Annotated in this window: 102 protein-coding genes and 2 pseudogenes; 27 read left to right on the top strand and 77 right to left on the bottom strand. The window is 43.1% G+C overall.

All coding sequences use genetic code 11. The annotated features are described in order from the left end of the window. Positions 1-165 precede the first annotated feature (165 nt). The 6 genes from crcB (HGO97_RS16395) to HGO97_RS16370 form a co-directional block, all read right to left on the bottom strand. Positions 166-534: a fluoride efflux transporter CrcB gene (gene crcB / locus HGO97_RS16395; RefSeq protein WP_216243760.1), complete on the bottom strand. Its 369-nt coding sequence runs from the start codon at positions 532-534 to the stop codon at positions 166-168. Positions 535-600: 66 nt separating this feature from the next. Beyond that, positions 601-1,470, bottom strand: coding sequence for a DNA-3-methyladenine glycosylase family protein (locus HGO97_RS16390; protein WP_408610865.1), 870 nt, complete (start codon positions 1,468-1,470; stop codon positions 601-603). 59 nt (positions 1,471-1,529) lie between these two features. Further along, complete coding sequence (locus HGO97_RS16385; protein ID WP_216243758.1) at positions 1,530-2,171, bottom strand: endonuclease III domain-containing protein; 642 nt, start codon at positions 2,169-2,171, stop codon at positions 1,530-1,532. 74 nt (positions 2,172-2,245) lie between these two features. Beyond that, positions 2,246-3,487: an MFS transporter gene (locus HGO97_RS16380; RefSeq protein ID WP_216243756.1), complete on the bottom strand. Its 1,242-nt coding sequence runs from the start codon at positions 3,485-3,487 to the stop codon at positions 2,246-2,248. A gap of 96 nt (positions 3,488-3,583) precedes the next feature. Further along, positions 3,584-4,237 (bottom strand): TetR/AcrR family transcriptional regulator, encoded by a 654-nt coding sequence (locus tag HGO97_RS16375; protein ID WP_216243754.1) that lies wholly within the window; start codon positions 4,235-4,237, stop codon positions 3,584-3,586. A 122-nt stretch (positions 4,238-4,359) separates the two neighbouring features. After that, positions 4,360-5,712: an MATE family efflux transporter gene (locus HGO97_RS16370; protein WP_216243752.1), complete on the bottom strand. Its 1,353-nt coding sequence runs from the start codon at positions 5,710-5,712 to the stop codon at positions 4,360-4,362. A 189-nt stretch (positions 5,713-5,901) separates the two neighbouring features. Here HGO97_RS16370 and HGO97_RS16365 point away from each other — a divergent pair, with 189 nt between their 5' ends. Further along, the gene (locus HGO97_RS16365) at positions 5,902-6,564 is read left to right on the top strand and encodes a Crp/Fnr family transcriptional regulator (protein WP_216243750.1); all 663 of its coding nucleotides are present in this window, start codon (positions 5,902-5,904) and stop codon (positions 6,562-6,564) included. 174 nt (positions 6,565-6,738) lie between these two features. Here the strand turns inward: HGO97_RS16365 and HGO97_RS16360 are convergent, their stop codons facing one another. From HGO97_RS16360 to HGO97_RS16260, 22 genes and pseudogenes are all read right to left on the bottom strand, one after another. Beyond that, positions 6,739-8,094 carry a right-handed parallel beta-helix repeat-containing protein gene (locus HGO97_RS16360; RefSeq protein WP_216243741.1) on the bottom strand — a complete coding sequence of 452 codons (1,356 nt, stop codon included), beginning with the start codon at positions 8,092-8,094 and terminating at the stop codon, positions 6,739-6,741. A 52-nt stretch (positions 8,095-8,146) separates the two neighbouring features. Then, positions 8,147-9,631 (bottom strand): glycoside hydrolase family 32 protein, encoded by a 1,485-nt coding sequence (locus HGO97_RS16355; protein WP_216243739.1) that lies wholly within the window; start codon positions 9,629-9,631, stop codon positions 8,147-8,149. A gap of 17 nt (positions 9,632-9,648) precedes the next feature. Then, complete coding sequence (locus HGO97_RS16350) at positions 9,649-10,479, bottom strand: carbohydrate ABC transporter permease (RefSeq protein ID WP_216243737.1); 831 nt, start codon at positions 10,477-10,479, stop codon at positions 9,649-9,651. A gap of 28 nt (positions 10,480-10,507) precedes the next feature. Then, positions 10,508-11,392, bottom strand: coding sequence for a carbohydrate ABC transporter permease (locus HGO97_RS16345; RefSeq protein WP_216243735.1), 885 nt, complete (start codon positions 11,390-11,392; stop codon positions 10,508-10,510). 117 nt (positions 11,393-11,509) lie between these two features. After that, positions 11,510-12,739, bottom strand: coding sequence for an ABC transporter substrate-binding protein (locus HGO97_RS16340; protein ID WP_216243733.1), 1,230 nt, complete (start codon positions 12,737-12,739; stop codon positions 11,510-11,512). Between the two features lie 461 nt (positions 12,740-13,200). Continuing rightward, positions 13,201-14,184: a LacI family DNA-binding transcriptional regulator gene (locus HGO97_RS16335; RefSeq protein WP_168866689.1), complete on the bottom strand. Its 984-nt coding sequence runs from the start codon at positions 14,182-14,184 to the stop codon at positions 13,201-13,203. A 381-nt stretch (positions 14,185-14,565) separates the two neighbouring features. Further along, positions 14,566-16,188, bottom strand: a complete 1,623-nt coding sequence (locus HGO97_RS16330; RefSeq protein WP_216243731.1) for an RNA-directed DNA polymerase — start codon at positions 16,186-16,188, stop codon at positions 14,566-14,568. A 59-nt stretch (positions 16,189-16,247) separates the two neighbouring features. Continuing rightward, positions 16,248-16,646, bottom strand: coding sequence for a (deoxy)nucleoside triphosphate pyrophosphohydrolase (locus HGO97_RS16325; RefSeq protein ID WP_216243723.1), 399 nt, complete (start codon positions 16,644-16,646; stop codon positions 16,248-16,250). A 25-nt stretch (positions 16,647-16,671) separates the two neighbouring features. Next, positions 16,672-19,629: a DEAD/DEAH box helicase gene (locus tag HGO97_RS16320; RefSeq protein WP_216243721.1), complete on the bottom strand. Its 2,958-nt coding sequence runs from the start codon at positions 19,627-19,629 to the stop codon at positions 16,672-16,674. 41 nt (positions 19,630-19,670) lie between these two features. Next, positions 19,671-21,002, bottom strand: coding sequence for a hypothetical protein (locus HGO97_RS16315; protein WP_216243719.1), 1,332 nt, complete (start codon positions 21,000-21,002; stop codon positions 19,671-19,673). Between the two features lie 81 nt (positions 21,003-21,083). Continuing rightward, entirely contained in the window at positions 21,084-21,464 is a 381-nt protein-coding gene (gene crcB, locus HGO97_RS16310) for a fluoride efflux transporter CrcB (RefSeq protein WP_246597492.1), read from the bottom strand. Between the two features lie 7 nt (positions 21,465-21,471). Next, positions 21,472-21,807: pseudogene (locus tag HGO97_RS16305) on the bottom strand (8-oxoguanine DNA glycosylase); the annotation flags it as partial. Next, a complete protein-coding gene (locus HGO97_RS16300) occupies positions 21,776-22,045 on the bottom strand; it encodes a PDDEXK nuclease domain-containing protein (protein ID WP_216243717.1) in 270 nt (89 codons plus the stop codon). The pseudogene HGO97_RS16305 and the gene HGO97_RS16300, both read right to left, overlap by 32 nt. A 199-nt stretch (positions 22,046-22,244) precedes the next feature. Next, a complete protein-coding gene (locus HGO97_RS24550) occupies positions 22,245-22,382 on the bottom strand; it encodes a DUF1016 N-terminal domain-containing protein (protein WP_216243712.1) in 138 nt (45 codons plus the stop codon). Further along, entirely contained in the window at positions 22,340-22,549 is a 210-nt protein-coding gene (locus tag HGO97_RS24620) for a hypothetical protein (RefSeq protein WP_330654281.1), read from the bottom strand. Before HGO97_RS24620 ends, HGO97_RS24550 begins: the two co-directional genes overlap by 43 nt. Positions 22,550-22,720: 171 nt before the next feature. Continuing rightward, entirely contained in the window at positions 22,721-22,852 is a 132-nt protein-coding gene (locus HGO97_RS24615) for a hypothetical protein (RefSeq protein WP_456298623.1), read from the bottom strand. 66 nt (positions 22,853-22,918) lie between these two features. Continuing rightward, on the bottom strand, positions 22,919-23,101 hold the full coding sequence (locus tag HGO97_RS24610; RefSeq protein ID WP_330654280.1) for a hypothetical protein: 183 nt from the start codon (positions 23,099-23,101) through the stop codon (positions 22,919-22,921). Positions 23,102-23,363: 262 nt separating this feature from the next. Beyond that, a complete protein-coding gene (locus tag HGO97_RS16280) occupies positions 23,364-24,488 on the bottom strand; it encodes a cysteine desulfurase family protein (protein WP_216243710.1) in 1,125 nt (374 codons plus the stop codon). Between the two features lie 9 nt (positions 24,489-24,497). After that, positions 24,498-24,695, bottom strand: a complete 198-nt coding sequence (locus tag HGO97_RS16275; protein ID WP_216243708.1) for a hypothetical protein — start codon at positions 24,693-24,695, stop codon at positions 24,498-24,500. After that, positions 24,695-26,131 (bottom strand): BREX system Lon protease-like protein BrxL, encoded by a 1,437-nt coding sequence (gene brxL / locus HGO97_RS16270; RefSeq protein ID WP_216243706.1) that lies wholly within the window; start codon positions 26,129-26,131, stop codon positions 24,695-24,697. The genes HGO97_RS16275 and brxL overlap by 1 nt, the downstream gene beginning before the upstream one ends. 12 nt (positions 26,132-26,143) lie before the next feature. After that, on the bottom strand, positions 26,144-28,429 hold the full coding sequence (pglZ, locus tag HGO97_RS16265) for a BREX-4 system phosphatase PglZ (RefSeq protein WP_216243704.1): 2,286 nt from the start codon (positions 28,427-28,429) through the stop codon (positions 26,144-26,146). Positions 28,430-28,444: 15 nt separating this feature from the next. Beyond that, positions 28,445-29,047, bottom strand: coding sequence for a hypothetical protein (locus HGO97_RS16260; protein ID WP_216243702.1), 603 nt, complete (start codon positions 29,045-29,047; stop codon positions 28,445-28,447). A gap of 300 nt (positions 29,048-29,347) precedes the next feature. Here HGO97_RS16260 and HGO97_RS16255 point away from each other — a divergent pair, with 300 nt between their 5' ends. The 14 genes from HGO97_RS16255 to HGO97_RS16190 all read left to right on the top strand — a co-directional run bounded on the left by HGO97_RS16255 (position 29,348) and on the right by HGO97_RS16190 (position 41,810). Further along, entirely contained in the window at positions 29,348-30,331 is a 984-nt protein-coding gene (locus HGO97_RS16255; protein WP_055214162.1) for a DUF6017 domain-containing protein, read from the top strand. 31 nt (positions 30,332-30,362) lie between these two features. Continuing rightward, on the top strand, positions 30,363-30,584 hold the full coding sequence (locus HGO97_RS16250; RefSeq protein WP_002569164.1) for a DUF5348 domain-containing protein: 222 nt from the start codon (positions 30,363-30,365) through the stop codon (positions 30,582-30,584). 41 nt (positions 30,585-30,625) lie between these two features. After that, positions 30,626-31,102: a PcfB family protein gene (locus HGO97_RS16245; RefSeq protein WP_002586631.1), complete on the top strand. Its 477-nt coding sequence runs from the start codon at positions 30,626-30,628 to the stop codon at positions 31,100-31,102. Continuing rightward, on the top strand, positions 31,099-32,907 hold the full coding sequence (locus HGO97_RS16240) for a VirD4-like conjugal transfer protein, CD1115 family (RefSeq protein ID WP_016289916.1): 1,809 nt from the start codon (positions 31,099-31,101) through the stop codon (positions 32,905-32,907). The genes HGO97_RS16245 and HGO97_RS16240 overlap by 4 nt, the downstream gene beginning before the upstream one ends. Further along, the gene (locus tag HGO97_RS16235; RefSeq protein ID WP_002569167.1) at positions 32,894-33,064 is read left to right on the top strand and encodes a hypothetical protein; all 171 of its coding nucleotides are present in this window, start codon (positions 32,894-32,896) and stop codon (positions 33,062-33,064) included. The genes HGO97_RS16240 and HGO97_RS16235 overlap by 14 nt, the downstream gene beginning before the upstream one ends. A gap of 407 nt (positions 33,065-33,471) precedes the next feature. Next, positions 33,472-33,687, top strand: a complete 216-nt coding sequence (locus HGO97_RS16230; RefSeq protein ID WP_002569168.1) for a Maff2 family mobile element protein — start codon at positions 33,472-33,474, stop codon at positions 33,685-33,687. A gap of 19 nt (positions 33,688-33,706) precedes the next feature. Then, positions 33,707-34,576, top strand: a complete 870-nt coding sequence (locus HGO97_RS16225) for a VirB6/TrbL-like conjugal transfer protein, CD1112 family (protein WP_002584320.1) — start codon at positions 33,707-33,709, stop codon at positions 34,574-34,576. Between the two features lie 177 nt (positions 34,577-34,753). Beyond that, positions 34,754-35,155: a PrgI family protein gene (locus HGO97_RS16220; RefSeq protein ID WP_118340140.1), complete on the top strand. Its 402-nt coding sequence runs from the start codon at positions 34,754-34,756 to the stop codon at positions 35,153-35,155. Next, positions 35,106-37,544 (top strand): VirB4-like conjugal transfer ATPase, CD1110 family, encoded by a 2,439-nt coding sequence (locus HGO97_RS16215; protein ID WP_118340138.1) that lies wholly within the window; start codon positions 35,106-35,108, stop codon positions 37,542-37,544. The genes HGO97_RS16220 and HGO97_RS16215 overlap by 50 nt, the downstream gene beginning before the upstream one ends. Beyond that, positions 37,541-38,500 (top strand): DNA-methyltransferase, encoded by a 960-nt coding sequence (locus HGO97_RS16210; RefSeq protein WP_006876012.1) that lies wholly within the window; start codon positions 37,541-37,543, stop codon positions 38,498-38,500. Before HGO97_RS16215 ends, HGO97_RS16210 begins: the two co-directional genes overlap by 4 nt. Before the next feature lie 35 nt (positions 38,501-38,535). Continuing rightward, on the top strand, positions 38,536-40,605 hold the full coding sequence (locus HGO97_RS16205) for a C40 family peptidase (RefSeq protein ID WP_007037045.1): 2,070 nt from the start codon (positions 38,536-38,538) through the stop codon (positions 40,603-40,605). 38 nt (positions 40,606-40,643) lie between these two features. After that, positions 40,644-40,922, top strand: coding sequence for a DUF4315 family protein (locus HGO97_RS16200; RefSeq protein WP_004607957.1), 279 nt, complete (start codon positions 40,644-40,646; stop codon positions 40,920-40,922). Further along, positions 40,915-41,625: a DUF4366 domain-containing protein gene (locus HGO97_RS16195; RefSeq protein ID WP_004607958.1), complete on the top strand. Its 711-nt coding sequence runs from the start codon at positions 40,915-40,917 to the stop codon at positions 41,623-41,625. The genes HGO97_RS16200 and HGO97_RS16195 overlap by 8 nt, the downstream gene beginning before the upstream one ends. Beyond that, entirely contained in the window at positions 41,622-41,810 is a 189-nt protein-coding gene (locus tag HGO97_RS16190) for a hypothetical protein (protein WP_004607959.1), read from the top strand. Before HGO97_RS16195 ends, HGO97_RS16190 begins: the two co-directional genes overlap by 4 nt. Positions 41,811-41,820: 10 nt before the next feature. Here HGO97_RS16190 and HGO97_RS16185 read toward each other — a convergent pair whose 3' ends face one another. Then, entirely contained in the window at positions 41,821-42,573 is a 753-nt protein-coding gene (locus HGO97_RS16185; protein WP_004607960.1) for a Shedu anti-phage system protein SduA domain-containing protein, read from the bottom strand. A 78-nt stretch (positions 42,574-42,651) separates the two neighbouring features. Between HGO97_RS16185 and HGO97_RS16180 the strand changes: the two genes are divergently transcribed. The 5 genes from HGO97_RS16180 to HGO97_RS16160 all read left to right on the top strand — a co-directional run bounded on the left by HGO97_RS16180 (position 42,652) and on the right by HGO97_RS16160 (position 49,830). Then, positions 42,652-44,736, top strand: coding sequence for a DNA topoisomerase 3 (locus HGO97_RS16180; protein WP_007037046.1), 2,085 nt, complete (start codon positions 42,652-42,654; stop codon positions 44,734-44,736). A 239-nt stretch (positions 44,737-44,975) separates the two neighbouring features. Then, positions 44,976-48,302: an antirestriction protein ArdA gene (locus HGO97_RS16175; RefSeq protein WP_006859298.1), complete on the top strand. Its 3,327-nt coding sequence runs from the start codon at positions 44,976-44,978 to the stop codon at positions 48,300-48,302. 3 nt (positions 48,303-48,305) lie between these two features. Continuing rightward, complete coding sequence (locus tag HGO97_RS16170; RefSeq protein ID WP_002585090.1) at positions 48,306-49,259, top strand: hypothetical protein; 954 nt, start codon at positions 48,306-48,308, stop codon at positions 49,257-49,259. Next, positions 49,256-49,468, top strand: a complete 213-nt coding sequence (locus HGO97_RS16165; protein ID WP_004607965.1) for a transposon-transfer assisting family protein — start codon at positions 49,256-49,258, stop codon at positions 49,466-49,468. Before HGO97_RS16170 ends, HGO97_RS16165 begins: the two co-directional genes overlap by 4 nt. Beyond that, positions 49,465-49,830, top strand: coding sequence for a cysteine-rich VLP domain-containing protein (locus HGO97_RS16160; protein ID WP_002585089.1), 366 nt, complete (start codon positions 49,465-49,467; stop codon positions 49,828-49,830). The genes HGO97_RS16165 and HGO97_RS16160 overlap by 4 nt, the downstream gene beginning before the upstream one ends. A gap of 177 nt (positions 49,831-50,007) precedes the next feature. Here HGO97_RS16160 and HGO97_RS16155 read toward each other — a convergent pair whose 3' ends face one another. The 4 genes from HGO97_RS16155 to HGO97_RS16140 form a co-directional block, all read right to left on the bottom strand. Then, positions 50,008-50,259 carry a helix-turn-helix domain-containing protein gene (locus HGO97_RS16155; RefSeq protein ID WP_002585088.1) on the bottom strand — a complete coding sequence of 84 codons (252 nt, stop codon included), beginning with the start codon at positions 50,257-50,259 and terminating at the stop codon, positions 50,008-50,010. Positions 50,260-50,322: 63 nt separating this feature from the next. Next, positions 50,323-51,669, bottom strand: coding sequence for a relaxase/mobilization nuclease domain-containing protein (locus HGO97_RS16150; protein WP_002569184.1), 1,347 nt, complete (start codon positions 51,667-51,669; stop codon positions 50,323-50,325). Further along, positions 51,630-51,959: a plasmid mobilization protein gene (locus HGO97_RS16145; protein WP_002569185.1), complete on the bottom strand. Its 330-nt coding sequence runs from the start codon at positions 51,957-51,959 to the stop codon at positions 51,630-51,632. Before HGO97_RS16145 ends, HGO97_RS16150 begins: the two co-directional genes overlap by 40 nt. A gap of 267 nt (positions 51,960-52,226) precedes the next feature. Then, complete coding sequence (locus HGO97_RS16140; RefSeq protein WP_002569186.1) at positions 52,227-52,580, bottom strand: helix-turn-helix transcriptional regulator; 354 nt, start codon at positions 52,578-52,580, stop codon at positions 52,227-52,229. 314 nt (positions 52,581-52,894) lie between these two features. Between HGO97_RS16140 and HGO97_RS16135 the strand changes: the two genes are divergently transcribed. From HGO97_RS16135 to HGO97_RS16120, 4 genes are all read left to right on the top strand, one after another. Then, positions 52,895-53,056: a cysteine-rich KTR domain-containing protein gene (locus HGO97_RS16135; RefSeq protein WP_160209051.1), complete on the top strand. Its 162-nt coding sequence runs from the start codon at positions 52,895-52,897 to the stop codon at positions 53,054-53,056. A 23-nt stretch (positions 53,057-53,079) separates the two neighbouring features. After that, positions 53,080-54,069, top strand: a complete 990-nt coding sequence (gene rlmN / locus HGO97_RS16130) for a 23S rRNA (adenine(2503)-C(2))-methyltransferase RlmN (protein ID WP_118248617.1) — start codon at positions 53,080-53,082, stop codon at positions 54,067-54,069. Positions 54,070-54,319: 250 nt separating this feature from the next. Continuing rightward, positions 54,320-54,505 carry a hypothetical protein gene (locus HGO97_RS16125; RefSeq protein WP_009243795.1) on the top strand — a complete coding sequence of 62 codons (186 nt, stop codon included), beginning with the start codon at positions 54,320-54,322 and terminating at the stop codon, positions 54,503-54,505. 101 nt (positions 54,506-54,606) lie between these two features. Then, a complete protein-coding gene (locus tag HGO97_RS16120; RefSeq protein WP_216243700.1) occupies positions 54,607-55,047 on the top strand; it encodes a sigma-70 family RNA polymerase sigma factor in 441 nt (146 codons plus the stop codon). A gap of 141 nt (positions 55,048-55,188) precedes the next feature. On the opposite strand, the gene HGO97_RS16115 is transcribed toward HGO97_RS16120, so the two are convergent. The 43 genes and pseudogenes from HGO97_RS16115 to HGO97_RS15910 all read right to left on the bottom strand — a co-directional run bounded on the left by HGO97_RS16115 (position 55,189) and on the right by HGO97_RS15910 (position 102,855). Beyond that, positions 55,189-56,922, bottom strand: a complete 1,734-nt coding sequence (locus tag HGO97_RS16115; RefSeq protein WP_246597488.1) for a type I restriction-modification system subunit M — start codon at positions 56,920-56,922, stop codon at positions 55,189-55,191. Positions 56,923-56,945: 23 nt separating this feature from the next. After that, on the bottom strand, positions 56,946-57,161 hold the full coding sequence (locus HGO97_RS16110; RefSeq protein WP_154520135.1) for a helix-turn-helix domain-containing protein: 216 nt from the start codon (positions 57,159-57,161) through the stop codon (positions 56,946-56,948). 217 nt (positions 57,162-57,378) lie between these two features. Beyond that, positions 57,379-58,119, bottom strand: coding sequence for a SecDF P1 head subdomain-containing protein (locus tag HGO97_RS16105; RefSeq protein ID WP_330654285.1), 741 nt, complete (start codon positions 58,117-58,119; stop codon positions 57,379-57,381). 147 nt (positions 58,120-58,266) lie between these two features. Further along, a complete protein-coding gene (locus tag HGO97_RS16100; protein WP_216243694.1) occupies positions 58,267-59,187 on the bottom strand; it encodes a DUF6674 family protein in 921 nt (306 codons plus the stop codon). A gap of 60 nt (positions 59,188-59,247) precedes the next feature. Beyond that, a complete protein-coding gene (locus HGO97_RS16095; protein WP_005340521.1) occupies positions 59,248-59,937 on the bottom strand; it encodes a SpoVG family protein in 690 nt (229 codons plus the stop codon). 3 nt (positions 59,938-59,940) lie between these two features. Further along, positions 59,941-60,339 carry a hypothetical protein gene (locus tag HGO97_RS16090; protein WP_216243691.1) on the bottom strand — a complete coding sequence of 133 codons (399 nt, stop codon included), beginning with the start codon at positions 60,337-60,339 and terminating at the stop codon, positions 59,941-59,943. Further along, the gene (locus tag HGO97_RS16085) at positions 60,332-60,949 is read right to left on the bottom strand and encodes a class D sortase (protein ID WP_216243688.1); all 618 of its coding nucleotides are present in this window, start codon (positions 60,947-60,949) and stop codon (positions 60,332-60,334) included. The genes HGO97_RS16090 and HGO97_RS16085 overlap by 8 nt, the downstream gene beginning before the upstream one ends. Before the next feature lie 13 nt (positions 60,950-60,962). Further along, positions 60,963-68,621 (bottom strand): helicase-related protein, encoded by a 7,659-nt coding sequence (locus HGO97_RS24605; protein WP_216243686.1) that lies wholly within the window; start codon positions 68,619-68,621, stop codon positions 60,963-60,965. Positions 68,622-68,635: 14 nt separating this feature from the next. Next, the gene (locus HGO97_RS16075; RefSeq protein ID WP_216243684.1) at positions 68,636-69,004 is read right to left on the bottom strand and encodes a hypothetical protein; all 369 of its coding nucleotides are present in this window, start codon (positions 69,002-69,004) and stop codon (positions 68,636-68,638) included. Further along, a complete protein-coding gene (locus tag HGO97_RS16070; RefSeq protein WP_055062783.1) occupies positions 69,001-69,219 on the bottom strand; it encodes a DpnD/PcfM family protein in 219 nt (72 codons plus the stop codon). The genes HGO97_RS16075 and HGO97_RS16070 overlap by 4 nt, the downstream gene beginning before the upstream one ends. A 27-nt stretch (positions 69,220-69,246) precedes the next feature. Beyond that, complete coding sequence (locus tag HGO97_RS16065) at positions 69,247-70,143, bottom strand: hypothetical protein (RefSeq protein WP_216243682.1); 897 nt, start codon at positions 70,141-70,143, stop codon at positions 69,247-69,249. A 49-nt stretch (positions 70,144-70,192) separates the two neighbouring features. Then, positions 70,193-72,088: a C40 family peptidase gene (locus tag HGO97_RS16060; protein ID WP_216243766.1), complete on the bottom strand. Its 1,896-nt coding sequence runs from the start codon at positions 72,086-72,088 to the stop codon at positions 70,193-70,195. A gap of 169 nt (positions 72,089-72,257) precedes the next feature. Then, on the bottom strand, positions 72,258-72,626 hold the full coding sequence (locus HGO97_RS16055; protein WP_216243680.1) for a desulfoferrodoxin family protein: 369 nt from the start codon (positions 72,624-72,626) through the stop codon (positions 72,258-72,260). Positions 72,627-72,642: 16 nt separating this feature from the next. Further along, entirely contained in the window at positions 72,643-73,227 is a 585-nt protein-coding gene (gene rbr / locus HGO97_RS24425) for a rubrerythrin (protein WP_408610864.1), read from the bottom strand. After that, positions 73,210-73,821, bottom strand: a pseudogene (locus HGO97_RS24545) (rubredoxin-like domain-containing protein); the annotation flags it as partial. The gene rbr and the pseudogene HGO97_RS24545, both read right to left, overlap by 18 nt. 2 nt (positions 73,822-73,823) lie before the next feature. Further along, positions 73,824-74,456, bottom strand: coding sequence for a rubredoxin-like domain-containing protein (locus HGO97_RS16045; protein WP_216243676.1), 633 nt, complete (start codon positions 74,454-74,456; stop codon positions 73,824-73,826). A 14-nt stretch (positions 74,457-74,470) separates the two neighbouring features. Further along, on the bottom strand, positions 74,471-76,162 hold the full coding sequence (locus HGO97_RS16040) for a CoA-disulfide reductase (protein WP_216243674.1): 1,692 nt from the start codon (positions 76,160-76,162) through the stop codon (positions 74,471-74,473). Positions 76,163-76,189: 27 nt separating this feature from the next. Beyond that, on the bottom strand, positions 76,190-76,951 hold the full coding sequence (locus HGO97_RS16035; protein ID WP_216243763.1) for a DUF134 domain-containing protein: 762 nt from the start codon (positions 76,949-76,951) through the stop codon (positions 76,190-76,192). Positions 76,952-77,033: 82 nt separating this feature from the next. Further along, a complete protein-coding gene (yaaA, locus tag HGO97_RS16030; RefSeq protein WP_216243672.1) occupies positions 77,034-77,780 on the bottom strand; it encodes a peroxide stress protein YaaA in 747 nt (248 codons plus the stop codon). Continuing rightward, positions 77,780-78,235, bottom strand: a complete 456-nt coding sequence (gene bcp / locus HGO97_RS16025; protein WP_216243670.1) for a thioredoxin-dependent thiol peroxidase — start codon at positions 78,233-78,235, stop codon at positions 77,780-77,782. The genes yaaA and bcp overlap by 1 nt, the downstream gene beginning before the upstream one ends. A gap of 353 nt (positions 78,236-78,588) precedes the next feature. Then, complete coding sequence (locus tag HGO97_RS16020) at positions 78,589-80,964, bottom strand: VirB4-like conjugal transfer ATPase, CD1110 family (RefSeq protein ID WP_117813352.1); 2,376 nt, start codon at positions 80,962-80,964, stop codon at positions 78,589-78,591. 92 nt (positions 80,965-81,056) lie between these two features. Then, positions 81,057-81,569 (bottom strand): PrgI family protein, encoded by a 513-nt coding sequence (locus tag HGO97_RS16015; RefSeq protein ID WP_008120650.1) that lies wholly within the window; start codon positions 81,567-81,569, stop codon positions 81,057-81,059. A 12-nt stretch (positions 81,570-81,581) separates the two neighbouring features. Beyond that, the gene (locus tag HGO97_RS16010; RefSeq protein WP_117690979.1) at positions 81,582-81,992 is read right to left on the bottom strand and encodes a DUF4313 domain-containing protein; all 411 of its coding nucleotides are present in this window, start codon (positions 81,990-81,992) and stop codon (positions 81,582-81,584) included. Positions 81,993-82,004: 12 nt separating this feature from the next. Continuing rightward, the gene (locus HGO97_RS16005; RefSeq protein ID WP_004611540.1) at positions 82,005-82,847 is read right to left on the bottom strand and encodes a hypothetical protein; all 843 of its coding nucleotides are present in this window, start codon (positions 82,845-82,847) and stop codon (positions 82,005-82,007) included. 53 nt (positions 82,848-82,900) lie between these two features. Further along, positions 82,901-83,278, bottom strand: a complete 378-nt coding sequence (locus tag HGO97_RS16000) for a hypothetical protein (RefSeq protein ID WP_005340540.1) — start codon at positions 83,276-83,278, stop codon at positions 82,901-82,903. 238 nt (positions 83,279-83,516) lie between these two features. Beyond that, positions 83,517-83,894 carry an SdpI family protein gene (locus HGO97_RS15995; RefSeq protein WP_117788293.1) on the bottom strand — a complete coding sequence of 126 codons (378 nt, stop codon included), beginning with the start codon at positions 83,892-83,894 and terminating at the stop codon, positions 83,517-83,519. A 90-nt stretch (positions 83,895-83,984) separates the two neighbouring features. Then, on the bottom strand, positions 83,985-86,180 hold the full coding sequence (locus HGO97_RS15990; RefSeq protein WP_216243668.1) for a VirD4-like conjugal transfer protein, CD1115 family: 2,196 nt from the start codon (positions 86,178-86,180) through the stop codon (positions 83,985-83,987). A gap of 6 nt (positions 86,181-86,186) precedes the next feature. Further along, on the bottom strand, positions 86,187-87,305 hold the full coding sequence (locus HGO97_RS15985) for a PcfB family protein (RefSeq protein WP_055273075.1): 1,119 nt from the start codon (positions 87,303-87,305) through the stop codon (positions 86,187-86,189). Continuing rightward, complete coding sequence (locus HGO97_RS15980) at positions 87,305-87,709, bottom strand: hypothetical protein (RefSeq protein WP_004611533.1); 405 nt, start codon at positions 87,707-87,709, stop codon at positions 87,305-87,307. The genes HGO97_RS15985 and HGO97_RS15980 overlap by 1 nt, the downstream gene beginning before the upstream one ends. A gap of 9 nt (positions 87,710-87,718) precedes the next feature. Next, positions 87,719-88,903: a hypothetical protein gene (locus HGO97_RS15975; RefSeq protein WP_021894487.1), complete on the bottom strand. Its 1,185-nt coding sequence runs from the start codon at positions 88,901-88,903 to the stop codon at positions 87,719-87,721. Between the two features lie 29 nt (positions 88,904-88,932). After that, positions 88,933-90,357 carry a relaxase/mobilization nuclease domain-containing protein gene (locus HGO97_RS15970; protein ID WP_216243762.1) on the bottom strand — a complete coding sequence of 475 codons (1,425 nt, stop codon included), beginning with the start codon at positions 90,355-90,357 and terminating at the stop codon, positions 88,933-88,935. A gap of 10 nt (positions 90,358-90,367) precedes the next feature. Then, positions 90,368-90,700 (bottom strand): plasmid mobilization protein, encoded by a 333-nt coding sequence (locus HGO97_RS15965; protein ID WP_118585371.1) that lies wholly within the window; start codon positions 90,698-90,700, stop codon positions 90,368-90,370. A 4-nt stretch (positions 90,701-90,704) separates the two neighbouring features. Continuing rightward, positions 90,705-91,229, bottom strand: a complete 525-nt coding sequence (locus HGO97_RS15960; RefSeq protein WP_117715737.1) for a multidrug transporter — start codon at positions 91,227-91,229, stop codon at positions 90,705-90,707. A gap of 391 nt (positions 91,230-91,620) precedes the next feature. Continuing rightward, entirely contained in the window at positions 91,621-92,598 is a 978-nt protein-coding gene (locus tag HGO97_RS15955) for a DUF3991 and TOPRIM domain-containing protein (RefSeq protein ID WP_215683642.1), read from the bottom strand. A gap of 4 nt (positions 92,599-92,602) precedes the next feature. Next, entirely contained in the window at positions 92,603-93,142 is a 540-nt protein-coding gene (locus HGO97_RS15950; RefSeq protein WP_004611525.1) for a JAB domain-containing protein, read from the bottom strand. Positions 93,143-93,251: 109 nt separating this feature from the next. Next, positions 93,252-94,247 (bottom strand): DUF5688 family protein, encoded by a 996-nt coding sequence (locus tag HGO97_RS15945; RefSeq protein WP_216243666.1) that lies wholly within the window; start codon positions 94,245-94,247, stop codon positions 93,252-93,254. 73 nt (positions 94,248-94,320) lie between these two features. Then, entirely contained in the window at positions 94,321-99,699 is a 5,379-nt protein-coding gene (locus HGO97_RS15940) for a SpaA isopeptide-forming pilin-related protein (RefSeq protein WP_216243664.1), read from the bottom strand. 91 nt (positions 99,700-99,790) lie between these two features. Next, positions 99,791-100,633: an ICP22 family protein gene (locus tag HGO97_RS15935; RefSeq protein WP_117582543.1), complete on the bottom strand. Its 843-nt coding sequence runs from the start codon at positions 100,631-100,633 to the stop codon at positions 99,791-99,793. 181 nt (positions 100,634-100,814) lie between these two features. Further along, a complete protein-coding gene (locus HGO97_RS15930; protein ID WP_015516967.1) occupies positions 100,815-100,988 on the bottom strand; it encodes a hypothetical protein in 174 nt (57 codons plus the stop codon). A gap of 5 nt (positions 100,989-100,993) precedes the next feature. Then, positions 100,994-101,443, bottom strand: coding sequence for a hypothetical protein (locus HGO97_RS15925; protein WP_004611520.1), 450 nt, complete (start codon positions 101,441-101,443; stop codon positions 100,994-100,996). Between the two features lie 8 nt (positions 101,444-101,451). Further along, positions 101,452-102,372: a ParM/StbA family protein gene (locus tag HGO97_RS15920; RefSeq protein WP_216243662.1), complete on the bottom strand. Its 921-nt coding sequence runs from the start codon at positions 102,370-102,372 to the stop codon at positions 101,452-101,454. Then, on the bottom strand, positions 102,365-102,559 hold the full coding sequence (locus HGO97_RS15915; RefSeq protein ID WP_118392503.1) for a hypothetical protein: 195 nt from the start codon (positions 102,557-102,559) through the stop codon (positions 102,365-102,367). The genes HGO97_RS15920 and HGO97_RS15915 overlap by 8 nt, the downstream gene beginning before the upstream one ends. Then, positions 102,556-102,855, bottom strand: coding sequence for a hypothetical protein (locus tag HGO97_RS15910; protein ID WP_118392504.1), 300 nt, complete (start codon positions 102,853-102,855; stop codon positions 102,556-102,558). The genes HGO97_RS15915 and HGO97_RS15910 overlap by 4 nt, the downstream gene beginning before the upstream one ends. A gap of 571 nt (positions 102,856-103,426) precedes the next feature. Between HGO97_RS15910 and HGO97_RS15905 the strand changes: the two genes are divergently transcribed. Continuing rightward, on the top strand, positions 103,427-103,930 hold the full coding sequence (locus tag HGO97_RS15905) for a helix-turn-helix domain-containing protein (RefSeq protein WP_118392505.1): 504 nt from the start codon (positions 103,427-103,429) through the stop codon (positions 103,928-103,930). Positions 103,931-104,243: 313 nt separating this feature from the next. Here HGO97_RS15905 and HGO97_RS15900 read toward each other — a convergent pair whose 3' ends face one another. Then, a complete protein-coding gene (locus tag HGO97_RS15900) occupies positions 104,244-105,584 on the bottom strand; it encodes an MFS transporter (RefSeq protein ID WP_216243660.1) in 1,341 nt (446 codons plus the stop codon). A gap of 149 nt (positions 105,585-105,733) precedes the next feature. On the opposite strand from HGO97_RS15900, the gene HGO97_RS15895 reads away from it, so the two are divergent. Both HGO97_RS15895 and HGO97_RS15890 read left to right on the top strand, forming a co-directional pair. Beyond that, positions 105,734-106,276 (top strand): TetR/AcrR family transcriptional regulator, encoded by a 543-nt coding sequence (locus HGO97_RS15895; RefSeq protein ID WP_216243658.1) that lies wholly within the window; start codon positions 105,734-105,736, stop codon positions 106,274-106,276. Positions 106,277-106,492: 216 nt separating this feature from the next. Beyond that, positions 106,493-107,566, top strand: coding sequence for a M24 family metallopeptidase (locus tag HGO97_RS15890; RefSeq protein ID WP_216243656.1), 1,074 nt, complete (start codon positions 106,493-106,495; stop codon positions 107,564-107,566). Positions 107,567-107,742: the final 176 nt, after the last annotated feature.

Genomic DNA, 107,742 nt, shown 5'->3' with positions numbered 1-107,742 from the left:
CTTTGTGTACAGGTTTCTTTTCTCTTGCCATAATAAAAGGCCTCCTATGATTTTTATTTTATCATAGAAGACCTTATAAATCTTTAATTACAGAAAAACTTTCACAGACTCACTGATGCCGCAGCCCTCATTTATCTATTACATTTCATGTCTGCATGCTCCTTCTTACCTGCAGGTCACCCGTGCCAAGGCCATGCCGCACCAGACTCCTGCCAGGCAAAGCACCACGCTCAATACTGCATATCCTCCTGCCTGTCCATAATGCCCTTGTTCCATCAAATTATAGGTCTCCAAAGAAAAAGTAGAGAAGGTAGTAAACCCTCCACACACACCTGTTTTCAAAAAAAGAACGAGACCCGAGGGCATCTGCTTTCCTGCCGCCATTCCTGCAATATACCCGATCAATACTGCACCACATAGATTCGTTATGAAAGTCAAAAGTGGGAAACTCCCCTTATAAGGAAGCAGGCTGATTCCATACCTCAGTATAGCCCCTGCAGCTCCGCCCAAACCAACAAAAATAAATCCTGTCACCTCATCCTACCAAACCTTTCTTTTATTCCTTTATCTTCTGCGGCTTAATCATCGACTATTTATCTTTTACCGCACATCTTCCATTGTCTGCCGACCATCCTTCGTCCCCGACTCCACTCTTTTCTGTTCTTTCCCCAGCAATTCATAATAAAAGATATACTGCTGCATGACCCCTTCACAGCCCTTATACCTTCGTTTTGGAAATCCCTTGGGATAATGCTTTTTCAATGCCTGATTGATATGTGTATCGACCGGAAACGCTTCTAACTGGTGCAGTGCGAAGAGGCAGATGCAATCCGCCACTTTCACGCCCACACCGAACAGCTTTAACAGCTCTTCTTTTGCCTTCTGATAGGACATGCTTCGAACCTGATCTAATGAAAACTCCCCATTCACCACACTGCGGGCCGTCCTCACCACGTATTTGCTGCGATATCCCAGGTTACAATCTTTTAGTTCATCCTCCTTAAGACATGCCAGTGCCTCTGCCTTAGGAAACCCATAATAGACTGTTCCATCTGCTGCTTCTAGCTTCTCCCCATACCTCTCACAGATATTCTGGATGCACCTGCGGATGCGCATGATATTATTCTGCTGGGAAATCAAAAAGGAAACTATCATTTCCCATAGATCTTGGTTTAAAATTCGGATTCCACAGCCAAATTCAGCAGCATTTTTCAGATACTGATCCCTGGGATTGATTTTCTCCCGGTACTGTTCGTATTGTGTGTCCAAATCAAAGTAATGTTTCCAAAAATCTTCAAATACCATTTCATCACAGTGAAAAATGCATTCATTTCCATCCTGTGTAATTTTCAAATACTTATCACCTGCAATTACTTCATATGTTCCCGACTGTAATGGTCTCATACGAAAGCACTGACCCGATTCACAGATCTGTCCGATATCAAAACATTCATAAGACCGGATCGTGATCGGTGTATTTTTATGATTATGGGATACTTCCTGCTTCTCCATTGTATTATCCATCTTCATTACTCTTCCACACCGTTTTTTGCACAGATATCTGCGAGACAGCATTTGTCACAATATGGCTTCGTCCTTGCCGTACAGATATCTCTTCCATGATAAACAAGACGATGGCAGAAGTCGCTGCCCTCCTCGGGCGGAATAATCTTCCACAATGCCATCTCTACCTTTTTTGGATCCTTGATTCCATCTACCAGCCCAATACGGTTTGTCAAACGAATGCAGTGAGTATCTGTTACAATTGCCGGTTCGCCAAAAACATCTCCCATGATCAGATTTGCGCTCTTTCGTCCTACTCCCGGAAGCTTTAACAGTGCATTAAAATCTCTTGGAATCTTTCCGCCGTATTCTTCCTTTAACATCTTCATACAGGCACTGATATCTCTTGCCTTACTCTTTCCAAGTCCACACGGTCTCACGATTCTCTCAATGTCCTCCACATCTGCCTCTGCCAAAGACTCCACATCAGGATATTTTGCATACAGGTCCTCTACCACGACATTTACCCTAGCATCTGTGCACTGGGCAGCAAGCCGGACACTGACGAGCAGTTTCCACGCCTGATCATAATCCAATGTACATCCTGCATCCGGGTATTCCCTTTTCAAACGTTCGATCACTTCTAATGCCAATTCTTCTTTCGTCATATCATAACCTCCAGGAATAAACTCTACGAGCATTATATCATGAATACTATGCTCGTGAAATACCTGTCAGAGAATTATAATTGCTCCACGCACTTCTTATTGTAGATCGCGATTCCTATGCTGCATACTGCCGCTGTCATAAAGACGATCCATGCTCCGCGTTTCAACTGCTCAAATAAGATTCCATAAACGACCTGGCCGATCGGCTGTGCACAGGTCGACACGGCGATTACCCAGGAAATGACCTTTCCTACAATTTCCTGCGGCACGGTTATCTGGATATATGACATAATCTGTATGGTATAGATGGCGGCCAGTGCCATACTCGTCATCCCCGCAGCCGCCAGGACGATATAAGCGATCCATGGTGAGCAGTCTGCGAACAGGGTAATCCCCATAGGTACCAGGAGAATCCCACAAAAGCCAATCAGCTTCCAGCTTTTTCTGACTTCCATCTTTCCTCCAAGGGCACCTGCTCCGATTCCCCCAATCAATCCGCCGATTGCCAGGATTCCCTGCATAAACCCGTACAGTCTTGACGCCTGAGCTGCACTAAAATCTAACAACTGCATTACAATTACCGGGAGACCGATAATCATCAAGGCGGATAAAACCATATTTACACCTGCACAACACAATGTCAGTTTACCAATTTCGGGCTTCTTGTGCATAATAAAGGAAAGACTCTCTTTTAAATCTGCCCCCATCTCACGTAAAATCGATTCCATCCTCGTTCTTTTCACAAAAGGAATGTGAATAAAAATTTCCATGACTGCTGATATAAAAAAGCACAGAGCTGCCACATATAGAATCGGGTAAATTCCCCATAAGCTGTATGCGATTCCGCCCAGCGCAGGACCCAGCAGCCCCGAAAGTGAAGAAATCATGTTTATCACAGCATTTGCTGTCATGACATGCTCTGTATCTACCAGGACCGGAATACTCGCCTGCACGGACGGTTGATATGCACCGCTGATTCCGTACAGCATAAACAGCATGACCAGTACAAGCCCTGTCAGACTTACTCTTCCATACAGAATCAGAAATAGAACTGTCAGACCTGAAGTAAAGAAGTCAAGGAATACCATGATATTTCTTTTATTCACTCTGTCAGCAATCATTCCGCCTATCGGAGCCATCACTGCAAGTGGGAGAAATGCAAACCCTGATACAATTCCCAGCAAAGCCGCCGATCCCGTTACATTCAACAAATGAATCGGAAGCGCGAATCTCATGATCGAGTTTCCAAATAGGGAGATGATCTGCCCTGCTACAACCAGCCAAAAATCCTTTGTAAAACCTTTTTTCTGCTCCATTCTTTTAACCTCCACCTTATTAATACCGACTGCCGGTATGTATATATTTAAAAATTATCTGCCCTGAAATTACAGGACAGAATCATTTACAGGAACCTATCTATTATCCTTGTATATATTTGCATATTCTTCTATACTTCTAATCATCTCATCTGTAATGATATCCAAATTAAGGAGCCGCAGCAAATGCTGATAAAACTTAATCTTCTCCAGCATTTCTTCTGGTTCACAATTATAGACCATCGGATTCAGCCAGATATCACCAAGCAGCATCAAGACCTCTGCCAGCTGTTTCGGATAATCTGTGCAGATTGATCCATCCACAAGTCCTTCCTCTATCACCTTATGAACCATCTGAGTCGAATCCTTCTGTACCGTATCACGGAGATAAATGATAAGGAGCTGTGGATTATCCAGCATATCAATGGAAGTCTTGAATATCTCTGCCTGTGCAGGATTTGACAATGAGGCTGAAAAAAGCTGACTCAGTTTTTCCCTTCCGTTCAGATCCTTTCTGCTGCATATGCGATACATCTCTGCCTCGGTATTCGAATATAGCTTGTCGGCCACAGCAGTCATAATCTCCTCTTTTGACTTAAAATGATGATAAATAGCGCCTTTGCTTAATCCCCCTAAATGGTTGATAATATCCTGAATAGACGTATGCTCATATCCATGCTCTATGAAAAGACGTGCCGCGGTATCGATAATTAGATTCCTTGTCTCCTCAGGATGCTTATTTCTTGCCATTGTCTGCCTCCCATTTCATCTTTTGATTTTACATACTAACGGTATGTTTATTATACATACCATCAGTATGTTTGTCAATTCATTTATGAAAGTTATTTTCCATTGCCGAGTGAACCGTAATTTTAAACCGTCGCTCTCTGCTGATATTTTACAGGAGCAGATGCTCTTCTCATATAAATGCCGATCACTGCAATCATGATGACTGTAGAAAACGGTGAGACCAGACCATAGTAGGTCAGATTTTTCACACCTCTGCTAACCAAGAAGAATAGAATCGGCACCCGGATCAGCAATGCCCCGGTACAACAATTCAGCATTGTAAATACAGTCTTTTCACAGCCATTCAGATAGGCATTCAAGCTAAATAATACGGACACTGCCAGATAGTCCAGACTACATGTCTTCATAAACCGAATTCCGCATGCTGCCACCTGCGCGTCTTTCGAAAACAGTCCGATCATAGACTGTGGATGGAACTGTGCCCACAAGAAAAAGACGGCAGCACACGCCAAAGAAATAGAAATCCCATAACGTACAAAACATCTGGCACGATTCCGCTTTCCTGCTGCTACATTTTGGGCTGTCAGTGCCGTCAATGCCGCCGAAATGGACGTACCCGGAAGCATGGCAAATACATCAAATTTTCCTGCGATCCCCACTGCGGAAGCCGCATACACTCCAAAACTATTAATGATCGCAGTCAGGTAAAGAAAAGAGACACGCACCATGCATTCCTGAAAAGACACGGGTACACCCACGCTGACCAGTTCCTTGAACAGCCCTCTTTCCATCTTCAATCCGCGCAGCGCGATTCCAAAAGGCCAGCTTCGCCGACGCAGATAGAAAAACGCAAGAATCATACTGACTCCCTGTGAAAAGACTGTGGCCAGCGCTGTTCCTGCTGCTCCCATATGAAGATACCCTACCGTATAGATATCCCCGATCACATTGCATACACAAGCTGCAGCCGCAAACAAAAGCGGGCTGACAGAATCTCCATACCCTCTTAAAACTGCACACAACGCATTATACTCACAAATAAAGAAAATTCCTGTACTACAAATCAGGATATATCTGTATGCTTCTGTCATCGATGACGCAGGCACCTGCAATAAATTCAAAATCGGTGAAACAGCCCCGGCGATCACGATCGTCAGTACCACGGAAAATAGTGCAAAGCACAGAATAGTCGTACTAATGGCAGACGCGACCTTTTCTAATTTTCCCATCCCGGTATATTTTGCTACTAGAATTGTGCCCCCTACCGTCAGTCCTGAAATCAAGCTGGTAATAATCTGTGTCACCTGTGTTCCTGTAGAAACGGCTGCAATACTGTCTGCCGAACAAAATGCACCAATCACCATCAGATCCACTGCCCCATAAAGTGCCTGTAATAGATTTGCAAGTACAAATGGAATAGAAAAACGCAGTAATACCTTCCATACATTCCCCTCTGTTAAAGAAATTTGTTTCATAATAAACTCTCATCCTTCCTTTTCATGGTCCCCACCTTTTTGTGAAATCTATTAAAACAGAACTCTGACAATTTTTCTGTAGCCAAGGCTACAATTTTGACAGAAAAAATGATATACTTTTACGGTATACTTTTTTACGATTTTATCTAACGAACACTTTTGGTATACTCTTTTGAAAGAAGGAAGCTTATGAATCAAATTAAAATTCCCGAACATCTCACCCCCTGCTTTGAACAGGCAGGACGGCTCCATACCTATCGGCCAAATGAGGCCATTTATCTGCAGGGTGAAATAGCAGATGGAATTTATTTTATACGTAAAGGACGTGTCCGCGCTTATTACATAACAAATACTGGGAAAGAGCTCACATATGAAATCATTGAAAAAGGCAGGATATTCGGAGAGTCCTCCTTTTTATCCCAGTGTGTACGTCCGGTCTCTGTGGCTTCTGTCACAGATGTTGAACTCTTTGTGTGTGACTTGGAACATTTATATTCCTATATGGCAGAATCAGAGGAATTGATGAAGATCATGCTTCAGTTGCTGTCAAATACTTGCAACCATTTGACGGAACAGCTGCGGCGAGTCACACTTTATGACCGCTATCAGAAAATCGCAAGTCTTCTGCTGCATGAGACAAAACACCCGGACCGGGACCGTGGTGTCACAGCATCCAGCATTCCTTATACCCAGGAGGATCTCGCTCTGATCCTAGGTCTGAACCGGGTGACCGTCAACAAAGTATTAAATGAGTGGAAACGAAACGGTATCATCGCTGTAGCTTATGGACGGATCACAATACTCAAGCGGAAGGATTTGGAAGAGCTGCTGACTCCCCCCGGCACATTATAAACTTTCATTAGAAGGATAGGTTTATGAAAAACTTTACCAGAAAAGATCTGCTGTTCTCTTTATATGGACTAAACTGTGGAAAATAAAAAAGAGAAATCCTCCGATGAGTCGAATGTATATTGTACATTCCTAACTCATCGGAGGACTTTTTTCATCTTATTTACTCAAAACAACTTATACTCCAGGCACAGGAGTTCCCCTAAATGCATTTACCGTCTTATCTATTATGACCTGTGTCTCACTTCCTGAATCGAGTACGGTATTCTGAACCGCCTCTTTCTCCACAAGAACGGTTGTCACTTCAAGCTCTGCCAATCTATCCGTCGTCAGTAAAGCTCCTACCTGTGCGGAAAAGCAAGAAGCGGCTCCATCATTTTGTTCTCCCGCTGTTTCAGTTGTCGCAACGATATGGTTGTTGGAAATATGATTTCCCTTCCCAGAGACAACATGAATGATAACAGGCCTTGCTCCTTCCGGCTTGATATACTGTGTCCCTATGGTCTCCGAAATGTGATTTGAAACGATGGAATTATGGTCTCCACTGATATTCAAAAGTCCGAACAGATCATCCAGCCCATTATCCAGTCCCTGCATCGGAGGCCATGGTTCATGATCCCGTAAAAAGTGATTGGATGAAACCAGATTCTCCGAACAACTGCCTTCAAACACCAACATGCCGGGATAGAAGGAATGGAACCTGTTACTGGTAATGGAAGACCGCGCCACACTGTCAAAGTGAACACTACTTGTTCCCCGAGGGAAAATATTGTTTGCTGTGACCAAAAGTCCGCCAAAATTCTGTGCAAAAATAGAATAGCCTTTATAACCGGCTCCCATAAGGTTATCTGTTATTTTGGATGCCTGGCCCGACCCCCGCAGTTCAATACAGTTTCCACATTCAGCAATAAAATTGTCATGGATAGATAATGCATCTGCATCATAAATCGTAATTCCATGTTCCAAATACACAAACCCCATGCCTGTAATCCGAAAGGAATCCTGTGCTCCCGCTATATAAATCCCTGTCTTTCCGTTTGTATAAGTATTCTCCGGCTCAGCTTTTCCAAGCCCATCATCCACAAAATGAAGTCCGTCAATACAGAAGTTCTCAAATTCCACTGAGCTGATTCGTGGATCTCCGCTGCGCTCCACGTAAAATGCAGCCCCTTTTGCTTCCTCGCCTCCTGCTTCTGGCATAAGGTCCACAAGTATACGGCTCCCTCCCGGCCACAAATCATGAAGCTCTGCCCACTCATTCTGCGGAATGTTAAAGCGGATGCTGGACGAGATAAATCCATGCCCAGCCCCCATAATCTTCAAATAGCTGATGTCTATCACCACCTGTGTGCGAAGATGATAATCCCCGGACGGGATATAGATTACGGCGCCCGGTTTTCCCCCTTCATTCACATCCAGTTCTGTCTGCCTGCTTTTGATATCTGCAATGATACTATTGATTACCTCACCAATATCCTCATATGGATTACCAATCTTCCATTCTGTTACATCATAATAATTTTTACTAGCCATTCATCCATCCTCCTGATAAAGTCAACCCGCTCATCATTCTGTCGTAAATGCCCTATCTAATACACTCCTGCATTCCATAGGCCTCATAGTCTTTAATCACTACACTACCGCCGTATGCACAGATTTTAAGCTGATTTTGTGCATCTCCTGCAAATATATTGCTGGAATGATTATTTTGATATCTGTCTGTAAATATCTCCAGTGAGCTTTGGTCTGAAAAGATATGAATATCCAGTTCCTTCTTCCCTTTCAGGAACATCGTACTTCTTGAGATTCCTCTGCTCCAACCATCCGCTTCGTTTCGGTCCACGCTCATCTCCGCATTTCTAAAATCAAACAGACAGACCGTTTTCTTCCCGTCACCACAGCGTAAGGTCAATTCTAACCTATCCGCATCCGTTTTTTCAAGATCGACCTTCATCTTCAATTCAAACGCCACACCATCTCCGGCCTTCAGATCTTTTTCCTCTTCGGTAACGACAAAATAATCCAGAATTTCAGAATCCTTCCGCAGGCTTTCTGTTTCCACAATCGGCAGAAACTGTAATGTGCTGTCCTCCGTCATGCGCACTTCTCTTGGAAGATTGAAGAAGCCGCACCAGCCTTCCTTATAGGTCGGCCCCCAGTCTTTGAACAACGGCATCCATTCCCATTCGTTGGCCCAGGCAATGACAATTCTTCTTCCATCCGGGGTCAGGAAGGACTGTGGTGCATAGTAATCGAATCCCCAGTCCATCTCGCCAGTCACATGATAATTGAACTTACCTGTTTCATAGTCAAAATCACCTACCAGATACATGGAGGTATGTTCCCCCGCCCCCATCGGTGAAAAGGTCAGGACATATTTATCCCCCAACGGGTAAAAATCAGGGCACTCCCACATATGTCCCCATTCTCCCCGGCTCTCAGCCAGCACATTGAAGAAATTCCAATGGAACATGTCATCCGACCTGTAAAGCAATGCCTGTGCTTTCCCGTCGCGGCTTGCTCCGCATACCATGTAAAACGTATCTTCATGCTTCCATACCTTAGGGTCACGGAACTGAGAGCCCAGAATTCCCTCCGGTGCAGTAATTACCGGATTTCCTTCGTACTTTTCAAAATGTATTCCATCTTCACTGTATGCAATGCACTGCGTCTGCTCGTAACCATTTCCTTCGTTGGTCGTTCCCGTATACATCAAAAACAGTCTGCCATCATGTTCAATCGCGCTTCCTGAAAAACATCCGCCCTTCTGATGATAATCATATGCTTCACTCGGAGCAAGAGCAAGCGGCATATATTCCCAATGAAGCATGTCCTCGCTGACCGCATGTCCCCAATGCATCGCATCCCAGAAACCATGATATGGATTATACTGGAAGAAAAGATGATATTTTCCTTTGTAGTAGATCAGACCATTGGGATCATTCATCCATCCTGTCTGCGGCATAAAATGATAGTGCTGACGCATTTTCCCATCCTCTACCGTTTTTTTTCTACGTTCTATCTCACGCTGAGCCTTTTCAATATTCTGTTGCATTAATTCTCTGGACATAAGACTCCTCCATACTGCTAACCTTTCACAGCTCCGGCAGTCATACCCTGCACAATATATTTCTGAGCTGCAAGAGAAATAATCATTACTGGGAAACTAAATAAAAACGCTCCTGCACACATTGGTCCCAGATCCAGATTGTATGCTGATAAAAAGCCTGCCAAACCGACTGTAAATGTCTTTGCATTCGTGCTTGTCAGCAATAATGCTACAAGGAAATCATTCCATGCAAGGAACAAGGTAAATATGAATGCCGTTGCCAGTCCCGGCTTACAGATCGGCAAGATCACCTTCCGAAATGTCTGTAAACTACTTGCTCCGTCCACAAAAGCGGCTTCATCCAATGTCGTCGGAATTCCCTCATAAAAACTCAACATCGTCCACATGACGAATGGCATATTGATTGCCGCATATACGATAATCAGAGCGATCTTTGTATCATATAGCCCCAGATTACAGATCAGTTCATAGATCGGGACCACAATACTGGATGTAGGAATCATTTTCAGGCACAGAACTAAAACAACTAATACAATCGATAATTTTGCACCTGAACGCTGTATTGCATACGCTGCAAGAGAGCCCAAAATCAATGCAATGACGGTGCTTACCAGTGAAACGGTCAAGCTGTTCATCAAAAACTTCAGGGCATCCATTCTTCCAAGTAAGTCCGAAAAATTTTCTACAGAGAATACTTTTGGGAAAAAGCTTGGCGGGACTGCAATGACTTCTGATCCCGGTTTAAACGAGCAACAAATTACATATATGTATGGGAAAAGCCAGAATACGGTGAGAATCACTGATAAAATGATCCCCAGCTTTTTTCCGATTTCGCCTTTTTTCTTCACTTTCTTCGCCTCCTATCAAGCCAACTGCCTAACTGCTCTTTTTCTTCGGGTTCCACAGGCTCTGCATGAATACCAGCGTAAATATGACTAATACGGCAATAAATACAACCGCCATCGCACTTGCATAGCCAATGTTATTATATCGTGCTAGAGTCTTGTAGATAATGATACTGATCGTCTCGGAAGAACTATTCGGGCCGCCTTCTGTCATTGCCCAGATGATATCAAAGGTTCTGGCAGCATCAATGATTCTTACAGAAAGCGCAGTCAGCAAAACTGGTTTGATGACCGGAAGCTTAATCGTAAACACCTGTTGCAGCATATTAGCACCATCTATCTTAGCAGCTTCTATCATACTGGAATCCAGACCCTGCAGCCCAGCCAATATCATCAGCATCATAAAGGGTGTCGTAAGCCAGATATCCGCGATACAGCATGCCAACAAAGACCATTTTTCGTCCGCGAGCCAGAGAATATCTGCGCTGCTAGATAAGATGCCAACTCTTGTCAGAAGTTCATTGACGATTCCGAAGCTAGAGCTCATCATTAATTTCCAGGTAAGTCCCGCAACCAGCGGTGCTATCATAAGAGGAGCCATCATAAATGAACGTATGATTTTGCTGCCTTTATAATCTAATTCAAAAAACAATGCAAATAGTAAACCCATCACCGTCTCAATTCCTACGGCTACTACGATATAAATCAATGTATTCTTTAATTGTTTTAAAAACCCGCCGGCTGTAAATGCATGGATATAGTTTTCTAAACCGATAAATGTCTTATCACCAGTAATCCCAATTTCATAGAAACTGTCAAATACCATTGTAATAATCGGATATATTAGAAATGCACCCATAAATACTGCGCCTGGCAGAAAGAATAATAGTAAGGTCTTTCTTGAAATTAATCTCATTCCTGCTAACCACCTTTTTTAAACAGAGGGGGATTCCAGATGTTCTATAAAACCTTCTGTAATCCCCTCTGATGATTATTTCCTCTGTTTCAACTTGCTCTCTTGACTACTTGTAAATTACTTCCCAATTGCCTCAATTTCAGTCTTTGCTGATTCTAATGTCTCATTGACATCTGCTCCGCCTAAACAGGATTCCACAACCCCTGTCAGGACCTCTTCAATCTGAGACCAGGTCGTTACCATAGGTCTTGCCTGTGACTGTGATGCACTCAAAGTATCCAGAACTGCTGTTGTATGTTCATTACCAGCCTCTTTTCCGGCCTCCTCATAAACAGAAGTTCTTCCTGCGATTTTTAAAGTAAGGTTCATATAGTCTTCATTGTGAGCATACATAAACTCTACATACTTTTTCGCCATTTCTTTATTTTCGGAATTCTTCATAACACATTCATACCATGGACCAGTCGTTGCTCCAATACCTGCACTGCCAGCGATCATCGGTGCGCATCCAACTTTATCCGCGCCAAGTGCTTCTACTGCTGCCGGATACTGATGACTCCAGTTCAACTGCATAGCAACCTTTTCGTTTGTGAACAGCTCCTGAGACTCTGTCGCTGCTGTAGAAAGAGAATCTGCTGGAGTATAATCAGCGTTCGCATTCTCAACCATGAAGTTCAGGGCATCGACATATGCTTTATCGGTAATATTTACATTGCCTTCTTCATCAAACACAAGGCCTTCTGCGCCGGCCTGACATGCAAAATCCAGGAAGGAGCATACTGCATCTGAACCGCTGCCGAACACGGTCGTTCCATACATATCATCTGTTTTCAATTCTTTTGCAAGGGCCTGATACTCTTCCCATGTCTTTGGAACCTTTTCCTCTGGAATTAAGTCTTTTCTATAAATCAGGATTTTTGCATTTACCCACATCGGATATCCGAGAAGATTTCCATCGATTGTTCCACTCTCCTGCAGGGTAGGAAGAAAATCGCTGGTATCTGCATCATTTACTGCCTCAATCGCATCTGCAAATGCTGCCAGCCAGACAACGTCCATACATGCCACATCATGGGCCGCCTGTTTTGCCTTAATCTCTGTGGACAACTTATCGTACATTCCGGTATAAGCAACTGCATCAATTACTACCTTGCATCCGGTCTCTTTCTCGAATGCCTCTGCGGTCTCTTTTGCCAGCGCCTCTGCCGGTGAACCGCTTTCAACCAATACCGTAATGCTGTTGCCGTCCCCCTTGGACGCTTTCTTATCCTCTTTTGAACCGCATCCTACAACCATTGTCCCTATCATTGCCACTGCAAGCATGATACTGAGAATTCTCTTCTTCATCCTTCTCCTCCTTTTAACCAATTCATAAATAGTTCATCATAAATAGTTCACCTGTCCCGTATTCTTTGTTCTGGCTCTTGCACGCTTTGCTATGTCTCCACCGGTGATTATTCAGACAATCGCTTGCAGGCTCCAGCCAAGCCTTTTATACGGAATCTATATAATGACCACTAACGAAATTTATCCCGGTCTTGCTGTCAGGCTATGTTCCGTAAAATGGTTCATCATATTCCTAGTTTACATTATATGGAACGCGTTCCATATCTTTCAAAAAATAAAAGGTAAATCACATATTCCGCTTTATGGAATGGGTTCCACATATGAGCAAAAAAATAAGATTTCTCTTTACATTTTTCATTATACTCATTCCATCCTATATGTCAATACCTTTTATTTATTTTATACAATGTGTTAAATTTTGTATCTTCAAATTTAGCAAACTTTCACAACACATTTCCAAATCACACAATTGTTGTATTCCCTTTTCTAAGCTGCACTCCCAGCAGGACCTGCTTATTTTTGTATTCCTTCCCATTGATCAGATCACTCAGCAGGCGTACGGATTCTTTTGCAAGACCCTCGATCGGCTGTACAACGGCCGTCATCTTAGGTTCCACCATTTCAGTGATAAATGTTCCGTCATAAGCAACAAATTTCACATCTCTGGGAACCTTCCTGTGTCTTCGAATCGTCTCATTCATACATTCAATAGCCAACTGATCTACTGCGAACACACCATCAAAATCAATTCCCTTCGAAAATACATCTTCTACTGCTTCCCTATAATATCCAGAATCAAAGCGGTTCCATTCCAACTCATAGGAATATGTCTCGATCTGATGCTCTTCCATGATTCGCTCGAACTCAGAATGTCTCTCTAAATACGGGGACTCAATTGCTGTGGAACCTCGAAAATGCAGAATTTTTTTACATCCATTATGAATCAGAGTCTCTGCCGCCAGACGTCCACCTTCCTTGTGATTGACTGCCACTACTGGTATATGCTCTCCCAAAAAACGGTCCAGGGCAACAATCGGCTTATGCATTTTCCGATACTCTTTTGCATCCAATGAATGCACTCCAGTAATCACACCGTCTACGATATGACGGTTCAGCATATCCAGATACTCCAGCTCTGCATTTCTTTCCTTTACTGTATTACAAAGCATCATCTTAAATCCAGCCTCATACAATTCGGCTTCTGCATGATCTACGAATTCAGAAAAAAATGGGTTGGATACATTCGGAACAAGCACTGCAATAATCCCAGTACGTTTATGATAAAGATTCCTGGCCAGTTCATTGGGAGTATAGTTCAGCTCCTTCATTGCGACCTCAATCTTCTTCCGGGTCTCTTCTGCCACGTAGCCGCTGTCATTGAGCATCCTGGATACGGTCCCTACACCGACACAGGCCCTTTGGGCTACATCCTTGATACTTGCCACTTAACTTCCCTCCTTAAAACAATGATTGATGATTGTGGATATAGAAACGAGGCACAGCCATATGGGATATGGCGGGGAGCCGGGTTCCATAGAATAACCTTATATTGTTTTATTGGAAAAGTCAAATGGAAATTCGGAGAAGTGCGAGAATCTAAGTTTGTGTGGATAATATTATATCTTAATAATTTCTATTGTATATTACCGTGTCAAATACTAAATATTCTGCATTAACCAATTAGTCTCCCTATATAAAGAAATCTTTATACGCGTAAGTACTATTTTTACATAATCCTTAAGATACTTACCCATTCTATATTCAGTCAATAATATTGTTTTTAAAAACCTTTTGATTTTTACTATCACTTATATGAATAATAAAAATTACTTTTTAAACATATACTTTAGCCATAGATCATCTGTATATATTGCAATATCCTTATAGAATGGTCTTTTCTCCCCTTCCGAAAACCCTTCATCAATTAATTTAACAATTTGTCGACGTTCCCAATTATCTGCCCGGTAAAAATATTCTCTTATCTCCAGTAACTCTCCCCTGCTAAGTTTTCCACTTAATGCTTCTAATAAGGCCCTTCCTATATAATCTCCAGAGTTCCTTTTTAGCCCTCGAAAAAGGTTAAATAGTATCTCTTTATTATCAAATGCTTTTGAAGCAAATAGTCTTACTAAATACACTTGTATATATTCTGGCGTATCATCATTAAACCATTTTTTAAATTCCTTTTGAATGCATTCTCTATCTCTTTTGACTATGTTTTCCCCTGTTTTAATCATTACATCCACATAATAAGGAATAAACTGTGGAAATTTTTTCAAGACTATAGGTAGCTCGGCTAATTTCTCATATTTTTCTTGCGCTACTAAGGTTTTTACTAATTCTGTAATTTCCTCTGGTTCTATCAGTAAACTATTTTTAGCTTTCGTCATTAATATGTTAGCATCATTTACACATAATTTTTCTTTTTGCTTTTCTGAAAGTTCTCTAAACTTAGTAGGAATCAATCCAGAATAGCCTCTAATAATTTTTCCTGCTTCTTTTTCAAAATTTTCTGATTTCTTATTGATCGATGTCAAATCCTTGTTTATATGAGTGCTATTCTCGTCAATATTTTTTTCAGTTATTTTATTTTTGTGCTTATCGGCAATATCTTTTATTCTTGTCTTTTGCGTATTTAAACAAATACCTTCTCTACTTAAACAATGAACCAATATTGCTAAATGGCTATGAGCAGTATATGCATCTTTAGCAAAAATTCTATAGTCATCGACAAATCGACAAAAATCAATTTTTTTGGAAATCAAATAATTATCTACCTCAATTAACGAAGCTTCTGCTAGTATCCTTGATGCATTGGATCCTACTGGCAACCCATATGAATCTCTATTCGCCCAAAATAACAAGACCTGATTAATTAAACTTATAATCTCTTTGTCTATACCATCTGACGACAATAATATGGATTCTACTCTGTGTATATTTAAACGATCATAAAAATTTGAAAAATCACATTCCACCATCACTTTATTTTTATCTAATAAACTTTTACGTAAGACTTCTTCACGAAAAGCTGTATAATTATAAGCTGAATCAAAGAGTTTGCCACTCTCCTGTGGCATAAATCTGTAAGAAAATACTCTATGCACACTTTTATTAATACGTAATGTTTCCACATGACCAGCAATAAGTAACACTAATGTTAAATACACTATTTCATCATAGATCTCTGCCAGCGCACATTTACGATAATCAGATAAACTCTTCTTTGGAATTAATACATGTCCCAATTTATGCAATTTTAGTTCTGATAATTTTCCAGTCATAATAGCATTTACAACTTTACTGCAGATTTCAGTTGCAAACTTATCATTGGTAAGCATATCTATCTCAAAAGGTCTATTAAATAAATCAACATCCGTTGTTCCTTCATATAATATATTTCTAATAGCCATTCGACAATATTTTTTAACTGTATCCTTTTTTACCATGAGTTCCCCTCACAATACTAAATTAATTATATCTTCAATTCATTACTTTCCACTAATTTTTACCTAGTCGCACCCAGCACCCTTTTTATCCTCTCAATCAGTTCCAAATCCGCCGGCAGCCATGCTACATCATCCAGTTCTTCCTTAGTAAGCCATTTTTCCGCTTCATGTTCCTTTAAAATCAAATCTCCGGAAACCACCTCTGCCCAAAAGCATTTCATTGATAAGTGAAACGTGGGATAATCATATTCAATGCATGCAATTTCTTCTCCTACCGAAATCACCGTATCGAGTTCTTCTCGAATCTCACGGATCAGTGCCTCCTCGGGTGTCTCTCCCTCTTCTATCTTTCCTCCCGGAAATTCCCAGCCATCTTTAAACTCTCCATAGCCTCGCTGGGTCGCAAAAATTTTATTCCCGCTACGTATAATTGCCGCTACTACTTTTACAGTTTTCACGCTCTGTTCCTTTCCCTAACACACGTTATTCAATAATATACTGATATATATCTTCTCTTACTGGCGTATCCAATAACCACTCTATTTCCACAGCCGTTTTCGTTGTATTCGCCATACAAAATTCTTCTGCTTTTCCAGATGCATACATCCATCCAAGATAATAAAATTCTTTCGAAATCTTGTCGTCTTTATTTTTCCGCACAAATAGATGAACATCAATTCCCCGTTCTTTTGAATGGAGAAAATTTTGTACATCGTCGGATTCCAAAGATCTACCTGATTTTGATATTGCAATTAGAATACCAGGATTCACAAAATGATCCTCGTACTTCGTAGTATCACTGATGTCCTCAGATTTATCATAGTTTATAAACACTGGAAACGTCTTCGTCTTTTTATCGTACTTATATCCACCAATATTAAGTGGAACTTCGTTATTCTCCCAGTTTAAGAGACGACACGCATCTTCATAAGTATATTTTTGATACAATACAAAATCTGTATCCTGATATCGCAGATTAAAATTTGTCTTATATCTGTAAATTCCAAAGTCAACCAGTTCTTTTACAATTTCGTAAAAATCGGGATTCTTGAGCATCTCCCCAAATCCCCGAGAAATACCATATTCTCCCCCTTCCTCCTCTATAAACACACAGGATGCATATGTTTTCTTTCCAGCACCAGAGGGGAATTCGTTAGTCATAACATTTACAAGATTTTTACATGTACTTTCATTTATAGAGATTCCATAGTCCTCCTTCAAAGTTTGCCCTAATTTGCCTAGAACACTATGCTGATATGACATAAGACGCCGTAACATTTCTAGTTCATGTATCCTTTTACCCGCTGCGAACTTCTTAGAAATAAACTCTACGACCTTCTCCTCTTTTTCTGACAAACGAATCCGATATTCCTTCTCATATTTTACAAGAAATTTATAATACGATCCCAAACTGCCATTATCAAAAATTCTACAGACATCCATCTCTCCATATTCATCAAAATCCCTCAGTCGAGGAATCCTGCCTAATTTATACTTCAAATTTGTATAATTTTCGCGAATCAGCTTAATATCGCTAAAGTTTGCCGCATCGATTGCCGTAAAAATCCGCTTCCGACTGATTTCGTCAAAATGAATCGTAGATATACCCGGAATCACCCGATCACCTTCCATAACATATCGTCGGATATTATCCTTGTTATAACTACGATCACCAGAAAGTGCAATCGGAATTAAAAAGTTATTTTTATAGTTTCCAATAAAATCTAAAATAACAACAAACTCCTTATTTTCCGCCTTTCTTAATCCTCGGCCCAATTGCTGCACAAAAACTATAGCCGATTGCGTTGGACGCAGCATAATGACCTGGTTCACTTCTGGAATATCTACACCCTCTGAGAATATATCAACCGTAAATATATAATCCAGATAATCTGAATTTTCCAGCTTTTCCTTGGGAACATCCATGACCAGCCTCTCAATAACTGCCTCTCTCCTCGCCTCATTATCATCGCCAGTCAAAGCCTCTGTCCGCAGTCCTCGCTCATTAAATTTCTGCGACAACGTCTTTGCTTCTTCCTTACGGCTGCAAAAGATCAAACCTTTCACGCGTTCCCCACTATAACCATAATACTCTGCCTGTTCAATCACATAATCCACTCTGTCATCACTAACCAGTCGGTTAAAATTGCGCAGCCCATCTGCACAGTCATCATCTCCTATCACTTCACCATCTATACTTAGATCTGTAATTCCAAAGTAATGAAATGGACAGAGTAGATCTTCCTCCAATGCTTGTTGGAGACGAATTTCATAAGCAATATTATGATCAAAAATTTCATAAACATCAAACCGGTTCGTTTCGGGACTAGCAGTCATACCGAGCCAAAAACCAGGTCTGAAATAATTCATGATCCTTCTATAACTTTCTGCTCCTGAATGATGTGCCTCATCCAGACAGATTGCAGAAAAAGCAGTCTGTGGAAAGGAATTTAACACATTTTCTTTGCTCATCGTCTGCATAGTTGCAAAGATCAGGTCAGCCTCCTTAATCCTCTGTAAATCCCCTGAGCTATTCCCTGAAAGAAGAGCATACTTATACGCAGTACCATCAGATCGTCTGCTGCCAAATACTCGCTGATAACTGGCAAGAGCTTGTTTTGCGATCTGCTCTCCCGGATTCATTTCTCTAAGTGCAAATGCTGATGCATAGGTTTTTCCTGTTCCTGTAGCTGAAATTAACAATGCTTTCTTCTCATTCCTAGCAATCAGATCTTTTATGTTCTTTACTACCGCAATCTGCATAGTATTGGGCTGTAGTTTATATTGCTCAATAGAGACAGGCAGGGATTCTTTTGCCACCCTTTTCTGCTTTTTAACCAATTCATATCTAACTCTGTATTCTTCAATAAAGTCTCTATACTCCAAACTATGCGAATCATACCATAAATCATTGAATTCTCGAAGAATATCACCAACGACTTCACCGGATTCATATCCTACAAGCTTTGTATTCCACTCTCGGTTTACCTTCAAAGCACCCGCTGTCATATTGGCACTGCCCACGATAATTCGATAAATCTCTTCTTTCCTAAAAATATATCCCTTTGTATGGAAACCATCTTTATCCTTATTGGTACGAAACATTTTCAATTCAATATTATCCAGGGTATGTAATTTATCTAAGGCTGCTGGATCATTAAACGCTAGATAATCTGTTGTGAGTATCTTTCCTCTAATTCCCCTTTTCTCCAGCTCCTTTAACGTCTGTAATAAAGGTGTAATCCCGCCTAGTGTGATGAAAGCAACACTAATAAAGAACTCTTCGCAATTCATGAGTTCCTGCTCAATGGATGATATTACACGTTTTCCCTTCTTACAATCATTCGAAATAAACTCAGGTCGATATGCCAGATTAGAATTAATACTCTGATCCACAAATGCCATTTCTAAACCATTCTGTAATTCATGAATATGTCCCATACTTTTTCCCCTTTGTAATAGTGATTCTTTATATTGCACCCCTATTCGATCTTCATCTGTAAGTTATATCTATTCGCTACATTTTGTACTATACTAAGATTATAAGAATCTCTACAAAACAATTCTATCTTCATTTCCTTCTGGCCTACTAAAACCTGCTTCCTTATAATTCCTAAATTTTCTATTTCTTCCACCAAGTTTTGAAAGTTCTGATACGATAAGGTCTCGTCATACGGACTATATAGTAAAATAGAATACTCCTCTCGCTCTCTTGATCCTGCATATACTAATGGGGAATTAGAACACATGCTTCTTAAAATGGCACTATAAATAAGTATTGTGCGTTCCTTTGTCTCTGGTATCCCACCTGAATATTGACAGGCAATATAGTCAAACACATCTGAATATTTTCCCTCAATAGAATAATACTCTTTTTCCAATTTATACTGATACTCATCAATTAATTGTCTCAAATATTTACCGCAGACCTTTATATTCATCTCGTCATTCGTAATATCTCGTATAAAATCATATGGATTCTTTCTCATAACCTTTTGAACTGTAGATATCTTCATCTGTGCAATTCCTATTGAAATATCTCTTTTAATAGCGCTACGCTTAAAACATTTACATAATACTCTTTCAATGATACGGTAATAAGCCCTTCCCCGATAAAAAATCTCCAACTGTAATATTGTTTTGAGTAGAATTACATTAATATCACACTCTTTTGCCACGTTATCGATTACATATTTATTATTTTGGATTTCAGGGCATTTCATATTTAGCTGTTTTTCCAATATGTATACTTCTTCCAAAAAAGTATCTATATCTTGCACAATTACCATACATGAAAATTTTGCAATAACCGTTTCTAATGGAATTGGTATCGCAACTGTAAGCAGTGTTATCACAATAGAAAGTGCTTGGTTATCCAACCAGAATAGTTGTCGTTCCCCTCTGAGTATGGGAATAAGTAATCCTATCGTTATCCCTCCCACTAATACTGAAAAAACCACAAAACACACGTAGCCAATCAATAACAGCCATTTTACTCCTGATTTTCTCAGCCTTAGCAGCTGATGTTGTATAATTGCAGGCCATATATTCAGAAAACAAGATAAAAAAATTCCAATAGCAATCTGTATTCCAGTAAACTTCAATATACAATTCAGAAAAATTATCCCTACTATAAGGTAAACAATTCTTATAGCAGTACTTTGCGCAGTTTTCTTTGTATCCTCTTCTTGTTTAAACTGTAAAAAAGCACTATACTTGTTGGGCACTAATACTCTATGTGCCGTGGCTAACGCCGAAAATAACACCGTCGTCAAAAGAATGGGGAATAAGTCTCCTATATATATCAATGCCATCTTAACTTTATCCTCTTATCTCTACTCATGCAATCTTTTAATTGGCTAAATTTTCGAAATACTGATTTCTATCAGACCTCTCTATCTCCCCATCCCTCGTGCCAACGCCATCCCGCACCAAACACCAGCCAGGCAGAGCACCACGCTCAACACAGCATATGCCCCGGCCTGTCCATAGCGTCCCTGCTCCATCAAAGTATAAGCCTCCAGCGAAAATGTAGAAAAAGTCGTGAATCCTCCGCACACGCCTGTTTTCAGAAATAAAACCAAATTAGGCGGCACCTGTCTCTGTGCCGCCGTTCCTGCAATATAGCCAATCAATACTGCTCCACATAAATTTGTCACCAGGGTCAGGAACGGAAAGCCCCCTCTATAGGGAAGCAGACTGATCGCATATCTCAGCATTGCTCCCACGGCTCCTCCCAAACCTACAAAGATAAATCCTGTCATCTGAACCTCCATGCCTCTTCTACTTTTCTTTCCCAAATAATTCATAATAGAAAATATACTGCTGCATCACACCTTCGCACCCCTTATATCTCCGTTTCGGAAATCCCTTCGGATAATGCTTTTCCAGAGCCTGATTAATATGCGTATCCACCGGAAATGCCTCTAACTGGTGCAATGCAAACAGGTAGATACAATCTGCTACCTTCACCCCCACGCCAAACAGCTTCAAAAGTTCCTCTTTTGCCTTTTTATAAGGCATTTTCTTAACTTCTTCCAGGGAAAACTCCCCACTCACAACACTGCGGGCGGTCCTGACTACGTATTTACTCCGATACCCCAGGTTGCATTCCATCAATATCTGAATAATCAATATAATAGTCCTGCTTTTCAGTATGAATATGCTGATGCCTTGCCACAAAAATATAGTCTTTCCCAAGTTCCACCAAAAACTTCTGTAAATTTGAAAGAATACTTTTCTCAAGGTCACTTTCTATAAAATCTGTATCCTGTGAAAATCCTAAAAACTCCGCGATAACCGGATTTTTAATAAATTCCAACTTATCATTTTTACACAGTGCTGTCACTTCTTTCATTTTACTTTCTATAAGCCCTTTTTCTGTGTCTGAAGCATACGGTAATAATACTGCGAAGAAATTTTTCTCTGCAAAGTACCAACACTCCAAGTCTGTTTGGCAGCCTCCTTTTTGTACCAAACACAGGCTTTTTGGTTTTTAACCTGTAATGTATCCAAGAAAGCAAAGTATTAGATTTTCCACTTGGTGAGTGGAAAATCTAAAGAAAGGTATTATAGAAAGAATAAAAAGCATATAGATTGGACTTCGTATCCCCCTTCCCATACTCTACTGACAGTTCTTTTGCCAGTTTTTTTATACCCTCAGCTCCGTACTTTGTTCTGTCCTCGCAATGCAATTCTTCACTAGCAATTCGATAACCAAGTAACCAATTTCGCTAAACAAGAGTTGTATTGACCGCCTGATATGCATCTTTTCTTCATTCGCTTTTTCAATCATCTGTCTGTACTGCTCTTTCACGCTTTCCGGTGCAAGTATCTGTACCTTACCATTAAAACCAAACACCTACCCGAAAAAGGCCGGACTTGCTGACACTTCGGTCTGCACCTTGAAAGAAGTCATATCATACGCAAGAGTTGTTACATCTTCACCAAACCGGTCAACCACTGTTTTCATTAGGCTGTTATCACACCGCAAATCCACAAGGACTTTCTCGCCTGGGAACATAAAGAATACTTATTTTGTGTAATTCTCTATATCAAAATCATCAGGTATAGGAAGTAAATCTTTATCAAATATCTCTGGTTTTGAATCAATACGGTCTACTCTGAAATTGATAACCTTACTTTTCTTCTCTGAATATCCGATAACATAATAATTATCCCCATTCCAAATGTTTGTACGGACTGAATTTATATACCTCGCCCTTTTTCTTTAACCGGTATAATCATAATACTGAAAGGAAATCTGTTTACCCTCATTGATGGCATTGTTTATAGCAACTATGATGTAATATATCTGCTCGTTATCCGGCTTAATTCGATTGACAACATAGTTATTACGCTTCAACTTTACCACCTGCCTCGGGCTGGTCATCGTATGTATCTTTTCAATCAAAGTATTTACTCTTAATGGAATGGATTGTCACAATATCCATTCCAAACTCCTGAAGTGCTGCAATATCTTTCGTAACCGTCGTTCTATGTGCAGATATTCCGTATTCATCACTCTATATATTGATTAACTGTGTTGTCGAAAGAGTATTTTCTTCATCGGTTCTTTCCAATAAAATCTTTTGTAAATATAACATTCTTGGCTTAGTTTCCATAGCCTTCCTTTCCGAACTATGCATACTATTTTCTCAAAAAATCATCCTTACCTATCCCTCGAGAATTTTCACAAGAGCTTTTGCTACAGCAGCGGAATCTTCTACTGTATTTTCTTTACCAAACGAAATACGAATAGTTCCTTCAGCATATTCAGGCGGCACACCAATCGCCTTAATGACATGTGAAATTTTCGTATTCACTGAATCGCACGCTGAACCAGTAGAAATACTAATTCCCATCAAATCTAATCGATGAAGCAACATCTCACCATTTGCGTTACGAATAGATATATTGATATTCCCAGGAACATGATTTTCGGAACCATTTCTTATAAAACCAATTTTAGATTCTTTAAAAATCTCAAAAAATTTCTGTTCTAGCACTCGTAGTTTTTTTTGAGTCTCAGCCATTTCATCACAGTTTTTTTGCAATGCTACTGCCATTCCTACTATCGATGCAATATTTTCTGTTCCTGCACGCATACGAAATTCCTGTGCACCTCCATCAGCAAAAGAATGTATTTGGATGCCCTTTTTTATATATAGAAAACCTATTCCCTTTGGGCCATTAAACTTGTGAGCTGAAGCCGAAAGCATATCCACTCCAAAATCATTTACATCAATTGGAATATGTCCAACTGCCTGAACTGCATCTGTATGAAACAGTGCTCCATGAGCATGCGTAATAGCCGCCAATTCTTTAATTGGCTCTATTGTTCCAATTTCGTTATTAACCATCATTACAGATACCAGCTTGGTATTCTCTGTAATAATATCTGATAACGCTTTAGAAGATACAATTCCTTGATTGTTAACAGGTATATAGGCTACCTGATAGCCAAAATCTTTCAATGTATTACAGGTATTAAGGATTGCATGGTGCTCAATTTCGGATGTGATTGTAACCTGTTTATCGTTTGGTTCAACCAATCCTTTGATAGCCCAATTATCGCTTTCAGTACCACCTGATGTAAAATAAATTTCATCGGGTTCTGCACCTATACATGTAGCAATTATATTCCTGGCATGTGCTAAGGCTTTTTTCGGTTTACGCGCAAATGCATATGGTTGTGAGGCATTGCCATATTCATCTTGAAGCCACGGAAGCATGGCTGTTAATGCATCATTATCTAATTTTGTTGTTGCCGCATTATCGGCATATATATGTTGCTTCATAGTTCTTCCCTATTTAAAAAGAGTACATCCTTCATATTTAAATTCTTCTATTTTGTCCAACAAATCCTCAACCGTACATCCTAAAAAATCCGCCAAACAATCCATACAGTAAAAATTTTTGATTCCTTTTCCAAGAAGTTTTTTGTTAATACCCACAGTATCGTTATCTAAAGGTGTCTTACCACAGGCAATGCATTCTTTTTCCATTATTCTTTTACCGTTAAAAACGGAACATCCTTTCCCTTATATTCGCTATCAATCATTCCTTGTTGAATTTTAATAATACGGCGCATTTTCATAGCTGGCAACAAGCAGTAATCACGAAACTCTATTTTGTCAATATCAAGTTCATTTCTGACATTCGGAAATAAAAGTTTTAAATATGCTGTAGCCAATCTCTTAATTGCTTCTGTATCTCTAGTATCTGCATGCTCAGGTACTTCAACAATTTGCTCTACAATGGCACGATAACTCATATCATTTCTCAGTTCATGCAAAATAGAGCAGAAATATTCTGAATTAAGTGCCCAGCCAGTTATTTTCAGGCTATCGTTCATTCTTGGAATGTCCCATCCTTTTACGAATCCATGAATACGGTCAAGAAGAGCCGTTTCCTGGAACAATGTTGGCAACTCTCCTAACATGTATTCGTATTCATTCATATTTTCTTCTTTTATGTTTCCAAGAAAAACCACGCCTGCATCAGATTCCCCATTATATCCATTCGAGTTAAATGTTCCATACTCAAGATATCCTTGAAGTATTGAACGCATTTCGTTCTCATTGCCAAAATTTACGAGTTTAACTTCATCTATTGCCACATAATCGGATCCGCATATGTATCCTGGTCTTCTTCTGTTGGCATCATAAAACATCTTTGAACGAGTAACTTTACCTCCATCTGTCAGCAAGCCATTTTTACTAATATGCCCAAACACATAACTTTTTCCTGTTCCTTTCGGTGCTAGTTCGATGAGATTAACCCTCTTTTCTACAAAAGGCAACAATCTCGTAAGCATAGAAAGTTTCTGTAGTTCTGTCTCATATCCCTCTGCATTATAGTCAATTGCACCAAGTAGTATATCTATCCACTCATTTATTGTAAAATGAGTTCTCATTTCCTTATAGTAATCTACTTCTACTGTATATGGGCAAAAATTCTTAAACCCAGTCAATTTTATCTTACCCGGAATCCTAGGTTTCACAATATCATCCGGCGGGCGATAGCCAAGTTTGATAATTCCCCAAGTTTCACCCGCATTAATTAAATCATCTTTATAGACCTCCCAAATAGCTGGTTCTATCAAGGTTTCTTTTTCTGTTACTCCAAAATCCGGAATTGCAAATGAAATTTCTCCTGTCTTAATATTGATATCAACCGATATTTTCGTTAGGATTTGGACATTCTCATTTTCATAAATGATTTTGTTTTTTATACTCATCCATTCTTCTTTTTTAGGAATGAATTTCTTGACAAAATCCGATACTTCATCTATATCGAAATTGCCAAAATCATCACTAAACGTCTTTAAAAGATAATCTCTTAAAAACGCTGGAAGTCCTAAAGCGGAGAAGAAATTATTATTCCTTAAGTCTTTATATACAACCATTTCATCAAAATAGTCTCTAAGTTTTTCGCTCATTCATTTCACTCCTTAATCAAACAGACTTACTTCAGTCATGCCTTTTTTCTTAATTTCAAACTGCTGTTCAACCGCAAGGACCTCACTTCCGTTGACAATATCAAAAGTAAACTTACCTTTTTTGGTATATTCTTTCAAATCCACACTATACACATAAGAATCAACAGTCGCTTCTGCATCGTAATAATTGCCATCAAGCTTAATAGCAATATTATTGTTTTTAATCCCAACATATAGTTTAATTACCGCATGCTCTTTTGCACCTAAAGTTAACACCTTCGATGTATCAACTATAAAAGCTTCAATATTAGTCGATTTCTGTGTTATTTCTATAATTGGTACTGCAACTTCTTCTATAGATGCCCCGCCATGCACCTCGACATTAGCACGCCTACTTCCTTTAAAGCGGTCATAATTAGCTAGAACCCAAAAGCCAGATTCCTCTATTGCAAAATCAGGTTTACTGTCAATTTCACTAATTCTGCAACATCTTCCGGAATGCTCACCTTTTGTTGCCATGCTCCACACATTCTCTGTTCCATGAAGTACGGCAAGTCGGCTAGCACCATGGTCTGAAATGATAATCGCCTTGCTATATTGACCACCAAACACGCTCGCCTGAATTTGCTTCAGCAAATCATCAATTACTTCCAATTCTTTGATCAGGTAAATAGGCGTTTTCTCTTTTTCGTAATCGAAACTATTTTCTCCATGATGCTTGATTTCGTCCAAATCTTTAACATCAGAAATAGGACAGCCCGCCAAGGTAAGCGTTTCAACAAACTCTTTGTTATACTCCGTCAATGAAGGTAACTCGCATCTAGCACATATAATATTTACCGAAAGATTATATTCATTGCACTTTTGCTGAATGAATCCAAGATACTCTACACCTAGAGCATCAATGAAAAATGCCCGTGAATTTTGCATATCCAATTTATCAATATACGATGTACGTGGTTTTAACAATGTTACAAACTCCATTTTTGTTGACTGTTCATTAACAACAACTTCAAACGATGGGAGAATACGATTAACAACCTTTTGATACTTGTATGTTTCAAAATAACTATCCAAAAGTTCGTTTTTGAAATGGAACTTTGAAAGATAGCTTGCCAAATCTGGATAAACATTATTTAAAATAGAAATCAATTCTTCCCGTGTATAGTTTGAACCATATGTATCAAGCCAAGCAATAATTTTTTCCTTTTCAGGTTGTGTTAAATCAGTCAAATAAAAAATTGCATTTTCCTCTTTAACTGACACAACCTTGCAAAAGTCAATAGTCATCGAAAGAGAATTCTCTAACATTCTAATAAGTTCTTTTCTTTGCATATATAAATCTTTGAATTTCTCGTTTTGCCAATCCAAAGTAAGAATCGTACGAAAAATAGATTTAATTAACTCATCTGAATTTGAAGCTCTATTTGCAGCAAGCTGCAAGTATTCGTTATCCTTAATACCACAGATAGAAAGTGCCACAAAATACAACCATTTCTTTTGCTTATCAAAAAGTTCATATCCTATTATTGCATGGGTAAGGTTACTTTCAGAGCCAAAATTTTCTGCAATAACAGAACTCCAATTCCCACATTTTCCCATACGTTGGAGCACATAATTCCACTGTTCTGCACTTCCCAAATATCGCGGCACAATGCTTGTCCTCGAATCTTTATCACAAAGAATATCATATCCATTGTTTAACTGTGTAATATGATAAAGCGTCTCTGAGAAGAAACTCCTATCAACCTTCGTAGCAATATATGCACTGTCATATCTACAATTTTCAACAATATATCCTATCTTTTGAATCCCTTGATAAGAACCCGGAAAGATACCAGCAAGCGTTGGCGCTATAAAACAAACATCACATACACTATCTGCATTTCCATCAACAACAACTAGTCTACCGCTTTCCTTAATTCTAGGGTCTGAAAAATTTAAAAATTTCTTGCATTGATAAGTAATAATTACAACATGACCTGAAATATTACTTGTAATCATATTTTTAAGAGTCTTTCTTATGGTTTCTTCTCCCAAAAGCATTAAAAAGCCGGTTATTCCAGAAATGAATGTGTTGCCACTGTTGTTTGATACAATATCATACAATTCATCCAATTTTATAATACCATCTTGACTGCAAAGTTCTTCCATTGACGGGAACTTATTTTCTCCAATCTTAAAGAAGTCAACTATCTCAGACAAATCTGTTTTTGTTTGAACATCTACAATCAATGCCCATTTTTTTGTTGAGTTCAAATAATTCTGTATTCTTTTTTTAGCATCATCCAGATTCATACAATGTCCTCCGAATTACTTGTGTTCCTTTATAATTTCCAAGCCAACAATAAGGTTGTCCTCAATCAGCTTCTTCAGATATTCCTTTACCTGTTCAGCCGGCATATCGTCAATTACTTTCTTTGCTTTACCATAGCCAGATTCAACGTATTTAGCCTTAGACAAAGTTCTAATTCTATTAGTAACCTCTTTACTCCCAAGCCAGTGATACGGCGAATCAGAAACATGACTGTGAAGATAATTCTTTACCGGTTCTACATCATCAAACAATACAGAGGAATCTCTTAAAAATGTTTCTTTAAATGCCTTATCTCTTTCATATTTACTATTTAAATTATCCACATAAGACATTTTGTTTATATAATCTTCAGCAGTTGCAATAGATCTTTCATCCTTCGTTTTAGAATTGATAAATCCAAATACCTTTCTTGCAATAACCACTTCATCTTCAGGAACCATAGCAAGAATTGGCATATAATATTTGTTAGACCATGCATACGGTGAATCGGTTCCAGTTAAGTCTTTCCATTTTTTTCTTAACTGAGTATATTTCTGTGCATTCTTATATGCTGTAACTGCCTTTTGAACCTTACCCGTGTACTTATCAGGCTCTAACAAAGCTGACGTTAGATAACGATACTTTTGAAAACACTGGAAAATCAAGGTTTTTCGAGCGACGGACAAGCAGGGTATTGTACTAAAAACTGAATACGACGCAGAAGCGGCGTTTCTTACTCTCTACATGGGAGAACAGGAACGCCGCTTTTTTCATGCCCTTTGTTACGCAGTAGGGGCAGAAAAAGCCTTGCTACAAGCGGTTTTCCGGGCGCGTATCTGGCGCGGAAAGGGATTTATACCTTATCCCCCGAAACCGCGCTTCTACTGCGTAACAAATCCAAAGCAAAGGAGCTATGAACTATGGCAGTTTTCAGAGTGGAACGAAACAAGGGCTATACCGTAATGAGCAACCACCACCTACGCAACAAGGAGCTTTCCCTAAAGGCAAAGGGGCTGTTGTCGCAAATGCTGTCACTCCCCGAAGATTGGGACTACACCTTGAAAGGCTTATCCCTTATCAACCGGGAGAAGATAGACGCTATCCGCGAAGCCATTAAGGAGCTTGAACGCGCCGGGTATATCGTCCGTTCAAGGGAGCGCGACGAGAAAGGACGCTTGCGGGGCGCGGACTATGTGATATTCGAGCAGCCGCAGCCGCCTACGCCGGATTTACCTACATTGGAAAATCCAACATTGGATAATCCAACACAGGAAAAACCTACATTGGAAAAACCTACGTTGGAAAATCCAACGCAATTAAATAAAGATATACAAAGAACTGACTTACCAAAAAAAGAAAAAATAATTACTGATGAACAAAGTACCCATTCCATTCCTATCCTTTCCCCTAACCCCTCTCCTTGCAGAGAAGCGGCTACGCCGCCGGAACGGAAAGGAACGGAAGCGACAGCACAGAGCGCAGTTGATATATACCGGGAAATCATCAAGGACAATATCGACTACCACATTCTCAAACAGGACATGAAGTTTGACAGTGACAGGCTTGACGAGATTGTAGACCTCATGCTTGAAACCGTATGCACCGCCAGAAAGCGGGTACGGATTGCGGGGGACGACTACCCAGCAGAGCTTGTGAAATCTAAGTTTATGAAACTGGACGGCGAGCATATCCGCTTTGTGCTTGACTGTATGCGGGAGAACACAACGAAAATCCGCAACATCAAGCAATATCTGAAAGCAGCCCTTTTCAACGCCCCGTCCACTATCGGCAATTATTACACTTCCCTTGTCGCCCATGACATGGCAAGCGGCGCACTGTCACCGAAAAAGCCGCAGTACGGCGACCCGGACTATTATTCATGCAACGAGGGCGAAAGCCTGTAACCACCCACAACCACAAAAGGAGGATTTTATTATGGCACAGAAAATGACAGGAGCATTGGTATTTGACGAGCGCACCGACCGTTACGACATCCGCTTTGACTTAAACAGCTACTACGGGGGCTTGCATTGCGGCGAGTGCTTTGACGTATTCGTGCGGGGCAAGTGGAAGCCGACCCGGATTGAGTACGGCGACAACTGGTATCTTGTGGGTATCAGAGCCGAGGACTTGAACGGGCTGCGGGTGCGTATCTGACCGCCGCCCCATAAAGAAACGCGAAAGGAGGACGCGACAAATTGCAGGACGAAGTAAACGAAAAGACCATAGCCCTTTACATCAAGACCGGGAAGCTGACCGCCCAGACGCTCCAAAAGGCAATGAAAGCCATACTGTCAAAGGGAAAAAAGCAGCTTTCCAAACCGCCACAGGGCAAGCAGAGCTTAAAGCAGCTTATGAAGCAGAACGCGGGCGTTTCCAACATTGAGATTACCGAGGGCAATATCAAAGCCTTTGAGAGTACGGCGAAAAAGTACGGTATCGACTTTGCGCTGAAAAAGGACGCGACGGAAAGCCCGCCCCGCTATCTGGTTTTCTTCAAGGGGCGGGACGCGGACGTACTGACCGCAGCCTTTAAGGAATTTTCCGCAAAAAAGCTGACACAGGAGAAAAAGCCCTCAATCCGAAAGCTGCTCTCTACCCTCAAAGAAGCTGCACAGGGCAGAAACGCGGAACGGGCAAAGGTCAAGAACAAGGACAGGGAGGTATCGCTATGAAGCCGGAAATCAAGAAGCTGCTTATCCTAAATCTCCCGTATCTGCTCTTTGTCTGGCTCTTTGATAAAGTGGGCGCGGCTGTCCGGCTCTCCCCCGGCGCGGACGCAAGCGCAAAGCTGCTACATCTTGGGGACGGTTTTACCGCCGCCTTTTCCAGTATCGCGCCGAGCTTCCACCCGGCAGACTTAGCTTTAGGCATTGCGGGGGCGGTCATTGTCCGGCTGATTATCTACACCAAAGGCAAGAACGCGAAGAAATACCGCCGCGGGACAGAATACGGTTCGGCGCGTTGGGGCGGGGCTGACGACATAAAGCCGTACACCGACCCGGTATTTGAGAACAATATTCCCTTAACACAGACGGAACGGCTCACCATGAACAGCCGCCCGAAGCAGCCGAAATACGCAAGAAACAAAAATATCCTTGTAATCGGCGGTTCCGGCAGCGGCAAGACCCGGTTCTTTGTGAAACCGTCGCTCATGCAATGTACGTCAAAGGATTTTCCAACGTCGTATATCGTCACTGACCCGAAAGGAACACTGATTTTGGAAACCGGGAAAATGTTACAGCGGTACAAATACCGTATCAAAGTGCTAAATACGATTAACTTCAAAAAATCCATGAAATACAATCCCTTTGCCTATCTGCGGAGCGAAAAGGACATTTTGAAATTAGTCAATACCATTATCGCCAACACCAAAGGCGACGGGGAAAAATCCGGCGAGGATTTCTGGGTGAAAGCGGAAAAGCTCTACTACACCGCACTAATCGGCTATATCTGGTATGAAGCCCCAGAGGACGAGAAGAACTTCACGACGCTGCTTGAAATGATAAATGCGTCGGAAGCCCGCGAGGACGACGAGGATTTCCAGAACCCGGTTGACCTCATGTTTGAACGTCTGGAAGAAAAAGACCCGGAACATTTTGCAGTCAAGCAGTACAAAAAATACAAACTGGCGGCGGGCAAGACCGCAAAAAGCATACTTATCTCATGCGGCGCGAGGTTAGCCCCATTCGACATTAAGGAGCTGCGGGAGCTTATGGAAACCGACGAAATGGAGCTTGACACCATAGGCGACAGAAAGACCGCCCTTTTCGTGATTATCAGCGACACCGACGACACCTTTAACTTTGTCGTGAGTATTCTCTACACACAGCTATTCAACCTCTTGTGCGACAAAGCAGATGATGAATACGGCGGGCGGCTTCCCGTCCATGTAAGGTGCTTGCTTGATGAATTTGCGAATATCGGGCAGATACCGAAGTTTGAAAAGCTCATAGCCACCATACGGAGCCGGGAAATCTCCGCGTCAATCATCTTGCAGAGCCAGTCACAGCTAAAGGCAATCTACAAGGACAACGCCGATACCATAGTCGGCAACTGCGACACCACGCTTTTCTTGGGCGGCAAGGAAAAAACGACGCTCAAAGAAATATCGGAGATTTTAGGCAAGGAAACGATAGACAGCTTCAACACTTCCGAAACAAGGGGGCGGGAGCTTTCGCATGGGCTGAACTATCAGAAATTGGGAAAGCAGCTTATGACGGAAGATGAAATCGCAGTCATGGACGGAGGGAAATGTATCTTGCAGCTACGCGGGGTGCGCCCGTTCTTTTCGGATAAATTCGACATAACGAAGCACCCGAAATACAAGTACCTGTCCGACGCAGACCCGAAGAACGCCTTTGACATGGAAAAGCACCTTAAACGCCGCCCCGCCATTGTCAAGCCCGACGAGGTTTTTGACTATTACGAGATTGACGCGGCAGACTTACAGGAGGACGCAGACCATGAGGAAACGTAGCGCAGAGGAAAAACAAAAGCAGCTTGAACGGTTTTTAATGAATGTTGCGGAAGCCGCCGACGCTGCATTATGGGAGTATTGGCGGGAAAAGGAAGCGGAACACCGCCGTTTTGCAACGGAGTATGTCACGCGCCGGGGGCTTATCCCGCAACAGTGACAGCATGGCAGACCGCCGGGGGACAGGGGAAGCTACACTTCCCCTACGCTGCCTGGCGGCAGCTACCCCTTTGTGAACTTGCGGGAAGCGAACACCTTGCTACGCAAGCTATTCACTTCCCGCAAGTCTGAAAAAAACGTCCGGCAGCACAGCGGGACACAGAAAGGAGCGATTGAAGCAATCACATCTATCCATACCGGCTACATGATACGCGCCCCCACTTTCCGGCGCAGTACACAGCGGCAGGAGCCGCACCCCTTACAACTGAATACCGCCGCGCCGCAGAACTTACGCAGCGCGGGGACAGCCGCCTTTACCAGAGGGCGGTTTTTTTATGCGGCGGCATATGCTGACCGCCTTTTGTCCGCTTGCCGGACAGCCGCAGACGCGGCAGAAAGGATATATTTATGGCATTTTTCAATAGCGCAGTAGACGTTTTGCAGACCCTTGTTGTAGCACTTGGAGCCGGGCTTGGTATCTGGGGCGTGATTAACCTCATGGAGGGCTACGGCAACGACAATCCGGGCGCGAAAAGCCAGGGCATGAAGCAGCTTATGGCGGGCGGCGGCGTTGCCCTTATCGGCATGACCCTTGTACCGCTGCTTTCCGGCTTGTTCGGTTAAGAAGCGCGGGTAAAGGCTTATGCAGAGCATACTTGACGCGATTAACGAATGGATAAAGGAAATCCTCATAGGAGCCATAAACGGTAATCTGTCAACTATGTTCGGGGACGTAAACGAGAAAGTCGGCACTATCGCCGCAGAGGTAGGGCAGACCCCGCAAGGGTGGAACGCAAATATATTCTCCATGATACAGACGCTTAGTGAGAATGTAATCGTACCCATTGCGGGGCTTGTCATTACCTACGTCCTATGCTATGAGCTTATCAGCATGGTAACGGAAAAGAACAATATGCACGACGTTGACACTTCCATGTTCTTCAAGTGGGTGTTCAAGGCGTTTGTGGCAGTCTACCTTGTGACGCACACCTTTGACATCACTATGGCGGTGTTCGATATGGCGCAGCACGTTGTTTCCGGCGCGGCGGGGGTAATCGGCGGCAGCACAGAGATTGATGTTGCCGCCGCCCTTGCTTCCATGCAAAGCGGGCTTGACGCTATGGAAATCCCCGAACTGCTCTTACTTGTCATGGAAACAAGCCTTGTGAGCTTGTGCATGAAAATCATGTCCGTACTGATAACCGTTATCCTCTACGGGCGTATGATAGAAATTTACCTTTACTGTTCGGTATCGCCTATCCCGTTTGCAACTATGACTAACCGGGAATGGGGGCAGATAGGAAACAACTACCTAAAATCCCTGTTCGCTATCGGTTTTCAAGGCTTCCTCATTATGATATGCGTCGGCATTTACGCGGTTCTGGTGAATAACATGATAATAGCGGACAATCTGCACAGCGCGATATTCTCCCTTGCAGCCTACACCGTTATCCTCTGTTTCTCCCTGTTCAAATCCGGCGCACTGGCGAAGTCGATATTCTCCGCGCATTAGCGGCGTGTCAAGGGCAGGGTGGAGATTTTCAGAGCGAAGCGGCGAAAATACGACCCGACCTTGACGCGGATAACCCCCATAGAATACGGGCGGGCAAAGGGCATAGATTGACCTTTGCCTTGATTACCCTTATGGAAAATTACAGCAACACCAAACCCAGAGAAAGGAGGTTTTCACTTGGCGTATGTACCCGTACCCAAAGACTTATCCAAAGTCAAGACAAAAGTAGCGTTCAACCTTACCAAACGGCAGATTGTATGTTTTGCGGCGGCTCTCATTATCGGCTTGCCGCTTTTCTTTCTGCTCAAAGACAGCACAGGCACAAGCCTTGCGTCTATGGCTATGATTGCCGTCATGCTGCCCTGTTTCCTGTTCGCCATGTATGAAAAGCATGGACAGCCCCTTGAAGTAGTGGTGAAGAACATCATTCAGACGAAATTCATTGCCCCCAAAGAACGACCATACAGGACAGACAACTTTTATTCCGCCTTAGAACGGCAGAGAAAACTTGAAAAGGAGGTATCAGCGATTGCAAAAGGAAACACGAAGAAACAGCGCGGCGGGAAGCGCAAAGCCTAACCCGCCCCGCAAGCTCACCCGCGCCGAGAAAAAGCAGATTGCGGAAATCATCAGACAGGCAAAGGGCGACGGGAAAGCGCACACCGCGCAGCAGACAATCCCCTATATACAGATGTACCCGGACGGTATCTGCAAGGTTACGGGACGGAAATACTCAAAGACCGTCGCCTTTGAAGATATTAACTATCAGCTTGCACAAGCGGACGACAAGACCGCCATTTTTGAGAACTGGTGCGACTTCCTCAACTACTTTGACGCTTCCGTTTCGGTGCAGCTCTCTTTCATCAATCAGGGGACGCAGCGGGGCGAAGCGGAAAAAGCGGTCAATATCCCGGCACAGGAGGACGCTTTCAACTCTATCCGCACAGAATACCGGGATATGCTGAAAAACCAGCTTGCAAAGGGCAACAACGGGCTTGTCAAGGCAAAATATATCACCTTTGCCATTGAAGCCGACAGTCTGGGCGCGGCGAAATCCCGCCTTGCCCGTATCGAAACGGACGTACTGAACAACTTTAAGCTCTTGGGCGTGTCTGCCCGCCCCATGACAGGCTATGAACGCCTTAAAATGCTGCATGGCATTTTCCACCCGGAGGGCGGGCAGTTTGCCTTTGATTTTTCATGGCTTGCCCCGTCCGGGCTTTCCACAAAGGACTTTATCGCCCCTTCCTCTTTCCGTTTTGGCGAGGGGCGTTATTTCCGCATGGGGCGCAAAATCGGCGCGGTTTCATTCCTTGAAATCCTTGCGCCGGAATTAAACGACCGTATCTTATCTGACATTCTGGACTTGGAAACGGGCGTTATCGTCAATCTGCATATCCACAGTATCGACCAGACCGAAGCCATAAAGACAATCAAGCGGAAAATCACCGACCTTGACAAAATGAAAATCGAGGAACAGAAAAAAGCGGTACGCAGCGGCTACGACATGGATATAATCCCGTCCGACCTTGCCACGTTTGGCAGCGAAGCGAAAAATCTCTTACAGGACTTGCAGAGCCGGAATGAAAGAATGTTCCTCTTGACGTTCCTTGTGGTGAACATGGCAGACACAAAAAGGAAACTGGAAAATGACGTATTCGCGGCGGCGGGCATTGCACAGAAGAACAACTGCGCCTTGACCCGCCTTGACTACCAACAGGAAGCGGGGCTTATGTCCTCTGTACCGCTTGGGGAGAACCTTATCCCCATTCAAAGAGGGCTTACCACGTCAAGCACCGCTATCTTTATCCCCTTTATCACGCAGGAGCTTTTTCAGACGGGCGCGGCTTTGTATTACGGCTTAAACGCCCTGTCTAACAACATGATACTCTGCGACCGCAAGCAGCTAAAGAACCCCAACGGCTTAATCTTGGGTACGCCGGGAAGCGGGAAATCCTTTGCCGCCAAACGGGAAATGACAAACGCTTTCCTCATTACCGACGACGACATAATTATCTGCGACCCGGAAGCAGAGTATTTTTCCCTTGTGCAGCGGCTTGACGGGCAAGTGATACGGTTATCGCCTACGGGCAAGGGCATTGACGGGAAGCCCCAGTATGTGAACCCTATGGATATTAACCTCAATTACAGCGAGGACGACAGCCCCCTTGCGCTGAAATCCGACTTTATCCTCTCCCTCTGCGAGCTTGTCATAGGCGGCAAGGAGGGCTTGCAGCCCGTCGATAAGACCGTCATTGACCGCGCCGTTAGGAACGTGTACCGCCCTTTCCTTGCAGACCCCGACCCGGAGAAAATGCCTATCTTGGGCGACCTCTACAACGAGCTTTTGAAGCAGCCGGAGCCGGAAGCGGCGCGTATTGCGGCGGCGTTGGAGCTGTATGTTTCCGGGAGCCTTAACGTATTCAACCACCGTACCAACGTGGAGCTGAACAACCGCCTTGTCTGCTTTGACATCAAGCAGCTTGGGAAGCAGCTCAAAAAGTTAGGTATGCTCATTGTGCAGGACCAGGTATGGAACCGCGTCACCGTCAACCGGGCAGAAAGGAAATCCACCCGGTATTTTATGGACGAATTTCATCTTCTCTTGAAAGAGGAACAGACCGCCGCCTATTCCGTTGAAATCTGGAAGCGTTTCAGAAAATGGGGCGGCATACCCACAGCCATTACGCAGAATGTCAAGGATTTGCTTGCTTCCCGCGAAGTGGAGAATATCTTTGAAAACTCTGATTTTGTCCTCATGCTCAATCAGGCGGCGGGCGACCGGGCTATCCTTGCGAAGCAGCTCAACATCTCCCCGCAGCAGATGAAATATGTCACCCACACCGAAGCGGGCGAGGGGCTTATCTTCTACGGGAACGTGGTGCTGCCCTTTGTAGACCGCTTCCCGAAAGACACCGAGCTTTACCGGGTAATGACGACGAAGCCGGAGGAAGTGGGCGAAGCATGAACGGGCTGAAAACTGACACCATCATCAACCGGGACGCGCTCTATGCCTTGCGGGAGCTTCCAGAGGAAAGCGTACACTGTTGCGTCACAAGCCCGCCCTACTATGCGCTTAGGGATTATGGGCTTGATATGCAGATTGGGCGGGAGGACACGCCGGAGCAGTACATTGACAGGCTGACCGAGGTTTTCCGCGAGCTGCGCCGGGTACTGCGTTCTGACGGTACGCTCTGGCTGAATATCGCGGACACCTACTGCGGCACAGGGAACAAGGGCTACCATGCAGACCCGAAGAACCCGAAAGGCAGAAACGGACAGCAGATTGCAAAAAACAACCGCGTTTCCGGCTGCAAACAAAAGGACTTAATCGGTATCCCTTGGCTTTTAGCTTTTGCCCTACGCGCTGACGGGTGGTATTTACGGAGCGACATTATCTGGCAGAAAGAAAACCCCATGCCGGAGAGCGTGAAAGACCGCCCTACCCGCTGCTATGAACATATCTTTCTGCTTACGAAGTCAAAGAAATATTTCTATGACGCAGCCGCCATAGCCGAGCCGTTAGCCCCCACAACGGCGGCGCGGTACCGCACCGGGCGCAGCGCGGGACAGAAATATGCGGACGAAGTACCCGGACAGGGGAAAGTACAGGGGCTTAACCGGGCGAGAAGCGGCAGCTACTACGACGAAGCCCTCATGCCGACCATGCGGAACAGGCGGGACGTGTGGCTTATCAATACCGTACCCTACAAGGGCGGGCATTTCGCCGCGTTCCCGCCAAAACTTGCCGAAACCTGTATCAAGGCGGGCTGTCCGAAAGGCGGCGTTGTGCTTGACCCCTTTTTCGGCAGCGGCACGACGGGAGCAGCCGCAAGGCAGCTTGACAGGCATTATATAGGCATTGAGATAAACGCCGAGTATTGCGCCCTTGCAAGGGCGCGGATTGGAGGGACAGAAAAATAAAACAGTATCGAGCGCGTGAGAAAGTCACGCAGAAAATGACCCGCGAGGGGGCTGTCGAGGTAAACGCCGCCACCGGGAAAAAGAAACGTATCAGCAAGCGGATAAGGGACGCGGACTTTGCAAAGACCGAAGCACCGCAGCCGCCGGAACAGGCAGCGCAGACCATACCGGGCGGCGCAGCTCCCGCGCCCACAGCCGCCGCGCCGCCGCTTCCCCATGCGCCGGGGGCAGAACGGGAACAGGACACCGCCGCAGCCGAGCGCGTCTTGGAGCGTATCGACGGGGCGCGTACCAGAAAGGCGAGCAAAAAGGCGGCGAGGAAAGCACAGGCAGAAGCCACAGCAAAAGAAAAATCTTCCCGCTTGCAGTTTACCGACGAGGAACGGGCAACGCCGGAGCTTGAAAGGTATATCCGAAAATCGGACAAAGCAGCCGACCGTCTGGACGCGGCAAAGGCGGCTATCCCCAAAGAAAAGAAACTTGTACGGGAGCGCACCTTTGATGAAGCCACCGGGAAAGGCAAGACCCGCCTACATTTTGAGGAACAGGAAAAGCCCATAGGAAGGAATAAGCCCCACAATAACCCGCTATCCCGCCCCGCACAGGAAGCGGGTATTTTCGTCCACAACAAGATACATTCCGTTGAAAAGGACAATTCCGGCGTTGAGGGGGCGCACAAATCCGAAGAACTGGCAGAGCGCGGCGCAAAGTACGGGACGCGGAAAGTCAAGGAGGGCTACCGCAGCCACAAGCTCAAACCCTACCGGGCGGCGGCAAAGGCAGAGAAAGCGGCGTTCAAGGCGAATGTGGATTTCCAGTACCATAAATCCCTACATGACAATCCGCAGATTGCGGGCAATCCCCTTTCCCGCTTCATGCAGAAGCAGCAAATCAAGCGGCAGTATGCAAAGTCGGCAAGGAAAGGCGGCGCAAAAACGGCGCAGAAAGCCGCAGAGAACACCCGCAAGGCGGCAAAAAAGACCGCCGAGGAAACAAAAAAGGCAATCGCTTTTGTAGGGCGGCACCCGGCGGGCGTATGTATCGCCGTTGCCGCGCTGCTCTTATTCATCATGGTATCGGCGGGGCTTTCCTCTTGCGGCTCCATGTTCTCCGGCTTGATGAACGGCATACTTGGGACTTCCTACACGTCGGAGGACAGCGACCTTGTGGCGACGGAAAATAATTACGCCGCAAAGGAAAACGAGCTTCAGCAGCAGATTGACAATATCGAAAGCACCCACCCCGGCTATGACGAATACCGCTATGACCTTGACAGTATCGGGCATAACCCCCATGAGTTAGCGTCCTACCTCACCGCCCTTTTACAGACCTACACCCCGCAGAGCGCACAGGCAGAACTAAACCGCGTCTTTGCCATGCAGTACACTTTGACGCTGACGGAAGAAACGGAAATCCGCTACCGCACAGAAACAAGCACAGACCCGGAAACAGGGGAAACGACCAGCGAGGAAGTACCCTACGAGTACCATATCCTCAACGTGAAGCTGACGAACAAGCCCATTTCCGAGATTGCGGAGGAACTTCTAACGCCACAGCAGCTTGAAATGTACCGCGTCTATCTGGAAACAAGCGGAAACAAGCCGCTGATTTTCGGCGGCGGCTCCCCCGATATGGGCGCGTCCGAGGATTTAAGCGGCGTACAGCTTGTAAACGGCACACGCCCCGGCAACACCGCCGTTGTAGACCTTGCGAAGCGGCAAGTCGGCAACGTAGGCGGGCGACCCTTTTGGAGCTGGTACGGATTTAACAGCCGCGTGGAATGGTGCGCCTGTTTTGTTTCATGGTGCTACAATCAAGCCGGGAAAAGCGAGCCGCGCTTTGCCGGGTGCCAGTCACAGGGCGTACCCTGGTTCCAGTCACGCGGGCAATGGGGCGCGAGGGGCTATGAGAATATCGCCCCCGGCGACGCTATCTTTTTCGACTGGGACGGGGACGGGAGCGCAGACCATGTAGGGCTTGTTATCGGGACGGACGGGGAGCGCGTCTATACCGTCGAGGGCAATTCCGGCGACGCCTGCAAGATAAAGAGCTACCCCGTCAATTACTCCTGTATCAAGGGCTACGGCTTAATGAATTGGAACTGACAACAAAAAAATGAAAATCTGAAAGGAGAAATTTATTGATGGCTATGAACAAAATTGAACGTATCGACAAGGAGATTGCAAAGACCCGCGAGAAAATCACCGAGTACCAGAATAAATTAAGGGGGCTTGAAGCGCAGAAAACCGAAGCGGAAAACCTGCAAATCGTACAGCTTGTGCGCTCCATGCGCCTTTCCCCGCATGAGCTTTCCGCTATGCTTTCCGGGGGCGGTATTCCGGGCATGGAAGCCGCGCCGGGCTACCCCGCAGAACCCGCAGACCACGACACCGAAGAAATGGAGGACACCGAGAATGAATAAGAAAATCCTTAGAACACTGACCGCACTTTGCGCCGCCCTTATGCTTTCGGGCGGCTTTTCCGTCACCGCTTTTGCACAGACCCCGGAGGGAGAGGACGACACCAACGACAGCGGCGTTGTCTACGAGGAACCCCAAAAGGAAGAACCCCTTACCCCGGACGGGAACGCGACCCTTGTAGACGATTTCGGCGGCAACAAGCAGCTTATCACCGTAACGACCAAAAACGGCAATTACTTTTATATCCTCATTGACCGGGACGACGAGGGCGAGAACACCGTACATTTCCTTAATCAAGTGGACGAAGCCGACCTCTTAGCACTTATGGAGGACGGAAGCACCGAAGCAGCCCCGCCCGCCGTTTGCAGTTGCACCGAAAAATGCGAAGCCGGAAAGGTAAATGTGAGCTGCCCCGTCTGCAAGGACAACATGACCGCTTGCAGCGGCAAGGAAGCAGAGCCGGAAACCGAGGAACCGCCGGAGCTGCCCAAAGAGAAAGGCAATGCGGGCGGGCTTGTGCTTTTCCTTGTCGTGGCACTTCTTGGCGGCGGGGGCGCGTTCTATTATTTTAAGTTTATGAAGCCGAAGCAAAACGTCAAGGGCGGCACCGACCTTGAAGATTTCGATTTTGACGACTACGACGAGGACGAGCCGGACGAGGGGGACGGGCTTTCTGATGAAGAACAGGAGGACGAGGAAGCATGACCCTGTTTACCGACAATCCCTTTGAAAAGATGATGATACAAAGACCGGGCGGGCGGCGTGACAATGCGCCGCCCGTTCCCCATTCCCCGGCTTGCGCTTCCTGTCCGTACAAAGGGCAGCTCCCTTGTGTGGGCTACTGTCTGAAACAGGTACAGGAGAAAAAGGCAAGTGAGCCGGAACGCTGAAAATGGACTTTTAATTTTCGTTTGCAACATCTATGAGATTTTCGTAATGCAAAAGTGTTATGTTATTTTCATTTTGCAGTTGGAGCTTTCTATCACGAATATTCTCAAAATCTTTACGGAGTCCGGCTATCACAGCATAGTAGATTTGATAAGGGCAATATTTGTATAATTGTCTGGGTAACTTTGTATTGGAGAATGAGTGCTTTTCCAATTCTGCTACAATTACATTCCAATTTGCAGCAATATACATTTGCCAATCCCTAACCTGTTCAATCCCTTTATTGATTACTTCCCCGAAACGAGTACCTTTTTCTTTTGTTATCCGCCCGTTGGGAGCTTCTAATTCCACAAAGACAAATTGATAACCGTCTGAACTATTACCTATGAGCAGATAATCAGCCACATAAGCCGACCCGATTTTGAACTCTGGAAAGATATAATTATCGTCATGGTGTCCTGTTCTGTAATAATGCCGTAATAAGCCAAACAAATAATTCCATGCACGATTAGAAGCTATCCAATTTAGTATAGCTCTTTCTGTTGTATCGGAAGAAGTAATCAGTTGATAAAACTCTTTTGTCGTATCATATATAGGTGTGAACCTTGAATAATGGTTGTTGGGAAATAGCGAAGTAGCACACTCAATAAAGTAATCCATTTCTTTGTTTTTACCGCGCCTGTAATGCCCGCCACGTTTTTTATTCATTGCTTCTTCCTGTTCATCAGTAGGAGCAAAAACATCGAAAGTATGTATTGATTTCATATTGTCACCTGTTTCTTATAGTAATGCTTAAAGTATAAACCAATTTCAAACCTAAAACAACCGAAAGGAGAACAGAAAATGAAACTGATTATTGCAGAAAAGCCGAGCGTGGCGCAGACTATCGCCGCCGCGCTTGGCGTTAAGGAAAAGAAAGACGGATATATCGAGGGCGGCGGCTGCCTCATTTCATGGTGCGTCGGGCATTTGGTACAGCTTGCGGAAGCTGCCGCCTACGGGGAGCAATATAAAAAATGGAGTTTTGAGAGCTTACCCATTCTGCCGGAGGAATGGCAGTACGCCGTTGACCCGGACAAGGGGAAGCAATTCAAAACCCTAAAAGAGCTTATGCACCGCGCCGACGTTTCCGAAGTGGTAAATGCGTGTGACGCGGGGCGCGAGGGAGAATTGATTTTCCGCTTTGTCTACGAAGCGGCGGGCTGCAAGAAGCCCATGCGCCGCTTGTGGATTTCCTCAATGGAGGACGGGGCAATCAAGGCGGGCTTTGCTTCCCTCAAAGACGGGCAGGAATACGACGCGCTCTTTGCGTCTGCCCTCTGCCGCGCAAAGGCTGACTGGCTTATCGGCATTAACGCCACCCGGCTTTTCTCCTGCCTGTATGGAAAGACCTTGAACGTGGGGCGCGTCCAGACCCCGACCTTAAAAATGCTCACCGACCGGGACGCGGCTATCTCCCATTTCCAGAAAGAAAAATATTATCATGTGCGCCTTGATTTATCCGGCGCGGAAGCGGCAAGCGGGAGGATTTCCGACAAGGCAGAAGCCGACGCGCTGAAAGGGGCTTGCGAAGCGGAAACGGCGGTATGCGTTTCCCTCACCAGAGAGAAGAAAACCGCAGCCCCGCCGAAGCTCTTTGACCTTACCTCTTTGCAGCGGGAAGCGAACCGCATTTTCGGCTACACCGCGAAGCAGACCCTTGACCTTGCACAATCCCTTTATGAAAAGCGGCTCCTTACTTATCCGAGGACGGACAGCAGCTTTCTTACTGACGACATGGGCGGCACCGCAGCGGGCATTATCGCGCTGCTTTGCGAAAAACTCCCCTTTATGGCGGGCGCGGACTTCACGCCGGAGGTTGTAAAGGTATTAGACAGTAAAAAAGTATCAGACCACCACGCAATCATTCCCACTATGGAGCTTGCAAAGGCTGACCCGGACGCGCTGCCGGAAAGCGAGAAGAATATCCTTACCCTTGCGGGGGCGCGTCTGCTTTTTGCCACCGCCGAGCCGCATATTTATGAAGCGGTTACGGCGGTTTTCTCATGCGCCGGGACAGACTTCACCGCAAGGGGAAAGACCGTACTTGCGGAGGGTTGGAAAGAGCTTCAACGCAGATACCGGGCGACGCTGAAAGATAAGCCCGAAGCGGAGGACGGGGAAAATGCAGACGTGACGCTGCCGAAGCTTTCCGAGGGACAGGGCTTTCCTAACCCCGCCGCAAAAGTAACGGAGCATACCACAACGCCGCCGAAGCCCCACAGCGAAGCAAGCCTTTTGTCGGCTATGGAACGCGCCGGGAACGGGGACACCGACCCGGACGCGGAACGCCGGGGGCTTGGCACTCCCGCCACCCGCGCCGCCGTCATTGAAAAACTGGTAAAGGGCGGCTTTGCGGAGCGCAAGGGGAAGCAGCTTATCCCTACCAAAAACGGGAACAGCCTTATCTGTATTCTGCCGGATATACTCACTTCCCCACAGCTTACCGCAGAATGGGAAAACAATCTGACGCAGATAGCAAAGGGAGCCGCAGACCCCGGCGAATTTCTGTCCGGCATTGAAGCTATGGCGCGGGAGCTTGTGCAGACACACGCCGCAGCACTGGACGGGAAAAAGGATTTGTTCCGGGAGGAAAAGCCCTCTGTCGGCAAATGCCCCCGTTGCGGTTCCCCCGTCCATGAGGGGAAGAAAAACTATTATTGCAGCAACAAAGAATGTGCCTTTGTCATGTGGAAGAATGACCGCTTTTTCGAGGAACGCAAGACCGCTTTTTCCGCGAAGATTGCCGCCGCGCTCCTTAAATCCGGCAAGGCGAATGTGAAGAAGCTCTACTCCCCGAAAACAGGCAAGACCTACGACGGAACTATCGTTCTGGCTGACACTGGCGGGAAATACGTCAACTACCGTATCGAAGTGCAGAAGAACTAAAAACTTGAATAGCAAGCATAGGAAGCGGGTACCCACTTCCGTAAATCCCCGTTGCGACGCTGACGCGCCGGACGGGGATTTTGCTTGTTGGGAAGTTTCCCAAACCCTCTTTTGCGGAGGGCTTCACCCTCTAAAAATTTTCAAAAATATTTGGCAGAAATGCGGGCGTACCCGTAGTAGACCATGCAGCCAAAAAATGCAGCTTATGACGCTGCCGCAGAGAAAGGAGGTTTTTCACTATGGCAAGTTTACGGGACACCGTAAAGGACTATCAAGACGAGCTTAGGGACGGTATCGCATGGGTGGCGTTCTGGAAACAGGGGCGTTCATGGAACGCGGAATATTTTCATCTTGATATGGACGATACGCTCTACCCGGAGGACAGGAGCCGGTTAGAGGAAATAAAAAGCATTGACCCCGCCGCCGTTATCTTAAACGGCTACTATTGCGGGCATTTAGGCGAGGACATGAGCCTTGACGAGCTGACCGCCGGAGTGCGTTACCACTACGAAAACAGCATGAACGACATTGACGGTTTTATCGGAGCGCATGACGACAGGCTTCCCCCGGAGGTTATCGAGGAAGCGAGGGCAGCCGCCCATGAAGCGGGGCTTCCCTTTTCCGAAAAGCCCTACCGGGACGGGGAGGATTTTAACCCCTATGTATTTGACGGGAGCATGAGCATTGAGGATTTTGAGCTTATGCACCGCATGATTGAAAAAGAAAGGAGCGAACAAATGGCAGAACCGATTTTAAGCGGCTATCTTTCCAATCTTGGGAAGTACACCGAGGGCAGACCCGCGGGCGAATGGGTGACATTCCCCACGACTGCCGAACATCTGAAAGAAGTCTTTGACCGTATCGGGATTGACTTCAAGCACTATGAGGAATGGCATTTCACAGAATTTCAATCCACTATCCCCGGCTTGACGGAGCATTTAAGCGAGTATTCCCACCCCGACGAGCTGAACTATTTAGGGAAGCTCTTGGAAATGCAGTTTGACGACGACCGGGAGAAATTCATTGCAGCCATTGAATACGGCGACCATGCCGACAGCTTACAGGACATTATCAACCTTGCACAGAACCTTGACTGCTACTGGATTTATCCGTCCGTCCACAATGAAGAAGAATACGGGCGTTATCTGGTTGATGAACTGGAAGAACCGGAACTTCCCGAAGAAGCGAAAAAGTATTTCATGTATGAGGAATACGGGCGGGACGCTTCCATTAACGACGACGGTATGTTTACCGAAAAGGGCTATATCTACAACAACCGCAACACCTTTACAGAATGGTACGACGGGCGCGACGTGCCGGAGGAATACCGGGTAACGCCGCAGCCCCCGCAGCCGGAAAGACCCGACCCGTCAAAGGTAGAAATGGACGCAGCCGCGCCGGGGCAGAGAACGGCGCAGACCGCAGAGCAGCCACAGGAGCCGCGCCCGGTTATCCCTATCGTGCTGACGAGCGAGAAGCCCGCCGAAAAGCTCAAAGAGATTACCGACCGTCTGGAACAGGGTATTGCGGAACTCTTTGACAGCGAGCGTTACCGGGAATATCTGAAAGTCATGTCAAAATTCCATAATTACAGCTTCCGAAACACCGTCCTTATCGCCATGCAGAAGCCGGACGCTTCCCTTGTGGCGGGCTTTTCCGCTTGGAAGAACAACTTTGAACGAAACGTGATGAAAGGGCAAAAGGGAATTAAAATCATTGCTCCGTCACCCTATAAAATCAAACAGGAAATGCAGAAAATCGACCCGCACACGCAGAAGCCCGTTATCGGCAAGGACGGGAAGCCCGTCACCGAGGAAAAGGAAGTCACCATACCCGCCTACAAGGTGGTATCCGTCTTTGACGTTTCCCAGACCGAGGGAAAGGAGCTGCCGGACATTGCGGTTGACGAGCTGACAGGCGACGTTGACCGCTACAAGGATTTTTTCGCAGCCCTTGAAAAGACTTCCCCCGTTCCTATCGCCTTTGAGAATATCGAGGGCGGCTCTCATGGCTACTACCACTTGGAGGACAAGCGCATTGCTATCAACGAGGGCATGAGCGAATTACAGACCTTAAAGACCGCTATTCACGAAATCGCCCATGCGAAGCTGCACGACATTGACCTCAACGCGCCAAAGGACGAGCAGCAGCCCCACGTTGACCGCCGCACCCGCGAAGTCGAAGCGGAAAGCGTCGCCTATACTGTCTGCCAACATTACGGGCTTGACACGTCGGACTACTCTTTCGGCTATGTCGCCGGGTGGAGCAGCGGGCGGGAGCTGTCCGAGCTGAAAAGCTCCCTTGAAACGATACGCAGCGCAGCCGCCGAGATTATCAATTCCATAGACGAGAACTTAGCGGAGCTGCAAAAGGCACAGGACAAGGAGCAGACCGCCGGACAGGAGCAGCCCACCAGAGAGGGACAGGAAGCCGCGCCGGAGAAGCCGGATCCGGAAGCAGCCGCACCGGGAAAATCCGGCGCACAGGAAAAAGCGGGCGCAGCCCCGAAAGAAGCCTTTACCCCGGAAACGATTTACAGAGTGCGCCGGAACCCTTACAGCGACAGCCGGGAAAACAGCTACCTCTTGCAAGCCTATGTGACACAGGAGAACGGGCGGGCGAAAATGGGCGACGTGCTTTATACGGGAACGCCGGAGAAATGCCGCGAGCTTATGGGGCAGCTCAAAAGCGGCGAGCTGACCGAGGGCGACGTGAAGCAGCTTTACGCAAAGGCACAGGAAACGGCGCAGACCGCCGGACAGGACAAAGACACCTTTTCCATTTACCAGATAAAGGGCGGGGACGAAACAAGGGATTTCCGCTTTGAGCCATACGACCGCCTGCAGGCGGCGGGAAATGTGGTTGACAGGGCGAACTATGAGCTTGTCTATTCCGCGCCCCTTGCGCCGGAAACTTCCCTTGAAGATATTTACACCTGTTTCAATATCGACCACCCCAAAGATTTTAAGGGACACAGCCTTTCCGTTTCCGACGTGGTAGTGCTTCATCAGGACGGACAGGACGCGGCGCATTTCGTTGACAGTGTAGGTTTTCGGGAAGTGCCGGAGTTTTTACAGGAGCAAAAGCAGCTTACCCCGGACGACTTGGAAACGGGCGAAACTGTCAAGACACCGAGGGGGACTTTCCATGTGACCGCCATGAGCCGGGAGCAGATAGAAGCCGCCGGATATGGCTTTCACCACCAGTCGGACGACGGAAAGTATCTGATTATGGGGAATGGGACGCGGGCGTTTGCCGTTGCCGCAGAACAGGCGCAGCGGGACAATCCCTTGAAAACCGCCGAGCAGACCACAGAGCAGAACGGGAACATGATTGACGGTATCATCAACAACACCCCCACCGTTGACGAACTGGAAGCAAAGGTAAAGGCGGGCGAGCAGATTTCCCTTGTTGACCTGGCTAACGCTGTCAAAGCCGACAAGGAGCGCGGCAAGGGAGCGAAGCCGGAAAAGAAACCCTCTATCCGGGCGCAGCTTAGAGCCGACAAGGAAAAGGCACAGAAGAAAAACGCAAAGCAGAAGTCACAGGACTTGGAAAGGAGCTGACCCATGCCGGAACAGAGCAAATTTGAAAACATGGATTTGTTTGCTTCCCTTGAAGCGATTATGAAGCAGAACACAGGCTTTTACCAGAGCGACTTAGACATTGACAAAGAGATTATCGCAAAGGCGGCGGCAAGCCCCCACAGGGAGGACAAAACACTTTTGTGGTTCTGCCGCCCGTCCGGGACGCACTGTTTCCGGGAGCGCGACGTTTTCCTCAAAGACACCGCGCCCCACAACACATGGCGTTTCTACATGGAGCAGACAAGCGACCGCGTTCTTGCCTATGCAATCGAGCTGACGGGAAAGGAGCGCGGGAAAATCAAGGGCAATCTGTACGAACTGGACTACTCTAAACATTATGAGCGCGTCAAGGAAAAGGAGCTGCCCGCCGATACGGTGAAGCTGATTTATGAGCATGGGGAAAGGGTACAGGAAGCCGGGAGATATTTTGACGGAACCCCAGACCCGCAGCTTGGGAAATTTGAACGCTTTGAAGCCGTACCCAACGACCCGGACGCGCTGCAATCGCTCTTACAGGAAGAACGGCGCAGCCGGGAGCAGCTTTCGCCGGGGGATTTCAAGGCGCATATTGCCGCTTTGCGGGACGGGCTGATTGAAACGGAAGCGCGGCGCATTGTGCGGGAAATGAAGCGGCATTACGAGCCGAACAGCCCGAACAAGACCCATTTCATGGCAGAGCTTTCCCCGGCGTTCATGCGGCTTGCAGCCACAAAGGACACTGACCGCCTTTTCTCCATGCTGCCCTACAAGACCCTTTCCTTTTCCAAAATCGAGGGCAGACATGGGACGTATGCGCTGATTGACAAGGGGGAGAACCGGGACAGGGAGATAAGGAAGCCCCGCCCCTCTATCCGGGCGCAGCTTAAAGCAGACAAGGCAAAGACCGCCCCGAAAAAGGCGGCGGCAAAAACAAAAAATCACGATATGGAGGTATGAGCATGATTAGACTGACTGTTGAAGAAACAAACCTTTTGAGCATTTACAACGAGGGCGGCAAGCGGGCTTTGATTGAGAATGTCAACGCCGCGCTGCCCTACATGGACGCGGATATGCGGGAGCTTGCAAAGCGCACCCTTTCCAAAGTGGACGCTTTGACCGAAGCGGAATTTGCAGAGCTTCCCATTTACGCCGCTGATGAAGTATGAACGGGGTTAAGCGGCTGACGCCGCCCCAGAGCCGGAAAGTCAACGCCCTTGTGCGCCGGACGTGCTGCAATTATGATAACGGGAACTGTATCTTACTGGACGACGGGGACGAGTGCGTATGTCCGCAGCTCATTTCCTATTCGCTTCTCTGCAAGTGGTTCCGGGTTGCGGTGCTTCCCGCCGACAGGCTGCTTTATGCGGAGCTTTACCAGACAGGGGATAAGAAGAAATGTACCGAGTGCGGCGCGTTCTTTGCGTCAACCTCTAACAGTGTCAAATACTGCCCCGTCTGCCGGAAACGTATCACCCGCAGACAAGCCGCCGAGCGCATGAGGAAAAGACGCGCCCCTGTTACGCAGTAGGCGCGGAAAATCCCTTGATTTACAGGGCTTTCCGGGCGTGAAAATCGGATAGGCGATACTTTATACCTTTACCCCCAAAAATGGCGTTCTACTGCGTAACATTCACGAAAACAGCACCCATAAAAAGACAGGGCGCGGAAGTCATATACTGGCTTCCGCGCCCTGTTCTTTTTTTGCCTATCTGACATTTCCCTTTTCCATTTCTTCAAGCGGGAACTGCGGGAGGGCTTCTATCAGCTTCTTTGTGATGGACTGGCGCATATCTTCGTTGATTTCCTGTTTCGTGCTTCCGTCCGGCTGTCTGACCGCTACCGTCGATAGCCTGTCGATTTCGTCCTTGTAGCACTCCACGACTTTCTCCACCGCCCATTTTTCCCCGGCAACGGCGGCGCGTATGGTTTCATATTCCGGCATTTTCTGGTTTTCCATGCTCAACGCTCCTCTGCTTTTTGATAGCCCTATCATAGCACAGCGGCGGGGATTTTGCTATCCTTATCCGCGTTCTGTTTCCTTTTCCCGTTCCGGCTGTCTGTCTGCCTGTAAAATGCTGTCAATGTTCTGCTTGATAATATCATATTCCCGGACTTTCTTTTTCAATTTTCCATAGTCGGCGTAAAGGGCTTCTTTCTGCGCTTGGAGGGCTTCATACTCCGATTGCAGCGCGGCGAGGTTCGGGAGCTTCGCAATGCCCGCCGCTTTCAGTGACCTTACGGCGGCTTCATGGAGGATAATTGCCTGTTCCTGTCCGGCGCGGTACTTCTCCCTGTTCCTTGCCTTGCGGTATGCGTCATAGACAGGCTTTGTCTTTTGATAGGTGGAAACATTCTTGATAAGCACCGCCATTTCCGCAAGCCGCTTTTCGGCGTTCTTCAATGCGTCTGCCGCCTGTCCGCTTTCCGCTGCCATTTCCTCAATCCGGCTGACTAAATCCGCGTACTGCTCAATCTTATGTTCCGTCAAGAAATTCATTGTTTTAGCTGCCTGTTTCAGATTGTGGATTTTCGCCCACTGTTCATAGCCCTTACTCTGCGCTGCCTTGATACTGTTCTCAATGTCGATAAGCAGCGACACGCCGCGCTGCTCTCTGGGAGCTTTCGCCACCTTTGTCCGTCTGCCCGCTATCCGTTCCCTTACGGCTTCCTCTGTATAGTCTGCGCCGAGGGTTTTAAGGCGGGTGAAGCGTTCCTGTCCGGGGGCGCGGCATGATACATATTTCCCCGGCTTTATCTCATAGCCCGCCGCCTGTAACCGCGTTAGCAATTCCTCAAAACTGGAAACTTGGGGGATAAGCGCGTCAACAGTGGTTTTCAGCTTGCCTTTCCAACTTGTACCCGTCTTTTCTGCCTGGTACTCCGCATAGCTCTTTCCCTTGCTGCCCTTGCCGGGGACGACAACGGACAAGCCATTTTCCCGGCACAGCTTGTCGCTCATGTTCCGTATGCCGTAATAGCTCCTTTTGTTGGAATTGTATTTATGGTGGTCTACAAAGTTCACCGCGCAAAAAATGATATGGTTATGGACGTGTCCTTTGTCAATGTGCGTCGTGAGTACATACTCATGCTGCCCCTTTGTTACCGCGTCGGCAAGCTGCTTTCCGATTTCATGGGCTTTCTGATAATCGACTTCCCCCGGCTCAAAGGACTGTATCAGATGAAAGGCTAAATTGTTCCCCTTTTGGAGTGCTTGCGACAGGGTATATTCAAACTCAATATCTGCCGTTTCATAGGAGCAACCGAAAGAGGACACAAGCATTTTCCCGTCCGTCTTGTCCGGGTTTTCGATATAGTCAAGGGCTTTGCTTAGAGTGCTTTTAATAGGCTTAATCTTTGTAACCGCCATATCTCCGCAAGCACCCCCTTTATTTCCTCTATGTCCTCTTGGTATGCGTTCCCCGTCGCGTTTACGCGGCGTGCTATCTGGTTGACGTTGACACCGATTTTCTGTATCTCTGCGGTCATAGCCTTTATATCGGCGTGGTCTATCTGAATGATATACCCGTCAATGGCAATCTTCCGCAGATACGCCGCCATGTTCCGGGTGGGTACGAGCTTCATTTTTTCCAGTATTAAATCCCGTTCCGCTTCCGTCACTCTGAATTTGATTTGCACTGTCCTTTTGCGTCCGTCCATGTGTTCGCTCCTTTCCTTTCCGTTCCGAGGGTTTGGGACACTTCCCAACAAGCAATTTTCAACCGACGCGCCGCAGCGCGGGAGGGCGAAAATACGGAAGTGGTACCCGCTTCCTATGCTTGCTACGAATGTTTTTATCCTTTAGGCTCTTATCACCTACTACGGAGAAAAAGCGATTTTGCCAAACTTACGCAAAAGAAAAACGCTGCAACCTCAAAAAAGATTACAACGCTTTCTAAATCCTGTTCAGTTTTAAGTCGGACATTCCTATTCGCCCTCTTTTTCGACTTCGGAAATCTCCTTTGCCGTTGCGGTTACAATCCGTATGCCTGTATCGCTCATACCGTCAAGAAGCGCGTCAAGCTGCCGCCGCTGCGTGTTCTTCTCCGGCGGCGTTTCTAAAAGGAATTGGTCTACGGATATATGGTAACGCTGTATCAGCTCAAAGAATATCTGTAAACTTGGGTGCTGCCCCTTGTTCTCAATGTTCGCAAGGTAGCGCGGCGAGATAAACATTTCGTCGCCTACTTTCTTGCGGCTCTCCTTGCATCCCTCACGCGCTGCCTTTATCGCTGCCCCAAAAGCCTTAAAGTCGTATCGTGGTACTGGTCTTTTTGCCATAGTTATTCACCCTATTACATTTTACTGTTCCCCTTTCTTCTTGGATATGTCTACGTAGTTCTATCAGTTAGCCAAAATAATTCATATATATATATGTTGACAACAAGCTGCTTTTGTATATAATATTATATAAAAGGGGGGGAATGTTTATGTTACATAGCATGCGTATTCGATAAGCATTGAAATCAAAAAAGATTTTTCCCATTTTCAATATGGGCTTTTTTGTCATGCTTATTTTGCGTATGCTATACAACAAAACTAACGACGTATAGACATAGTATAAAAACTATGCCTTAATTTTGTTGTAGTATTAGATAAAATGTCCAATTTGTAACGGAAAGACGAGGGTTCAAGTATTTTATAATACGGTATTAAGAAATTTTCCTCTTTTCTGCCCTAAATGTAAATTAACGCATATCGTTGATGTTGAAAAACTAGAAATCATAATCAAAAACTCTGAAAAACAAACTTTTTAATTTTGAAAAGGAAGGATATTTAAATGAAACACTTACCTAAAAGTACACCTACGGAAATATTGAATGACCCATACGGATTTACTTACAAAGAAATGTCGGAAGTAATTGGAGAGGATAAAGCAAGAGCCTTATATACGGAATTGTATAAACAGCCATTTCACAAAGAAAATCTATCAATATCAACAAAAAAAGTCTATAAAAGTAGCGATACTGAAAAGTATGTTTATGAATTGAAAGATAACAGGTATATTGAAACGGTTTTTATTAAACGGCGAGATGGTGGGACTGTTTGCGTAAGTACGCAAGTTGGTTGTTCTGTTGGCTGTATTTTTTGTGAGTCCGGACGCAATGGTTTTGTTCGTAATCTAACACCGTCTGAAATTGTGCAGCAGGTTGTATTGATACGTCAAAAAGTAAATCGTATCGTTTTTATGGGAATGGGAGAACCTTTATTCAATTACGACAACTTGATTGCAGCAATCCATATTCTTCGAGATAGAAATGGACTTAACTTTCCAACCGACGGCATTACCGTATCAACAGTTGGTCCAGTTAATCAATTAAAAAAATTGCGCGAAGAACATCTAAAAATTCAGTTGACAATATCTTTACATGCAGCAACACAGGCTGCGAGAAACTGCATCATTCCTCATATGCACATGTACGCTATTGAAGATGTTGTTAAGCAAGCATTGTCCTATTCACAAAGGCATAATCGAAAAGTGGTATTTGCGTATTTGCTTTTACCAGGTATAAATGACCGTTCCTCAGATATAAGGCAACTTGCAAAATGGTTTAAGGGCAAAAATGTTATGATTAACGTGCTGCAATACAACCCGACGAGTAATTCAAAAATTAGAGCACCACAAAAACAAGAAATGGTTGCGTTCAAACATCAATTAGAGCAAACAGGACTTGAAGTTACCATAAGAGTTTCTCATGGTAGAGAGATTAAAGCAGCTTGTGGACAGTTAGCTAATACATATAATAAAGCCAAAAAACAACAGAAATAATTTAATTAAAAGAGCCAGACGCACAGACGCAGAGCCGATAATATGCAGTTTGAAATACTGCTGTTATCGGCTCTTTTTTGATTTTAATTTGTGCCCCTAATAACCATATTGGAGCAAAATCAGAACTGTTGCTTGTCGTTCTTTGATTTCCGCAGCAGCTTTGAAAAATCAAAGCCGCCGTTTCTTTTTATCTTCTAATGAAATGACGCGGTATCACTGTTGAAATCGGCGGCTAAAGGAGGTAGCCGCCATGAAGCAAAAAGCATATCGACAAAATCCGACAGTTATTGACTTATCAAAAAAAGCCCGCCCACCACCGGGGGAAACTACGCTTATATATATGAACTGTCTAATCATCTGGATACTGCTTACAATGCCTATGCGCCCGTCCGGGCTTTTCGGACGGGCGCATTTTGTACGTTCAAAAAATTTTTGAAGAAATTTCAAAAAATCTTCGGCGTTTTTGAAAAACGCCGTATTGCCCCGCGAAAAGGGGGGAAGCACCACCAACTTTCCAACGAGAAAGGAGGTGAGAATGTGGAACCTAATAGCAGGGAGTTTTACAAACAGTGTGCTTTTCAGAAGTTTTGTAATACGGTATTGCACAATGAAGCTTGCGACACCCATAGAGAACTTCGCAGACACAAGGCAAAGGAAGTGACCTTTTCCGACATGACCTTAGACGAAGCGCGGCAGCTTCATACGTTTGATGAATATTTCAAACGTGAAGCCGCCGAAACCGTCTTTGAGAAAGCCGGGAAGAAAATCACGCCAAAGCTGCTTCTTGAAGCAATCCGTACTTTGCCGGAAGAAAAGCGCAAAGCCATATTGCTGTATTACTTCGAGGGAATGAACGATACCGAGATTGCGGAGCTGTTCAACACGTCGAGAAGCACGATACAGTACAGGCGGACAAGCTCTTTTGAGAAATTAAGAAAATATGACCATTACCACAAGAGACTGCTTCTGCAGATATAAAAGGAATACCCTCATCAAATAATTCTGGAGTTTCGTGTGGTCCATCTGTAATTGGCATAGACAATGCATACAATGTCTTTCCTACATTCCAGTCTTCTGGTATCTCCCCAATCCATTCCACTCCGCTATCCTTCATCTCTCTCATAGGTCAAACACCTCCTCAAGACTTCCGGACAGTTCTGTCTCCAAATCCATAATCTCTGCCATTATCTCTGCTGATGGTCTTGGAGCTTCATACTTATAGAAATATCTTGTAAATGGAATCTCATATCCCACCTTTGACTTTTTCTCATCAATCCATGCATCCGGTGCAAATGGAAGTACTTCTCTTTCAAAGTACTCTTTGATATCCTCTTTTAACGGAACATTTTCCGTATCACGAAGACTCGTATCCGGCTGTTTCTTTCCCTTTTTCAACACCAGATTACCTTCTTCATCACGGAGCGGTCTTTCTACTGTAATCTTGGTATAACCAAAATCCTCGTTATCATAAATCTGGCTGATTTCACTCTCTTTAAAATCACCATAAATCTTTGTAATCTCAGCGATATCCTCCTCAGATATATCATTTCGCTTATTTCCCAATGCCTTTCTTCTCTTCACATACATCTCATTAGCATTGATTAGCTGTACTTTACCTTCTCTGACTGTACCGGCCTTTTTATTTGACAATACCCAGATATAGGTTGCAATTCCTGTGTTGTAAAAAATATCATTGGGTAAAGCAATGATTGCCTCCAGCAGATCATTTTCGAGAATATATCTTCTGATCTCAGAAGGTCCGCTTCCCGCATCTCCTGTAAAAAGTGGCGAGCCATTATGAATGATTGCAATTCTGCTTCCACCCTTATCAATGTCTTTCATCTTTGATATTGCTGTCATAAGAAAGAGCATCTGTCCGTCACTTGCCGCCGGAAGTCCTGCTCCAAATCTTCCTCCGAAGCCAAGCTTTGCCTCTTCCTCTACTTTCGCCTTTTCATTCTTCCACTCACGTCCAAAAGGTGGATTTGAAAGGATATAGTCAAAGGTACTGCCAGCAAACTGGTCATCCGATAATGTGTTGCCATCCTTGATATAATCCGCATTGTTCCCCTTAATCAGCATATCCGCCTTACAGATTGCAAATGTCTGGTCGTTGATTTCCTGTCCGAAGGATACAAGCTCTGTAGAAGCATTCAGACTATGTAAATATTCCTCTGCAACAGAAAGCATACCTCCGGTTCCACATGCCGGGTCATAAATTGTCTTTGCTACATTATTGCCAGAAAGAATATCATTATCATCATAGAAGAGAATATTAACCATAAGCTGGATAACTTCTCTTGGAGTATAATGCTGCCCCGCATCTTCATTATGAGACTCGGAGAATCTTCTGATAATCTCTTCAAAGATATATCCCATTTCAAGGTTAGAGATTTCATTCGGATGAAGATTTCCTCTATCTGTTGTATATTCCTTTAAAACAATATAGAGAATTCCCTTATTTGCCATAGTGGTGATGTGACCATCAAACTTGAACTTCTCAAGGATGTCCTGCACATTTTCTGAGAATCCATTCAAATAATCTCTGAAATTCTCTTCAATGTGATCAGGATCATCCATAAGCCTCTCAAATGTATATTTGCTGGTGTTATAAAAATCTTTTTCTGCTGCCTTACGAAGTAAAACATCCTTCATCGGAAGATTTTTTACTTCCTCATATTTCTGCAAAACTGCATCCTTTGTATCGGAAAGAATACAGTCAAAACGTCTGATTACTGTAAGCGGTAATATAACATCTCCATATTCATGTGGTTTATATACTCCGGTCAGCTTATCTGCTATTGCCCATATCAGGTCTGCTTTCTGATCTATTTTTGCACTTCTCGTAGCCATTTCATTTTCCTCCATAAGGTAATTTACTTTTCTTCTTCATCCGGTACATAGTCAACCAAATCTCCAAAGTTACAATCCAGCTCTTTGCAGATTTTTTCCAGAACAGATAGTTTAACTGACTCGCAGTTTGTCATCTTTGCTATTGTACTGGAACTAAGACCAGTCTTGGCACACAAATCTCCCTTTTTCATATTGTTATCAATCAGTAGTTTCCACAATCCATTATAACTAATTGCCATATGTATTTCCTCTCTCTAACAATTGTCGTAATCTAATACCATCATTGTAAGTATAGCACACAAATTGCGAATATACAATTTGCATTTGCAAATATCAAATGCTATTTTCTAAAGAAAAAAGGAACCAAGGCAGAATACTTCTATCTTGATTCCTATTTTATATCATTTAATGTCCAAAAAACGGGACTTGGCACAATTTACTTCCATATTGCAAATATTATTTGCACTTTTCAAGTGCCTCAGACAATACCTGAGCCTGTTCATATGTATCTACTTCTATTTGACAACTACCTTCAGTTATTGCACACATTACCCTTGGATTTGCAATCATTTCATCATTCAAATAAATACCTATCGTATTTCCAATATTATTTGTAGTAATATCTGCAAATGTTTTCGTTGATTCATCATCAAACTCTATTTGTACTACTGCCTTCTTGATTCCGTCGCCATTATCAACCATTGTTGCTTCTGCCGATTTTATTCCACCAGTCATAAGTATATTCCCATCACTATCCCGTAATGTGAATACATTTGTCTCTTGTTTCCCTGATGGCTGATCATTACTGACATTTTCTTCTATAGTATTTGAACCTTTTTGAAACCATGCTTCACCATGATATCCTTGATATGCACCGATTGCACTATTTATTATTGTCAACACAAGACATATAATACCTAATACAATACCCACTATTGACATTCCTTTACTACTTTTCTTTAATCCTATTATTCCAAGTACCAAAGCTATAATTCCAACTGGTAATCCAATTATTGGAATAATCCATGCTAATACTCCCACTATACCAAGCACAAGTGCTGCTACTCCAAATCCAGGCTTACGAGATTTGTTAATATCCGGTACTGCATAATTAATTTGATTCTGTAATGGTGCCCCACAGCCTGAGCAGAATGTTGAACTATCATCCATTTGTTTACCACATTTTGAACAATACACTATGTCTATTTCCTCCAATTCAATCTTACTATATGAGATTATTCACCAATATCAAAAACCATAAATATAAGTAAATTATATCATAAATGACATCCCCATTCCACCAAAAAAAGACGTACCACCATTTCTGATGATACGTCCTCACTACTATCTGGCTTTATCTCCCCTTACCTTCGGTGCTTCCTCATGTGCCGCTTCCTGCTTCACCTCATCCGCACCTCTAGCCTCAAATGCATCTGCATTATACTGATACTCCTGCGGCTCAGCGACCATTGGAGAGTATACAACCTCTGCTTCCACTCTCTCTGCTTCAGCCCTCTCCGGCTCTGTCTGCTCCTGCTTCTTCATATTCTCCATACCCTTTTCCTTATAAAGCTTCACATTCATAGCCAAATTATCCAGCTTATCAATAGATGCATCCAAATGAAGTTCCATTGATACAAGCATCTTTTTCACTGCTTTCATCGGAGCAAGTACTGCCTTTGTAATGGGATGTTTCTGCTCTTTCTGAGAATAATCTACCTCCGGTTTGTCAGCAAAAGTACGGAATGCATTAGCTGCTGTCTGCCCTGCTTCACGAAATCCTTTTGCAAGAAGTGTTGTCTTTGCTATATCCTTATCCGTGGTCTTGATTGCACCTCTTACATTCTCTCGGATATCAAGAAGCCTTTTCTTAATTCCTAAAAACTCCGACAGCCTGTATAATGCAGCTCTTCCCTTTGCCTTTGCTTCATCAACTATGCTCTTTGCTGTAGATTTGACCTGTGCTTTCACTTCCAATACCTGCGACTTTATCTGCTCACATCTGGCATTAAGTCGCTCCTGTGCTTCCGACAATGCCTTTTTAGCATTATTGACAAGTGTATCTTCCTGCATTTCTTTGATCTGATTCTGCATATTGGTGAGTTCTTCCGTCATGGAATCAATCTTTTTCTCCAGTCCATCCACATAGCTGCATATCTCAAATACATCGTTTGCCTGCTCTTTCATGGCATTTTTCTTTAATAAGTCGAGAAGTTCTCTTATGACCTCCTCATTGGTAAGTGTTTTTCCTGCTTCCATATCCATTCTGTTTCCTCCATTCTATAAGTGGGGCAGCCTTGGCCGCCCCTGTACTCTGATTACTAATTATCGAAAGGGCGTTGCCTCTTTGTCCTTCTCTTTATCGGGATTACCATGATGTTTCTCTGCACTCTCTCTTGCCTTTTCGTTGCTCTTATCCTTTGCTTTCTCATATTCAGAGATAATCTCATTATAGAGTTTTTCCCTGAAATCCTTTGTGACCGGATAGCAGACATCCTGATAGATTGGCTTGCCCTGCTCATCCACCTGCTTTGTCTTATAAGAAGGCATTGATACAAAGATTTTCTCTTTACCCTGCACGATATTGATATTATTTACGATGAAACTGTTTTCAAAATAAATGCGTGCAAGTCCCTTGATGTTACTACCTTCCCTCTCATAAGGTGTCACAGTTACGGAAAACTCCGGCATTTCCTGTGTACGCTCCTGCTTCTGTGTCTCCTCTTTCTCCGGTTCCTTAATTCTTGCATAGGCATCAAGGATATTGGTATAGAGTTCCTCACGAAACTCTGCTGTGATAGGATTGCACACATCCTTATAAATCACACCATTGCTTTCATCACGCTCATTGGAGCGGTATCTAGGCATTGATACAAAAAGCTCTCCCTTGTCCTTATTCTCAAGGATTGCAATATTGGTAATCTTAAATGAGTCACCGAATACTACTGTTGCAAATCCTTTGATGTTGCTGCCCTCTTTTGCTCTTACTTCGTTTACTTTAATTGAATACTTCATATGCTATTCCTCGCTTTCTTTTTGTTCTTTGTTTTGCTCCGGTATGATAAGCTCACACCAAAGCTGTTCTATCTGTTCACAAGACAATCTGCCATTAAGCCAGTTGCCAAGTGTAACGACCATTCCGTCCTGCTCGTAATAGAGCCACTCCTGTGTTTCAATGTTCCCCTCATACACGATAGTCACATCAAAATCAGGCATAAATAATCCTTCCTCCGCATCCCATACACAGGCTATTCCCTGTCTGAGTGTCAGATTCATGCTTTCGACATATACAAACCAGCCGCTTACGACTATCTGAAAGTCATCATCAATCTCTGCAATATCATCCTCGATGTCAATTAGCTCTTCCATTTCTGATACTGCCTCTTCTATCTCACTTAATCGGTATCTCTTATTCATCCATCACCGCCTCCTTATAAATGCACCTGACTACAAAACGCATGGTTCCTTTCTGGGAACAGGTAAAAAGAGTTAATTCCTTTTCCTCTCCCTGTGTCTTAATGCTGTTGTCATAAGGATTTACCACCTCTGTGTCTGTTACTTCATAGATATGAGTCTGTCCGTTTTTGTCGATAATTGCCACATCATCTCCTATGGAAATCTGATTCAGTGGTGTGAAAAATGTGCCATATCTGCTGCCATTATGACCGCACAATACACAGTTGCCACTCTCACCGATTCCTGCTGTTTCTTCAATATGACCAATCCCTGCATTAAGCACTTTACTTGTGGTTCCTTCCATTACCGGATACCTGATATCTAAGCCCGGTATCTCAATGATGCCGATAACACCGCCTTCTTTAAGAATGGCTTCATCCTCTTTACTAATGGAGGTTTGCTCTTTCTCCACATCTGTTTCTTCATCGTAATCATCCTCCAATGTCTGCTCAAATTCACTTATGAGCTGTACTGTCTGTTTTTCTCCGGTTGCCCGCCAGAAAAAAGGGACTGCCATAATGGCAATCCCTACTATAATTAGTAATCCTGCGACTACTTTTCGTATGCTCATATAATCCACTCTCCTATCGTATTCTGCCCTCTCTGTCGGTTGTATAAGTGCCTCTATTCTCCGCTACAATTCCTGCAGATTCTACCCTGTCATCAGCTTCTCTTTCCTCGCCAGGTCCACCAAGGTCAGCATCCATAGCCTTTGCATTTTCAAGGTCAAGCTGGGCATTCAGCTCACATTGTCTTGCAAGCTTTTCCTCCAGTTCCTCGCTGTATGCAAATGGCTTATCGTATTCCGCCTTAGATGCTTCAAGGTCATTCTGGTACTGTTCAATCTTCTTTTCTAAGAAATCAATATTCTCATGAAGTCCATTGAACAGATTTTCAAGTTTCACCATACTGCCGACCGGACTTGTTGAAAGCTCAGCTTTATACTCTGTCTTTCCACGAAGCACCATATAATTGATGCCAAGGAAATTCTTTTCTACAAGCAACTCAAATCCATGAAACTTACCTATTGCAGTTGTCTCACCTGTCTTACACTTACTGATAGCTTCAAGCATCATGGTTCCGCCATCCACTCTTTCTGTGTAAGTTGCCTTGCCTATGGTAATGGCAAACTCCGGATTATCAATCAGCTCCTTATCCCTTGCCTTTACATCCTCTCTGACATTTGCAAGTTTTTCTGTTGCAGACCTTATAAGTTTTGGATACTTAATCATAAAGTTATCCTGCAAGCCATATCTCTGATTGTCATAAGATGCCTTTAAAAGCTTAAGTCTCTGGACATCATTATCAATCTCCATCTTTTCTTTGATTAACGGATTGCCAGTTGCAACCGCCTTAATCTCTGCATAAGAAAGAGTTGCCTCGTCGATATCCTCACAGCTTCGGCTTACTGCCTTGCTGGTCATAACCTGACTGATAAAACGCTGCTTATTCTCCACAAGCGACCAGTTGTATGCATCAAAGGTTCCTTTGGTAACATATCTGTATATTGCAACTTCCTTGTTTTCATTGCCCTGTCTGATGCCTCGTCCCTCTCTCTGCTCAATGGAAGAAGGCTTCCAGGGACAGTCCACATGATGCATAGCAACAAGGTGTGTCTGTACATTAACTCCGGTTCCGCACTTGTCAGTCGAACCGATAAGAACTTTCTTCTTACCTGTCCTCATCTCCTTAAAAAGTGCGTCTCTCTGTGCATCCGTCTTGGCATCATGGATAAATGCTATCTCATCTGCGGGAATACCATACTGGATAAGTGTCTCCTTCAGATAATCATAAATAGTAAAATCCTTATCCGGTCCCGGTGTGCCGATGTCCGAAAAAATAAGCTGGCAGCCTATATGACCGTTGGCATTTCCTTTCTCATATTCTTTCCACACATTCTCCGCAACCTTGTTTAGCTTTCCATCTGGATTGTTTGGAGCATCCTTATCAATCAGCCTTGCATCTGTTCCTAATAATCTTGCCTCATGGGTAATCTTTAAAAAGTTGTCCTCACTCGGATCAACTCCACCACCTCTGATACGCTCTGCTCTTGCAACAAAGTTTTCCATGACCTGCTTTACATACCAGTCCGGCTCTGACTCCACAATGATAGGCTTACCACCACGAAGAGCCGGTACATCAAGAGCAAGCATGTCTGCTGTCTGCACATCGGCTACCTCACGAAAGATATTCATAAGCTCAGGCAGATTCGTAAATTTATTGAACCTGCTCTTAATTCGGAATCCGCTTCCCTCTACAGTAAGTTCAAGTGCTGTTGTCACTTCACCAAAGTTTGCTGCCCATGAATCAAAGTGATAAATCCCCATCTCTTCAAGTGCCGCTTTCTGTAAGTAAAGCTGCATGACATACATCTCACACATGGTATTTGATATCGGTGTACCTGTTGCAAATACAATGCCCCTGCCATCATTTATCTCTGACAGGTACTGGCATTTAAGCTGCATATCCGTTGACTTCTTTGCCCCCGAACTGCTGATACCGGACACATTATTCATCTTGGAAAAAATCGCAAGGTTCTTAAAATTATGTGCTTCGTCTACCATGATAGAATCCACGCCAAGCTCCTCAAAGGTTATAAGATCATCCTTTCTGCTCTCATCAGATAAAGATTTAAGCTGTTCCTCCAGCTTTTTCTTCTGGCTTTCCATCTGCTTTACAGTCCAGCGTTCTCCGTTACGCTCCTTCATCTCATCAATCGCATAACTGATTTCCTCTATCTGCTCATTAAGCATTCGCTCCTTTCTCTCTGCTGAGATTGGGATTTTCTCAAACTGCGAGTGCGACATGATAATACAGTCATAGTCACCTGTTGCAATCCTTGATACGAACTGCTTTCTGCGGCTTTTTTCAAAATCACGCTCTGTAGCGACTAAGATATTTGCTGACGGATAAAGCCTTAAAAACTCTGATGCAGTCTGACCGATAAGCGGCTTTGGAACAACCATGATGGTTTTATTGGCAAGTCCAAGTCTCTTCTGCTCCATGCAGGCAGCCATCATCTCAAATGACTTTCCGGCACCTACACAGTGTGCCAGCAGTGTGTTTCCTCCGAGAAGGATTCTTGCCACCGCATTTTTCTGGTGTGGCTTTAGCTCAATCGCCGGATTCATTCCCGGAAACTGTAAGTGGCTTCCGTCATACTCACGCAGACGGATGTTATTGAATGTCTCGTTGTAATATTCCACATACTTCTGTCTACGCTCCGGCTCTGAAAACAGCCACTCCTTGAACTTTTCCTTGATCATGTTCTGCTTTTCCCTTGCAAGCATTGTCTCATTCTTATTGACTTCATAATGATACCTGCCATCTCCGTCATCAATCCTGTCCCTTACTGTTACAGTTTTAAGATTCAGCGTATCCTCAAAAATAGAATAAGCATCCATGCGGCTTGTACCATAAGTCTTAGTAGCTGCCACTGAATGCTTATCCATGCTTTTATTCTCGATGAACCATTCCATGCTCATCTTATTTAAGTGTACCTGAATGCCTGTATTGTAAAACTGGCTTCTGACTGCCCTTGCCCTCCTTGGCGTATTGAGAAGTTCATAGATAAACTGCTCATAATCAAGCGGCTCAATCCATGTCGTACCAATCTTTACATCAATGTCTGATGCTTCAATCCATTCCGGCTGCACCTTTTCAAGTGCTGCCACATTGCCTGCAAATCTTTCTGCCTGTGGATTGTCTGTATCCGCTGCCATAGCTTTTGCTGCACGAAGCTTGTCTCTCACATTTCCGGACAGATACTCGTCTGCTGTCTCCCAGCCGATGTCCGGATTGTTCTCGTTGTAACGGTCAGGATTTAGGAAAATCAGTCCATCCAGCTCTTCCACAAGAACTGCTCTTCTAAGCTCTGCCAAAGCATCATCACTTAGCGTTATCTCATCCGCTGTCTGCCCGGACTTTTCTGCAAGCTTTTCCTTTGCATTAGTAATATCCGGCTCATAGATAGAAAGCATATAGGCAGGGTTTACATATCCAAATTCATTGACGGATACATTTAATGCTTCCACAGCAGTCTCAACCCTGTCTATGACAGTCTTTGCCTTAATCGTCTGCTTATAAAACATATCCGCTTTTTTCACCTCCCCGTCTTCATTTACTTCCTCAAGACTGCAAAGAAGCGGGTAATCGCTGTCATCCCTGAATGCGATTCTGTTTGCTTTTGAAGTAATGGCTCCATACTGCTTTACAAAAGCATCATATTTTACATTAAGAAGTCTCTGCTTATCAGAAAGCTCCTCCTCGCTGCAGCCATCCATCTGGATATCAATCAGCTCTCTTGTTATCTGTCTGATTTCATCAAGGCTTCGGATTCGCTCCTCGGCAGTCTGTGATACTTCTTTTCTTACCATCTCGGAATTTTCCCTGTAATAGAGCTTTCCTTCAAAAAATGTGTAAGTGTAGTTTCTCACATCCGGATCAGCCGGGATAACTTCCTCCGTCTGCTCCGCCTCATCTGCCACTCTCTCAAAATCTGTCATCTGTGCTTTGATATTACCGATAGCTTTGTTTAATGCTTCATACATATTGAAGTTCTCATCATCATTCACACAGACTGTATATCTGCTGTCCTGTCCGTAAATCCTTGTGTCATACTCCATAGCCCCAAGCATCATTTCCGGATGCTCTGCAAAATAAGAGTTGACTGCAATGCCATTCTCGGTCACACCAAGGTGCACCCAGTCAGGCTCAATATCAATCTTTCTCTCCCTCTTCTGCAAAAACAGGATATCTGCTGTCACTTCGGTTCCTGCATTGTCTTTAAATGCAGTATTCGGAAGTCTTACTGCTCCCACAAGCTCTGCTCTTTCAGCCAGATATTTTCGGATAGTAGGATTTGCCTTATCAAGTGTTCCCTTTGTGGTGATTACTGCAACCATGCCTCCCGGTCTTACCTGATCAAGTGCTTTTGCAAGGAAATAATCGTGGATACGGAAGTTATACTTGTTGTACTTCGGATCAAATACCTTATAATCTCCAAATGGCACATTTCCGACAACCACATCAAAGAAGTTATCCGGATATGTGGTATTCTCAAATCCTGTGATAGAAATATTAGCATTCTGATAAAGCTGCTTTGCGATTCTTCCCGAAATGCTGTCAAGCTCCACTCCATACAGCTTTGCTTCATGCATTGTTTCCGGCATACTTCCAAAGAAGTTACCGATACCCATGGATGGCTCTAATACATTGCCGCCTCTGAAACCAAACTGGACAAGTGCCGAATTCATGCACATGGCAATCTCCGGTGAAGTGTAAAAGGCGTTATTTACTGTTGCCCTGGCAGCACTGTATTCCTCATCAGATAAAAGTTCTTTCAGCTCTACATACTCTTTGCTCCAGCCTGCGTTTTCCTCGTCAAATGCCTGTGACAGTCCGCCCCATCCGACAAACTTCGACAGAACTTTCTGCTCCTCCGGTGTGGCAAGCCTGTTTTCTGATTCAATCTGCTTTAGAGTGCGGATTGCATCCATATTCCACTGGTATCTGGTCTTGGCACCACCTTTTTCCATTTCCCAGAGATTATAGTGGAAGTTGTGCTTCGTCTGCCCGGCAACATTCTTCTCATTTTCAAGACTTCCTACTTGCTGTACTGGCTCCTGCTTTGGTGTAAAATCTACAGTTTCCTGTGATTCTGTATCAGCCTGAATATCTTCCACAGATACTGATACTGCATCATCTGAAACCACATGTCCATTCTCATCAATCTTGGTTTCCCAGCCATTCGCTATTGCTCTTTCCCTGGTTTCAAGACGATTGGCTTTTACACTATCCTCGATATCAAAGAATCTCTTATAGACCGGATTCATCTTATCCCTGTCAGCCTTCTGCTTTGTCTCCTGATAATACTTCTTCTGGTCTTCTCCGCAGTAAAATGGCTGTTTTACCATATAAGATAAGATTTCATATAACTCACGCCAATCGAGAGCACCTTCTTTACGCACACCATTCCTGTTCTTATAGCTGATCTTCACATATCCGCTTCTGATTGAGTACTCCACAAGACCATACTTATTGTTGGAATATGCCTTTCTTTCTGCATTATCTGTCCCTAATGCAATATCCCTGATAAGGTCAAGTTTATTGGGCATAAATGCAAAATCAGACTGCACCACATCCATAAGGAATGCCCTAAACGGAGTGTAGCAGCTGCAATCTGTTACAAGAATCTCCGCCACATCACGCAGGTCTTCATCAAGCTCTGCAATACGCTTGGCATAATCAATCGGTGTAATATACTGAAGCTCTGATGGATCTTTTTCAGATGTTTCAGCTTCTATCTCTGCACCATATTCTGCCTGTGTTACCATGCGGTCTTCATCGGCAGTTTCCTGTGGTGTCATGCCTTTTGCACTTACATAATCTCTGTTAGAAGCATAGCTCTCCGGCTCATCCGGTATTGCATAATCATCAATCTCTGATTCTGCCTCTTCCGGTTCCACTTCCCGGTATTCGGCATCAATGACCTCATCATCCTCACGGAGTCCGTCCATCGCAAGCTCATCAATACGAGGTGTCTCAGGCTGGTATTCCCCTGTAAGAATAAGGACACCAAGCTCTTTTTCGATATCTTTCCATGAAACATATCCTTCAACCTCTCCATCCTCATCTCGCCACTGAAAACGCAGTCCGTTCCCATGAAATGTGTCATACCCGTGCAGTCCCAGTCCGTCAACCGGCCAGCCTGCACCTCCCTGACCATATTCTGCTTTGATACGCTTTGCTCTGGTTCCTGCATCAATCTCTGTTTCAAAAATCTTGCATACCCTGCCCTTGCCACCGATAAAACCTGTACCTCTCATAAGCACCTGCTTGATATACTCACCTGGTACTGTTGCAGACTTTTTGGGATTCAGATAATTGTATTTACCTGCTAATGCAGCTTTTCTGTCCTGTTCGAACTGACGCATAAACTGATTATTGTTTTCGTCCTCAGTATGAATGGTGCCAATGCTTGCCTGCCCGTTCTGGTCGAAAAAAAAGGAAGCCTGTGTATATTCGGCTTCCTTACTAACACCCAATGAATTGATTTCATCAAGTTCCCTATTCAGTTCTGTATCATCAGATTCTAGTGGAATCGCATCACTACCTGATGGAGTACCACTTCCTCTGCCTGCATCTTCGCCTGCTCTCTTATCTTCCACATCTCCATTGTCGATGACGGATCCTGTGGCTTGTGCTTCGCCAGATACTGCATCTCCAGTTGGTCGTACAGCTGATTCGCTTCCTCCTCTACCGCTGACATCTTCTCGTACATCTTCCCGAATCTCATCAGCGTCTTGTATCTTGCCGGCTCGTTCTCCTGAAGATAACTCATCGCCATCCTTCCGTATTTGCCCAGCTTCGTGAGATCCTCCGTCTCGTCCGGCATCTCTATCTGCGGATAAAGCAGTCCGTCCACTTCCTTGTAAGTCATTTCTTCTAACATATCCAATTCTCCTTTCGCTCTCGATTGCCTTTAAGTTACGACTAAATTCTCTAAGAACACTACAGGAGACATCGCATACAATGGAACCAAGACGGTAAATGATCTCTTCGTCTTTGATATTTACGATCTGACTAAAATCCTGTTCTTGCACAGATAAGTCAAATCCGCATCTCGTCCCTACAGCATACATGACACTTGCATATACAAGCTGCTCCATGTCCATTTCCATTTCCTGCTGTAAGCCATTGCGTTTCTTACTTTCTTCCTTTATCACACTACCTGATAGCTGCATAAGCTCGGTCATTCGATCTCCGAACTTTTCTTTTATTATAAGCCAAACATCTGTTCCTGTAAACTGTTTTAATATATTTTTTAGAGACTCCCTGTCGCCGTTATCGTACTGCTCAATCTGACCTTCTGACACAAGAAAATCCACATAATCCTTAAGATTTTCTCCCTCAAGGTCCCATGTCAGCTTAACATTCTTCCCTCCGGTATCACTGATATCAAAGATATATCTCATACGTGGATTCAGTGCCCTTGACGGGAAGATGGCGCAGCCTTTCGCACCACGCTTTACATATCTTCCCACCTTTTTCCAGGTATCATAATCTGCCATGAGTGTGCTTTTTTCCGGAGGTCTCTGAGCTGTTACCATAACGATATTGTCAAATTCATAGCGGTATAACTGACCTGCGACCTTTAACACATCCTTCCAGTTCTTTTCTGATCTGGTGATGTTACCAATCTCAGAATCGTATATCGCTTTGACCTTCATATCAACGCCCATACCTTTGTCCTCCTCTACTTAAACATCTCTGCAAACAATCCTTTAAATAGCTTTAACTCATCCTTATCCAGCTCGATTGCAAATTCATTGTCGATTGCCTGCTTTTCACATTTATCCTTTTTCTTTGCAATCTTACGCACCACACGAAGAAGCACATAGCACTCCTTGGACTTTGCAATGCTCTGTTTAAAGGTCAGCTCATCCTCATCGACTGACTTCTGTGTCTGATAGATAATCTCTTTTAACTTATCATTGATACCATCTACTTCCTCAAGGGAAATAATAACGGATGCCTTAGAATCACCCGATCTGTCCCACTCCTTATGAAGTTCCTTTACTAAAAACTCCATGTTCTTAATTACTGTTGTTGAATCACTTTTCATCTTGTTCTTCCTCCGTTTTCTTTTAATGAAGAAGGGAGCTGACCTTCGCTGATAGGCGCAAAATCAACTCCCTTCATGTCCTCTGCTCCAAGGACTATCTGCTCTGCATAATACATATCCATTGCCTTATTGATGGCATCGTCAAGCGACTCTGCCTTTACTTTCTGTACTCGTGAAAGCACTTCTTTTATCTCAACATCAAATTCCTGCTCCATATGATATCGCCTCCTGTAAAAATCTCATCACCGGCTCTTTTCCTCCTTTACCTGTCTTTCCTTAAAGCCTCCATCGTACTTTCCATCTTCCAGCCTGTCGTAAAAACAATCCTCTTCAATCGTTCCGAAATCCTCATACATCTGGTGAAGGAAGTCATTCTGCAGCTTCTTTGGTACATCATCATCCTTTGACATATCCTGATAAAAATAGAACTTCTGCTTGAGCTTTGCCCGGTAATCATAGATATCCTCTATCTTTTCCGGTGTGCCATACTCTCTTTTGTATGCCTTGAAATTCGTGGTTGAGAGTGTGGAACCAAGATAAATGCCATGCTCCCACGATACCCCGATTGTGGTATTGTCCTTTGTAGGCTTCTCATCCTTCGGATAACGCTTATACTCTGTCGCACCAAGGGCGATTGTAAGGGAACCTGACTTCATATCCATCACCACAAGATTTCTTGGTGATAATGCTTCAAGCACCATGTAATCATGGTCATTGAAGTTATGGAATGTCTGTCCCCTTTCAAATAATCTGTCCACACTTTCATAATGTAGGTTAAAATCATCTACCCAGCCCTTATCAGTCATTCCAATCTCCTTAAGCTTTGCAACACATTCATAAGAACTGGCTTCTTTATCAAACCGAAATTCTTTGGAATCGTTATAAAATCCTTGAAGAAAGTGTCCGAGCTGTACATCATCCTTACAGAATCTTGCGGATATCGTTACATTTGCCGCCCTGTAATACTCTGTAAAGCTTTCCTCTTCTCCAAGAGTTCTGCCAAGACAAAGCATCTGATCTGCCAGTTCTGACATATCATCAATAGAAACAAATTTCTTATAATCGTCCAATGACATAAGCATATTTATCTCTGTTCCCTTATCATTTTCTATTACCAGAACAACATCTCTTAAATCCATTCTTACCTCCATTCTCAGAGAGGACATCTGCCCTCTCTGAATTTTTAATCTATGGTCGTCCTATCACAACTATCTTTCCGGTACTTGCAACATCACGATATACAACACCAAGACTCTCATTAAGTGCCTCTACAACCTTGCCATTACCGACATAAACAGCCACATGGCTGATATTCATATATCTTCCGTTGCTTGTAAAACTGTAGAAAATCAGGTCACCCGGCTGAAGCTGGTCATAAGTTACTGTCTTTCCTGCCTCATCTAGTCCCTGTGCCTCTGCCGCAGCTGTGGTTGCTCCACCATGACTTATATCCACTCCGGCATCCTTCCATGAGTAATATGCTAGTGAACTGCAGTCATAATAATTACCACTGTCTCGTAAATCCTGACTATATGGATAACCTACTCTGTGAAGTGCATAAGAGCAGACTGTTTTCTGTCTGCTGTCTGTAATTCCACTAAGGATTGCATTTATCTCATCCTCTGTCATGGAGCTTACTCCGGGGCTTCCACCTCCGCCACCACTGCCACTTCCTGCATATCCAAGCTGCCCCATAAAATCAGGACTCATAATCTGCTCAAGCATTTCCACCTGGTTAGCGTCAAATCCATACACCGAAATCATATCCCGATAAGATTTGAGTGTGACATTCACATACAGAACCGACTTCGTGACAGTAGTTACATTACCGTCTGCATCTGTTTCTTCCACATCCTTTGTTCCGGTGCTTGTGGTGTATGAACACATATCATTTACAACTGCCTGCAGCCAGCCTTTAGAAGTATCATTCATGACTGTTGCAGTATCTCCGACACCATGCTTGACCATATAGACTGCCATGATGTCATAGTAATTGCTTGGATTTTCTTCCATACCTTCATAATCCACATAGACAAGCTCTCCAAGGTCATATCCGGTATGCTCATTCACTTTCGTGTTCACATCCCGGTTAAACTCCTGCACATAGGCACTCGTTACTGTCTGCACGGTATCTCCTGATTCAAGTGGTGGCAGGAATAAAGCAAATGGAGAATTGTAAAGGATTGCTATCACCGCTATAACCGGAACCGCAATCATGGCAACTACAAGAACAAGTAATAAAAGCACCAATCCGATAATCGGTGCAGCTGCCTTTACCCAGGTAATCGCTTTTCGCACAATCAGATCCTTTACCAGCTTTGCCACACTATCCGTCTGATTCTCCTGTGCTTTCATCTTATCCAGAAAGAACTTTATCTTCCTGCTCCGGTTTGTCATCTTTTCATCCTTGACCTCTATGGACACACCTGCCGCATATCCGGCTGCCATGCCGATTGCCGTGCCTACTCCCGGTGCAACCGCTGTTCCTGCCGCCGTAGCAGCTGCCTTTGTAGCAGTTTTCGTTGCAACCTTGGCAGTAGTCTTTGCTGTTTCTTTTGCCGTCTCTTTAGCTACAGTCTTGGCTGTATCTTTGGCAGCTTTCTTTGCTGTCTTTTTTGCCAGCTTCTTTCCTGCCTCTACCTTCTTGATACGCTTCTTTGCCTCGGCTGCCGCCTTTTTCCTGAAAAGTGCAGCCCCCTTAGAAGCAGTTCCGGTAACAGGGCGGCTTGCTTCATATGCAAGATATGCTGCCTGCGATACCTCCTGACCGCCTTCCACCTGATCTGTTACTGCCCCGGCTACAAGTGCTCCAGTTCTTCCTGCAATGTGAAGATTCGTGTTCTTGGTCTTGATGGAAGTGTTTGATTCCTTAAGGTTTTGCTTGAATCTTGATAATCCCTTATTCTTCGGCTCCGACTGATGAATGGTACTCTTGCGATAGGACTTCTTTCTATCCGTATCAGTTACCTTTGCACCAGCTGTCTTAGGACCTCTCTCTACTGTATAGATGTTACTCCCCTTAATCTTGGCTCCCTTTGGTTCGTGGGCATGAATCTTGGCTTTCTCCTTGGTGTGAATGACCATCGGTTTGTCATCAACCTTTCTAATTTTCAATTTTCTCACCTCCTACTTTGAAAAATAAAATAAGCCGCTAGGGAGCAAAAATTACTCCTTAACGGCTATGTAAAATCATTCAATATTCAATTATTAAAAGCAACATGAAACTGAAATTTGTACCTCTATTTGCTATATCTTATTTCTTCCATAACCCATGTAAATTGCAGTACTCATAGGCTGCCACAAATTCTTCTCCATCCGCAAGTTTAAACTCTGCTCTTGGTTTATCTGTATATTCTAATTTAACTTTCTGACCACCTCTTGTTGTTTCAATAGCAATCCACTGAATATAATGTGCTTCTACCATTGGATGCTCTACTTCACCAACTTCAACAGTCACCTTGTCTCCATCCACTATTACAACAGGTACATGCTTCTCATGTGCTCCCTCACTGGTTCCCGGTACAATCTCTGTCATCTTCTGACCACAGCACATAACTGGAACACCTGACTCCTTCACATATTCAATGATATTTCCACAATGCTCACAAATATAATATTTCATATAAAAAAACTCCCTATTAATAATTCTCTTTATGTACTTCAAAATATGCCTGTGGATGATTACATACAGGACAAACTTCCGGTGCTTCAAGACCGACTACTACATGACCGCAGTTACGACATTCCCACATAGTTACGCCACTCTTTTTAAATACTTCCATAGTTTCAACATTTTTAAGCAATGCACGATATCTTTCCTCATGCAACTTCTCGATGGCAGCTACACCTCTAAACTGTGCTGCAAGTTCTGTAAAGCCTTCTTCCTCTGCATCCTTTGCCATTCTCTCATACATATCGGTCCATTCTGCATTTTCGCCTTCTGCTGCATGAAGAAGGTTTTCTGCTGTATCACCAAGTTCGCCCAAGGCTTTAAACCAAAGCTTTGCGTGTTCTTTCTCATTCTCTGCTGTCTGTAAGAACAAAGCCGCAATCTGTTCATATCCGGCTTTCTTTGCTACAGATGCAAAGTAAGTGTACTTATTTCTTGCCTGTGACTCACCGGCAAATGCTTCCCATAAGTTCTTTTCTGTTTTGGTTCCTGCGTATGGGTTCTTCTTAACCTCTGCTACTTTCTCAAATTTCTCAGCAGGCTGCTTACATATTGGGCACTGCTCCGGTGGCTGTTCTCCTTCGTGAACGTATCCGCATACTGTACATTTCCATGTTGTCATAATTGTTTCTCCCTTCGATTTTTCTTTTTTTTCATTATTTGGAACAATTTCTAATAACTTCTTTGCTGTATCCATTGGAAAGTCTGACGTAGGAGGATTTGCAATCAACTCCTCTAATAACTCATGTACATTATTGCTCTGTGGAAGCATAAAACCTGCTTCTCTAACAATATCTTCCGCAATCAGTCTTTCTGATTTGGCTACCGCATTCATTAAACGGCTAAGTCCTTCCCCATCCGTTGTATCTGCTATTTGTCTGGCCATAGTCTCACCATCAGACTTATTCTGTGCCAGTTCGTTTAATGTAACCTTTACTTCATCCGTTTTAGATTGTTGTGGCGGAAACTCAACGGGTACCATGCTGATAGCTCCACTAGGACAAGCCTGTGCACACATTCCGCATCCCACACATTTATTGATATCAATAATACTATCTTCCGTATCTGTCGCTCCATAAGGACATACATACAGACACAGGCAATCCTTTGTACAAAGTCTAAGGTTTCTAACTGCCTTTAATTCCATGTTTATGCCCTCCCTTCTATCTTTTCAAATTTATAAGGAGGAACTTTACATACCGGGCAAAGCTCAGGTGGTGTCTCTCCAATATATACAAACCCACACACTGTACAAACCCAAATGTCTGTATCAGCAAGCATTGCCTCTCCTTCATTCAGATATCTGTTTACCAGTGATGAAAGCATTCTTGTAACCTTTTCACCCCATACACAGATTCTTGCTGCACCCCTATCTTTATTTTGGTCCGCAACAGCTCTAACGGTAGGATATTTATCTATATCCTCCTGTAACAGTTTCGCCACATTTTCAACAGTTGCATCATTTACTGCCTGTGTAATACTGGTAAAATATGCTGCCAGTTCATTGAACAGACCTGCTTCCTCCGATTTGTACTGCTTTTCACAACCTCTTGCAAGATTAGAGCATACCGCAGCTAATTGTCCCGCTGAAAGTTTTTTTAGGTCTGCAGCCTCTGTATTCACACTGACTGGCTTTACTTCTGTTTTGGGTACTTCCGGCTTAAAATCAGATTTAACCGCACCACAAAGCGGACACTTCCAGTCCGCCGGCAACTGTTCAAATGGGACTTTTTCTTTTTCATCATCATAGACATATCCACAAATTTGACATATGTACCTCATAAAATACCTCCTTTTTATTTTTCCATACCACAAGGGTATGTACATTCACTCATTTGTTTTTCATGGATGACACTTGCGTAAAAACGATATCCACCTGAAAAATTGTAACAATCAAAACCATTCTGAGTTAATATTCGGCAAGCGATATAACTTCGGAGACCACTCTGGCATATTACATACACCGGCTTACTGTCATCAATTTCATTCATTCGTTCTCTCAAGTCATCCACCGGAATATTGATGTATCCATCAATGTGTCCACTTTTATACTCATATGCCGTTCTGGTATCCAATAATGTAACGCTTCCGTCTCTCGGAAGGCCTGCAATCTCATCCCAGTGATACTGTTTCACAAAGCCATTCCTGATGTTTTCAATCATAAATCCTGCCATATTAACAGGGTCCTTCGCCGATGAAAATGGTGGTGCATATGCCAAATCTAAATCCTTAAGCATATTCGCTTTCATACCGGCATGCATTGCTGTGGCAAGCACATCCAGTCTCTTATCCACACCTTCTGTTCCCACAATCTGCGCTCCAAGAAGTTTCCATGTATCCTTTTCAAAAACAACCTTCATGGTCATAACTTTTGCACCGGGATAATAACCTGCATGAGAAGCTGGAGAAAGGACAACACTTTCACAATCAATTCCCATAGATTTAGCTACTTTCTCAGTCAAACCAGTTCCTGCAACAGTCATATCAAATATCTTTATTATGGAGGAACCCATAGAACCCTGATAATGGCTATCCCCTCCACAGATATTATCTGCTGCAATACGTCCCTGCTTATTCGCCGGTCCTGCAAGTGCAATTACGGTATCTTCTTCTGTCACAAAATGTTTCACCTGAATAGCATCACCCACAGCATAAATATCCTGTACAGAGGTTTCCATACGATCATTTACGACAATACTTCCTTTTACACCAAGCTTTAGTCCTGCTTGTTTTGCAAGACTATTTTCGGGTGCCACCCCTATGGCAAGCAAAACCATATCCGCTGCTATTTCACTATTATCTTCCAGCAGGGTCACAATGCATTCCCCATCCTGTCGAAAAGAGGTAACATTACTATTCAGTCTTAATGAAATCCCCTTTGCACGAAGCTTACTATGAACAAACGAAGCCATATCATAATCCAGCGTATTCATCAACTGATTCGGCCTCTGAACAATCGTCACATTAAGACCTTTTTCCTTAAGATTTTCCGCAACCTCAATACCTATATAGCCTCCGCCCACAATCACAGCACTTTGCGCTTTTGTTTTTTCCAAATAATCATGAATCCGAAACGTATCTTCTATCGTTCTTAGCGAAAAAATCTTTTCACTGTCAATTCCGGACAGATTTGGTCTTACAGGTTTTGCACCCGGAGATAATAAGAGCTTATCATAAGGTTCCTCACATTCTGTACCTGTAAGCAGATTTTTTACTGTTACTGTCTTTTGGGTCACATCAATGTTAGTTACTTCATGATTTACTTTTACTAAAATCCGAAATCTTGTCCAAAAACTTTCCGGCGTCTGAAGTGACAAGTCACTGGAATCTGTGATTACATCACCGATATAATATGGCAGACCACAATTGGCGTAAGAAATATATCCTGTCTTTTCAAAAACAATTATTTCTGCACTTTCGTCCAGACGGCGAATTCTTGCTGCGGCCGAAGCTCCACCAGCCACACCACCTACAATTACCACTTTCATTTCTTACACCTCAATTCGTTTTATAAATTAATGCTTTCCACAACCATGGTTTCCACATCCATGGTCTCCACAAGTATGTCTATCCTCATGGTGATGGTGATTACAATTTGAACCGGTATTTACAAGTGTACCGGCAAGATAACTTGAAACTGCTTTATCCACATTTCCCGTTGCACCTGCACACAGTTCTATTCCGGCTTCTGCAAGCGCCATCTGTGCACCGCCTCCGATACCGCCACAAATAAGTACATCTATCTGATTTGTTGCAAGCACTCCTGCCAGAGCACCATGTCCTTGTCCATTTGAGCTAATCACTTCCGAAGAAATGACTTGATTATTCTCTATTTCATATACTTTAAAATTCTCGGTTCTTCCAAAATGCTGAAATACCTCTTCGTTGTCATATGTTACCGCTATTCGCATAATTCCATTCTCCTTTTCTTGTAATTGTCTTTGATTCAAGTAAGATTTCGTCAAATGACATTTTTTACAATGCGGGCTTCCATCACAAAGCACATAATTTCCACCTTCGATTTGAAGCCCCTTTCCCATCACTAACGCCTTTGCAATTTTTTCTCTCGCATTATTATAAATTAATTGAGCAGTTGTCCGTGCAACACCTAACTTATTAGCACATTCTTCCTGACTGAATCCTTCCAAGTCAATCAGTCTTATGCTTTCGTATTCATCAACAGTCATAATCAACATTTCGCTGTTATCATTTTGCTGAGGTATAAACACTTTAACATCAGGCTCTTTACATACTATTCTCTTTCTGCATCTTGGCATCTTAACACCTCTTTTTAGCATATGCCATAAAATATTGTACCATATATCTTTATTAAAGTAAAGAAAAACTATGATAGCAAACTCACAGTCTTCTTTCAAAAACATATTCTATTTTAGAAGATAAGTCTTCTCTAAAAACGTATCCAAGTCTATTGAATTTCTTTATTTCTTCGGGATTTTCAATGCAGTTTTCTGCCATGAATCTAACCATTTCACCTCGTGCCATTTTTGCATAAGTACCTTTTGTTACCAGTTTCCCGGCAGATAATTCGCAAAATGTTATAGATATATAGGTATCTTCTTCGGATAGATATCTCTCGATACATTTAGAATATTCTTTTGATGCCAGATTAATTATAATGCCCTTCTCATCTCTAACACCTTTGTAAAGCATATCTCCCCAATATTCATATAAGTTTTTTTCATTTCCGATTGTAGCTTTTGCCTTCATCTCTAAGCGGTAAGGTGTTACTCCATCCATTGGCTTCAAAACACCATAGAACGCTGATAATATCCTTAGATGTTCCTGTATATATTCAAAATGCCCATCCTCAAATACTGTAGGAGCCATGTACTGGTACGCAATTCCTTCATATGATAATATCGCCGGTGTAAGCCTATGGTACAAGTCCATATTCTCTAAACGTCTCACATTTTGCTCCACGATTTTATCATTGCATTTCCACAATTCCTTTAACTCATCTTTAGACTTGCCTTTTAACCATGCTAATATTTCCGTAGACCTATCAATAAACATGGGCAATCCCATAGGTTCTAAAGTATCAAGGTTTATATTCATCTTTTTTGCTGGAGATAATATTATTTTCATTATTCTAATTCCTGCAGCATTTTTTCCGGGTCCTCTGCTGCTTTCACCCTATCATTTGCTTTAATAATAATTCCTTGCTCATCTATTAGATATGTTGTTCTTACAACCCCCATAGAAACCTTACCGTAATTTTTCTTTTCCTGCCATACATCGTATGTTTCAATTACGGTGCACTCCGGGTCTGCAAGAAGCGTAAATACCAATCCGTATTTTTCTACAAATTTTTTATGAGAAGCCACTGAATCCTTACTGACCCCAAGGACAACTGCTCCTTTCTCTGTAAACTGAGGATATCTTTCAGAAAATCCACATGCTTGCTTTGTACATCCCGGTGTATTATCCTTTGGATAAAAATATAAAATAACCTTTTTTCCAATATAATCATTTAATTTATGCAATTTTCCATCTTGGTCAAACAGCTCAAAATCTGGTGCCTTGGTTCCTACTTCTAACATACTTTACTCCTTTCTTAACGATGCGTAAAATTCAAATTTTCTTTTCCCTAATAATTACAAATATTCCTTGGAAATTGCTTCCACACCATACATTTCCATAAATGCATCCAGGTCCGCTGCATCCCCAATCAACATATTCTCGTCAAAGTGTACGATAAGCATATCTTAAAATCCAGCCACATGTTCTCCGGTACAAATGATACATTTTAGAACTGCTTCCTTATTTATTTTTCATATCGAATCTTATATGCTTTCTTCTTAAAAATAGGGAATATCTAATTTATTATCATCAAGGTCGGACATTCATCCGACCTCTTGATTATACTATAGATTCTATAAAAATTCATCTGTTATCACTGCAGCATTGCTTCTTTTTTCTTCTGTTCCGCAATCTTCTCATGAATGTTGGTATTATACAGCCTGTACAAATCCGTATCCTTGCTGATCTGATTATCAAAGGGAATTACTACCGAACCACACTTAATAAGTCCCATTCCAGAGGCGGTATTAGTTACGAACCGAAGCTGTGCCTCTGATACCCCGATAACCTCCGCCATCTTTGAACTGTCTGTATTTGCCTGCTTCAAGAGTGCCACAAACTCAGAGTTTGCAAGCATTGTGGTTGCTGTGTAATTCTGCAACAGATCGACAACATTCTGCGTGATACCGGTACAAAGACCTCCCTGCTTTCTTACCTTCTTCCAGAGCTGCTGCAGATATTTTGCAGAATACTCCGAATTAAGCAGGACATGGAACTCATCAATATAGAGCCATGTTGCCTTGCCTCGCTTACCATTCTCAACAATCCTGTTCTGAATGGACTCCATCATAACAAGCATTGTGATAGGACTAAGCTCTGTACCTAAGTCCCTGATGCCATAGACTGTAAATCTGTTATCCACATCCACATTTGTCTGGTGGTTGAAGATGTTAAGCGAACCATTTACAAAAAGTTCCAAAGACAATGCAATGTCTTTTGCCTCGTCCTCCGGCTGTGCCATGAGAATATCGTAAAAATCACTCATTACCGGGATATACTTCTCTTTGCTCCTTGCAATGTCGATATACAGTTTTCTCACACAGCGGTCGATGATTGACTTCTGTCTTGAATTTAAGCTGTCACCGATGCACTGCTCACAAAGACCAAGCATGAACTCGCCCTTTTCTCTTACCATTCCCTTGGAATCATTCGGATCAAGGCTCCATACATCCATCTCCAGCGGATTCACATAGTTATCCGTGTAGGTGGACATATTTACCACTGTTCCACCATAAGTCTCAGCAATATCAAAGTATTCGTTCATTGGATCTATAACGATTATTTCATCATCTCCCGACAAGAATACGCTGCCCATTTCCATCTTGCAGAAGAAGGATTTACCGGAACCCGGCACACCAAATACAAAGCCATTTCCATTGATGAGCTTCTTTCTGTTACCGATATTCACATTCTTGCTGATCTGGTTGATGCCATAATAGTTTCCTGTGCTGTCATTTAATTCCTGCACATTAAATGGCATAAGCACCGCAAGTGACTGGGTAAGAAGTGTACGCATTGTCTCCACCTGTCTTACACCAATCGGAAGTGCTGTGTTGAGTGCCTCCCTCTGCTTTAAGTAGTGTGTGTCAATCGTGCAGCTGTTACGCTTTCCGATAGTCTCTACTGTCTCACATACACTCTCAAGCTCCTTCTTGCTTTCTGCCATAAGAATAATGGTTACTCCCACAAAGAAAAGGCACTGGTCATTCTCACGGACATCATCCATGATTTCCTCAATCTCCTTTTTCTCCGTCCTTTTGGCATATGAGATTTCCGTAGAAAAATCGTTATTCTTATTACGGACTCTCTGCTGCTTAATGATATCCGACTCAATACCAAGGTATTTCTTCTGAAGCACCTTTGTTGTCAGATCCTTGGGAACAGGCACCACATCAATGCTCGTGATGGAATGAACCGGAAGGGAAGTAATCTCATTGATGAATCTGTCTGACAAACTGCTCGGATACTTTTTGATAAAAAGTGCCTTGCAGAATTTACTCTCATCCTCAAAATGGTCTGGGAAATATTTCACCATCCCATTGCACAGATCATTTCTAAAATCTGCCCCGACCTTCTTTGCCTTTTTGATATCAAAATCAAAGCTGCCCTCATCTCCAAGATGATAATAGTCATAGAGCACTTTCAGTCTCTCATTGCCATTAAGTGGTACAATCTCCGCACCAAGCTCAATGAAAGCCTTGTGTATCGTTGCCTCAAGGGTTGCAAACTGTGCCTTTGCCTCCTCGAAGTTCTTTCTCTCAATCGTGATTGTCAGGTATCTCTCCTGCTCAATCCCCTGTCTGCCCTCAATAATCTTCTCCTCAATGATGTCATTGTAGATTCTTCTATAATTGTTGAAGCCATCGTTTTTCTCAGCAATCAGAACCTTGTCACGGAGTTCATCCATGTTTTTGTTCTTATTGTTGATCGTAATCTTATAATTACAGTCCAGCGAATTTAAGAACTTGCAGTATCTCTCAAATATGCCGATCTGCTCATCCTCCGTTGCTGTTGTGTAATTGATGTCCTGAAAGCGGTAGCATTTGGAATACTTATTTTTGCTTACTTCAAAAATGCCGTTTTCAGCCACCGCCATAATCTCTATGGTTTCCTGAATGGATTTAGGTGTCTTATACAAAGGCTCACTCGCCTTCTTTAATAACTTAAATCCGTCTGTAAATAAACCCATGTCTCTAACCTCGCTTTCTTATAATGAAAGCCCGCCGGGAACTTCACCCTGCGGGCTGTGTTCCCGACCTTGCGGTCAGATACTATTCGTTTCTAATGCATTGCCTTATATGCTGCAATGCCTGCTACTGCCGCCACAATGACTGCGACAAGTCCAAGCAGCATATTTCTCGTCTTTTTCTTCATCGCTTCAAACTCCTCCTGCTTCTTTACAGCCGAATCAGCTGTTACAGTCTCCGGTTCAGCCTTTCTGCCTTTCTTCTTTACCTGTTCATTCTGTTCTGCTTCTAACTGCTTTATTGCAGGCTCTCCTTCTGTTGATACATAGGTAAGCGCCCTGTTGCCAAACATAAAATGCAGTTTCTTTCCCATATACTCGTAGAAATTCATCCCATTAAAGGAATAGAAACCACCAAGTGCAATCGGTGCCACACAGGGAATTGCCACATAAGCAGAACCCGTAAGACCGATATACTTGTAAAGAAGAAGGACGATACCGCCACCAACCACTACGCTTGCAATGGAAAATATAAGCTGCCTTGCAGTAAGTCCCATTGCAACCGATTCCTGATAGCGGTCAATATCCTTGTTTACTTCGATTACCATTGTCCCTGCCTCCTATCTTGATAAATCCTTTATCTCTGGCTTTCTTGTCATTCCGATATTTGCCTCATACTTATCCATTCCATCCGGACACAGTTCTCTAAGCTTATCTACATTGAACAGATAAAGCGGATATTCACAGAAACCGCTCCTTTGCGTGAATCCTGTAAACTCTCCAATGTCATTGTCTGTAATAAACTTTTCAATATCCGGCATGTCATTCACATTCAGATATCCGCAGTAATTTGGTGCTGCAACCGACAAATTCACAGTCACATCCCCAAAAGGCTCCTCATATCCATCTTCATTACACATAAGACCGATAAACATTGCCCTGTTATTCATATACTGCTGGATATCAAATGTCACCTGCGTTTCTCCGGTTATGCTTGAATTATAAGTAACCTGTTTCTTTTCATTATCCATTTCTGCCTCCTTCTATAATCCAAATGCCTTGCTTGTAAGTGTCTGTGCACCCTTCACACTTCCAACAGTCATTGCTATCGTAAATGTCATTTCACACAAATAAATAAGCGTCTGTGCCCAGTCAGCGTAACTTCCTGTAAATGCCGGAAGTCCTGCATTGATAAATGCATTACATACCACAATTGCAAGTGCCATTGTTACTGCCTCGAATACACACGAAAGAAAATATTTGCAGTAGGTAGCCATTGTATGACTGACCATTCTGTTTCCTGCCATTGTGGAGCATGCAATCGCACCAAGCGGCACAATAATCAGTATCTTTAAGAACCTGAAATACACTGTGTAAATGATAAAGAATCCACAGATAATAATGATGATTGCAAGCAAAGCTGTAAGTATCAGCATTACCAGACTCTCACCAAATCCGAGTCCCTTAATGATGTCTGCCTGTGTACTGTCAATGGCAAGCTGCGTCGTTGTCCCGGCAGATATAAGTCCCACCAGATTTCCTATGGAAGTAAAAAACGCTTTCATAATCGTGACATTATTTGCAACAAACCATTCTGCAAGTCCCAGTCGGATAAGCATACGAAATATAGACTCAAACCTCATCTCATCTTTTACATCTATGCTTTCCGAGCAGAAACCGATAACAAAGAACAGCACAACGAGGGAAGAGCCGACCGCTACAAAAACCGGCTCTATCCCCTCAATGACTGCCCAGGGACCTCCGCCCTTGAAACTGACCGGTGACTGTCCAAGCATTGCAAAGACCAGGGATATCTGATTGTTCCAAAACCCAAACACTGCCTCAAGAAGTGCAAGGATCTTATCACCAAGCTTAAAAATATCCATACTTGTTATTCACCTCTTTCCTTTTACTAAAAGGGGAACTCTTTTTCCCCATCTTAGAAGCCTAAGAATGTCAGAACTGTTGAAATACCAGCCATCATGACACCTGCTACAATTCCTTTCAGTGCAGAGTTCATAGTAGATGAATCCTGCTGCTGATAGGCTTGTGCGAACTCCATGACATTCTTTGCAAGAATGATGACACCAACAGCACCAATGACTGCAATGATAAGTGTCTTTAAGTTCTCAAGCGGCTGTGTTACTGCGGAAGTACCTGTACCTGCTGCAAAACAAGTAGTGCTCATAAGCATTACTCCCATAAGTGCTCCGGATAATGCCGGAACGAATCTCTTTTTAAAGTGAATGAATCTGCTCTTCATGCCTTTCTCCTCCATCTGATTGTTGTTTGTCGTAATAATCTGTTCTTTTCTCATGTTGTTTGTCTCCTTTTTGATAAAAAAATAAGCCAGCAGGGATAATCCCTAACTGGCTGTTAAAAGTTACTCTATATGATCAGGCAATGCCTGTTGTAATGATTAAATCGGGCTTTTCCCGATGTGTTTAGCTGTAACCACCTCCTTTCAAGGCGCAAAAAAAGCACCTTAACCTTTATTGGCTAAAGTGCTTGTATTAGTTTGATATTAAATTGTTGTGAGTCAGACAAACTTGAAGTTATCGCTTTGTTCCATCCTCATTGAAATTGTTTTTTAATGACTTTTCCGTTGGGAAAATAGAGCCTATTAAAAATACCAGTTGTATTACAATGATAATAATGCTTAATATTCCTATTGTATCATCACTTGCTCCATAAAAAGGAATATGTATAAGCATTGTAGGTCCCAACAGACCAATACCGACTTTCCACCAAAGTTTTCCTGCATGGTCATGTGCAAATCTCCAAGTATCCATATTTATCATTGACATCTTAGTTCGGTATCCCACAACTCCATTGATCTTCTTTGGACAATGTTTCCACATCATTCTGCCCGCAATTATCATAATCGCTGGAATAAGACAATCACATATCAAAATAAACCACCAAAACCACATACTGTTTTCTCCTCAAATACCGATTTGTAAAACACATTCTTTTTTACATAGGCACAGTATACCACATTTCCTGTGCCTATGCGATAACATTTACTGCTTCTTACGATAAGTACTCATCTTCTCCACAGTTACCTCCGGATAGAAGTAAGTAAGAATCGTTGCTTTCGGAACTCCTGCAGCTAATGCTTTCTTCACTTCTTCCTTCTGCTCCAGTGTATATGACCAGTGTAACATTCGATTTGTGATAGTATCCTCCCACTTAGGCTTTTCCCTCTCAGGATTCCTTACAGGCTTGGCACCAGCACTTCCATTAGATGCATTGGCACTGTCAGCAGCATCAGACTTCTGTGATTCATCAACATACTCAAGCTCATTTGCCTGCTCTCTGTCTATCTTTGCTTTCTGCTCTGCTTCATCCTGCATGGAGAATCTTCTGCTTAATTCCGCATCACCAAGCACCATAAACTGCTCATAGGTAAGAGAGTCTATATACACATTCTCGCCCTTATCTTTCAGCTTTTCATAATACTTAACTGCCTTGTCTGAAAGAATCTCAAATGGTGGACCGATAAGATTATCTGCTCCCCTTATCTGATGAACATAAGGCTCTCCATTGCCATCTGCTGTCTGGTTAAACATCGGATGATTGAATGGTATGAACTTATTATCCATGATAGGATCAAAACCACGGATAAAGATAATGCACTTTTTGTTATCCAGCTTTCTGACTTCATCGGGTGTGAACAATTCTCTTCCTAATACATCATAGTTTCTTGAAGAACTTCCCTGTCTGCCTTTTGTCTCTCCGCTTGATTTCTTATCAATCGTACCTTTTCCAAGCAGCTCCGACACATACTTGTGCGTACTCTGCTCGTTTCCACCGAGATAGATAAACGTATCGCAGTTGCCGGGAATTGTCTCCCAGGTATCTTTAAAAAGTGCTTTTAACTGGGCAAAGTTCTGAATAATGATAATACTTGAAATCTCACGGCTTCGCATTGTCGATAACAAGGAACAGAAGTCATCGGGCAATGCGACATTCGCAAATTCATCTAACATAAATGTCACATGGATTGGCAGCCTGCCTCCGCAGTTAAAGTCCGCCTGATAGTACAATTCCTGAAATATCTGCGTATATAACATACCGATAATAAAGTTATAGGATTTATCACTATCCGGGATTACACAAAACAGTGCTGTCTTTGTCTCACCATCCCCATTTACTCCGATACCGATATCGGACAGATTAAGCTCATCTTTTGAGAGTAGTCGTAAAACCTGCTTATTCTCAAGAAATGCAAGTCTTGAGTTGGCACTTATGATAATGGAACGGACTGTGTCTCCTGCACCTCTCATACATTTGTTGTACTGCTTGACTGCCGGATGATTGGCTCCAAGTGGGGAACTTTCCTCTAAAAACTTCATACGCACATCCAACTTCGATGCTTTTCCCTGTTCTGTAACCTCTGCTTCTCCAAGAAGTTTAAGTACTGTCTCAAAGTTTCTCTTTGCCGGCTGTACCTCCAGCCACACATAATAAAAGATAGCCTGTAAGAACAATCCTTCCGCTTTTTCCCAGAACGGATCACTTGGTGTCGCTCCCTTTGGTGTCGTATTGCTGATAAGGTTTGTAATCAGCTTGACCACATCTGTTTCCTCTCTGATATAAGAAAACGGATTGTAACAGTCTGATTTATCCATCTCTAACAGATTAATGACTTTCAGGTTATATCCGTTATTTTTTAACATCTGCCCGCAGCTTCTAAGGATTTCTCCCTTTGGATCGGTACAGATAAAGGAACAGTTATGCGGCATCTGCATAAGATTCGGCTTTACTTCATAAAATGTTTTTCCTGCTCCGGAGCCTCCACAGATAAGGATATTTCCATTGAGCTTGAGCCTTCTGAAATCCAGCGACATCTTCACATTCTGGCTGAGTATCCGGTTGAAATTTTCATCCTTATCTGCAAGTATCTTGTTGACCTGCTTCGGATTTTCAAATCTTGCCGTACCAAATTCCTTACCGGGCATATAGTTTCTCTGACTGGTGTAATACATGACAATAGCCATCGCATAGATACCTAATGCAACGGCTACTGCTTTTACTGTATTGGAATTGTAATAGTTGGCAAAGGGAACCGCACATACTTCATTGAATCTGTCCATAAATTCATTAAATGCTATTCCCTCTATCCACGCACCATTTATCAGATAACCAAGATAACCGGCTAACACTGCACCCACAAGAATGAATATCAGTGACGGCTTTTTCTTTGTTGTCTGCATAAGCTGCTACCTCGCTTTCTTCGTGGTAACAGTTTTCTTCTGTGCTGTCTTTTTCTGCTGCTTCTGCACTTTCTCGTAACGCTCCCTGACAGATGACTCCACCTTGTCATAGTGAGTATAAAGCTCGGTTCCTTTCTGGGTTGTCACCACACGATTCTGCTCATCGTAAAGCTTATAATCCTTGGTTGAATCAAGGAAGGTAAGCATTGTCTTTCCACCATGAATCTCCATGATGTTTTCCTTACGGAGCCATACATATCTTGCCTCTTCTCCCCATGTGCCGGGAACCCTGGTCTTAACAGCATGGTCATTCTCTTCGATAATCAGCTTCTTGCTGATAGTCACATCTGACAGGTTCGCATTCTTTGATGCTGCAACTGCCCTCATTCTCTCAGCAAGGTCCTGATAACCTCTGACACGGTTGATAAATGCATCTTTGTCCATCATTACTGTATGGGTGCCATCTTCATTCTTGCTGCCAAGCACACCGATTGTCTCAAGCTGTCTGATAACACTTTCAGCCTGCTCACCATTGATGCTGAAATTCTCCTTGACCTGATCCACACTGATAGCTTTCTTTTCCATTGCAAACATTCCTACCTTTTCAATCAGTCCGTCAATAGCGGAATTAACCCTATCCCCTTCTATCGTGTGGCTTTTCTCGTTTCCCTGCTGTTTCTTCAAAAAATCCATCAGCTTGCCAAGTGATTTTTCATCTCCATTCTTCAGATAATCGTCAAATGTGGCAATCTTGCCAAACTTGAGCTTCTGTATCATCATATTCACACGTGGAACTGCCTCTGTATGAAAGATTACCTCACTCAGTCCGTCTTTCCTGTTGCAGTCCGGAAGTACTGAATAGAGTATTCCATACTTCTTTGCCATCTTTTCAACCTTTTTCATATCTTCGGTGTTAAACTGTAACACCTGTAAATCGCCACCCTTTAAGAGCAGCTTTCTCATGGATGTCTTGCCAAGTGACTTTTCATAATCAAGCATCCCTTTTAAGAAATCTATTGCCTTCTGCATGGCAGCTATTCCGCCACTTCCTACCTTCATGGCAATCTCAATGCCATCATAAGCAACACGGATGATCTGCACCGCTTCCTGAATCTCTTCTGCCATTATCGCACCTCCACTTTCTCTCTGACTGTTGTTTTAAGTGTTTCTGTCTCTGTAGTACGGATTTCCTCGGCTGATACATCAATACCATAAGCAGTCAAAATATCTGCCAGATGATTGATTGCTTTTTCCTCCTCGATACGGTACATTTCAAGTGCCACAAGCAGGTTTTCCACCTGTTCCACCCATGCAGGCTTCATATCATATTTAGCCCTGTATGTGACCATAATCTCGTCCGACTCAGCCTTATCCGCCGAATGTGCCAATGCTTCAATAAGAGAAATCGTATCTTCCTTGCTGCCGCTTCTGAATGCGAACTGGACAACAAAGTTTTTCTCTTCCTCTGTAAACTGATGCTCCACACCATTCATCTCTGTTACTGCTTCATTTACTACTGCTAAATTCATAAGTACCTCCTAATCTGCCATACTGTTTTCAAGTACCGCTATCTCAATAATCTCTTTCATCTTTTCTGCTGAAATATTATTGGTAATAAGCTCTATAAGCTGTGTCTCCGTAAGTCCCTTTTCTATTGCACTCTTAATCTGGACAAGCTGTGCCGGAACAAGATTGCCCGATGCAACAAGCTTTACAATGTCTGCTCTCGACTTTTTCTTAAAAGAAAGTCTTGCAAAAAGGCTTGCCACTCCGCTGTTGCTGCTCTTTCTCACACTTCTCTCAATCGGAAGTCTCTGCACCACATTTCCGGTACCATCAACTACCGGAATCTGATAATAGACCGGAATCCCGTTTGCCACAGCCTGCATATTCTGCGGAACTGCAACTGTATCAACCATCTTTTTTTCTGCCTGTGGTACGGACTGGCTTTCCTGCGGCTCTGCCTTACTTTCTGCCTCTTTCTTATTCTCTGTGGCAACACTTATGATCTTATCTTCCAATGACTCTATTCTGTCTCCCATACGCTTCATCTCCTTATCCTTTTTCTCAATATCATCCCTGAGTCTTGCAATCGTACTGCTTGCCTTATTCAGTTCATTCTGCTGACTGTTGATAAGAGCGTCCTTATCCTGGTTCTCCTTGACCAGACGCTCCCTGACTCCCTCATCATCTTTGGAAGTCTCTATTTCAGAAAGCTTCTTATTCAGGGCATCATACCTTTCATTCTGATGATTGATCTTTACAACCACTTCATCCATCTGAGAAATGAGTGCTTTCACATACTCAGACTCTTCCGGAATCTGTTTCTTGACTTTATTCAGCTGTTCCAAAACTTCCTCATATAATCGTCGCATGGTAATAGGTTTTTCCCCTTTGTCCATAACCTCCTTAATTGTCTGAACAGGTACACCCTTTTCATAAAATTCAAGGGACACCTGCATCTGATGAACCGAATACTTGGTATTCTTGATAATATCAATCATATCTTTTGGAACATCCTTGTGCAGACATTCCGATAAAATCTTCATCTGTTCAATGTCGTATGACTTATTGAGATAAAGGCTGATCTCCTCCTCTTTCAGTCCATATTCATAATCACTTTTTACAAGAGCAATCGTATCTTCACTAAAATGCTTATTTCGGAGAAGCTGCAATTTTTTCTCGATTGCTATCGCACTAAGCGGTTCTCTGTTTTCTTCCATATATGCCTCCTAACTACTAAAAAAACAGCCTAACGTTCTGGCTGCTCTTTCCTGTCTCGTATTGTCTCTTTGTTGTACTGTGCATCTTTTCCATCTGATACGCTGTCTGGAATAAGACTCTTCCATATAGATTTACCAATATTCAACTCTTTGAATACTGCCCTTTCTTTTGCACATGCTTTGGAATACTCCTCTTTATAATGTTTACGCAGTGCTTCCACCTCTTCAAGGCTATATCCCTGTGATAAAAGCTTCTGTTTCAAAGTTTCCCATTGCAGATGCTCATCCGTAAAAAATTCATCTCCCTGGAGGAAAGACTTCTCAGCAGGTTCTAACTCTTTCATATCATCTACTATATCAAAAAGTTCTCGACTTCTCTCCCTAGCCTTATAAATGCGGCTTTTCTCTGCTGAAACTTCTTTTCTTTTATCTGTCAATGAGCTGATTATACTGACAAGCTCCTCTGCTGAATGAATGTCATGATTGACAAGGAACAAATACTCCTCCTGCAGTTTATGCATCTTACGGATATCATCCTTATACTTCCATACCTGACTGTATGGCTTCTTTTTCAGCTTTCCTATCCGGTATAGCTTTGCATAGTATCTCTTTTGAAGCCCCGACATCTTTGCCCTTCGGTATCTTCTCACCTTACACTTACAAAGAACCGGTTGTACTTCTTTCTGCTGTTCCCGGTAAAATGAAATATCCTCTTTTTCTATCCTTTCCCGGATTGCCTCATCAGAATACATGTTACCTAATGTCTTACATCTGCGAAATCTCGTCATTCCTTGTGGCTTTACCGCCAGATACTTTCCCTGCTTGACCTCATATCCTTTGTCAGATAACAGCTCCAGAAACTGCTCATAATTTCCTGCCTGCAGTATGCAGGAATCCAGGTCTCTCTTGATCATATCTGCCCATACAAAACTGCCTTCACGATATTCGCTCCAGTCCTTATAGCTTTCATGCTCTTTTTCCTTACTGCCATCATCAACATCAATGATTGAAAGACCATATTCCTGACACAACTTATTCGTGATTGGCTGGATATACTTTGCCCAGTCTCCTTTTTCATAGCGGTACTTTTTCCCATCCACAAAACTCACACTGTTAAATACAATGTGTGAATGAACATGTGCTGTATTATCATGCACCACATATACTGCCTCATATGATTTTCCAAGATACTCTTCCACGAATCTGCGGGTTATCTCAAATGCCATATCAGGATTCACTTCATCTTCCTTAAATGAGAGAATGATATGATATCCCTGCCTTTTATCAACTTTTCCAAACTTCCGTTTTGTAGCTTTCATCTGTTCAAAAGCAGAATCGACCTGACAGTTGATTGCACCAACGAGCCTTCCATCCTGTGTTTTCTCCGGATTCATCACATAATCAAGAGATCTCTTCAGATGTTTTCCGTGAAAATGCCCACCACAATCCTTCATATTAAGGATTTTACTGATTGCCAATCTTTACCACCGCCTCATCTACCTTCTGATTCAGTTTTCGCATATAAGCTATCAGCTGTGTCTTATCTTCCTTGGAATACAGCCTGGCATTATTGTTAAATACTATCTGATTGATATTTATTCCAATTCTGTTGACTTCATTAATGAGTTCCTTCAGAATCTTCCTTACTTCCGGATAATCATTTGGTTTCTGACTGATAAGAAGACGGATATACTCAGCCTCATTCATTCCATTATCACATGCCTTTTTTGCAAGCATCTTGGCTTCCTCTGGCATTAGTCTTAGTGTTTTCCTAATACAATGAACTTTATCTGCCATAGACTCACCTTCCTCTCTTACCCGTACTATAATCCTTAATTCCTTCTGCAACTGTCACCGCAGCTTTTTCCAAATCATCCCTGCTACTTAGATGACTAATGAATGATTCCACCAAAGCAGCTGCCATTTCATCAATCTCCTTTGCATAACAGGTCTTTTCAAACAACCTGTCCAGCCTCTTTTCATCTGCTTTCAAACTGTCATACTTATCCTGAAACTCACTGTAATCTTTAAAATCCTTTGGATCATTCCTGTGTGCATCAGCATCAAGTATCAGTTCATAGTTCCATTCACAAACAGTATCTATAACATCATCTATCGGGTATGGTTCAATTTCACCATTCTCCTCAGCTACATCCTGTCTGTACATCTTTCCATCAGAATCTATGCCAATAGCATAATCATGACCTTCCATATAGTTAAGCAATATTGCAGCATCTTCTATCGAAGGGTTAAGTAAGATATCAAATGTGTCTGCCCAGGCAATCAGTTCTTCTGGTTTTGAAAATAGCGTAACTTCTGCATCCATTGCTTCCTTGCACCTCCTTATCCGTGTTTAGTAAATATTCACCAAAGCTCCAGTCTCCAGTTAGTCCCCGGCGACTGCTAGATACGCATTAGAGACATCTCTGTCCTAATGCCATCTAGTTAGGGAGAAAATCTCCCTAAAACCCTCTGTTTATGAAAGTGGGGGCGCTTTTTGCCCCCACTTTGCTACTTTGGGGGCGCTTTCTGCCCCCACTTTGTTATTTTGGGGGCGCTTTCTGCCCCCACTTTTATACTGAATTCAATCCGGTTTTTATCGTGTCCGAATTGCGGGGGCGCTTTTTGCCCCCACATTGACATTTTGGGGGCACTTTCTGCCCCCACTTTGCTGTTTTGGGGGCGCTTTCTGCCCCCACACATCAAAATCCGGTTTCTCATGCCCTGACTGGTTCATCTGCTCGCTTATTCATCCTGTTCAAATTAAGCTTTGCCGCTACAAGCCACTCGTTGTAATCCTTATATCCGGCAGGTGGCGGACAGTCTTCTACCTCATATCCAAGCTCATAATACTTTCTCATAAGTTCAGCTGCTGCTTTTCTCCCCGGCTCATCTCCATCAAGGCAGAACCGGATGGAAGTAATCTGCGGATGTTCCCGAAGAAAAGTCTCAAGTGGTGCATCTGCAAGCATCCCAAGTGCCAGCTTATTTGATTCATAATCCGCGAAGATATCGACATAACTCATAAGGTCGATTGCAGCCTCAAATACTACAAGCTCTGTACTGTTTTCATTCACCACATTAAATCCATAGTTCTTATCATTTCCTGTGACATCACACTTGAATGGCTTACCCTGCTTATCAAACACTCCCCGCATACTTGCAAATCTTGTCACTCCATTTTTATCATTTCCTTTGAAAACAACATTGTGGTAATGCCTGCTCTCATAAATCAGTCCATCTTTTAAAAACAGATCTATGACTACTCTGCTGATTCCTCTCTCCTGATTCAGATATGAAATAAGATAGGAATTATCTCCTGCCGGTTCCGGTAGGACAAATGGCTTTCTCTCCTCTGCCTGCTTCTGCGATACCTGATGAACAAGAGGCTGCTTTACAGGCTTCTCAATTCTTCTGTATCCTGCAAAATCTAAAAGCCAGAACACAGCCTCTTTTACACTCATTCCACAAAATACCCGTAAGAAATCTATCTGTGAGCCGCCATTGTTTCCTTTGTCAAACTGCCTTGACCATCTGTACCAATGGCTTCTGTTATAGATACGGATGGAATCCATCTCCTTTAAAGTGTGGTATTTGCCAATCCTCTTTACTGTATACCCAAGGCTTTCTGCAACTGCACACAGATCAACACGCTTTGCTATGGCAAGCTCTTCATCCGTAAATCTTCCATCCATGTTTTCACCTTGCCTTTCCCTGCTCTGCTACAAGCGGTGACTTGATATCAAGTGTCCGGTAATCTGTGCTCAGGGTAATCTTAGGATTATCAATCATGCCTTTTTCCCTGAAACTGAAAAATTCACGATTGTCTCCACCGACTATGATATGGTCAATAAGCGGTATTCCCATCAGTTCACACAGCTTGTTCATACGGTCTGTCATCATCGTGTCTGCCTTGCTTGGGAATACATTCCCGGATGGATGACAATGGATTAACATCATGCTTGCCGCATTGCTTAGGATACTTGATTTAAACAGCTCTCTCGGATGTGCCATTGCCTCATTTAAAGAACCAACACTTGCAAAATGCACATTGATAGGTTTTAAATCTGACCTTAAATTGACCACACACACTACTTCCCTGTCAAACTGGCACATACAGTCTCCCATGACAGCAGCTATATCCGCCGGATTATTAAAGGTGTGCTCCGAATAAATCGGAGCATCCTTTACAAGTCTTACCGAAACCACATCAAGCTTGAAGTCATTCTTCTTTGGCATCAGACACCGCCTCCTCTCCAAACTCGACACGGATAACAAAGTCACCTTTCTGGCTGTTTATGAGAGCAATGAGTTCTTCCATTGTAAGTTCCTGCTCCATAGCTGCCTCCTATCTGGACTTTTCCTTCGCGTCATATACAAGGGGAGGTTCTGCAACGATACCATCAAGTCTCTTGTTTGGTGTATCAGTTGCAAGGGTGAGTTTTCTTAAATCCTTATCATAGTGATATACCTGATTGGAAAGTCTCTCGTCCAAAGACACCTCCTGCATATTTACCTCGACTACCATCTGTGCAAGCATCTCAGGGCTTCCCATATCTGAAGATACTGCAATAACCTCATGCACGCTCGAAGGGAGAATATAAAGGTCACTCTCTAAACTCTCTGCCAGCTCATGAAGCTCATTCTCATAAAGCATGGATGCTGCACCATTGATACCCTTTTCATTGGAAATCACCCACATCGTCTGCTCCGGTGGAATCTCGGCTATCATCATATCTGCAATCTCCTGTGGCATCCCATCCCTTGCGAACATTTCTCTCATAATGTCATTCATGCTACGAACGACAGGTGGGAAGAGTCTTCTTGTGTTTTCCGCTGCACACTTAAAGAGCTGTTCCTCACTCATTCCAAGTCTTTTTGCAAATTCATTTGTAATTTTTGAACTCTGCACCGCATCCTTATCGGCACTGATTATTACCTTATACACAATAGAGAGATCCTGAAACTCCCTGTGTGGCACCTGTTCCAAAAATGTCTTATTCTGCTCTGTATTGATGAGCTGGAATACAATCTTCTCGTTAGCATCCCTCATAATGCTGTCCACATCAACAACCGGAGCCTGCTCATATGCCCTTTCCATGAAGTCACATGCAGCCATAAGTGTTTCCTCAAGATCGCCACAGTCCTGATACTTCTTATACATGTCATTGATATAAATCGTAGGCGAAATATTCCTGCCTTCTTCTCTTAAGATGATGCCATCAAGAGTCACATTCACCTTTTCCACTGGCTCTGCCACAAGCTCCATTCCTTTGAACTTCTCAGGCATATAATCCATAAACTTTTCTTTTACTACTTCCTTAAAAATCTCGTAATTCATCATATTACGGTTCCTCCTTAATCTAAAAAAGCAGGGAACATAAGTCACTGGCTTACATTCCCCGCAAGGTTAATTGTTACTGTTTATTCTTTTTCTTTCTTCCACGAAGTCCTACTCCAACACCTGTAATAAGTGCAAGTGCACCGATTCCAAGATAAAGAAGCGGATTTGCATTGTCACCTGTCTGTGGAAGCTTAGGCTCTGTCGGTACATTGACAAGCTTAAGAGTTGCTACAACAACATCCGGTGCATTATCATCATATCGAAGTGTTACATCGTGAGCTGTTTCATCAAGGATATATCCGTCAGCTGCTTTAGTCTCAACAACTGTATAATGGATATCTTCTTTGAATGATCCATCCTCATTGTAAGTACAGATAGGAAGCTCCTTGCTCTCTGCATGACCATTCTTGTCAGTAGTGAGTGTATCAAGCACCTTTCCATCCTTATCCCTTACTTCAAATACAACACCCTCGATCGGCTTTCCGGTTACTTTGTCAGTTTTCTCGATGACAATCTTACCGACTGCCTGCTCATCCTTCATGGATACCTTCTGGATTTCTGCAGTCTCCTTTACTTCAAAGGTTACATCACTTGCCACCTTATATCCATACGGTGCAGATTCCTCTCTGAGTGTGTACTTTCCGACAGGAAGTCTCTCAATCATATGCGTCTTTCCTGCTTCTGATGTCCAGCTTTCTACAAGCTTTCCATCAGCATCAATTACTGAAAGCTTTGCTCCAGGCAACTCTTTCTCTCCTGTGATATCAGTCTTTGAAATTTCTACCTTAATAGGTGCATTTTCAAATGCTGCCTCAAACTCGATAACCTTTACCTTATCTCCCTGATATGAAGCATCCACATCAAATGTCTTATCTGACTTCACATAGCCCTTTGGTGCCTCAAGTTCTTTGACATAATACTGTCCAAGCGGAAGGTCAGAGGTAAATGCAGCCTTTCCATCCTTGCCTGTTACTGTTCTCTCAATCTGTGTATCAGCTTTTACGATTACCTTGCCATCTTTGTTCACGATATCTTCTTTCGCAAATAAACCGAATACTGCTCCTTCAAGTGCTTCCTTAGTCTCTAAATCCGTCTTGGTTACAGTAATCTGCACTTTCTGACGCTCATTTGTCACATCCATTCCTGCAAATACAACCTTTGTATTCTGGTCGATATAGGAAAGGTCTGCCTCAATCGGTGTATCATCTAATACAAATCCATCAATGGTTTTTGTCTCAACAAGATAATACTTGCCAAGTGGAAGGTCATCAATTCTTGCGATACCCTTATCATTTGTCACGATGGTTGCCACCTTGTCTCCTGCCCTGTGATATACAGTGTCAAGTCCGTCAGCACTTACGATATCCTCTTTTGCATATACATCAAAAGTTACTCCTGCAAGGCTGTCCTTGAAGAAATTGAAGATAAAGTCATACCAGTAACCCTTCATAAGAGTAGTGTCTGTTACAAATTCGCCGTCCTTATTGATAACGATGGAACCTGTAGGAACTTCATCCTTCATCTCTACATGCTGCACTTTGCCAGTGTCCTCTACTTTAAACTTAATATCTGTTGCTTTAAGATATCCGTAAGGAGCAAATTCCTCACGAAGTGTATAAGTCTCGCCTACGACAAGTCTCTTGATCACATGTGCTTCCTTAGCATCAGATGTCCATGTGTCTACCACATTTCCATCCTTATCAAGTACAGTAAGTGTTGCACCTGTAAGCTCTGCACCGCTTGTGATATCTGTCTTTGTAAACTCAAAGGTTGTAGGTGTGTTTTTATACTCGCTGTTATATACAGCAGTCTTAACATCCTGTCCCTGATATTTTGTATCAAAGTTTACTGCTTCCTCATTTGTCACATATCCGGCAGGCTTTACAAGCTCTCTTGCAACATATTTTGCAAATGGATAATCCTTAACAAAAGCAATCTTTCCATTCTCATCAGATGTTGTCTTCTCAAGAAGTGTGCCTTTCTCGATAATTACCTTGCCATCTACATTCTTGATATCCTCGTCTGCATAAAGACCAAATACTGCACCTACAATCGGTGTATTATCTTCTGAATCAAGCTTAGTCACTGACATATCAAGCTTCTGTCTGTCATCTGAGAAAGTAAGGCTTTCCTTGATAACAGGTGTCTTATCATCCACATATGTGAATGTCACTTTCTGCTCATTCGGATTTAATACATATCCGTATGGAGCTTCCACTTCCACAACCCTGTACTGTCCAAGAGGAAGATTCTTAGCTGTTGCCTTTCCATCCTTGCCAGTTGTAAGAGTTGTCACAAGGTCTCCCTTGCTGTAATACTTAATGCGGTTTCCGTCTGCATCCTTCTGGTTGTCTGCTGTGTAAATATCCTCGGCAGCATAAACTTTGAATTTTGCTCCGGCAAGTGAGCCTTCCTTATAAACAAACTCTTTCTCATATGAGCTTGCCAGGAGTCCACCCTTAAATCCGTCAAGTACCTCTCCCTTCTTTTCTACAGTCAGCTCTCCGACTGCAGGGGCATCGGAATATTCCACAGTAATGATTGCATCATTTGTATCACCATCTGTCTCAAATGCTGTGTCAGTATCAACAGAGATGTTGACATACTTATCATTTACAACATATCCAAATGGTGCAGACACTTCCTCAATGCGGTAGTTACCGATTTTCAGTGCCTCCGGTAAGATTAAATCTCCGTCCTCATCAGTAAAGAATGAAGTATGCTCTACCTTTGACGGATAAGTTGTGTACTGCTTTACATATTCGTTCTTATCAAGGTTGAAAATCTTAAACTCTGCATTTGGTACAAGTACTGTCTGCTTTGTATCAGAATCCTTCTTGATTACACGAAGCTTTGCTGTAAACTCTCTGTCCAAGAAAACTCTCCATGTCTGAGGCTCTGTTGGATGATTCTCCTTTATCTTTACCTCAAATGGCTTGATTGTTTTCATATTATGCGGAGTCTTTGACTCAACTACCACATAGGTTCCATAAGGAATTGCAATAGAAACTGCATGTCCCTTGTCATCGGATGTGATTGTTGTTGCTCCGTTTTCCCCGATTACTACCGGAGCTGCCTTGTCAAAGTCATAACTTCCATCTGCCTTTACAGGTAAAGATGATTTCAAATAAGCTGTGAACTCTGCACCTGCCAATAAGCCTGCTTCAGTATCATCGCCATTGTCAGATACCTTGATAAGCTGGAATGGCTGCTTGATGACCTGCTCTGCTGAGGTTGTGCTTCTTGATACCTCTGCTACAAGGTCTCCCTCATAGTCGCATACTACATCGTGCTCCTCTTCGTCTAAGAGATACCCCTCTGATGGAGTGATTTCTTTCACATAATAGTTTCCAAGGTAAAGGTTATTGACCTCTGCTTCGCCATTCTTATCTGTTGTAAGTGTTGCTACAAGGTCTCCTGCTTTGAATACGACTCCTGTTGCTCCGTCCGGATGCACGATATCGTTTCTCGCATAAAGACCATAAACTGCACCTTCAAGGCTTGCATCTCCCTGGGCTGCTGCCTTGCCTGATTCCTTGTCTACCTTGTAGATATGAATCTTTGCTGTGGTTCTGTCATTTACAAATGTGTGACTGAATGATGCCTTTGCCTGTGTTTCAGGTAATACATTGAAATTGAAGCTGTAAACATCTTTACTGTTTCTGATATACGCATATGGTGCCTGTGTCTCTGAGACATAATATCCGTTAGAGATTGGCAGATCCACGCTATAGCTTGCCTTTCCGTCCTCACCTGTAGATACTGTCTCAAGAGCTGTACCCTTTGTCACAATAACCTGTCCGGCATAGTTTTTGATGTCATTTCCGGCATAAAGTGTGTACTTGCCACCATCAAGAGGATTCTCTGTGTCAGAGTCCTTCTTTACGACAGATACATCCGCTTTCTGTCTTGTATTCTCAATCGTAGTTGATTCATACTGTACTGTCACAGTCTGATCCTTATACTCAACTGCTACTGTCTGAGGTGTGGTATTGATTGTATACCCGTCAATGCTCTTAATCTCAGTTACCACATAAGTTCCAAGATGAAGGTCAGATAATACCACCTGTCCGTCAGTTCCTGTTGTAAGGCTTTCTGCCACAACATCGCCAGCACTATACACCTTTGTACCATCTGCCTTATAGATATCTGCTCCAGCAGTTACCTTAAAAGTTGCTCCAGAAAGCTTCTTTTTCTCATAAGTGAAATTGCTTCCATTCCATGAGCTAAGCACCTCACCCTCTTTATAGATTGTGATTGCTCCAAGCTGCTCTTTATCTGTTGCAGAGATTCCCGTTGTCTGTCCTGCTTTTACAGTAAGTGTATGAACTTTACCGGAAAGGACATATCCCTTTGGTGCGGTAATCTCTTTTACATAATAAGTGCCTGCAACAAGTGCAGCTGACTTTGCATATCCGTTTCCATCTGTTGTCATGGTCTGTACTCTGTTTGTGCATCCGCTGTCAGAATAGATTCCATAGACTGCACCGGAAAGCTTCACTCCGCTTGACTCGTCTGTCTTTGTAAGCTCACCATATCCGATGTTCTCTGTCTTGACCTTGATATAGGCTTTGATAGGATCTGCTGTCGGTCTTTCAGAAATAAACTCCTGATATCCGCTCTTTCCTGTAAGCCAGAATACACAGCTTGATGTTGTCTCAACCTTGCCAGCATTGGATGTGAATGTTCCTGTTGTAGCTGTAGTATTCACGCTCGTTGAAGAGATTGTAATACTGTTGCCATTCTTATCAACAGAATATCCGCTGATGCCAAAATCAAAATCCGATAAAACACCATTGCTGTCAGATAGTGTTGTTTCAAATCTCTGACTTCCCTCATTCCACTTTAATTCATAAGTTGGTGCCTCACTAATTCTGCGTGATGCAAAACTTGGAAGTGTTGCATTGTAGGAGCTGCTGATATTGTCCCTGAGTCTCTCATAATAGCTGTATGAAGAATCAGGACTTGGTGCTGTGTTACAGAGCTTTCTTGCTGCCGAATCACCACTTCCGGTTCCAAAGATATCTGCTACAATAACCCATACCATTGCCTGAGTTGCGATATACTCATCGCACTGACTGTTGCTTGGTGCCGCCTTTTGTGTACTGTTAAACCCATAATAAAGGCAGTAACTTAAAAGTTTTCTCTGCTGTGCTGACATTGATGTGCTCGCATCATCGTAGCTGTTCATAAGCTGACCGCCATCTGCTCTTAATCCGAAATTCATACAATATGCAGAATTTCCGTCAAGAATTGAATACAGAATCTTGCCATGATTATATCCGGGCTTCAGCTCACTTACTTCTCCGGAATTTTTGACTGACGCATTCCAGAACGCAATATTTGCCTGCGGACTGGCTGCAAATGCTGTTGTTCCATTCGTAAAGAGTGTTCCAACCAGTGTGAGCATAGCCATAAATCCTGCCATAAAACGCTTTAGTTTCTGTTTCATATGCTCTTTCCTCCTTAATTTACGCATAAAAAAAGAAAGACATAAGTTTATGGCTTACATCTTTCTTCCTTCTGCTTCTATTCGTTTTTATTTATCTGTGACATCGAAACTCGTAATAGTCTGTGCCGCCTGTCGTGTAAACTCCATCATAACTGATGTAGAATACCGGATCTGTTTCCAAAAGTAACATACTTGCAATATATTCTGCAATTGCATCCTCAGATGATAACCGCTGTCCATCAATGGTACTTGCTTTGTTGAGGTCTGTCTCTACAAACACACTATAATAAGAGCCTTCCATACCATCGTAAGGATAATACTCATTGTACTCTTCCTGCGTGATACTACCGTCATTCAAATGATTCTGTAAATTCTGCTGTGTGGTAATCATCCCTCCTGCCTGACACTTTGCTGTTGCAAGTGACACAACATTCTGTGGACTGTATGCCACGGATGCAGGCTGTGGATTGCTCACATTGTCTTTCGGTCTGTCTGTAGTCTGACCACCATTACCTGCATTACTCTGATTTCCTCCAGCTTCCTTATTACCACTTGCAGGAGCTTTCTGTTCCGGCTCGTCATTCTGCTCCGGCTTTTCTTCCTGCTTTGAAGCAGTTTCATTATCAGCTGACCGGTTATCTTCCTTATCAGTCTTCTCTTCTGAATCTTTAGCCTCGGCAATATCTTTCTCTGTCTCTTCAATTTCAACTTCGGTTGCGACCTCTGTGACAGCTTCCGTTGCCATTTCTGCTTCTTCAGTTGGCTTTACACTTTCCGTCTGTTTCTCTGTCTTATTATCAGCCTTTTCCTTACCACCATTACAGGCAGCCATTGAAAAGACCAGTACTGCGGATAATAAGATAATCCTTATCTTCTTCATAGTAATCACCCATCCCTTCTCCGCAAGAGGGACGGGCTTTGTGTTCCGTGCCATCCACCCTTGCGGTGAACTATTTATCTGTAATGCACGGGACACATAGGACTGTCCCGTATTCTGTGCATCTTAAACTCCTTTCATTATACCAGCTCTCTTATTTTAAAGAAATACTGCATAAGTCTTCTGTTTTTCTTATAATTTAAGAATAAACCCTTTACCTGCATACGCTCACCTCCTCTCAGAATGTGCCCATTCTTACGAATGAAAGAAATATCCTTGCCACCATAGCGAATAGAAGAAGAATTATTCTGGCAAGTCCTAAGACCAGCTTCAACGCTCCAAGAATTATCCTTAATATCCACTTGAGTATCTCTAAAATTACTGTTCCTACGGCTCCCATAACTCTTCTCATAATAATCAGTCTCCTTTCGACATCCATCCCATTGCAAGTCCTGCAACATCTGCATCGTCCATAACATCTTCTGTAGGTTCTTGTGCTTCACTATTGGCTGCCTGCATTATTACCGGCTGACCAACATTCATTCCGGATATCACTCCGCCTAACAGCCTTATGACCTCTTTCCTAGCCTCATTGGTTGCTGCTTCAATGACTTCTTCCTTAATGTCATCAATATCTTCTGACCGGATATATTCAGCCCTCTCTTTTTCCTTCTTCTTGATAACAAAAGTTTCTTTTCCATAATTATCAATGTAGAACTGAATCGCATCTATAATGAACTGGTTCTTAGATTTGAAAATCTTCGGATCAAGGTTCTGAATCACATCATTGATTTTCACATGCTGAGGATTGCTCATGTTGAGGCGGACAGAAGTTTTTACTTCATATTCAAGTCTTCTTCCCATCATCTGCCTCCTTATGATAATCGCTTAGTGCTTTTAAGTCCCATTGTGGCAAGCTGCTCATATCCTCTTGCATTTGCCTTTACATCAAGGTTATAGGAAATGTTCTTAGCATCATGACTACCAAAATTCTTCATCACAACTGCCCCGCCACCGACAAATACAATCGGTGTAGTCTTTAAGTTATACCCAAACTCACGGATTGAGTTATATACCTTATCAACAAAATCCTCTATCTCTGCCTTGATAATGGCAAAGTATTCATCATCAATATCTGACCTGCCATACCGCATGATGTTCTGTATCTCTGACTCGTCTACCTCTCCGTTAAGTTGTCTTACACACTGTTCATTGATAGAACGCATACAGGTAATAAGACCTTTTGGTATCGTCACACACTTTGATTCATCCGGTGACTTGTTGATTACCGGCATAATGTCGATTGTCCAGCTACCGATATCTACTATCAGCGTTTTCTTTGCCATTGTAGGAATCTTGTCCACTACTGCTGCATAACACTGAGGGAATACTGCCACATCATCAATTTCAATATAATACGGCTCATTCTCATATTTGAAGCTTACACGCTTATTCTTTGTCAGGTACTTGATAAAATCATTCTTCTCTGCTCCAAACCTTGTAAGTGGTAGTCCTACGGCAAGGAATACCTTTGCCTCTGCAAGACCTCTTCTTTTAAGTTCCTTAGCTACTGCCGCAAGTGTGAGAAGATAAAAGCTGCCATCTTCGACCTTCGTGTCCTTTACCTCCTGTCTCACAGTTCCAACCTTATAGAACTTTCCTTCATACTCGAGTACATCACCGAAAAGTGCTGGAGTTGTTGTAATCTCCTTAACACCTGTGACAAATACCTGAGAGATTGTTTTCATCATTGACCAGCCATGATCAATGCCGATTACTTCTAACTTGTTATTCATGTTCCTGTCTCTCCTTCCCTTCCGTAATAATTGCTTCCATATCCTGCTCATCTGTACCTTTTCTCCCTTCCTCTTCCATAAGCTGCTCAATAAACCTCTCTGATCTGGACGACATTGCAACTAATGAATATAGAAAAACCAGGATGATACTTATTCCGACCAACACAACAATCCAGCATAGCTTCATGTAAATACGCCTCCTTCTGTAGATTCTTCTAAGGGGCACTTACAATTTGCCTGACATTTTCGTGCCAGTCTTTGGAAATAAACACATTTCAAACATTCGTGGTCTGCCATAAATAGTGCTTTCTCATTTTTGGCTACAATCTTTCGGTAACGCTTTTTCAAATAAGAAACATCATATAAATCCTGCTTGATTTCATTCATGGCATTTTGCTTCATTATCGCTGTATTCAGTGAATTAATGTAGCTGACGAACTTTTCCTCAGTGCTTATATCCACACCTTTAAAAGTTAATTCCATTCACTACTTACCTGCTTTCTACACGGCTCATGCCATGTAGGTGTGCTTTTTTCCCATTTGCCTGCACACATAGGAATTACAGATAAGCCGCATCTGCGTTTACGACGCATTAAGTTAAATTAAATAATGCTATCCTCTCTACCGCCTTTTTGAGAGCCAGGAAGTTCCCTTTGAACACCTTCATAGTTTATTATCCTTCCGCAACAGTATTGACTACCCTTACTCGCTCCACTTTCATTTCTCAATCCTTCAGCACTCTTCGCAAGTATATTTGATTTCCATCAGGTATCTGAACCGGAATTATCACTATATCTGTAATTGTTATTCAATTGTATGAGCTGCTTTGCAACTCGCAGGATTATGATATAGCAAAATTTTGAATCCTTGAACTTCGCCAAAAGAAGTATTTTCAACATATCTATTCTTTTTATGTTAGTCCTCATTTGTGGTCTGTTCGTATTTTCATTATATAGTCCACATTTGTGGTTGTCAATATATTTTCAAAATAATGTACCACTTTTGTGAACTCTGTGTTAAAATATTCATATCAATTTGTTTGAGGTGATTATTAATGGATAATAGACATTCAATTGGAAGTAAAATTCAAAAATATAGAAAATTAAAAGATATGACACAGGACGAATTATCAAAACAGTCCGGTATTTATTTATCTACCATAAAGAAATATGAAAGCGGTGAACGAAATCCAAAACCAGATCAGCTTCAAAAAATAGCAGAAGCTCTTGGCATTAGCGTAACTGTATTTCTTGATTACGATATTAATACTGTTAGTGATGTTCTTTCTTTAGTTATGAAGCTTAACGAACAATCTCCATTGAAAATATCTGCTGATAAGGATAAAGATGGCAACTACATCCCCAGCAGCATACACATGACATTTGAAGATTCACAAATAAATGAAGCTATTTGTTCTTATCTAAATTGTAAACAACAGATAGATTTAATTGCCTATGAGGATAATGATAAAGCTGTGATTGAACAGCAAAAAGAATTTTATGATGATAAGATTAACAGATTGCTCTTATTTAACGAATGTATTAAAAAAATCCGCTAAATTGCGGATTTTCTTTGCTAGGACTCTATTATAATACTTCACTTTACATATCCTGAGTAGTTTATCCCCTACTCAAATAGCTTTGGTAAATCGTTGGTAAAAATCTACTGTAACATCCCCAAAACACTGTAAAATCAAGTATTTTTAATCAAGGTTAGTATATTGCCGTGGCAGACAAATAGTATTTTTATCATCTCTTTTTCTCCTTCTGAAAATCCTATTTTAAATTTATGATATCCACCTAACTAAAATTGGGCAGACACCGCCTGCCCAATTCATATCATACCAAACAATTCGCTTAAATTCTATTAAATTACTTATTTTTCATCCCTAGTTCCTTTTCCATTTTCCTAAGTACCACGGATAAAAAAATAATCAATACTGCGCAGATTCCAGGTAAAATAGAGTATAAACACCGTATCATCATGACCGCACTCTCCGGCTGTATCACACCATTTCCAGATGTCGAAGAGAGGAACCCCGACGCTCCCAGCAAAATACCGCAAAGTCCCGCTCCTACTCCGGCACCGATTTTACTGACAAATCCCGCAACAACACTGCTAGAACTTTCCATCCGGGGAAGCCCCAGTTCTTCATTATATGATGCAAGCTGCATGACCACTAACGTTCCCAGATATCCAAGTGGCAGATTCAGCAGAGTCGTAAGCAGAACCCCTGCCAATACCACCGAAAAATTTTTATTCCCGAAAAATACAATGATGTAACCAAGCACAGCAATACCTGAAAATATAGAAAATAAATCTGCAACTTTTATTTTCTTCATCATCAGTGGGAAAAACAACATGATCGGCAGTAATACAATAGAGCACAGGTTCACAATACTAAACTTTGAAATATCCCCAATAATATAAGTAAAATAATAGGTTCCTGCGCCAAATCCTGTACTGAGCTGATATAATCCACTTATCAGTGCATAAATCAGACAATACTTATTCCTTTTCAACATTTTAGCAATTTCTCTAAAATGGACGCGTTCACTCGTCCCGGCATCTACAGAAGAATCCTCTTTTACAAAAAAGAATCTCATAATTCCAAGTACAGCCATGGGGATTGCATATATCAGAATCAATGCCCTCCATCCGGCCGTGCTGACGGCTAATTTTGCCATAAGGAGTGGAAATGAAATCGACACCCCCATAATCCCAGCCATGCTGATAATACCTCCATAGGAAGATACTTTCGCGATCACCCGCTGGTTATTGGAAAATGCGCGAATCATATAGGGGGACTGGTTGGCATTTAATAAGGTATTAAATATACTGAACACCATCGTATACATAACAAATATCCAAATTGTTTTTACTGTGCTGCTCCATGCCGGAGATGTGAAAAATAGCAGCACGGTGCATATCCATAATCCAATCACAGATAACTCATAGGGACGTGCTTTTCCCCATTTTGTTCTAGTATTATCAATCAAATATCCCGCAAATAAATCCGGTATCCCATCAAATATCTTGCTTACCATGAGCAGCGTCCCTACTAAAGCAGCATTCATCCCCAGAGTATCCGTACAAAATATTGTTAAATATCCAATCACTATTACATTCATTGTGCCTGCGGAAATATCCCTTGTTTTCCACGCCAAGAACTTTCCCATTGGAAGTTTGTCTGGATTTTCACTTTTCTTCATACTATCACCCTATTCTCCCTTCACCTGTCGCTGTTGTAATTACCTTATGCTTATATTATAATTGGGGAAAAGAAGGAAGAAGGCATCAATCAACTTTGAAATGATACATAATCAACAGATAACACTTAGATGTTGCTTTTGGAGGAATCATGAAATCAGACGCCAGGACACGTTACACAAAAAGACAGATTAAAGAAGCATTTTTTCAGTTGTTAGAAAAAGAACCTTTTCCGAAAATAACGGTAACTGAAATCTGTAGTCTAGCAGAGATAAACCGCTCTACATTTTATAAGCATTATTATGATACTTACGACCTGCTGCAAAAATCTGAGGAAGAATTGTTGGAAGACCTGCGCTCAGTGACGCAAAGTTTCAAGGGCACAAACACGGTCAAACTAATCGAATCTATTCTGCAGCAGTTGCAGGATATGGAGCACATGCCCTTCTATCATATGATAAAAGCCGATCCTGGATTTTCGAATCAAATCAGCGGCTGCTTCTGCCAGGAAATGTATTCATGTTTTAAAGATAAACTTTCAGATTATGCCCCCACGAATCGTGAAATGGTGTGCCATTATGTAACTTCTGGAAGCAGCAGTATCCTGAGCTATTGGTTTGGCACAGGTATGAAATTACCAGCCTGCCGAATTGCTGCCTTAATAAATGATTTGAGCGAAAAGATATTAAGCTGATTCCGAAACATAATCATAAATAAATGTTACAGTTACTCGGGCCATTCATAAAGTTGTACCTTTGGCGCTTTCTACTGCTGCGTGGCCTGATTGTCGAGTGAACTATAACAAAAAATTTAAGAATCATGAATTTTTTGTTTATTTTCGTGAAATCTTCTGACCTTTATGATATAATGCTCACAGAGTCATTTTTACTAACGAAAGGAGATTTTTAAAATGAACGAAAGAATTGAACGCGTATTGGAGAAAATGGAGAAAAAGGGGCTGGATCAGTTATTACTGTCAGATCCATTAAGTATCCGCTTTTTAACAGGAATCATGGTAAATCCTGGTGAAAGATTATACGCTCTGCTTCTTCGAAGCAACGGAAAACACACTTTATTCCTGAACTATCTTTACTATGTATCTAATACAGGGTTCGAAGAGGTTTGGTTCAGTGATATGGACGACCAGATTGCTGTTCTGATGGAGCACATTGATACAAAGAGCGTACTTGGTATCGATAAGACATGGCCGGCACGTTTCTTGATCCCGCTTCAGGAGCGCTGCCCGGAATTAAAGACAATCTGGGGATCTGATTGTATCGACGATGTTCGTGCTGTTAAGAATGCAGAAGAAATCGAGATCATGAAACAAGCCTCTGTAATTAATGACAGTGTTATGGAAAAAGCTGCTGCTTTTATTAAAGAAGGCATGACAGAAAAAGAAGTTGCAGACTTCATCGATGCAGAATATATGAAAGCTGGAGCAAGTGGATTGAGCTTCGATACAATCGTATGCTTCGGAGCCAACGCTGCCGATCAACATCACACTCCAAGTGATACAAGAAAACTGCAGGCTGGAGAATGTGTACTCATTGATATGGGATGTATATGGAAGGGTTACTGCTCTGATATGACAAGAACCTTCTACTGCAAGAGTGTAGACGATGAGCAGGCTGCAATTCATGACCTTGTACGTACAGCCGTAGAGAAGGCCGAAGCTGTAATCAAACCAGGAGTACGTTTCTGCGATATCGATGCGCAGGCAAGAGACCTGATTGACGAAGCTGGTTACAGCGAGTACTGGAGAATCCGTCTTGGACACTTCATTGGTCAGGAAGACCATGAATATGGCGATGTAAGCCCGATCAACAAAAATGTTGCAGAACCAGGAATGATCTTCTCAATCGAGCCAGGTATCTATATCGAAGGAAAATACGGTGTTCGTGTTGAGGACCTCGTTCTCGTAACAGAAGACGGACATGAGCTCCTGAACGCTGTAGATAAAAAATGGAGAATCGTAGGCTAAGCATATCTTTCCAAGTCTACTCTTACACAGAGGGCTGCGGCATCAGCTAAAATAGAAAACTGATGCGAGTGTGTGAAGAAATCTCTGTAAAAGCAGATCTTCTATGATAATGGTAGGGCTGAAGGCTTCTTTATGAGCATTCAGCCCTTGGTTTATATATAACGCATATATTTGCG

The sequence above is a fragment of the Faecalicatena faecalis genome, assembly GCF_012524165.2.
In the GTDB taxonomy this organism is placed as follows: Bacteria; Bacillota; Clostridia; order Lachnospirales; family Lachnospiraceae; genus Faecalicatena_A; species Faecalicatena_A faecalis.
The sequence above is the reverse complement of the archived record's forward strand: the minus strand, read 5'-3'. Positions and strand labels throughout refer to the sequence as shown.

Bases quoted from the DNA above. Each gene is read 5' to 3' on its own strand.
- HGO97_RS16385 (WP_216243758.1), bottom strand. From the start codon at position 2,171: ATGACGAAAGAAGAATTGGCATTAGAAGTGATCGAACGTTTGAAAAGG.
- HGO97_RS16380 (WP_216243756.1), bottom strand. From the start codon at position 3,487: ATGGAGCAGAAAAAAGGTTTTACAAAGGATTTTTGGCTGGTTGTAGCA.
- HGO97_RS16375 (WP_216243754.1), bottom strand. From the start codon at position 4,237: ATGGCAAGAAATAAGCATCCTGAGGAGACAAGGAATCTAATTATCGAT.
- HGO97_RS16370 (WP_216243752.1), bottom strand. From the start codon at position 5,712: ATGAAACAAATTTCTTTAACAGAGGGGAATGTATGGAAGGTATTACTG.
- HGO97_RS16365 (WP_216243750.1), top strand. From the start codon at position 5,902: ATGAATCAAATTAAAATTCCCGAACATCTCACCCCCTGCTTTGAACAG.
- HGO97_RS16360 (WP_216243741.1), bottom strand. From the start codon at position 8,094: ATGGCTAGTAAAAATTATTATGATGTAACAGAATGGAAGATTGGTAAT.
- HGO97_RS16355 (WP_216243739.1), bottom strand. From the start codon at position 9,631: ATGTCCAGAGAATTAATGCAACAGAATATTGAAAAGGCTCAGCGTGAG.
- HGO97_RS16345 (WP_216243735.1), bottom strand. From the start codon at position 11,392: ATGAGATTAATTTCAAGAAAGACCTTACTATTATTCTTTCTGCCAGGC.
- HGO97_RS16340 (WP_216243733.1), bottom strand. From the start codon at position 12,739: ATGAAGAAGAGAATTCTCAGTATCATGCTTGCAGTGGCAATGATAGGG.
- HGO97_RS16330 (WP_216243731.1), bottom strand. From the start codon at position 16,188: ATGGTAAAAAAGGATACAGTTAAAAAATATTGTCGAATGGCTATTAGA.
- HGO97_RS16320 (WP_216243721.1), bottom strand. From the start codon at position 19,629: ATGGGACATATTCATGAATTACAGAATGGTTTAGAAATGGCATTTGTG.
- HGO97_RS16315 (WP_216243719.1), bottom strand. From the start codon at position 21,002: ATGGCATTGATATATATAGGAGACTTATTCCCCATTCTTTTGACGACG.
- crcB (WP_246597492.1), bottom strand. From the start codon at position 21,464: ATGGAGGTTCAGATGACAGGATTTATCTTTGTAGGTTTGGGAGGAGCC.
- HGO97_RS16300 (WP_216243717.1), bottom strand. From the start codon at position 22,045: ATGAAAGAAGTGACAGCACTGTGTAAAAATGATAAGTTGGAATTTATT.
- HGO97_RS16280 (WP_216243710.1), bottom strand. From the start codon at position 24,488: ATGAAGCAACATATATATGCCGATAATGCGGCAACAACAAAATTAGAT.
- HGO97_RS16275 (WP_216243708.1), bottom strand. From the start codon at position 24,695: ATGGAAAAAGAATGCATTGCCTGTGGTAAGACACCTTTAGATAACGAT.
- brxL (WP_216243706.1), bottom strand. From the start codon at position 26,131: ATGAGCGAAAAACTTAGAGACTATTTTGATGAAATGGTTGTATATAAA.
- pglZ (WP_216243704.1), bottom strand. From the start codon at position 28,429: ATGAATCTGGATGATGCTAAAAAAAGAATACAGAATTATTTGAACTCA.
- HGO97_RS16255 (WP_055214162.1), top strand. From the start codon at position 29,348: ATGGCAGTTTTCAGAGTGGAACGAAACAAGGGCTATACCGTAATGAGC.
- HGO97_RS16250 (WP_002569164.1), top strand. From the start codon at position 30,363: ATGGCACAGAAAATGACAGGAGCATTGGTATTTGACGAGCGCACCGAC.
- HGO97_RS16240 (WP_016289916.1), top strand. From the start codon at position 31,099: ATGAAGCCGGAAATCAAGAAGCTGCTTATCCTAAATCTCCCGTATCTG.
- HGO97_RS16235 (WP_002569167.1), top strand. From the start codon at position 32,894: ATGAGGAAACGTAGCGCAGAGGAAAAACAAAAGCAGCTTGAACGGTTT.
- HGO97_RS16230 (WP_002569168.1), top strand. From the start codon at position 33,472: ATGGCATTTTTCAATAGCGCAGTAGACGTTTTGCAGACCCTTGTTGTA.
- HGO97_RS16225 (WP_002584320.1), top strand. From the start codon at position 33,707: ATGCAGAGCATACTTGACGCGATTAACGAATGGATAAAGGAAATCCTC.
- HGO97_RS16210 (WP_006876012.1), top strand. From the start codon at position 37,541: ATGAACGGGCTGAAAACTGACACCATCATCAACCGGGACGCGCTCTAT.
- HGO97_RS16205 (WP_007037045.1), top strand. From the start codon at position 38,536: ATGACCCGCGAGGGGGCTGTCGAGGTAAACGCCGCCACCGGGAAAAAG.
- HGO97_RS16200 (WP_004607957.1), top strand. From the start codon at position 40,644: ATGGCTATGAACAAAATTGAACGTATCGACAAGGAGATTGCAAAGACC.
- HGO97_RS16195 (WP_004607958.1), top strand. From the start codon at position 40,915: ATGAATAAGAAAATCCTTAGAACACTGACCGCACTTTGCGCCGCCCTT.
- HGO97_RS16190 (WP_004607959.1), top strand. From the start codon at position 41,622: ATGACCCTGTTTACCGACAATCCCTTTGAAAAGATGATGATACAAAGA.
- HGO97_RS16185 (WP_004607960.1), bottom strand. From the start codon at position 42,573: ATGAAATCAATACATACTTTCGATGTTTTTGCTCCTACTGATGAACAG.
- HGO97_RS16180 (WP_007037046.1), top strand. From the start codon at position 42,652: ATGAAACTGATTATTGCAGAAAAGCCGAGCGTGGCGCAGACTATCGCC.
- HGO97_RS16175 (WP_006859298.1), top strand. From the start codon at position 44,976: ATGGCAAGTTTACGGGACACCGTAAAGGACTATCAAGACGAGCTTAGG.
- HGO97_RS16170 (WP_002585090.1), top strand. From the start codon at position 48,306: ATGCCGGAACAGAGCAAATTTGAAAACATGGATTTGTTTGCTTCCCTT.
- HGO97_RS16165 (WP_004607965.1), top strand. From the start codon at position 49,256: ATGAGCATGATTAGACTGACTGTTGAAGAAACAAACCTTTTGAGCATT.
- HGO97_RS16160 (WP_002585089.1), top strand. From the start codon at position 49,465: ATGAACGGGGTTAAGCGGCTGACGCCGCCCCAGAGCCGGAAAGTCAAC.
- HGO97_RS16155 (WP_002585088.1), bottom strand. From the start codon at position 50,259: ATGGAAAACCAGAAAATGCCGGAATATGAAACCATACGCGCCGCCGTT.
- HGO97_RS16150 (WP_002569184.1), bottom strand. From the start codon at position 51,669: ATGGCGGTTACAAAGATTAAGCCTATTAAAAGCACTCTAAGCAAAGCC.
- HGO97_RS16145 (WP_002569185.1), bottom strand. From the start codon at position 51,959: ATGGACGGACGCAAAAGGACAGTGCAAATCAAATTCAGAGTGACGGAA.
- HGO97_RS16140 (WP_002569186.1), bottom strand. From the start codon at position 52,580: ATGGCAAAAAGACCAGTACCACGATACGACTTTAAGGCTTTTGGGGCA.
- rlmN (WP_118248617.1), top strand. From the start codon at position 53,080: ATGAAACACTTACCTAAAAGTACACCTACGGAAATATTGAATGACCCA.
- HGO97_RS16125 (WP_009243795.1), top strand. From the start codon at position 54,320: ATGAAGCAAAAAGCATATCGACAAAATCCGACAGTTATTGACTTATCA.
- HGO97_RS16115 (WP_246597488.1), bottom strand. From the start codon at position 56,922: ATGGCTACGAGAAGTGCAAAAATAGATCAGAAAGCAGACCTGATATGG.
- HGO97_RS16110 (WP_154520135.1), bottom strand. From the start codon at position 57,161: ATGGCAATTAGTTATAATGGATTGTGGAAACTACTGATTGATAACAAT.
- HGO97_RS16100 (WP_216243694.1), bottom strand. From the start codon at position 59,187: ATGGATATGGAAGCAGGAAAAACACTTACCAATGAGGAGGTCATAAGA.
- HGO97_RS16095 (WP_005340521.1), bottom strand. From the start codon at position 59,937: ATGAAGTATTCAATTAAAGTAAACGAAGTAAGAGCAAAAGAGGGCAGC.
- HGO97_RS16090 (WP_216243691.1), bottom strand. From the start codon at position 60,339: ATGAATAAGAGATACCGATTAAGTGAGATAGAAGAGGCAGTATCAGAA.
- HGO97_RS16085 (WP_216243688.1), bottom strand. From the start codon at position 60,949: ATGAGCATACGAAAAGTAGTCGCAGGATTACTAATTATAGTAGGGATT.
- HGO97_RS24605 (WP_216243686.1), bottom strand. From the start codon at position 68,621: ATGGGCGTTGATATGAAGGTCAAAGCGATATACGATTCTGAGATTGGT.
- HGO97_RS16075 (WP_216243684.1), bottom strand. From the start codon at position 69,004: ATGAAAAGTGATTCAACAACAGTAATTAAGAACATGGAGTTTTTAGTA.
- HGO97_RS16070 (WP_055062783.1), bottom strand. From the start codon at position 69,219: ATGGAGCAGGAATTTGATGTTGAGATAAAAGAAGTGCTTTCACGAGTA.
- HGO97_RS16065 (WP_216243682.1), bottom strand. From the start codon at position 70,143: ATGGATTTAAGAGATGTTGTTCTGGTAATAGAAAATGATAAGGGAACA.
- HGO97_RS16060 (WP_216243766.1), bottom strand. From the start codon at position 72,088: ATGGTCATTCACACCAAGGAGAAAGCCAAGATTCATGCCCACGAACCA.
- HGO97_RS16055 (WP_216243680.1), bottom strand. From the start codon at position 72,626: ATGAAATATTATATTTGTGAGCATTGTGGAAATATCATTGAATATGTG.
- HGO97_RS16045 (WP_216243676.1), bottom strand. From the start codon at position 74,456: ATGAGGTACATATGTCAAATTTGTGGATATGTCTATGATGATGAAAAA.
- HGO97_RS16040 (WP_216243674.1), bottom strand. From the start codon at position 76,162: ATGAAAGTGGTAATTGTAGGTGGTGTGGCTGGTGGAGCTTCGGCCGCA.
- HGO97_RS16035 (WP_216243763.1), bottom strand. From the start codon at position 76,951: ATGCCAAGATGCAGAAAGAGAATAGTATGTAAAGAGCCTGATGTTAAA.
- yaaA (WP_216243672.1), bottom strand. From the start codon at position 77,780: ATGAAAATAATATTATCTCCAGCAAAAAAGATGAATATAAACCTTGAT.
- bcp (WP_216243670.1), bottom strand. From the start codon at position 78,235: ATGTTAGAAGTAGGAACCAAGGCACCAGATTTTGAGCTGTTTGACCAA.
- HGO97_RS16020 (WP_117813352.1), bottom strand. From the start codon at position 80,964: ATGGGTTTATTTACAGACGGATTTAAGTTATTAAAGAAGGCGAGTGAG.
- HGO97_RS16015 (WP_008120650.1), bottom strand. From the start codon at position 81,569: ATGGTAATCGAAGTAAACAAGGATATTGACCGCTATCAGGAATCGGTT.
- HGO97_RS16010 (WP_117690979.1), bottom strand. From the start codon at position 81,992: ATGGATAATGAAAAGAAACAGGTTACTTATAATTCAAGCATAACCGGA.
- HGO97_RS16005 (WP_004611540.1), bottom strand. From the start codon at position 82,847: ATGGATATTTTTAAGCTTGGTGATAAGATCCTTGCACTTCTTGAGGCA.
- HGO97_RS16000 (WP_005340540.1), bottom strand. From the start codon at position 83,278: ATGAGAAAAGAACAGATTATTACGACAAACAACAATCAGATGGAGGAG.
- HGO97_RS15995 (WP_117788293.1), bottom strand. From the start codon at position 83,894: ATGTGGTTTTGGTGGTTTATTTTGATATGTGATTGTCTTATTCCAGCG.
- HGO97_RS15990 (WP_216243668.1), bottom strand. From the start codon at position 86,180: ATGCAGACAACAAAGAAAAAGCCGTCACTGATATTCATTCTTGTGGGT.
- HGO97_RS15985 (WP_055273075.1), bottom strand. From the start codon at position 87,305: ATGGCAGAAGAGATTCAGGAAGCGGTGCAGATCATCCGTGTTGCTTAT.
- HGO97_RS15980 (WP_004611533.1), bottom strand. From the start codon at position 87,709: ATGAATTTAGCAGTAGTAAATGAAGCAGTAACAGAGATGAATGGTGTG.
- HGO97_RS15975 (WP_021894487.1), bottom strand. From the start codon at position 88,903: ATGGAAGAAAACAGAGAACCGCTTAGTGCGATAGCAATCGAGAAAAAA.
- HGO97_RS15970 (WP_216243762.1), bottom strand. From the start codon at position 90,357: ATGAAGGATTGTGGTGGGCATTTTCACGGAAAACATCTGAAGAGATCT.
- HGO97_RS15965 (WP_118585371.1), bottom strand. From the start codon at position 90,700: ATGGCAGATAAAGTTCATTGTATTAGGAAAACACTAAGACTAATGCCA.
- HGO97_RS15960 (WP_117715737.1), bottom strand. From the start codon at position 91,229: ATGGATGCAGAAGTTACGCTATTTTCAAAACCAGAAGAACTGATTGCC.
- HGO97_RS15955 (WP_215683642.1), bottom strand. From the start codon at position 92,598: ATGGATGGAAGATTTACGGATGAAGAGCTTGCCATAGCAAAGCGTGTT.
- HGO97_RS15950 (WP_004611525.1), bottom strand. From the start codon at position 93,142: ATGCCAAAGAAGAATGACTTCAAGCTTGATGTGGTTTCGGTAAGACTT.
- HGO97_RS15945 (WP_216243666.1), bottom strand. From the start codon at position 94,247: ATGATGAATTACGAGATTTTTAAGGAAGTAGTAAAAGAAAAGTTTATG.
- HGO97_RS15940 (WP_216243664.1), bottom strand. From the start codon at position 99,699: ATGAAACAGAAACTAAAGCGTTTTATGGCAGGATTTATGGCTATGCTC.
- HGO97_RS15935 (WP_117582543.1), bottom strand. From the start codon at position 100,633: ATGGCACGGAACACAAAGCCCGTCCCTCTTGCGGAGAAGGGATGGGTG.
- HGO97_RS15930 (WP_015516967.1), bottom strand. From the start codon at position 100,988: ATGAGAAGAGTTATGGGAGCCGTAGGAACAGTAATTTTAGAGATACTC.
- HGO97_RS15925 (WP_004611520.1), bottom strand. From the start codon at position 101,443: ATGATGGGAAGAAGACTTGAATATGAAGTAAAAACTTCTGTCCGCCTC.
- HGO97_RS15920 (WP_216243662.1), bottom strand. From the start codon at position 102,372: ATGAATAACAAGTTAGAAGTAATCGGCATTGATCATGGCTGGTCAATG.
- HGO97_RS15915 (WP_118392503.1), bottom strand. From the start codon at position 102,559: ATGAAGCTATGCTGGATTGTTGTGTTGGTCGGAATAAGTATCATCCTG.
- HGO97_RS15910 (WP_118392504.1), bottom strand. From the start codon at position 102,855: ATGGAATTAACTTTTAAAGGTGTGGATATAAGCACTGAGGAAAAGTTC.
- HGO97_RS15905 (WP_118392505.1), top strand. From the start codon at position 103,427: ATGGATAATAGACATTCAATTGGAAGTAAAATTCAAAAATATAGAAAA.
- HGO97_RS15900 (WP_216243660.1), bottom strand. From the start codon at position 105,584: ATGAAGAAAAGTGAAAATCCAGACAAACTTCCAATGGGAAAGTTCTTG.
- HGO97_RS15895 (WP_216243658.1), top strand. From the start codon at position 105,734: ATGAAATCAGACGCCAGGACACGTTACACAAAAAGACAGATTAAAGAA.
- HGO97_RS15890 (WP_216243656.1), top strand. From the start codon at position 106,493: ATGAACGAAAGAATTGAACGCGTATTGGAGAAAATGGAGAAAAAGGGG.